82 protein-coding genes, 2 tRNA genes and 1 pseudogene are annotated in these 84,005 nt (G+C 69.6%); 46 read left to right on the top strand and 39 right to left on the bottom strand.

Going from position 1 to position 84,005, the window contains the following annotated elements; translation table 11 throughout:
• Positions 1-237 precede the first annotated feature (237 nt).
• The 5 genes from RTL41_RS18385 to RTL41_RS18365 all read left to right on the top strand — a co-directional run bounded on the left by RTL41_RS18385 (position 238) and on the right by RTL41_RS18365 (position 6,706).
• The gene (locus RTL41_RS18385) at positions 238-1,509 is read left to right on the top strand and encodes a M20/M25/M40 family metallo-hydrolase (RefSeq protein ID WP_312166556.1); all 1,272 of its coding nucleotides are present in this window, start codon (positions 238-240) and stop codon (positions 1,507-1,509) included.
• A gap of 66 nt (positions 1,510-1,575) precedes the next feature.
• Positions 1,576-2,280 carry a hypothetical protein gene (locus RTL41_RS18380; RefSeq protein ID WP_312166555.1) on the top strand — a complete coding sequence of 235 codons (705 nt, stop codon included), beginning with the start codon at positions 1,576-1,578 and terminating at the stop codon, positions 2,278-2,280.
• A 183-nt stretch (positions 2,281-2,463) separates the two neighbouring features.
• Positions 2,464-3,075, top strand: a complete 612-nt coding sequence (locus RTL41_RS18375) for a response regulator transcription factor (RefSeq protein ID WP_312166554.1) — start codon at positions 2,464-2,466, stop codon at positions 3,073-3,075.
• A gap of 144 nt (positions 3,076-3,219) precedes the next feature.
• Positions 3,220-4,755 (top strand): globin-coupled sensor protein, encoded by a 1,536-nt coding sequence (locus RTL41_RS18370; RefSeq protein ID WP_312166553.1) that lies wholly within the window; start codon positions 3,220-3,222, stop codon positions 4,753-4,755.
• Positions 4,748-6,706: an ATP-binding protein gene (locus RTL41_RS18365; RefSeq protein WP_312166551.1), complete on the top strand. Its 1,959-nt coding sequence runs from the start codon at positions 4,748-4,750 to the stop codon at positions 6,704-6,706. Before RTL41_RS18370 ends, RTL41_RS18365 begins: the two co-directional genes overlap by 8 nt.
• Here the strand turns inward: RTL41_RS18365 and RTL41_RS18360 are convergent.
• Positions 6,654-7,739, bottom strand: coding sequence for an alpha/beta hydrolase (locus RTL41_RS18360; protein WP_312166549.1), 1,086 nt, complete (start codon positions 7,737-7,739; stop codon positions 6,654-6,656). The two genes, RTL41_RS18365 and RTL41_RS18360, sit on opposite strands and share 53 nt — an antisense overlap.
• 150 nt (positions 7,740-7,889) lie before the next feature.
• On the opposite strand from RTL41_RS18360, the gene RTL41_RS18355 reads away from it, so the two are divergent.
• Complete coding sequence (locus tag RTL41_RS18355) at positions 7,890-8,210, top strand: antibiotic biosynthesis monooxygenase (RefSeq protein ID WP_312166547.1); 321 nt, start codon at positions 7,890-7,892, stop codon at positions 8,208-8,210.
• A 20-nt stretch (positions 8,211-8,230) separates the two neighbouring features.
• Here the strand turns inward: RTL41_RS18355 and RTL41_RS18350 are convergent.
• Positions 8,231-8,320, bottom strand: a tRNA-Ser gene (locus RTL41_RS18350).
• Between the two features lie 199 nt (positions 8,321-8,519).
• Here RTL41_RS18350 and RTL41_RS18345 point away from each other — a divergent pair.
• The 3 genes from RTL41_RS18345 (at position 8,520) to RTL41_RS18335 (ending at position 11,777) form a co-directional block, all read left to right on the top strand.
• Positions 8,520-8,780: a hypothetical protein gene (locus tag RTL41_RS18345; RefSeq protein ID WP_312166545.1), complete on the top strand. Its 261-nt coding sequence runs from the start codon at positions 8,520-8,522 to the stop codon at positions 8,778-8,780.
• 250 nt (positions 8,781-9,030) lie between these two features.
• Positions 9,031-10,011, top strand: a complete 981-nt coding sequence (locus tag RTL41_RS18340; protein WP_312166544.1) for an alpha/beta hydrolase — start codon at positions 9,031-9,033, stop codon at positions 10,009-10,011.
• Positions 10,012-10,280: 269 nt separating this feature from the next.
• Positions 10,281-11,777 (top strand): exopolysaccharide biosynthesis polyprenyl glycosylphosphotransferase, encoded by a 1,497-nt coding sequence (locus RTL41_RS18335; RefSeq protein WP_312166543.1) that lies wholly within the window; start codon positions 10,281-10,283, stop codon positions 11,775-11,777.
• A gap of 58 nt (positions 11,778-11,835) precedes the next feature.
• On the opposite strand, the gene RTL41_RS18330 is transcribed toward RTL41_RS18335, so the two are convergent.
• Positions 11,836-12,807: an aldo/keto reductase gene (locus RTL41_RS18330; RefSeq protein ID WP_312166541.1), complete on the bottom strand. Its 972-nt coding sequence runs from the start codon at positions 12,805-12,807 to the stop codon at positions 11,836-11,838.
• 392 nt (positions 12,808-13,199) lie between these two features.
• The gene (locus tag RTL41_RS18325) at positions 13,200-13,727 is read right to left on the bottom strand and encodes a DinB family protein (RefSeq protein ID WP_312166539.1); all 528 of its coding nucleotides are present in this window, start codon (positions 13,725-13,727) and stop codon (positions 13,200-13,202) included.
• Positions 13,728-14,060: 333 nt separating this feature from the next.
• Between RTL41_RS18325 and RTL41_RS18320 the strand changes: the two genes are divergently transcribed.
• Genes RTL41_RS18320 through RTL41_RS18310 form a run of 3 tightly spaced genes read left to right on the top strand, consistent with a single transcriptional unit; the run spans position 14,061 to position 17,196 of the window.
• Positions 14,061-15,506 (top strand): lipopolysaccharide biosynthesis protein, encoded by a 1,446-nt coding sequence (locus RTL41_RS18320; RefSeq protein WP_312166537.1) that lies wholly within the window; start codon positions 14,061-14,063, stop codon positions 15,504-15,506.
• Positions 15,503-16,435 carry a glycosyltransferase gene (locus tag RTL41_RS18315; RefSeq protein ID WP_312166536.1) on the top strand — a complete coding sequence of 311 codons (933 nt, stop codon included), beginning with the start codon at positions 15,503-15,505 and terminating at the stop codon, positions 16,433-16,435. Before RTL41_RS18320 ends, RTL41_RS18315 begins: the two co-directional genes overlap by 4 nt.
• The gene (locus tag RTL41_RS18310) at positions 16,435-17,196 is read left to right on the top strand and encodes a polysaccharide deacetylase family protein (RefSeq protein ID WP_312166534.1); all 762 of its coding nucleotides are present in this window, start codon (positions 16,435-16,437) and stop codon (positions 17,194-17,196) included. The genes RTL41_RS18315 and RTL41_RS18310 overlap by 1 nt, the downstream gene beginning before the upstream one ends.
• A gap of 155 nt (positions 17,197-17,351) precedes the next feature.
• Here RTL41_RS18310 and RTL41_RS18305 read toward each other — a convergent pair whose 3' ends face one another.
• The 3 genes from RTL41_RS18305 to RTL41_RS18295 are packed head-to-tail and all read right to left on the bottom strand — an operon-like array spanning position 17,352 to position 20,856.
• Entirely contained in the window at positions 17,352-18,620 is a 1,269-nt protein-coding gene (locus tag RTL41_RS18305) for an O-antigen ligase (protein ID WP_312166532.1), read from the bottom strand.
• Complete coding sequence (locus RTL41_RS18300; RefSeq protein ID WP_312166530.1) at positions 18,617-19,318, bottom strand: sugar kinase; 702 nt, start codon at positions 19,316-19,318, stop codon at positions 18,617-18,619. Before RTL41_RS18300 ends, RTL41_RS18305 begins: the two co-directional genes overlap by 4 nt.
• Before the next feature lie 50 nt (positions 19,319-19,368).
• Complete coding sequence (locus RTL41_RS18295) at positions 19,369-20,856, bottom strand: GumC family protein (protein WP_312166529.1); 1,488 nt, start codon at positions 20,854-20,856, stop codon at positions 19,369-19,371.
• 101 nt (positions 20,857-20,957) lie between these two features.
• Between RTL41_RS18295 and RTL41_RS18290 the strand changes: the two genes are divergently transcribed.
• A complete protein-coding gene (locus RTL41_RS18290; RefSeq protein ID WP_312166527.1) occupies positions 20,958-21,722 on the top strand; it encodes a polysaccharide biosynthesis/export family protein in 765 nt (254 codons plus the stop codon).
• A gap of 28 nt (positions 21,723-21,750) precedes the next feature.
• Here RTL41_RS18290 and RTL41_RS18285 read toward each other — a convergent pair whose 3' ends face one another.
• Both RTL41_RS18285 and RTL41_RS18280 read right to left on the bottom strand, forming a co-directional pair.
• The gene (locus tag RTL41_RS18285) at positions 21,751-22,995 is read right to left on the bottom strand and encodes a DUF1214 domain-containing protein (RefSeq protein ID WP_312166526.1); all 1,245 of its coding nucleotides are present in this window, start codon (positions 22,993-22,995) and stop codon (positions 21,751-21,753) included.
• A 130-nt stretch (positions 22,996-23,125) separates the two neighbouring features.
• Positions 23,126-24,676, bottom strand: coding sequence for a hypothetical protein (locus RTL41_RS18280; protein WP_312166525.1), 1,551 nt, complete (start codon positions 24,674-24,676; stop codon positions 23,126-23,128).
• Positions 24,677-25,011: 335 nt separating this feature from the next.
• Here RTL41_RS18280 and RTL41_RS18275 point away from each other — a divergent pair, with 335 nt between their 5' ends.
• Positions 25,012-25,821: a GNAT family N-acetyltransferase gene (locus RTL41_RS18275; RefSeq protein ID WP_312166524.1), complete on the top strand. Its 810-nt coding sequence runs from the start codon at positions 25,012-25,014 to the stop codon at positions 25,819-25,821.
• 396 nt (positions 25,822-26,217) lie between these two features.
• Here RTL41_RS18275 and RTL41_RS18270 read toward each other — a convergent pair whose 3' ends face one another.
• Complete coding sequence (locus RTL41_RS18270; protein WP_312166522.1) at positions 26,218-26,484, bottom strand: sel1 repeat family protein; 267 nt, start codon at positions 26,482-26,484, stop codon at positions 26,218-26,220.
• A 366-nt stretch (positions 26,485-26,850) separates the two neighbouring features.
• On the opposite strand from RTL41_RS18270, the gene RTL41_RS18265 reads away from it, so the two are divergent.
• Positions 26,851-27,348, top strand: coding sequence for an RcnB family protein (locus tag RTL41_RS18265; RefSeq protein ID WP_312166520.1), 498 nt, complete (start codon positions 26,851-26,853; stop codon positions 27,346-27,348).
• Positions 27,349-27,399: 51 nt separating this feature from the next.
• Here the strand turns inward: RTL41_RS18265 and gatB are convergent, their stop codons facing one another.
• On the bottom strand, positions 27,400-28,893 hold the full coding sequence (gene gatB / locus RTL41_RS18260; protein WP_312166518.1) for an Asp-tRNA(Asn)/Glu-tRNA(Gln) amidotransferase subunit GatB: 1,494 nt from the start codon (positions 28,891-28,893) through the stop codon (positions 27,400-27,402).
• A 124-nt stretch (positions 28,894-29,017) separates the two neighbouring features.
• Here gatB and RTL41_RS18255 point away from each other — a divergent pair, with 124 nt between their 5' ends.
• Positions 29,018-29,335, top strand: coding sequence for a hypothetical protein (locus RTL41_RS18255; RefSeq protein ID WP_312166517.1), 318 nt, complete (start codon positions 29,018-29,020; stop codon positions 29,333-29,335).
• Between the two features lie 78 nt (positions 29,336-29,413).
• On the opposite strand, the gene gatA is transcribed toward RTL41_RS18255, so the two are convergent.
• Together gatA and gatC are read right to left on the bottom strand one after the other, a co-directional pair.
• Positions 29,414-30,886, bottom strand: a complete 1,473-nt coding sequence (gatA, locus tag RTL41_RS18250; protein WP_312166515.1) for an Asp-tRNA(Asn)/Glu-tRNA(Gln) amidotransferase subunit GatA — start codon at positions 30,884-30,886, stop codon at positions 29,414-29,416.
• Complete coding sequence (gene gatC, locus RTL41_RS18245) at positions 30,886-31,173, bottom strand: Asp-tRNA(Asn)/Glu-tRNA(Gln) amidotransferase subunit GatC (RefSeq protein ID WP_312166513.1); 288 nt, start codon at positions 31,171-31,173, stop codon at positions 30,886-30,888. The genes gatA and gatC overlap by 1 nt, the downstream gene beginning before the upstream one ends.
• A 78-nt stretch (positions 31,174-31,251) precedes the next feature.
• On the opposite strand from gatC, the gene ruvX reads away from it, so the two are divergent.
• Positions 31,252-31,725 (top strand): Holliday junction resolvase RuvX, encoded by a 474-nt coding sequence (ruvX, locus tag RTL41_RS18240; RefSeq protein WP_312166512.1) that lies wholly within the window; start codon positions 31,252-31,254, stop codon positions 31,723-31,725.
• Position 31,726: 1 nt separating this feature from the next.
• Here the strand turns inward: ruvX and RTL41_RS18235 are convergent, their stop codons facing one another.
• Positions 31,727-32,098, bottom strand: a complete 372-nt coding sequence (locus RTL41_RS18235; protein WP_312166511.1) for a PilZ domain-containing protein — start codon at positions 32,096-32,098, stop codon at positions 31,727-31,729.
• A 115-nt stretch (positions 32,099-32,213) separates the two neighbouring features.
• Here RTL41_RS18235 and RTL41_RS18230 point away from each other — a divergent pair, with 115 nt between their 5' ends.
• From RTL41_RS18230 to rnr, 7 genes are all read left to right on the top strand, one after another.
• The gene (locus RTL41_RS18230; RefSeq protein ID WP_312166510.1) at positions 32,214-33,191 is read left to right on the top strand and encodes an aspartate carbamoyltransferase catalytic subunit; all 978 of its coding nucleotides are present in this window, start codon (positions 32,214-32,216) and stop codon (positions 33,189-33,191) included.
• On the top strand, positions 33,191-33,781 hold the full coding sequence (locus tag RTL41_RS18225; RefSeq protein ID WP_312166508.1) for a TIGR00730 family Rossman fold protein: 591 nt from the start codon (positions 33,191-33,193) through the stop codon (positions 33,779-33,781). The genes RTL41_RS18230 and RTL41_RS18225 overlap by 1 nt, the downstream gene beginning before the upstream one ends.
• On the top strand, positions 33,778-35,064 hold the full coding sequence (gene pyrC / locus RTL41_RS18220; protein WP_312166506.1) for a dihydroorotase: 1,287 nt from the start codon (positions 33,778-33,780) through the stop codon (positions 35,062-35,064). Before RTL41_RS18225 ends, pyrC begins: the two co-directional genes overlap by 4 nt.
• A 262-nt stretch (positions 35,065-35,326) precedes the next feature.
• Complete coding sequence (gene plsY, locus RTL41_RS18215; RefSeq protein WP_312166504.1) at positions 35,327-35,965, top strand: glycerol-3-phosphate 1-O-acyltransferase PlsY; 639 nt, start codon at positions 35,327-35,329, stop codon at positions 35,963-35,965.
• Positions 35,962-37,053 (top strand): DNA-processing protein DprA, encoded by a 1,092-nt coding sequence (gene dprA, locus RTL41_RS18210; protein ID WP_312166502.1) that lies wholly within the window; start codon positions 35,962-35,964, stop codon positions 37,051-37,053. Before plsY ends, dprA begins: the two co-directional genes overlap by 4 nt.
• 91 nt (positions 37,054-37,144) lie before the next feature.
• A complete protein-coding gene (gene topA, locus RTL41_RS18205; protein WP_312166501.1) occupies positions 37,145-39,805 on the top strand; it encodes a type I DNA topoisomerase in 2,661 nt (886 codons plus the stop codon).
• A 54-nt stretch (positions 39,806-39,859) separates the two neighbouring features.
• A complete protein-coding gene (rnr, locus tag RTL41_RS18200) occupies positions 39,860-42,166 on the top strand; it encodes a ribonuclease R (RefSeq protein ID WP_312166499.1) in 2,307 nt (768 codons plus the stop codon).
• 9 nt (positions 42,167-42,175) lie between these two features.
• Here rnr and RTL41_RS18195 read toward each other — a convergent pair whose 3' ends face one another.
• Positions 42,176-43,081 carry a type II toxin-antitoxin system prevent-host-death family antitoxin gene (locus RTL41_RS18195; RefSeq protein WP_312166497.1) on the bottom strand — a complete coding sequence of 302 codons (906 nt, stop codon included), beginning with the start codon at positions 43,079-43,081 and terminating at the stop codon, positions 42,176-42,178.
• A gap of 268 nt (positions 43,082-43,349) precedes the next feature.
• Here RTL41_RS18195 and RTL41_RS18190 point away from each other — a divergent pair, with 268 nt between their 5' ends.
• Positions 43,350-45,035, top strand: a complete 1,686-nt coding sequence (locus RTL41_RS18190) for an acyl-CoA dehydrogenase family protein (protein ID WP_312166496.1) — start codon at positions 43,350-43,352, stop codon at positions 45,033-45,035.
• On the opposite strand, the gene ybaL is transcribed toward RTL41_RS18190, so the two are convergent.
• Positions 45,032-47,014 carry a YbaL family putative K(+) efflux transporter gene (gene ybaL, locus RTL41_RS18185; protein ID WP_312166495.1) on the bottom strand — a complete coding sequence of 661 codons (1,983 nt, stop codon included), beginning with the start codon at positions 47,012-47,014 and terminating at the stop codon, positions 45,032-45,034. The genes RTL41_RS18190 and ybaL overlap by 4 nt on opposite strands.
• 117 nt (positions 47,015-47,131) lie before the next feature.
• Entirely contained in the window at positions 47,132-47,818 is a 687-nt protein-coding gene (locus tag RTL41_RS18180; RefSeq protein ID WP_312166493.1) for a phosphatase PAP2 family protein, read from the bottom strand.
• Positions 47,819-47,956: 138 nt separating this feature from the next.
• Here RTL41_RS18180 and RTL41_RS18175 point away from each other — a divergent pair, with 138 nt between their 5' ends.
• From RTL41_RS18175 to RTL41_RS18140, 8 genes are all read left to right on the top strand, one after another.
• Entirely contained in the window at positions 47,957-48,667 is a 711-nt protein-coding gene (locus RTL41_RS18175) for an NUDIX domain-containing protein (RefSeq protein WP_312166492.1), read from the top strand.
• Between the two features lie 118 nt (positions 48,668-48,785).
• On the top strand, positions 48,786-49,445 hold the full coding sequence (locus RTL41_RS18170) for a PepSY-associated TM helix domain-containing protein (protein ID WP_312166490.1): 660 nt from the start codon (positions 48,786-48,788) through the stop codon (positions 49,443-49,445).
• Positions 49,446-49,456: 11 nt separating this feature from the next.
• Positions 49,457-49,972 (top strand): DUF2271 domain-containing protein, encoded by a 516-nt coding sequence (locus RTL41_RS18165; protein WP_312166489.1) that lies wholly within the window; start codon positions 49,457-49,459, stop codon positions 49,970-49,972.
• 11 nt (positions 49,973-49,983) lie between these two features.
• Positions 49,984-50,802, top strand: coding sequence for a DUF4198 domain-containing protein (locus RTL41_RS18160; protein WP_312166488.1), 819 nt, complete (start codon positions 49,984-49,986; stop codon positions 50,800-50,802).
• Positions 50,802-51,797: an FAD:protein FMN transferase gene (locus tag RTL41_RS18155; RefSeq protein ID WP_312166487.1), complete on the top strand. Its 996-nt coding sequence runs from the start codon at positions 50,802-50,804 to the stop codon at positions 51,795-51,797. The genes RTL41_RS18160 and RTL41_RS18155 overlap by 1 nt, the downstream gene beginning before the upstream one ends.
• Before the next feature lie 113 nt (positions 51,798-51,910).
• Positions 51,911-52,078: a 50S ribosomal protein L33 gene (rpmG, locus tag RTL41_RS18150; protein WP_056018215.1), complete on the top strand. Its 168-nt coding sequence runs from the start codon at positions 51,911-51,913 to the stop codon at positions 52,076-52,078.
• Positions 52,079-52,217: 139 nt separating this feature from the next.
• Positions 52,218-53,186: a DMT family transporter gene (locus RTL41_RS18145; RefSeq protein WP_312166484.1), complete on the top strand. Its 969-nt coding sequence runs from the start codon at positions 52,218-52,220 to the stop codon at positions 53,184-53,186.
• Positions 53,164-53,532 (top strand): tRNA-binding protein, encoded by a 369-nt coding sequence (locus RTL41_RS18140; RefSeq protein WP_312166482.1) that lies wholly within the window; start codon positions 53,164-53,166, stop codon positions 53,530-53,532. Before RTL41_RS18145 ends, RTL41_RS18140 begins: the two co-directional genes overlap by 23 nt.
• Here RTL41_RS18140 and RTL41_RS18135 read toward each other — a convergent pair.
• Complete coding sequence (locus RTL41_RS18135) at positions 53,529-54,893, bottom strand: PleD family two-component system response regulator (RefSeq protein WP_312166480.1); 1,365 nt, start codon at positions 54,891-54,893, stop codon at positions 53,529-53,531. The two genes, RTL41_RS18140 and RTL41_RS18135, sit on opposite strands and share 4 nt — an antisense overlap.
• Before the next feature lie 7 nt (positions 54,894-54,900).
• Complete coding sequence (locus tag RTL41_RS18130; protein WP_312166479.1) at positions 54,901-55,266, bottom strand: response regulator; 366 nt, start codon at positions 55,264-55,266, stop codon at positions 54,901-54,903.
• A 109-nt stretch (positions 55,267-55,375) separates the two neighbouring features.
• Here RTL41_RS18130 and RTL41_RS18125 point away from each other — a divergent pair, with 109 nt between their 5' ends.
• The gene (locus RTL41_RS18125; protein ID WP_312166477.1) at positions 55,376-56,044 is read left to right on the top strand and encodes a hypothetical protein; all 669 of its coding nucleotides are present in this window, start codon (positions 55,376-55,378) and stop codon (positions 56,042-56,044) included.
• Here the strand turns inward: RTL41_RS18125 and RTL41_RS18120 are convergent.
• Positions 56,041-56,721: a YceI family protein gene (locus RTL41_RS18120; protein WP_312166476.1), complete on the bottom strand. Its 681-nt coding sequence runs from the start codon at positions 56,719-56,721 to the stop codon at positions 56,041-56,043. The two genes, RTL41_RS18125 and RTL41_RS18120, sit on opposite strands and share 4 nt — an antisense overlap.
• A gap of 153 nt (positions 56,722-56,874) precedes the next feature.
• On the opposite strand from RTL41_RS18120, the gene RTL41_RS18115 reads away from it, so the two are divergent.
• The 4 genes and pseudogenes from RTL41_RS18115 to clpA form a co-directional block, all read left to right on the top strand.
• Entirely contained in the window at positions 56,875-57,768 is an 894-nt protein-coding gene (locus RTL41_RS18115; protein WP_312166474.1) for an ROK family protein, read from the top strand.
• The gene (locus RTL41_RS18110) at positions 57,765-59,033 is read left to right on the top strand and encodes a DNA polymerase IV (protein ID WP_312166472.1); all 1,269 of its coding nucleotides are present in this window, start codon (positions 57,765-57,767) and stop codon (positions 59,031-59,033) included. The genes RTL41_RS18115 and RTL41_RS18110 overlap by 4 nt, the downstream gene beginning before the upstream one ends.
• Positions 59,034-59,184: 151 nt before the next feature.
• Complete coding sequence (gene clpS, locus RTL41_RS18105; protein ID WP_056018198.1) at positions 59,185-59,514, top strand: ATP-dependent Clp protease adapter ClpS; 330 nt, start codon at positions 59,185-59,187, stop codon at positions 59,512-59,514.
• 6 nt (positions 59,515-59,520) lie between these two features.
• Positions 59,521-61,813, top strand: a pseudogene (gene clpA / locus RTL41_RS18100) (ATP-dependent Clp protease ATP-binding subunit ClpA); the annotation flags it as partial.
• Between the two features lie 95 nt (positions 61,814-61,908).
• Here the strand turns inward: clpA and RTL41_RS18095 are convergent.
• The 6 genes from RTL41_RS18095 to RTL41_RS18070 all read right to left on the bottom strand — a co-directional run bounded on the left by RTL41_RS18095 (position 61,909) and on the right by RTL41_RS18070 (position 66,240).
• Positions 61,909-62,814, bottom strand: a complete 906-nt coding sequence (locus RTL41_RS18095; RefSeq protein ID WP_312166469.1) for a phytanoyl-CoA dioxygenase family protein — start codon at positions 62,812-62,814, stop codon at positions 61,909-61,911.
• Positions 62,811-63,248, bottom strand: a complete 438-nt coding sequence (locus RTL41_RS18090) for an HIT family protein (RefSeq protein ID WP_312166467.1) — start codon at positions 63,246-63,248, stop codon at positions 62,811-62,813. Before RTL41_RS18090 ends, RTL41_RS18095 begins: the two co-directional genes overlap by 4 nt.
• Before the next feature lie 83 nt (positions 63,249-63,331).
• Positions 63,332-64,492 (bottom strand): GNAT family N-acetyltransferase, encoded by a 1,161-nt coding sequence (locus tag RTL41_RS18085; RefSeq protein WP_312166466.1) that lies wholly within the window; start codon positions 64,490-64,492, stop codon positions 63,332-63,334.
• Positions 64,489-65,235 (bottom strand): glycerophosphodiester phosphodiesterase, encoded by a 747-nt coding sequence (locus RTL41_RS18080; RefSeq protein WP_312166464.1) that lies wholly within the window; start codon positions 65,233-65,235, stop codon positions 64,489-64,491. The genes RTL41_RS18085 and RTL41_RS18080 overlap by 4 nt, the downstream gene beginning before the upstream one ends.
• On the bottom strand, positions 65,232-65,693 hold the full coding sequence (locus RTL41_RS18075) for a RidA family protein (RefSeq protein ID WP_312166463.1): 462 nt from the start codon (positions 65,691-65,693) through the stop codon (positions 65,232-65,234). Before RTL41_RS18075 ends, RTL41_RS18080 begins: the two co-directional genes overlap by 4 nt.
• A gap of 112 nt (positions 65,694-65,805) precedes the next feature.
• Positions 65,806-66,240, bottom strand: a complete 435-nt coding sequence (locus RTL41_RS18070; RefSeq protein ID WP_312166461.1) for a TIGR01841 family phasin — start codon at positions 66,238-66,240, stop codon at positions 65,806-65,808.
• A gap of 312 nt (positions 66,241-66,552) precedes the next feature.
• Between RTL41_RS18070 and RTL41_RS18065 the strand changes: the two genes are divergently transcribed.
• Positions 66,553-67,836, top strand: coding sequence for a serine hydrolase (locus tag RTL41_RS18065; protein WP_312166460.1), 1,284 nt, complete (start codon positions 66,553-66,555; stop codon positions 67,834-67,836).
• Positions 67,837-67,839: 3 nt separating this feature from the next.
• Here the strand turns inward: RTL41_RS18065 and RTL41_RS18060 are convergent, their stop codons facing one another.
• Positions 67,840-68,259, bottom strand: a complete 420-nt coding sequence (locus tag RTL41_RS18060; protein WP_312166459.1) for a DnaJ domain-containing protein — start codon at positions 68,257-68,259, stop codon at positions 67,840-67,842.
• 10 nt (positions 68,260-68,269) lie between these two features.
• Positions 68,270-69,094, bottom strand: coding sequence for a division plane positioning ATPase MipZ (locus tag RTL41_RS18055; protein ID WP_312166458.1), 825 nt, complete (start codon positions 69,092-69,094; stop codon positions 68,270-68,272).
• A gap of 112 nt (positions 69,095-69,206) precedes the next feature.
• On the opposite strand from RTL41_RS18055, the gene panC reads away from it, so the two are divergent.
• Positions 69,207-70,115 (top strand): pantoate--beta-alanine ligase, encoded by a 909-nt coding sequence (gene panC / locus RTL41_RS18050; RefSeq protein ID WP_409418350.1) that lies wholly within the window; start codon positions 69,207-69,209, stop codon positions 70,113-70,115.
• A 27-nt stretch (positions 70,116-70,142) separates the two neighbouring features.
• Here the strand turns inward: panC and RTL41_RS18045 are convergent, their stop codons facing one another.
• Positions 70,143-70,544 (bottom strand): DUF1489 family protein, encoded by a 402-nt coding sequence (locus tag RTL41_RS18045; protein ID WP_312166454.1) that lies wholly within the window; start codon positions 70,542-70,544, stop codon positions 70,143-70,145.
• On the bottom strand, positions 70,544-71,380 hold the full coding sequence (locus RTL41_RS18040) for an enoyl-CoA hydratase-related protein (protein ID WP_312166453.1): 837 nt from the start codon (positions 71,378-71,380) through the stop codon (positions 70,544-70,546). Before RTL41_RS18040 ends, RTL41_RS18045 begins: the two co-directional genes overlap by 1 nt.
• A 96-nt stretch (positions 71,381-71,476) precedes the next feature.
• On the opposite strand from RTL41_RS18040, the gene RTL41_RS18035 reads away from it, so the two are divergent.
• Together RTL41_RS18035 and RTL41_RS18030 are read left to right on the top strand one after the other, a co-directional pair.
• Positions 71,477-73,255, top strand: coding sequence for a patatin-like phospholipase family protein (locus RTL41_RS18035; protein WP_312166452.1), 1,779 nt, complete (start codon positions 71,477-71,479; stop codon positions 73,253-73,255).
• A 298-nt stretch (positions 73,256-73,553) separates the two neighbouring features.
• Entirely contained in the window at positions 73,554-74,360 is an 807-nt protein-coding gene (locus tag RTL41_RS18030) for a helix-turn-helix transcriptional regulator (protein WP_312166451.1), read from the top strand.
• Here RTL41_RS18030 and RTL41_RS18025 read toward each other — a convergent pair.
• From RTL41_RS18025 to RTL41_RS18005, 5 genes are all read right to left on the bottom strand, one after another.
• A complete protein-coding gene (locus RTL41_RS18025; protein ID WP_312166450.1) occupies positions 74,357-74,770 on the bottom strand; it encodes a DUF3574 domain-containing protein in 414 nt (137 codons plus the stop codon). The genes RTL41_RS18030 and RTL41_RS18025 overlap by 4 nt on opposite strands.
• Before the next feature lie 47 nt (positions 74,771-74,817).
• A complete protein-coding gene (locus RTL41_RS18020) occupies positions 74,818-76,068 on the bottom strand; it encodes a glycoside hydrolase family protein (protein ID WP_312166449.1) in 1,251 nt (416 codons plus the stop codon).
• A 68-nt stretch (positions 76,069-76,136) separates the two neighbouring features.
• On the bottom strand, positions 76,137-77,567 hold the full coding sequence (mgtE, locus tag RTL41_RS18015; protein WP_312166448.1) for a magnesium transporter: 1,431 nt from the start codon (positions 77,565-77,567) through the stop codon (positions 76,137-76,139).
• A gap of 61 nt (positions 77,568-77,628) precedes the next feature.
• A tRNA-Leu gene (locus RTL41_RS18010) sits at positions 77,629-77,713 on the bottom strand.
• Positions 77,714-77,761: 48 nt separating this feature from the next.
• The gene (locus RTL41_RS18005; protein ID WP_235528742.1) at positions 77,762-78,043 is read right to left on the bottom strand and encodes a FliM/FliN family flagellar motor switch protein; all 282 of its coding nucleotides are present in this window, start codon (positions 78,041-78,043) and stop codon (positions 77,762-77,764) included.
• 50 nt (positions 78,044-78,093) lie between these two features.
• On the opposite strand from RTL41_RS18005, the gene lipB reads away from it, so the two are divergent.
• Positions 78,094-78,819, top strand: coding sequence for a lipoyl(octanoyl) transferase LipB (gene lipB / locus RTL41_RS18000; protein ID WP_312166447.1), 726 nt, complete (start codon positions 78,094-78,096; stop codon positions 78,817-78,819).
• Between the two features lie 406 nt (positions 78,820-79,225).
• Here the strand turns inward: lipB and RTL41_RS17995 are convergent, their stop codons facing one another.
• Both RTL41_RS17995 and RTL41_RS17990 read right to left on the bottom strand, forming a co-directional pair.
• Positions 79,226-79,630, bottom strand: a complete 405-nt coding sequence (locus tag RTL41_RS17995) for a DUF805 domain-containing protein (protein WP_312166446.1) — start codon at positions 79,628-79,630, stop codon at positions 79,226-79,228.
• 26 nt (positions 79,631-79,656) lie between these two features.
• Positions 79,657-79,977 carry a heavy metal-binding domain-containing protein gene (locus tag RTL41_RS17990; protein ID WP_312166445.1) on the bottom strand — a complete coding sequence of 107 codons (321 nt, stop codon included), beginning with the start codon at positions 79,975-79,977 and terminating at the stop codon, positions 79,657-79,659.
• 59 nt (positions 79,978-80,036) lie between these two features.
• On the opposite strand from RTL41_RS17990, the gene msrB reads away from it, so the two are divergent.
• From msrB to RTL41_RS17975, 3 genes are all read left to right on the top strand, one after another.
• Positions 80,037-80,531, top strand: a complete 495-nt coding sequence (gene msrB, locus RTL41_RS17985) for a peptide-methionine (R)-S-oxide reductase MsrB (protein WP_312166444.1) — start codon at positions 80,037-80,039, stop codon at positions 80,529-80,531.
• Positions 80,531-81,121: a hypothetical protein gene (locus RTL41_RS17980; RefSeq protein WP_312166443.1), complete on the top strand. Its 591-nt coding sequence runs from the start codon at positions 80,531-80,533 to the stop codon at positions 81,119-81,121. Before msrB ends, RTL41_RS17980 begins: the two co-directional genes overlap by 1 nt.
• 66 nt (positions 81,122-81,187) lie before the next feature.
• Entirely contained in the window at positions 81,188-82,159 is a 972-nt protein-coding gene (locus RTL41_RS17975) for an SDR family NAD(P)-dependent oxidoreductase (protein ID WP_312166442.1), read from the top strand.
• A gap of 4 nt (positions 82,160-82,163) precedes the next feature.
• Here the strand turns inward: RTL41_RS17975 and RTL41_RS17970 are convergent, their stop codons facing one another.
• Together RTL41_RS17970 and RTL41_RS17965 are read right to left on the bottom strand one after the other, a co-directional pair.
• Positions 82,164-82,979, bottom strand: a complete 816-nt coding sequence (locus tag RTL41_RS17970; protein WP_312166441.1) for an aminoglycoside phosphotransferase family protein — start codon at positions 82,977-82,979, stop codon at positions 82,164-82,166.
• A gap of 45 nt (positions 82,980-83,024) precedes the next feature.
• Complete coding sequence (locus RTL41_RS17965) at positions 83,025-83,858, bottom strand: BON domain-containing protein (RefSeq protein ID WP_312166440.1); 834 nt, start codon at positions 83,856-83,858, stop codon at positions 83,025-83,027.
• Between the last annotated feature and the right edge of the window lie 147 nt (positions 83,859-84,005).

Below are 84,005 nucleotides of genomic sequence, written 5' to 3'. Positions count from 1 at the left end.
CGGCGCGAATGGGTCCCGGACAAGCCCTGCGGGCTTTCCGGGATGACACGGGAAGTAGATCCGCGACAAACGCGCCAAAGGCGCGCTCCACCCCTCGCACCACGCCATCCACCCCCACGGCGCCTTCGTGCTCTTCGTGTCCTTCGTGGTCTTGGTGTTTCAAAATCCGCCCAGCGGCTGGCGGGCGCGGCCCCCACCGCTACTATGCCGGCGACTCGAAGTTCGCCTGGAGTAGCCATGTCCCGTTCCCTGCCCGCCGCCCTCGCCCTGTCCGCCCTGATCGCGGCCCCCGCGCTGGCCGCGCCCCGGGACGATGCGGCCAGGATCGTCGCCAGCCCGGCCTTCAAGGCGGCGACGGCGGCGCTCGAGCGGGACCATGAGCGGACGGTCGCCGACATCATCACCCTGACCGAGATCCCCGCCCCGCCTTTCAAGGAAGAAGCCCGCGGCAGGGCCTACAAGGCGATGCTGCAGGCCCACGGCCTGACCGACGTCGAGATCGACCCGGAGGGCAACGTCATGGGCCTGCGCAAGGGAACCGAAGGCGGCCCGGTGGTGGTGGTCTCGGCCCACCTCGACACCGTCTTCCCCGAAGGCACCGACGTGAAGGTCCGCCGCGAGGGGACCAGGCTGTTCGCCCCCGGCGTCGCCGACGACACCCATAACCTGGCGGTGCTGCTGGCCTGGATCCGCGCCCTCGACGCCGCCGGGATCAAGACCCGCAGCGACATCCTCTTCGTCGGCACCGTCGGCGAGGAAGGCGCCGGCGACCTGCGCGGCGTCCGCTACTTCTTCGGCCAGGGCAAGTACAAGGACCGCACCAAGGCGTTCTTCTCGGTCGACGGCCTCGACCCCAGCGGCATCACCCATGTCGGCGTCGGCTCGAAGCGCTACCGCGCGATCTTCAGCGGCCCCGGCGGCCACAGCTACGGCTCCTTCGGCATCGTCAATCCGATGGCGGCCATGGGCAAGGCGATCGCCGACTTCTACCAGGTCGAGGTCCCCACCCAGCCCAAGGTCACCTATTCGGCCTCGGTCACCGGCGGCGGCACGTCGGTCAACGCCATCCCGGGCCAGGTCTTCACCGAGTTCGACATGCGCTCGGCCGACGCCGGCGAGCTGGCCAGGCTCGACGCCCGCTTCAAGGAGATCGTGCACGCCGCCGTCGAGCACGAGAACAAGGCCCGCTCGACCCGCGTCGGCGCGGTCAGCGTCGAGATCAAGCCGATCGGCGACCGTCCCGCCGGCCAGACCGCCAGGGACACGGCCCTGGTCGCCGGAACCGCCGCCGCCATCACGGCGCTCGGCTACACGCCGCAGTATGACGCCTCCTCCACCGACGCCAACGCGCCGATGGCGCTCGGCATCCCGGCCATCACCATCGGCGGCGGCGGCGCGGGCGGCCGCGCCCACTCGCTGGACGAATGGATCGACGTCGAGAAGGCGGGCAGCGTCCGCGGCATGAGCGTCGGCCTCGCCGCCGTGCTGGTGGCGGCCGGGGTCAACTAGCGGCCGCGCGGAACGCCGCCTCCTCCACGCCGTTCTCTCGACAGGACCTTGAGGAGGAGAAGGCCCATGCCCAACCGCCGGATTCCCCCCGACGCCCCCCACAGCGCGCCCGAGCCCCGCAGCTTCGGCGAGGAAGGCCGCTTTTCGTCCGACCAGGCCCGCTACTACGGCGCCGACACCCGCTCGTTCGAGGCGATCTCCGCCCACAGGCCCGGCCCTGCCCAGGCGCCCTGGCGCGGCGGCCGGTTCTCGGGCGGGCCGCAGACCGCGCCCGACGTCCCCTATGACGAGGAGGACGCCATGGCCCGCGGCTACTACAGCCTCGATGGCCCGCACGGCGGCCAGGAGTACGGGATCGAGCCCCACGGCTACCGCGAGTCCCTGGTCCGCCGCCGCGCCCGGCCGCCCGCCGCCACCGCGACCGAGGCCGAACGCGCGCCCTATGGCGATCAGCCGCTCGACCCGCGCGACCTGGGCGTGCGCGAGTTCGGGCCCCCCGCCGACTACGCCTACCACCCCGGCGCGGAGACCGAGTTCGAGCTCGAGTACCTCGACTGGCGCGAGGAGAAGCTGGCCGCCCACGACCGCGACTACGCCGCCTGGCGCGCCGAGCAGCAGCGCAAGTACGACGCCGAGTACCGCGCCTTCCGCGGCAAATGGCAGGAGCGCTACGACCGCAGCTTCGCCGAATGGCGCAGCCAGCACGAGTTGCAGGACCCGCTGAGCGCCCCGGCCGGCGAGGGCTCGCGGCCGCCGGAAGATCGGGTCTGATTCCCCTGGCGCGGGCGGAGTTCGCGCAAGGCGCGAATGCGCTCCCGGTTCGACCCGCATCAGGCCCCGGAAACCGGCCCAAATAGTCCTGTTGGCCAGATGACTCGCCCCCTCGAACCCCATACTAGCCTTGGGGAACAATTGAACGGACGGTCTGCGCCACGACCGTCAGGGGGTGACGAGATGCGAGTGGTCGTAGTGAGCCGCCAGCCGCTGTGGCGGGACGCGCTGAGCGCCCTCGTCACGGCCCAGCTCCCGACCGACACGGTGCTGGCGCTCGACGACATCGCTCAGGTTCAGGCGATCGAGCCGCGCGACGACGACCTGATCCTGCTCGACCCGCCGCCGGAGATCGATCCCGGCGACTGGGTCGAGCACAACGCCGCCCAGCTCACCGCCGGACGCCTGGCCCTGCTCGCCCCGCACAAGAACATCCGCTGGGCCAAGATCGCCTACGCCCACCGCTTCCGCGCCCTGCTGCCCAAGGACATGGCCTCCGACCTGATGCTCGCGGTGCTGCGGCTGGTGATCGTCGGCGGCGAGTATTTCCCCTGCTTCGAGGAGCTGGGCGCGATCCCCGATCCGGTGCCGGGGCATGGCCCGCGCCTGTCGCCCCGCCAGCTCGAAGTGCTGCGCGAACTCGAACGCGGCCGCACCAACAAGGAGATCGCCCAGCAGCTCGGCATCGCCATCGCCACGGTGAAGCTGCACGTCCAGGCGATCCTCAGCGCCACCGGCGCCCGCAACCGCACCGAGGTGGTCAGCCGGCTAGCCTCCGGTCTGTCGCGGCGCTAGCCCCTCTATAGCCACCCGGCCAGGGCCGCAACTATTGGAATAGTTCAATAGTAGTATATATCCCTATACTATTGATATTTATCAAATTAAGTCGCGATTAACAACGACTCACCGAGCGTATACCCAAATAACGCGGGGCGCCGAATGTCGATATCCGATGAGCTGGACCAGCGACTGAACTTCATAAACCTGGATGCGCGATCTCGCGAGAACATCCATAAACTCAAGCCCGTCATCATGGGCGCGCTGCCGGGCGCGCTCGACGCCTTCTATGAACAGGTCGATCGCCACCCCGAAACCAAGCGCTTCTTCGCCAGCAGCGGCCACGTCGCCAGCGCCAAGAGCCGCCAGGTCGGCCACTGGGACGCGATCTCCAGCGGCCGGTTCGACGAGGCCTATGTCCGGGCCGTCACCACCGTCGGAGAGACCCACGCCCGCATCGGGCTGGAGCCCCGCTGGTACATCGGCGGCTACGCCCTCGTCCTCGACGCGCTGATCGCCGCCGTCGTCGCCGACCGCTGGCCCGCCGGCCTGCTGGCCCCGCGCCGCGCCGCCGCCGCCCAGGTCGCCGCCGAGCTGGGCGCCCTGACCAAGGCGGCGCTGCTCGACATCGACTATGCGATCTCGGTCTACCTGGCGGCGGCCGAGGCGGCGCGGCGCCAGGCGGAAGCCGCGGTCCTGGCCCAGGAGCGGACCGCGATCGTCGAAACCCTCGGCGCGGGCATGAACGCCCTGGCCGGCGGCGACCTCGGCTACCGGATCGAGACCGAGCTGGCGGTCGAGTACGCCCAGTTGCGCAGCGACTTCAACGCCGCCATGGCCCGGCTGGAAGACGCCATCGCCTCGGTCGCGGGCAACGCCGATGGCGTGGAGGCCGGCGCGGGCGAGCTGGCCAGGGCCTCCGACGACCTCTCGCGCCGCACCGAGCGCCAGGCCGCCAGCCTGGAGGAGACCGCCGCCGCCCTCGATCAGATCACCGCCACCGTCAAGGCGACGGCGGACGGCGCACGCCAGGCCGGGCAGGTCGTGGCCACCGCCAGGGACCAGGCCGAGCATTCGGCCGCCGTGGTCGGCCGCGCCATCGGCGCCATGGGCCAGATCGAGGAGTCCTCGGGCCAGATCGGCCGCATCATCGGCGTCATCGACGAGATCGCCTTCCAGACCAACCTCCTGGCGCTCAACGCCGGGGTCGAGGCGGCCCGCGCCGGCGAGGCCGGGCGCGGCTTCGCCGTCGTCGCCTCCGAGGTCCGCGCCCTGGCCCAGCGCTCGGCCGACGCCGCCCGCGAGATCAAGGCCCTGATCTCGGCCTCCACCGGCCACGTCGACGAGGGGGTGAGCCTGGTCCGCGAGACCGGCGAGGCGCTGCAGGCCATCGCCGCCAAGGTCGGCGAGCTCGACGAGGTGGTCGCCCAGATCTCCGCCTCGACCCAGGAACAGGCTTCGGGCCTGGCCCAGATCAACACCGCCGTGAACCAGATGGACCAGGGCCTCCAGCAGAACGCCGCCATGGTCGAGCAGGCCGCCGCGGCGACGCGCTCGCTCCGGGGCGAGGCCGCCGACCTCGCCGCCCTGGTCGCCAGGTTCCGGCTGTCGGCGTCGCGGCGGCCGCCCTCCCCGGTCCAGGCCATGACCGAGCGGCTGTCGAGCGCGGTGTCGGCCGCATGGCCTGCCCGTGCTTGAGGGCCCCGACAACGCCCCCGACCGGCTGGCCCGCATCGAGCGGCTGGCCAACGCCGGCGCCTGGGAATGGCGGGCCGCCACCGGGCGGCTGACCTGCTCGGACCAGGCGCTGCGCCTGCTGTGCCTGCCGCCCGGCCCCTGCGGCGCCGGCCAGGCCCTCGACCGCGTCCCGCCCGCGGACCGCCGGCGCATCGAGGACGCCGTCCACCGCGCCCTGGAGACCGGCTGCGCCTTCGCCCTCGACCACCGCCTCCAGCTCCCCGACGGCGCCCAGCGCGTCCTGCGCCTGCAGGCCGAGGCGGCGCTCGGCGTCGACGGCGCGGCGATCGGCCTGCGCGGCGCGATCTGGGACGTCACCCCCCTGCGCACCGCCGAGTCCGCCTCGCACCGCAGCCAGCAGATGCTGGCCGGCATGCTGAAGATCTCGCCCGAGGCCATCGTCGTGGCCGACGCCGAGGCCCGCATCCTGCTGTTCAGCGCCGGGGCCGAGGCGATGTTCGGCTACAGCGCCGAGGAGGCCGTCGGCCGCGGCGTCGAGGACCTGATGCCCGGCCGCTTCCGCAACCGCCACCAGCGCTCGGTCGCCCAGTTCGCGGCCGGCTCGCGCCCCAGCCTGCGCATGCACGAGCGCGCCGAGATCCTCGGCCTGCGCCGCAACGGCGAGGAGTTCCCGGCCGAGGCCTCCCTCGCCCGGCTCGAAACCCCCAGCGGCCCGGCCTTCACCACCATCGTCCGCGACCTCTCCGAGCGGAAGGCCGCCGAGGCCAGCCTGCTCCAGGCGGTCGAGGCGGCCGAGCACGCCAACCGCGCCAAGTCGACCTTCCTGGCCAATATGAGCCACGAGATCCGCACCCCCCTCAACGGCGTGCTCGGCGTCGCCGGCGCCCTGGCCCGCACCGAGCTCTCCGCCCCCCAGCGCGAGATGGTGCAGCTCATCGAGACCTCCGGCCGGGCGCTCCAGGACCTGCTCAGCGACATCCTCGACCTGGCCAAGGTCGACGCCGGACGCCTGTCGATCCGCGCCGACCCGTTCGACCTGGAGGAGATGGTGCGCGCCACCTTCGCCCTCTTCCGGGCCAGCGCAGCCGAGAAGGAGATCGGCTTCCACCTGGAGATGGACCGCGAGGTCCGCGACCGCTTCTATGGCGACGACCTGCGCATCCGCCAGGTGCTCTCCAACCTGCTCAGCAACGCCGTCAAGTTCACCGCCCATGGCGATGTCTGGCTGAAGGTGCTCTCGCGCGGCTATGCCGACGGCGTGCGCCGCGTGCGCTTCGTCGTCCAGGACACCGGCATCGGCTTCCCCGCCGAGGCCGCCGCCAGCCTCTTCGACCGCTTCGAGCAGGCCGACAGCTCCGTCACCCGCCAGTTCGGCGGCACGGGCCTGGGCCTGGCGATCTCCAAGTCGCTGGTCGACCTCATGGACGGCGAGATCGTCGCCTCCGCCGCCCCGGGCGAGGGCGCCGTCTTCGCCTTCGAGCTCCCCCTGCGCCGGGTGACCCGCGAGGAGGCCGCGCCCCCGGTCCAGGTCCAGCCGCCGCCGTCCGCGGCCGAGCAGACCGTCCGCGTGCTGCTGGCCGAGGATCACCCGACCAACCGCCGCGTCGTCGAGCTGATCCTCGGCGGCCTGCCCGTCGACCTGACCTGCGTCGAGAACGGCCAGGAGGCGGTCGAGGCCGCCGACGCCCGGCCCTACGACCTGATCCTGATGGACATGCAGATGCCGGTGATGGACGGCCTGACCGCCGTGCGCCGCATCCGCCAGGCCCCGCCCCCGCCCGCGGGCCGCCGGCCGCGCATCTGCATGCTGACCGCCAACGCCCTGGCCGAACACCGCGAAGCCTCCCGCCAGGCCGGCGCCGACGCCTTCCTGGTCAAGCCGCTCGACGCCGCCGAACTCATCGCCCAGGTGATGGATGCGCGCCCCGCCGGCGCCGAACCGGACGCCTGACGACGCTGCCCCGGCCGCGCCCTTCAGCCGCCCCCGCAGCGGTCCGTTCGGGCGCCAGGGCCGCGTCGAGGAAGGCCGACATGCGCGTGAGCGCTAGCTGTCCCTCGGGGCTGTCGAGATTGAACTGATACTCATGTTGCAGGGCCGGCATGTGATCGGCCCGATAGAACAGGCGCTCGACCCTGCCCCCGAGCGCCTCGAGCTTGTCGGCCAGCGCGATCGCCTGCGGCTCCAGGGGATCGCCGTTGCCGCTGGAAATGAAGGCGCGCGGGAACGCCGGCGTCACATAGTTGGTGACCGAGACCAGCTTGAACTGCTCGTCCTTGGTGAAGTCCTTGACCCCGGAATAGGCCCAAAGGACGGTTCGCAGGAACCACCCCATGTCCCCGTCGAGATCGACCGCCCCGACGTCGAAGGCGCCGGAAAGCAACATCACCGCCTTGAGGCCGTTCGGCGGCAAGGCCGGCCGGACGCCGAGCCGCGCCGCATAGGACGGATCGGTGGTCAGCACCGCGATCTGGGCGGCGATCTGTGCGCCTGCGGAATCGCCCGCCAGCACGAGCTGATCGGGGTCGACATGCAGGTCGCGCGCCTGGCGGACGAGGTGGCCGAGCGCCGCGTTCACCTGCTCGACCGGCTTGGGATACCTCGACCCCATCCCCGTCGAATATTCGATGGCGACGGTCGTGTAGCCCTGCCCGGCCAGGACCTTCAGATAGTTGGATACGCCCTCCTTGCTGCCGGCGATCCAGGCGCCGCCGTGCACCCATACGATCGTCGGCCGCGGGGCCGTCGTGTCCGCCGGGAAGAAGACGTCGAAGCGCTCGTCGGCGCCATCGCCATAGCGGAGATCACGGCGCTCGACGACGCCCGCCGGGACATGCGCCGCCAGGGCCGCCTCGGACGCCGCATCGTTGCCCGCGAACATCCGCGAAATCAGGAAGGCCGAAGGCCAGGGGCTCAGCCAGAAGGCCAGGCCCGCCGCCGCCGCCAGCGCGCAGACGATCCCGACGACCCAGAGCAGGCGCTTCATGTCCCACGTCCCGAACACCGCAAGGCCAGCCTGGGCCATTTCCGAGGCTGAATCTACAGGCGCCAGCAAGGCGCCGACGCCGAAGGCTGGCAAGCCGCCGCGATCGGATGCAAGGTGCCGGCGACCGTTTCAGAAGCGCAAGAGGCCGCCATGTTCATCGCCATGAACCGCTTTCAGGTGCTGCGCGGATCGGAGGCGGACTTCGAGGCGGTCTGGCTCTCGCGCGAGACCCACCTGGAGAACGTCCCCGGCTTCCTGGCGTTCAGCCTGCTCCGCGGCCCGGAACGCGACGACCACACGCTCTACGCCTCCCACTCCCAGTGGGCGTCCAGGGCCGCATTCGAGGCCTGGACCAAGTCCGAAGCCTTCCGGCTGGCCCACCGCGGCGCCGGCGAGAACAAGCCCCTCTACGCGGGACACCCGCAGTTCGAAGGCTTCGAGGTCCTGCAGGAAGTGGCGGCCGCCAGGTAGCTTGGTTCTCAGAAGGAAAATGGCGGTGACGGAGGGATTCGAACCCTCGATACGCTTTCACGTATGACGATTTAGCAAACCGTTGCCTTCAGCCACTCGGCCACGTCACCAGCCCGGTCCGGCCACGCGCGGGCGCGCTCCAAATCGGGTCGCACTCCATAGCCGAAACCGGGCGCCCGGAGCAACCGGGGCGCGGAAAGAATATCGCCGCGGCCAAGGCCGGGCCGGGCCTCGCCAAAATGTGCGCAACGCCCGGCTGATCATCGCTTAAGGTTAAGCGACAGGAGCGTGACAAGCGGCGTTTGCGGCATGAGCGATCAACTGCACGAACGGCTGGACGCCAAGATCGGCGAACTTCGGGCCGCCGGACGCATGATCACGCGAATCGACGCCAGCCCGGCCGACATCGAGCGCCTGTTCGTCGAGGGCGGCGCGACCCCGATCTTGCTCGACTGCGATCCGAACCGCGACACCGCCTGGTACGGCGACGTGGAGCTGCAGGCCTCGCCGCAGCCCGGCGTGCGGCTGCTGGTCATGGGCGACGAGGGCCTGCAGAACATCGAGATCTGACGGCACGGGTCTTGCTGCGCCGTCTCCCGGCGGGGCGTTCGCGCACCAAAACGAGCCCATCGTCCCAGTGCGCGCCGCCGGCGCCTCACGCCGGCGAAGGCGGGGGAGCGCGTCATCGCCGGCGCGCTCCCCTTGCTCCCCTCTCAGGGCAAGGCGTTTCCCTTCTCCCCTCGCGGGAGAAGGCGGCGGGCGAAGCCTGACGGATGAGGGCTCGCGCGGCCCGCACAAGGACCGAGGAAACCATCCGACCATGCGCCCGCTGCTGCTCGCCCTGGCCCTCGCCCTCTCCGCGCCGCCGGCCCTCGCCGCCGCGCCCGGCGAGGCGGGCGCCCGTCCCGAGTTGCTCGCGCGCCTCCCCGACGGCCGGCGGCTGAACTTCCGCTGCGCGGGCCAGGGCGCCCCGACCGTGCTGCTCGAAGGCGGCTACGCCGCCGACTCCCTGGCCTGGGGCAAGGTCAGGGCCATCCTCGCCAAGTCCTACCGCGTCTGCGCCTACGACCGCGCCGGGAGCGGCTTCTCCGACCCTGGCCCCCTGCCCCGCGACGGCGCGGCCATCGCCCGCGACCTGGACCGCGGCCTGCGCGCCGCGCGCATCCCCGGCCCCTACATCCTGGTCGGGCATTCCGCCGGCGCCCTCTATGTCCGCCTGTTCTCCAACCGCCGGCCGGGCGACGTGGTCGGCATGGTCCTGGTCGATCCCTCGGTCGAGCATCAGGATCGCCGGTTCGCCGCCCTGTTCGGGCCGGGCGCGGCGGGCCTCGGCCCGCTCCGCGAACGCGCCGCCCGCTGCCTGGCCGCCGCCCGGGCCGGCAAGCTGCCCGCCGCCGAGGCGCCGCTCGACCGCTGCACGCCCGCGCCCAGCGACAACCCCGTCGACGCCGCCCGCCGCGCCCAGGCCCTGCGCCCCTCCACCTGGCAGGCGCGGATCTCCGAACTCGACAACCTCTGGGGCCCCACCTCGGCCGCGCTCGACGCCGGGCGCCAGGCCTATGGCGACCTGCCGCTGATCGTGCTCACCGCCGACGGGACCTACGCCGCCGCGCCGCAGGAGGCGCGCCAGCCGCTGGCCGACCTCTGGTGGGGCCTGCACCGCGAACTGGCCCGCCGTTCAACCCGTGGTGTCAGCCGGCGGATCGAGGGCAGTTCCCACCTGATGATGTCCGACCGTCCCGACGCCATCGCCGAGGCGGTGGCGCAAGTCGCCGCCCAGGCGAATATGCTTAAACGCTGATGAACAATTCACCCAGGGGTTGTTCGCACTTACCACGCATCTTGTAGTGTGAATAACAGTTCTCGATGCGTCCTCGCCGCGCCGAGATTGATTCAGTGGCCGGATTCTTCGCAGTAGGGGTGCGCATCCCGTGCGAATAGTTTACAGATGTCGCTATAGAACGCGTGTACGTTAACTGCTCACACAGAGGCCGTGTGGCAGTGTGCTTTTCCGTTATCGCGATAAATCGGTCCCAGATGTCTTTCGCCGCCCCGTTCAAGCCCAGCTCCTTGGCTGACCGTCGCGCTCGGCGTCATGCCGACGCCCACGCGGCCGCCGCGGCGTGGGCCGAGCCCGGCCGCGACCGCCGCGGACCGCTGCGCCCCGACAAGCTGACCCCGACGCGGCTGCGCATGTCGGGCCGCCTGCTCACCCGTTTCTTCCAGGCCGGCGACGCCATCGCCCTGATCTTGGGCGGCCTGACCGCCGTGGCCCTCACCCACGGCGCCAACGTGCTGCTGATCTATGGCGGCGCGACCGTCGCCACCTTCGCCAGCCTGCGCCTGTTCGACTGCTACAAGTTCGGCCGCCGCGAAGACCTGGCCATGCACCTCATGCGGGTCACCGTCGCCTTCGCCGTGGCGGTGGCGATGTGCTTCGCCATCCTGACCCACTTCGTCGGCGTGATCATGCTGACCGCCTCGCTCGGCGTGTGGACGCCGATGGCCTTCCTCTGCGTGGCGGCCGCCCACGGCCTCTGGTGGGCCAACGTCAAGCGATGGCGCTCGAACGGCCGCCTGACGCCCAACCTGGTGATCGTCGGGGCCACCGGCGCCGCCGACCGCCTCATCGCCGCCATTCTCGAGACCCGCGAGGCGCACGTCCTCGGCGTCTTCGACGACCGCGCCGAATGCACGCCCGAGGGCCTGCACCGCGTGCCGCTGCTGGGCGGCACCGACGAGCTGCTCGCGCACCGGATCATGCCGTTCGTGGATCGCATCGTCATCACCGTGCCGGCCGGCGCGCGCGAGCGCGTGCACGCCCTGCTCGAGCGGCTGAAGGTGCTGCCCAACGAGATCACCCTGCTGCTGGACCGCGAAGGCCAAGCCGAGGAAGCCGACGCCATCGACCGCATCGCCAACATCCCGCTGGCCCGCGTCTCGGGCGCGGAGATCGACCAGGGCAAGGCCCTGGCCAAGCGCGCCCAGGACGTGATCATCGCCGCCATCGCCCTGTTCGTGGCCACCCCGATCATGTTGATGGTCGCCCTGGCCATCAAGCTGGACAGCCCCGGCCCGGTGTTCTTCCGCCAGCGCCGCCACGGCTTCAACAACGAAGAGATCGTGGTCTGGAAGTTCCGCTCCATGCGCAACGAGGCCGCCGACGCCAAGTCCGCGCGCCAGATCAGCGCCGACGACGACCGCGTCACCAAGGTCGGCAAGTTCATCCGCAAGACCAGCCTGGACGAGCTGCCCCAGCTCATCAACGTCCTCACCGGCGAGATGTCCCTGGTCGGCCCGCGCCCCCACGCCATCGGCATGAAGACCGGCGAGGTCGAGAGCTCGCGCCTGGTGGCCGAATACGCCCACCGCCACCGCATGAAGCCGGGCATGACCGGCTGGGCCGCCATCAACGGCTCGCGCGGCGCCGTCGACACCCCCGAACTGGTCCGCCGCCGCGTGGCGCTGGACGTGGAGTACATCGAGCGCCAGTCCTTCTGGCTCGACCTCTACATCATGTTCATGACCGTCCCCTGCCTGCTGGGCGACTCCGAGACCGTCCGCTAGCCGGCCCCGCCGCTCGCCGAAGGCGTTGGTCGCCGCCCGCGGGCGACCGGGACGGGTTTCATGTCGCCGCCCACTTCAGGACAGCCTCGGGATATCGCGCCCCGACGATCGCGTCCGGCGCGAACGCTCGGTCGAGTTCGGCGCGTTCGGCCGCGGTCAGGGCGATCGCGAGAGCCGCCATGTTGTCGGCGATGCGGGAGGGGCGGCTGACGCCGATCAGCGGGACGATGTCGTCGCCGCGCGACAGCACCCAGGCGATGGCGAGTTGCGCCGGGGTCACCCCCTTGGCGGCGGCCATTTCGTCGAGCGCCTTGGCGGTCTCGCGATTGCGGGCGTAGTTCTCACCCTGCATGCGCGGCACGCGGAAATGCGTGTCCTGCGGCGCCGCTCCCGTCAGCAGCCCGTCGGCGAGGATGCGGTAGGGCACGATGCCGACGCCGAGCTCCCGCGCCGTCGGCAGGATCTCGGCTTCGATGAAGCGGCAGGCGAGCGAATATTCGATCTCCAGCGCCGTCACCGGATGCACGGCGTGCGCGCGGCGCAGCAGGTCGGCGCCGACCTCCGATACGCCCAGATAACGCACCTTGCCTTCCTGGATCAGGTCGGCGACCGCGCCGATCGTCTCCTCGTACGACACCTCGGGATCGGCGCGCGCCGGCTGGTAGAGATCGATCACGTCGACGCCAAGCCGCCGCAGCGAGTAGGCGGCGAAGTTCTTGACCGAATTCGGTCGTCCGTCGAGGCCGATGATCCCGCGGGTGGGCGAAGCCTGGACGCCGAACTTCACGCTCAGGAACGCCTGCTCACGTCGGCCGCGAATGGCTTGGCCGACGTTCATCTCGCTCACGCCGCTTCCATAGAAGTCGGCGGTGTCGAGCAGGGTGAACCCGGCGTCCAGGGCTGCCTGGATGGTCCCAACCGCCGCTCGCCCGCCCTCCTCGCCGGGCTGCATGTAGCTCATGCAACCCAGCCCCAGCGCCGAGACCTCCGGTCCGTCGCGGCCAAGTCTGCGGGTTGGCATGCTCGTCATGGCGAATTCCAGTTTCAATCGAGCGACAGGCCTGCGGCTTCCAGAAAGCCGCGGTTCGCGACGCAAAGATCGACGAGATCAACCTGGCGGACCAGCTCGAACTCGAACATCGAGCCTTTCCCGCAGTTCGCCGGGCGAATGTCCCCATCGGGTCGTTGCGGACGGTCCACACGAAGACCACCAAGAGGCCTGCGCCGAAGGCGCGCTCCACCGATCCCAGATCGCCAGCCCCTTCGTGTCCTTCGTGTTCCCCTATTCAGCCTCAGCCCGAGGCAATCGAGCAGGCCGTTCGCAACGGGTCGACTTCAGCCCTGAGCATCGTCGAGAAACGAGGACATCGGCCGATTGACCGAAAAGCAGACGCCGGAAATGGCCGCGGGGGTCGGAAGGGGTCACAGGACCGTGGACGAAGCTTGTTCCGCGAAAATCAGGTGAGGCAGATCGAGCGGCTGACATTCGAAACCCATCATCGAGATCGCGGCAGTGATCTGGCCCCGATGATGAGTCGCATGATTGAAGACGTGGAGCAGCGCCGCCGGCATCGGCAGCGTGCGGGCCTGCCCGGTCGTCATCGTGAAGCGGAGATCGTCGGCCAGCGCAGCATCGCTCAGGCGATCGACATGCTCGCGCCACTTCGCGGTCGCCGCAACCAAGCGGGAAGACAACCTGGCCCGGTCGCTTTCAATCTCAGCGTCTAGCGGGAAACTCTCCGCCCGAGCCCCGGCGAACCTTGGATACCAAATCTCGCTGTCTGTGAGCAGCAGGTGGTTCAACGTGCCGTGCACTGACTGGAAGAACAGGCCGCAGGGGCGGCGATAGGCTTCATCGGGCATGGGTTCGATGGACGCCAGCAAGCGCTTCGTCGCCCACCCGTGATACCGGGCCATCAGAGCAAGCTGATCCTTCGCTGAGACGGTCATGATCCCCCGCTGACGCCGTCGACCTCCAACAACGAAATGCAGTCTAGAAGGGGAGGGTCAATCTGCAACGGACGGACGCGCCCTGAGCCGCTAGCGGACGGTCCGACACTAAGACCACCAAGAAGCCCGCGCCGAAGGTGCGTTCCACCGAACCTCCGGCGGCAGCCAGCCCCTTCGTGGTCTTGGTGTCCTTCGTGGTCTTGGTGTTTTCCCTATTCAGCCCCCGCCCGCCGGAAAACGCCCGCGCGTTTAACCGTTTGCAACCGGTCATGGCTGCATTCTTCCCGCAGCGGCGGCCCCTGGCCGCCTTGTGCGGATGGGAAGGACGGCTGGATGTTCTGGCGTGGCGTGGTCGGCTACCTGCCGGTCAATATCGTTCAGGGGCTGGTCGGCCTCTTTACGATCGTCACCTTCACGCGCCTGCTCTCCCCCAGCCAGTTCGGCGACTACGCCCTCGGCTTTTCGGTGATGAGCCTGGTCCACACCGCCGTCTTCACCTGGAACGAGGCCGCCCTCGCCCGCTACTGGGCCGGCGAAGCCGACCGCGACGGCGGCCGCGACCTGGCCGCCACCGTCTACCGCACCTGGCTGGCGCTGCTGGCGGCCGTGCCGATCGCCTGCGGGCTCGTCCTGCTGCTCCCGCTCAATCCCGGCCTCAAGCTCGCCCTCGCCTGCGGCCTGCTGGCGGTGCTGCCGCGCACCTTCGCGCGCCTGGCCCAGGAACGCCGCCGCGCGGCCGGCGAGGTCGGCGGCGCGGCCGGCATCGACCTGGTCCAGACCCTGGGCGCCTTCGTGATCGGCGCGGCCCTGGCCTGGGCCGGCCTCGGGGGCGCGGCGCCGCTGATCGGCATCGGGGTCGCCTCGGCGCTCTGCGTGGCCTGGTGCTTCGGGTCCGAGTACGGCAAGGGCGCCGGCGGCCGCTTCGAGCCGGCCCGCGCCCGCCGCCACGCCCGCTACGGCGTGCCGGTCGCGCTCTCGCTGATCCTGGCGCTGGTGCTCTCCAGCACCGACCGCTTCCTGCTGGCCGCCTTCCTCGACGAGGCGGCGGTCGGCGTCTACCACGCCGGCTACAGCCTCGCGAACCGCACCCTGGACGTGGCGTTCATCTGGCTGGGCGCGGCCGGCGGCCCGGCCCTGATCATGGCGCTGGAGCGCGGCGGCAAGCCCGCCCTGATCCCCGCCGCGCGCGAGCAGGCCTCGCTGATGCTGCTGCTCACCATCCCCGCGGCCGTCGGCCTGGCCCTGGTCGCCGCCCCGCTCTCCCAGCTCATGGTCGGGCCGGCGCTCGCCGCCGGCGCCGCCCAGGTCACCCCCTGGATCGCCGCCAGCGGCCTGCTGGCGGGCCTGACCACCTACTACTTCCACCAGGCCTTCACGCTCGGCCAGCGCACCCTCTTCCTGCTGGCGGCCATGGCCATCCCGGCCCTGGCCAACCTGGCCCTCAACCTGGTGCTGATCCCGCGCCTGGGGCTGCAGGGCGCCCTGATCGCGACCCTCGCCAGCTACGCGCTCGGCCTGGCCGCCTCGGCCTTCCTCGGCCGCCGGCTGATGGCCCTGCCGGTGCCCTGGCTGACCCTGGCCCAGGCGCTCGGCGCCAGCGCCCTGATGGCCCTGGCCGTCACCCGCATCCCCGCCTTCGGCGGCCTGCCCGAACTGGCCGCCAAGGCCGCCGTCGGCGCCGCCGTCTACGGCCTGGCGGTCTGCCTGATCGACGCGGGCGGCCTGCGCAGCCGCGCCGGCCAGGCCCTCCGCACCCTCCGCACCCGGAACGCCGCATGACGCCTCAGGACCCCGCCGCCCTCGTCGACAACGCCGCCTGGTATCGCGGCGGCGCCCGGCTCTCGGTGCTGATCCCGTTCAAGGGCGACGACCCGATCGCGCTGCTCGCCGCCCTGGCGCGTGAGACCGCCGACGCCGAGATCGTCATCCTCGACGACGGGACCGAGGACCAGGACCTCTCCTACGAGGTCGAGGCCGCCGTCGGCCTCCTGCCCCTGCCCGCCCGCTTCATCCGCCTGGCCCGCAACGAGGGCCGCTCCAAGGGCCGCAACCGCCTGGTCGCCCACGCCCGCGCCGGCCACTTCCTGTTCCTCGACAGCGACATGCTGCCCGACGCGCCGGACTTCCTCGGCCGCTGGCAGGGCCTGATCGCCCGCGAGAACCCGCCCGTCGCCTTCGGCGGCTTCTCGCTCAAGCAGGTCGCCCCGCGCCGCGACCAGGCCCTGCACCGGACCATGGCCGCCCACAGCGACTGCCTGGACGCCGCTGTCCGCAGCCAGAACCCGGAAAAGCACGTCTTCACCTCCAACCTGCTGGTGCGCCGCGACGTGTTCGAGGCCGAGGCCTTCGACGAAGGCTTCGCCGGCTGGGGCTGGGAGGACGTCGAATGGGGCATGCGCGTCGCCCGCCGCTGGCCGATCCTGCACCTGGACAACACCGCCACGCACCTGGGCCTCGACACCGCCCGCGCCATGGCCGCCAAGTACGAGCAGTCGGCCGCCAACTTCGCCCGCGTCGTCGCCGCCCATCCGGCCGTGGTCAGCGGCTATCCCAGCTACCGCGTCGCCAAGGCGCTCAAGCACGCCCCGCTGCGCGGCCTCTGGCGGCCGATGCTCAAGCACTACGCCCTGGCCGAATCCGCCCCGCTGGCCAGCCGCGCCCTGGCCATGCGCCTCTACCGCGCCGCGCTCTACGCCGAGGCGGTGTGATGGCCTACGAAAACGCCTACCGCGCCGACGCCTCGCTGAAGGGCAAGCTGCGCCGCCGCCTGGCGCGCCTGGCCCATCGCCGCCCGCTGCGCGCCGCGCCGGGCCGCCCGATGCTGTCGGTCAGCTTCGACGACGCCCCGCTGACCGCCGCCGTCGCCGGCGCCCAGATCCTCGAAGCCCGCGGCCTGCGCGGCACCTACTACGTCTCGGCCGGCCTGGCCGGGCGCGACGCGCCGATGGGGGTCTGCGGCCAGGAAGCCGACTACCGCCGCCTCGTCGCCGCCGGCCACGAGCTCGGCTGCCACACCTTCTCGCACCTCGACTGCGGCCGCGCCTCGGCCGCCGACGCCGCCGCCGAGGCCGAGCGCAACGCCGCTACGCTCGCCGCCTGGGGCGCCGCGCGCCTGGAAAGCTTCGCCTACCCCTATGGCGACGTCGCCCCCGGCCCCAAGCAGGCCCTGGCCCCGCGCTTCTCCACCCTGCGCGGCCTGCACCACGGCGTCATCGACAAGGGCGTCGACCTCAACCAGGCCCCCGCCGTCGGCATCGAGGGCCAGGACGGCGAGGCGACCGCCCGCCGCTGGCTGGGCGAGGCCCAGGCCCGCAAGGCCTGGCTGATCCTCTACACCCACGACGTCGCCGAGACGCCCTCCCCCTGGGGCTGCACCCCGAACGCCCTGGCGACCCTGATCGACGAAGCCCTCGCCGCCGGCTTCGAAATCGACACCGTTGGCGCCGTGGCGCGCAAGCTCGCCGCTTAGGTCGCCCCTTTTCCTCCCCTGCGGAGCGGGGGAGGGGGACCGCCCGAAGGGTGGTGGAGGGGGCGAGCCGCAAGCTCAGAGTCCAGTCGCGCCCCCTCCACCGGCTTCGCCGGTCCCCCTCCCCCATGAATGGGGGAGGAAAATAGTCGCGCCCCCTACTCCCGCACTTCCCGATCGGGCCAGACCAGCTTGGTCGCCACCATCACGAACATCATCCAGCGGAAGTCGTGGAACGTCACCGCGATGCTCTCGGTCAGGGTCATCAGCGTGTAGACGATCAGGAACGGCACGGCGAAGTACGCCCCGCGGTCGCGGAACAGCGCCACCGCCGCCAGCATCAGGGTCTGGACGTACATCAGCGCGAACGCCGCCAGCCCGAACACCCCCATGCCGATCCACTGCTCGATCCAGGCGCTGTGGGCGTGGATCGGCACGAAGCCGGCGCGCTTGACGATCGAGGCCAGCGGGCTCCAGGCGTCCTTCACCTCCCAGACCACGCCATAGCCATAGCCCGTCCAGGGCCGCTGCCTGATCTGCTGCATGGCCGCGTCCCAGATCTTGGTCCGCCCGGTCAGGGTCGCGTCCTTGCCCAGCACCTCGAAGAACAGGTCGGCCGCGAACAGGGCGACCCCGGCCAGCATCGCCACCCCCAGCGCCGCCAGCCAGATCGTCGCCACGCCCGAGGCCGGGTGGCGGCGCACCAGGCCCACGAAGATCATCCCGCCCAGCCCCAGCATCAGCGAGACCAGCGAGGTCTTGGACGTCGACATCAGCACCAGCAGCAGGGCCAGCCCCGCGAACGGCAGCCAGACCAGCGCCCGGCGCGGGTTCAGCACCGCGGCCGCCGACAGCACGATGAAGCCCAGGGCCATGATCCCGCCCAGGGCGTTCTTCTCGGGCCAGACCCCGCGCCACGCCCCCGGGAACAGGGTCTGCATCACCCCGATCGAGGGAACCGCCAGCGACACCGCGATCGCCACCAGGGTCAGGAAGGCGAACGACGCCGCCAGGATCTCCAGCAGGGTCGCCCAGCGATAGCGCGCGGCCAGCACCACCCCGCCCAGGGTCGTGAAGCCCAGCGCCACCACCCGCATCAGGGTCTTGTCCGGCGCCACCGACCACAGGGTCGAGGCCGCGCAGATCGCCAGCAGCGCCACCAGGAACGGCTGGCGCAGCAGCGCCAGCAAGGTCGCGCGCGGGGTCAGCAGCATCAGCACCGCGGCTGCGCCATAGGCCGGCAGGTACAGCGCCCGGATCAGGCCGCTGGCCGCGGGATTGCCGGCGTCGCCCAGCAGCGGGAACACCCAGAACTGGCTGTAGATCAGGAAGATCAGCGCCGCGGCGCCCAGCGTCATCGCCCGCCAGGCCGTCAGCCGCGGCGCCTGCGCCACGCCGGGGCCGGGGCCGGCGAGCGCCGAGGTCACGGCAGCAGCGCCTTCATGAAGCCCGGGGCCTCGACCACCCCGCGGTTGAAGAACAGGCCGGTGACCTGCCCGCCGGCGCCGACGATGGCGTCGCGCAACTGGGCCGGGGCGCGCACGTCGGCCTGGTCGGCCGCGACCACCAGCACCGTCTGGTCCATGAACGGGGCCAGGGCCAGCGCCGCGCGCGAGCGGTCGGGCGCCGGCCCGTCGACGATGATCACCTCGGCGAACTGGCGCAGCGCGTTCCAGTAGTCGGCGCTGGGGGCGATGTGCACGCTCTGGCGGCCGACCAACCGCTCGCGCTGGAACCGCGTCACCCACCAGCGGGCCGACCCGACCCGATAGGCCGCCAGGTAGCCGCCGTCCGGCCACAGCGCGCCGTCCGGGGTCTGGGCCGGCGGCTGCACGGTGAAGAACGCCGAGCCGTCGGGGCTGGCCTGCATGGGCGCCGACAGCGCGCCGTACCGGGCCGCCTCGGCGCTCAGGGCCGCGTGCTGGGCGGCGGTGACCAGGTCCAGGTCGACCAGCCAGACCGAGCGCCCAGCCTTGCGCGCGGCGTAGTGGGCCAGTTCGCGCGCCACCGTGGAGGCGCCCTCCCCGGTCCGGGCCGCGGTGATCTGGATGACGCGCGAGCGGCCGGCGGCGGGCGACCCCAGGGACGCCCACAGTTCGGCCATCTCGGAACTCAGATCGACCATGCCTCGAATCGCCGCCCGCTCAATTGGCAGAGGCTACCTCAAACTGAGCCTTATCGCGCCTTCAGCGGCGCGGCGCCCAACACCGGCAGGTCCAGGGTCCTGGCCGCCGACTGCGGGGTCGGCAGGCCCGGCCGCAGGAACATCGCCAGCAGCCCCGCGCACAGCGCCGTGAAGCCCGCGAACAGGAAGGCCAGCACCACCACCGGCTTGCGCAGGCTCTTGCCCTTGATCGGCGGGATGGCCCGCTGGACCACGCGGATATTGTCGTTGGAGCGCGCGGCGATCTCCTGGGCCGCGCGGCTCTGCTCCTCCTTGACGGTGAAGTCGCGGACGCTGGTCTGCAGCACGTCGCGATTGAGCGACAGCTCCTGGAAGCGCGGCTCCAGCGTCGTCAGCCGCAGCCGCCGCTCGGTCAGCCGGTTGATCTGGTCGTCCAGCTCGGCCTGCGCCTTGCGCAGCGCCCCGACCTCGGAGGTGAGCTGGATCTTCTCGGTCTGCAGGGTCTGGTAGACCGGATTGACCCCGATCCGCCGGGCCCCCTCGCCCAGGGTCCGGCCGGCCGCGATCCCGGCCTCGAGCTGCGCGATCTGCGCGTCCAGCTCCTGCACCGGCCGCGCGTCGGCGCGATAGCGCGACAGCAGCTCCTCGCGCTGCACCTTCAGGCCCACCAGCTTCTCGCCGGGCGCGCTCGACACGTCGCGATAGAGCCCGACCTCCCTGGAGACCTGGCCAAGCTGGCTGTCCAGCGCCGCCAGCCGCCCGATGCGGTCCTGAAGCTGCGCGTCGGTCTGGTACTTCTGCTGCTCGATCTGCGCCTGCAACTGCGACAGCGACGCCTTCTCGGCGACGAAGTCGCCGATGCGGTTGCTGCTCAGGAACTCCTCATAGGCCGCGTCGGCCTCGGCCAGCCGGGTCTCGAACAGCCGGCGCTGCTGCTCCAGGGCCGGCGAGCTGGGGTCCAGCAGCACGGTGCGCCGATAGATCAGGTATTCCTCGAGCAGGGTGTTCAGGATCAGCGCCGCGGTCTGCGGGTCCTTGTGGCTGAAGCCGATCCGCACGATCGGGGTGTCCGGCGCGGTCCCGATCTTCAGGTTCTGCTCGATGGCCCGGACGGCCAGGCCCATGATCTTGCTCTTCTCGGCCGGCGAGGCCTTGGCGTACTTCTGGGCCAGGTCGGGATAGGTGCGCGCCAGGCCCAGCCGCTCGATCACCCGCAGCTTCAGCGGCGCCGCGCCCAGGATCTCGGTTTCCGACTGGATCACCTGGTCGGAATCGAGCACCGCGCCGCGCCCGGCGTCGCCGGCCCGCGGCTCGTAGACATATTCCTGGCCCAGCCGGACCAGGACGCTGGAATAGGCTTCGTAGCTGGTCTTCAGGGTCAGGGCCGCGGCCACGCCCAGCGCGAACAGCGCCAGGAACACCCCCAGCATCAGGTAGCGCTCGCGCCACAGCAGCACCGGGAAATCGCTCAGGGCATAGCGCGGCCGGCTGGCCCAGGCGAAGGCCGGGCCGGCGTCATGCGCCCTTGCTGTCCACACGCCCTGCGTCACCGTGAAGAATCTCGGCCCCTCTTGCTCAAGGCCGACCCTGGGAGCGCCCGATTAACACTCCGTTACCCATTCTCCTTAACCTTTGCGCCATGCTTCGAAAGCGCCGCCCAGCTCCCGCGCCCGCCGCCTGCGCCGGCCTTGTCCTGACGAGCCTGGTCCTGGCCGGCTGCGCCACGCCGACCTATGACGTCATGGGCCCCTGGCAGCCGCCGACGCCGGCCGCGCCCGCCGGGCCGGCGTTCAGCAACATCCCCTATGCAAGCTGGACCGACGACGAGCCGGCCTACCGATTCTATCCGGGCGACGAGGTCGAGGTGGCGGTGCCGTCCGCGCCCGAGCTGACCAAGACCCTGGTCGTGCAGCCCGACGGGCGCATCACCCTGCCCCTGGTCGGGCCGGTCATGGCCGCCGACCGCACGCTCGGCGAGCTCCAGGGCTCGATCGCCCAGGCCTATTCGACCCAGTTGCTGCGCCCGGACGTCGAGGTCTCGGCCAAGGCCGCGCCGCTCAAGGTGTTCGTCGGCGGCGAGGTGGGCAATCCGGGCGTCATCGACCTGGCCGGCGACGCCGACGCGCTGCGCGCGATCATCCAGGCGGGCGGCTTCAAGCCGGGCGCCGACGCCGCCAGCGTCTACATCGTCCGCCGCGGCCCGAACGGCCAGGGCATGGTCCGCCGCGCCGACCTCATGCGCGGCCTGCAGCACGCCCAGACCGACCTCGTCCCCCTGCGGCGCTTCGACGTCGTCTACGTCCCGCGCAGCGGCGTGGCGGACGCCGGGCTGTTCATGCAGCAGTATTTCCGCGACATGCTCCCCATCCAGTTCAGCTACGCCCTGGGGCCCCAGGTCCGCTGAGGCTTGGGCAAGCGGTCCTGGTGCTTCCCTATTCGGCCCGCAGCAGAGCCGGCGGCGTCCAATCGCCCTGCTTCACGACGGCTTTGGGGACGTAGGTGCGCAGCGTCAGCGAGAAGGCCTTGCCGTCCGCCGACGGCAGCCAGTTCGATTCCGGCACGCCGGCGGGCGCCTTCGGGCCGACGCCGATCTTCAGGGACCCGTCGGCCTCCTTCTGCAGCGGCGACTGGTTGTTGAGGTTGAAGCGGTTCAGCGGGTTCTTCACCACCCGATAGTCGGTGGCGTCCACCAGGATCACCGACCAGTAGGCGTCCACGGCGGTCTCCGGCAGCCGGTCGGCGGGAAAATGCAGGACATAGCTCTTGCCGCCGTCCAGCCGCTGGCCCTCGCCGTCGCGGTTGGACGTGAAGTAGATCGCCTCGTCCATCGTATTGGCCCAGATGCCGCCGTAGTTGACCGTCGTCCGCAGCCAGTAGTCCACGCCGAAATTGCCGACGCCGGGCGCCGCGCCCACCCATCCGTCGTGCTCCGGCGCGGCCTTGGTGAAGACGAACTCCTTGAACGCCGGCACGATCTTCTCGCGGATTTCCTTGTCCACCGCCTCGCGCGCGGCGGGGCTGGACGCCACGTGCGCCGCCACCGCCCGCACCTGCTGCTGCATCTGCGCCGCATGCGGCGAGACGTCGAGGGCGCTGGCGAACAGCGCCTCGGCCACGTCGAACAGCTCGGCGCCCGCCAGGGCCACGTTGTCGAACATCGTGATGTCCGGCGGCGGCGCGATGGCCGGCGTCCCCTGCGCGGTCAGCTTGAACTGCTTCTGCAGCGCCAGGGCGCCGTCCGGATCGCCCTTCAGTTCGACCCGGCCCAGCAGCTTGGCCTTGCTGGAATGCAGGTCGATGCGCGTCGCGCCCGCCGGCAATTTCGGGCTCGACCCCGGCTTGGTCAGGGCGAAGGCGCCGAACGGCTTCGACGGGAAGGTGCGCTCATTGATGTTGGCGATCACCTCGCCCCACTCGTCGAGGATCTGGGCGGTGTAATACCGCCCCTTCACCTCGGGCACGTCCAGCACCACAGCCTGCGCGTCGTCGACCGCCACCCAGGCTTCCAGATAGGCGACGTCGAAGTTCGGGTTCACGAAATCCGCCGAGCCCAGCGGATTGTACTTCACCTGGTTGTAGGCGAAGCCCTCGCCTTCGCGGTCCATGCGTTCCTGCCGCACGACCAGCCCGCGGCCGAGCAGATAGATATAGGCGTCGCTCAGGGTCTTGCTGTCCATCTCGCCGCTCCTAGCTGTCGCGGCCAAGCTACGGACAAGGACTTGCCCGGACCATCGGGCCTAACCCTAGCCCATCCAGGTTAGGCGCCGCACGAAGGGACCGGCGATCCGGCGGCCCCGTTGGCGGAAGTCAGCCGACGATGCGTTTGAGGCCGAACGCGCCGCCGATCAGCAGGTCGCCGTCTTCGAGGATGGTGGTGATGCCCCCGAAGGCGTTCCACTTGGCGCTGTCGTCGGGGAACACCCACCGGGCCTTGGTCTCGCCCGTAGACCAGTCGAGGCCGGTGTATTCATACGTGCCGTCACGCTTGTTGGCGCAATAGAGCAGGTTGGTCGCGGCCGAGACCACCGGCACCATGATGTCGCTGTTGTCGATCTCGGTGTTGAGCCAGTCTTCCTCCAGCCGGCGGGTCTTCGGGTTCCAGTTGAACTTCTGGACGCCCATCGGCGCAGGCCGCGTGATCCCGGCCGTGAAGCCGTTCCAGAACCCCGGTTTCGGAAAGGGCTTCGGGTAGGTGCTGTTGATCACCGCCACGCCGTAACCCAGCACGTTCGGCGAAGGTTCGATCGTCGCTTTCGAGATGTGGATCGGAGCCTGATCGGCGATGCGGCGGGATTTCGTTCCGGGCTTCTGCTCGAAGTCCTCGGGGATCTCATCGCGCCAGAAAGCCACCAGGTTCGTCCCCCCTTCCGCCCCGTCGGCGATCACCACCAGCTTGTCCGGATCGTCATCGAAGCCCATGAGCGTGGGGGTGGTTCCCGAACCGCGCGAGATCGACCCCAGCGCGAAGGCTTTCTCGTCCGGCATCCATTCATAGCCGGACTCCCACGCGCCATCGTTCTCGTCGGTGGAGAGGCTTTCGCCGTTCCAGATCACCTTCAGCATTCGCCGCGAGGTGACCACGTAGATGCCGCCGCGATCATCGAGCGGAATGCCGTTGTCCACGGCCTCGCCCGAGAAGGTGACGTAGGACTTCACGTTCAGGTCCCGGTCCAGAACGACCAGGGCGCCCGGCGCCGCTGCGGCCAGGAAGCCGTCATAGGTCATGTTGAGCGCGATGATGCGCGAGACCGCGCTGGCCGCCTCGGGCGGCATGGCCTCTGCGACATCGGCGGATTTCACGATCCGCAGCGGCGCGCGCACCGCGTTGTCGTCGGTACACTTGAGGATCTTGGTCCCGCCATAGACGCAATAGTGGAAGCCGTCCCTGTCGATCAGGTTGTAGACCCCGTTGATCCCGACCTCATGGCTGAAACCGAGCTGCGCGATCTTGTCGATCGCCTTGACCAGACGCTCATCGTCCCCGGCGCGGCGGGCGTCATCCCACTCCTCCAGCAGCGCCTGCGTCGCCGCCTCCGTGGCCTTGTCGTTCTCCTCCTCGAAGCCCGGGTAAGGCAGGTAGGCGACGGATTCGAAACTCTTGCCGGTCAGCAGGAGCTTGCGGACGCCGAACATGCCGCTCCCGATCCCGACCGTGTCCTGCCCGATCTTCTTGAGCGTGGGGTTGGAGACCATGAAGTTGGGGACGAAAAGCGCGTCCTCACCGTCCCTGAGCGCCTTGCCCCGGACAGGTCCGGCATGCAGCACCGAGTCCGTCGCCCCGGGATTGAAATGCGAGGTCGGATAGACGCTGTCCGCAAGCCAGGGATTGCGCGGCGGCATGTTCGGGGACGAGGTCATGGGCGGGCTCCGAGACTGATCAGGAGATCAGCGAAGCAGACTTTCGTCGGTTTGCAGATCGGGCGTTCCCCTTAGTCGAACCGCGAACCTCCGCTACGGGTCGGTCCGACACGAAGACCACGAAGACGCCTGCGCCGAAGGCGCGCTCCACCGATCCCCCGGGAGGCCGCCGGCCCCTTCGTGTCCTTCGTGGTCTTGGTGTTTCCCTATTCAGCCGAGGCGATCGAGCCGCTCGTCCGCGCGGGGGTGGAAAGCAGCCGGCGCGACCGCTAGCGTGAGGGATGCGTTCAGGGCCATTCCGGCAATGGTGGCGGCCGCGCGTAGGGGCGACACCAGTGGATGAGACCGAAGACCTGATCCAGCTTTGCGTGCGCGCGCTCGCCGCGCAGATGATCGCAGCGCCCGGGGCCGAGTTGCACATGACCCGAAGCTGTATTCTCGGCCTGACCGACGAGCCCCTGGCCGATCACAACCGGCTGACCATAGGGGCCGATCCCGACGCCAAAGGCTTCCTCATTCGAGCGGTGGCGCGCGCGAAGGAACGCGGTCGGCCGCTCCAGGCCGTGATCAGTCCCCGTGCGGCGCAAGCCCTTGCACCGGTCGCGATGGGGTTGGGCTTCACCGCCGTCGGAACTGCGCCGCTCATGGTGCTTCGCCCGGACGTTCCCGTTCAGCCTGGCCGTCCAATAAAGATCGTCCGCGCCCTCGGTCCTGAGTTGGCCGGCATAGCCGGCGATCTGATCGCCGCCGCCTTCGACGAGCCGCGGGATGTCGTCGCCCGGTGTATCGAAGTCAGCATGACCGAGACCGCGGGCGTGGAGACCTATATCGCCTGGGGCGACGACGGCCCCATGTGCACCGTCTCTGTGACCCCGACCGGCGACACGGCGGGAATCTCGCTCATGGCCACGCCGCCCGAGCACCAACGCAAGGGCATGGGCCGCGCCCTGCTGAGCCAGGTGATCGATGATTTCCGCCGCCGTGGCGTGACACGCTTCCACCTGGGCGCCACCGAGGCAGGCCGGCCGCTCTACTCCAGCCTCGGCTTCGAACTGGTCGCCGACCTCCCCGTCTGGATCTTGGCGCAATCGGCGTCAGCGCCGGACGAAAGAGCCCCGGCCGAACCGATTTCCGCCCCCTGCTAAGGACGGCAATCCAGCCAAGCCGCCAGATCAGCGTCCCGATACGGATTTCCGCCCCCTGCTAAGGACGGCAATCCAGCCAAGCCGCCAGATCAGCGTCCCGATACGGACGACGCAAGAGCGCCGACACGAAGACCACGAAGCACACAAAGACCACCAAGACGCCTGCGCCAAGGCGCGCTCCACCGATCCCCCGGGAGGCCGCCGGCCCCTTCGTGCCCTTTGTGGTCTTGGTGTTTCCCTATTCAGCCGCCGCCCGAGGCGATCGAGCCGGTCGTCTGCAACAGGTCGGAAGGCGAGCTCCGCTTCCGGCCGCGCCGTCGCCGCCGGCGGACCCGGGTCAGCCATAGGCCGGAGGCGCCGAACGGGCGGCGTCCGCCTGGGCGCAGGCCGACGGCGTCAGCCGTGGGCCAGCCACTCGCGGGCCTGGCGCTGGGCCTCGGCGACCTCTTCCGAGGCCATCTCCTGGCTCAGTTCCTTGCGGTACACCTTGGCCTCGACCGAGCCGCGCATGGCGGCCAGGTTGAACAGCATGTGCGCCGACACGTAGTCCAGCGGCGCCCCGCCCTGCCCGGTCGAATAGAGCAGGCCCATCTTGAACAGCTCGTCCCCGGTCGACTCGGCGGTCGGCAGCGGCAGTCCGTCGTTTTCCACGCTCGCAAGCATGACTTCGTTTCCCTAGCCCCGCCGGTCCGCCCCCGTTCTGGGTTCCGATCCCGACGATCCTGTAGCTAGGTAAGTCGACCGCCGCTGAAGATAGGGTTAACCCGGAAAACGCCATGTTCTCGAAATGACGTTTTTGACTATTCGCCGCTTTTACTGAACGGAAAGCTCCGTATCCAGAATCTTAAGGCGCCCCATCTTCTAGCGGCGCCTTTGTGGGGTCCGCCGCTGGAAACCTGCCGATCGGGCCGCCAAATGTGAGCCTATCGGCGCGATGGCGAAGCTGAAGGGCCCGTTCAGGTCAAGTTCAGCCGCCAACCGGCAGGTTTGCCGATATCGAGTACGAACGACCGGCCAGGAGGCCTCGCCATGAAACGCCTGATCTTGAGCCTCGCCACGGCAGCGGCTGTCGCCGGCCCGATGGCGTTCGCCGCCACCGCCGCCCTGGCCGACGACCGCGGCCGCGGGCGACACGAACAGCGCTGGGATCGCAACGACCGTCACGACAACGGCCGCTGGGACCGCCGCGACGACCGTCGCGGGGACCGCTGGGACAACAACCGCGGCGACCGCGGCCGCGACTACGGCTGGGATCGCGGCCGTCACAACGGCTACTACTATAACAACCGCTGGTACTACGGCCCGCCGCCGCAGGCCTATTACGGCAATCCCTACTACCGCCCGGGCTACGCCGCCTGGCGCCGCGGGGGGCATCTGCCGCCCTACTACCGGGGCTATGTGGTCAACGACTACCACCGCTACCAGCTGCGCCAGCCGCCGCGCGGCTATGCCTGGTACCGGGTCGGGAACGATTACCTGCTGGCCGCCATCGCCAGCGGCATCATCTTCGACATCATCGCCAACTAGCTGATTTTACAAGCAAACGCCCCGGATCTCTCCGGGGCGTTTTTTGTTTCGTCAGAGGCCCAGCTTGGCCTTCAGGAGCTGGTTCACCGCCCCCGGATTGGCCTTGCCGCCGGTGGCCTTCATGACCTGGCCGACGAACCAGCCGATGGCCTGAGGCTTCTCCTTCACCGAGGCGGCCTGGCCTGGATTGGCGGCGATCAGTTCCTCGATGATCTTCTCCAGCGCCCCGGTGTCGGACACCTGCTGCAGGCCCTGCTTCTCGACGATCTCGCGCGGGCGGCCCTCGCCGGCCCACATCCGCTCGAAGACGTCCTTGGCGATCTTGGAGGAGATCACCCCCTCCTCGATCAGCGCCACCAGCTCGGCGATGGCGTCCGGCTTCAGCGGGCTGTCCTCGATGGCCAGGCCCCCGGCCGTCAGCTTGGCGGCCAGCTCGTTGGTCACCCAGTTGGCGGTCAGCTTGGCGTCGCGGCCCTTGGCGGCCTCCTCGAAGAAGTCGGCGCGGGCCTGCTCGGTGATCAGCACCCCGGCGTCGTAGGCCGACAGGCCGTACTGCGATTGCAGGCGCGCCTTCTTGGCGTCCGGCAGCTCGGGCAGCGAGGCCTCGATCTGCTTGACCCAGGCCGGATCCAGCTCCAGCGGCAGCAGGTCCGGATCGGGGAAATAGCGATAGTCGTGCGCCTCTTCCTTCGAGCGCATCGACCGGGTCTCGCCCTTGTTGGGGTCGAACAGGCGGGTCTCCTGGTCGATCTTGCCGCCGTCCTCGAGGATCTCGATCTGGCGGCGGGCCTCGTACTCGATCGCCTGCTGGATGAAGCGGTAGGAGTTGACGTTCTTGATCTCGCAGCGCGTGCCCAGGTGGCTGAAGTCGCCGGTCTCGCGGAACTTCTCGTAGGCGCCGGGACGGCAGACCGAGACGTTCACGTCGGCCCGCAGGTTGCCCTTCTCCATGTCGCCGTCGCAGGTGCCCAGATAGACCAGGATCGTGCGCAGCTTCTTCACATAGGCCGCGGCCTCGGCCGACGAGCGCATGTGCGGGCGCGAGACGATCTCCATCAGCGCCGTGCCGGCCCGGTTGAGGTCGACATAGGTCGAGGTCGGGTCCTGGTCGTGCAGGCTCTTGCCGGCGTCCTGCTCCAGGTGCAGGCGCTCGATCCCGACCGTGAAGGTCGTGCCGTCGTCGTGCTCGACGATGACCTCGCCCTCGCCGACGATCGGGTCCTTGAACTGGCTGATCTGATAGCCCTGCGGCAGGTCCGGATAGAAATAGTTCTTCCGGTCGAAGTGGCTCTTGAGGTTGATCTGGGCCTTCAGGCCAAGGCCGGTCCTCACCGCCTGCTCGACGCAGTGCTTGTTGATCACGGGCAGCATGCCGGGCATGGCCGCGTCGACCAGCGAGACCTGCTGGTTGGGGCCCGCGCCGAATCCCACCGCCGCGCCGGAGAACAGCTTGGCGTTCGAGGCGACCTGAGCGTGAACCTCCAGGCCCAGAACCACTTCCCATTGGCCGGTGCGGCCGGCGATCAGCTTCGACGTATCAGTCATGGCCGCTTCCTAGCGCCCCTCGCGCGCGAGCGAAAGCGGGACCCTCGAAATCCCTTGCGCAAACGGCGAAACCGAGGCTGAAATCCGCGCCGGAAACCCTGGGGATGAGGAAACACCCGAAATGATGAAAACGTTTACTGCCGGCCTCGTCGGCCTGTCGCTCTCGCTCGGCGCCCTGGCCGCTGGTCCCGCGCTGGCCCAGGACGCCCACGCCGAACACGCCGCGGCGCTGTCGGCCGAGGACACCCCGATCGCGGACATCGCCGCCTCGGCGGAAGGCAAGGCCGCCCTCGACAAGAACCTCCCCGGCCTCACCGATCACGAAGCCTACGAGCAGTTCAAGGGCATGAGCCTGAAGCAGGTCCAGCCGATGAGCCAGGGCGCCATCACCGACGAGCAGCTCAAGGCCCTGCAGGCCGACCTCGACCAGCTCAACAAGTAGGCCCGGTCCAGACGAACGAAGCCCCCGCCCTTCGCAGGACGGGGGCTTTTTCATGCCCGCCGATCAGGCGTCAGGCCGTCACCACCACTTGGCGGGCTTGGCCTTGAAGTCGGCGGCCTTCTCGATGGCGCCGCCGATCGAGAACAGCGTGCCCTCGTCCAGCGCCTTGCCGATCAGTTGCAGGCCGAGCGGCAGGCCCTTGGCGTCGACGCCGGCCGGGATGCTCATGCCCGGCAGGCCCGCCAGGTTCACCGTCACCGTGAAGATGTCGTTCAGGTACATCGCCACCGGGTCGTCGGCGTTCTCGCCCAGGCCGAACGCCGCGGACGGCGCGGTCGGGGTCAGCAGAGCGTCGACTTTCTGGAAGGCCTGGTCGAAGTCGTCGGCGATGCGGCGGCGGACCTTCAGCGCCTTGACGTAGTAGGCGTCGTAGTAGCCGGCCGACAGCACATAGGTGCCGATCAGGATCCGGCGCTTGACCTCGGCCCCGAAGCCGGCGGCGCGGGTGTTCTCGTAGGTCTCGGTCAGGTTCGCGCCGTCCTTGCGCAGGCCAAAGCGCATGCCGTCGTAGCGGGCGAGGTTCGAAGAGGCCTCGGCCGGCGCGACGATGTAGTAGGCCGGCAGGGCGTACTTGGTGTGCGGCAGCGACACCTCGACGATCTCGCAGCCGGCCTCCTTCAGCCAGGCGACGCCCTGCTCCCAGAGCTTCTCGATCTCGGGCGGCATGCCCTCGACGCGGTACTCCTTCGGAATGCCGATCCGCAGGCCCTTCACCGACTTGCCGACGAAGCTCGGGAAGTCGGGGGTCTCGATGTCCAGGCTGGTCGAGTCCTTCGGGTCGTGGCCCGACATCGACTTCAGCAGGATCGCGGCGTCCTCGACGGTCTTGGCGATCGGGCCGGCCTGGTCGAGCGACGAGGCGAAGGCCACCACGCCCCAGCGCGAGCAACGGCCGTAGGTCGGCTTGATCCCGACCGTGCCGGTGAAGGCGGCCGGCTGGCGGATCGAACCGCCGGTGTCGGTCGCCGTCGCGCCCAGGCAGAGGTCGGCCGCCACCGCCGCGGCCGAGCCGCCGGAGGAGCCGCCCGGCGTCAGCTTGGCGTTGGAGCCTTCCGAGCGCCACGGGTTCACCACCGGACCGAAGGCCGAGGTCTCGTTGGACGAGCCCATGGCGAATTCGTCGAGGTTCAGCTTGCCCAGCATCACCGCCCCGTCGCGCCACAGGTTGGCGGTGACGGTGGATTCGTAGGTCGGGACGAAGTTGCCCAGGATGTTCGAACAGGCCGTGGAGCGCACGCCCTCGGTGCAGAACAGGTCCTTGATCCCGAGCGGCGCGCCGTCCAGGGCGCCGGCCTGCCCCTTGGCGCGGCGGGCGTCGGAGGCCTTGGCCATCTCGATGGCCTTGTCCGGGGTCTCCAGGACGAAGGCGTTCAGCGGCTTGGCGGCCGCGACCGCGTCCACGTGCGCCCTGGTCAGTTCTTCGGACGAGAACGACTTGTCGGCCAGGCCCTCGAGGGCGGCCTTCAGCGTCAGCGAGGTGAGAGCGCTCATTATTCCACCACCTTCGGCACGACGAAGAAGCCATCCACGGTCTTGGGCGCGTTCGACAGCACCTTGGCCGGGTCGCCGCCGTCGGTGACCACGTCTTCGCGCATCGGCAGGGCCACGGCCACGGCCGAGGTCATCGGCTCGACGCCGTCGGTGTCCACTTCGCCCAGTTGCTCGATCCAGGTCATGATCCCGGTCAGCTCCTTGGCGAGCGCTTCCAGCTTCTCCTCGGGCTCGGCGATCCGCGCGAGCCTCGCGACCTTACGAACGGTCGCGGCGTCGATGGCCATGGGGCCCTCCTAATGGTTCGAGGCAGGGGTTAGCCGTGCGGGCCTCCCTTTGACAAGCGATGACCGCTAAGAAGCGGCATGGCCGTCATCGATCTGACCGAACTTCCCGCCCTTCTACCGCGCTATTCGGCGCTGATGGGGCTCGATCTGGGCGAAAAGACCATCGGCGTCGCGGTGTCCGACGTCACCCGCATGGTCGCCAGTCCGCTGGAGCTGATCCGCAAGACCAAGTTCACGGTCGAGGCCAACCGCCTGTTCGCCCTGATCGACGAGCGCCAGATCGGCGCCGTCGTCATCGGCCTGCCGGTCAACATGGACGGCACGGAAGGGACCCGCTGCCAGTCGAACCGGGCCTTCGCGCGCAACCTGCTGCGGCTGCGCGACGTCCCCATCGCCTTCTGGGACGAGCGGATGTCGACCATGGCGGTGAACCGCGTGCTGATCGAGGAGGCCGACGTCACCCGCGCCCGGCGCGCCGACCTGGTCGACAAGATGGCGGCGGCCTGGATTCTCCAGGGGGCGCTGGACCGGCTGAGCGCCCTGGCCGAATAGGTCACCCCAGAACCGCGATCCGGATCTGGCGCAGCGTCTCGCCCAGGCCCTCCTGCGGCTGGTCGAGGTCGTAGGCGCGGACGGTCCGCACGCCCAGCTCCGGGGGCCGGCGCCAGGCGACCTGCACCTCGCGCCCCATGCCCGTCACCAGGTCCAGGACGCAGAAGGCGTCGGGGGCCGGTTCATCGCCGGGAAGACTGAGTCGCAGGCCGCCCTCGGACCGGTCGAGGATCACGCAGGGCCGTCGACGCCCGCCCTCCTCCACCAGCAAGGCCGGCAGCAGCACCGACTCGCGCGGCGTCGCGCGACGCTCGACGCCTCCGTTCGCCCGCGACCAGCGTTCGATGATCGACGTCGCATCTGATGGGGTCATTGGGAACTCCGCTGAACCAGCCTACCCTGAGTCAACGTCCGATCCACAGTGCTGCGCCGCCCCCGGCGCCTCTCCCCTTGGCGCCCGACCGCGCCTCCCCTAAGAGGGCGCTTTAATGACCGTAGCACCCCCCGGCCTGAACGAGGTCCTTGGCAGGACCTTCCCCTTCCCCAAGCGCCACTTCCTGTCCGTGGTCGATCTCAACCCCGTGGAAGTCGCGGGTCTGCTGGATCTCGCCGACAGCTTCGTCGCGCTCAACCGGCAGCATTCGAAGAAGCTGGACCTGCTCAAGGGCAGGACGCTGATGAACCTGTTCTTCGAGAACTCGACCCGCACCCAAAGCTCGTTCGAGCTGGCCGGCAAGCGGCTGGGCGCCGACGTGGTCAATATGAGCCCGCGCTCCTCGTCGATCTCCAAGGGCGAGACCCTGATCGACACGGCGGTGACGCTGAACGCCATGCAGCCCGACCTGCTGGTGGTGCGCCACGCCTCGTCGGGCGCGGCGTCGCTGCTGTCGCAGAAGGTCACCTGCTCGGTGATCAACGCCGGCGACGGCCAGCACGAGCATCCGACCCAGGCGCTGCTGGACATGCTGTCCATGCGCCGCTCGTTCGGCCGGGTGGCCGGGCTGAAGGTGGCGATCTGCGGCGACGTCCTGCACAGCCGCGTGGCGCGGTCCAATGTCGGCCTGCTGCAGATGATGGGCGCGGAGGTGCGCCTGGTCGGCCCGCCGACCCTGATGCCGACCAATGTCGATCGCTGGAACGTCCAGGTGTTCCACGACATGCGCAAGGGCATCGCCGGCTGCGACGTGGTCATGATGCTGCGGCTGCAGCTCGAGCGCATGGACGGGGTCATGGCCCCCTCCCAGCGCGAGTACTTCCGCTTCTACGGCCTGGACCGCGAAAAGCTGGCCTTCGCCTCTGACCATGTGCGGGTCATGCACCCGGGCCCGATGAACCGCGGGGTCGAGATCGACTCCGACGTCGCCGACGACCTCAACGTCTCGCTGATCCAGGACCAGGTCGAGATGGGCGTGGCCGCCCGCATGGCGGTGCTGGCGGCGCTCTCCGCGCGCCTGGACAACGACTGATGAGCGCCATCGCCTCGGTCTGCATCTTCTGCGGGGCCAGCCCCGGCGGAGACCTGGCCTATCGCGCCGCGGCCGAGGCCATGGGCCGCGAGATCGCCGGGCGCGGCCTGCGGCTGATCTATGGCGGCGCCAAGGTCGGGCTGATGGGCGCGATCGCCGATGCGGCCCTGGCGGCCGGGACCGAGGTGATCGGCGTGCTGCCGCACGCGCTGACCGACAAGGAGATCGCCCACGACGGCCTCACCCGGCTGGAGGTCGTCGCCTCCATGCACGAGCGCAAGGCGCGGATGGCCGAGCTCTCGGACGCCTTCGTCGCCCTGCCCGGCGGCGCCGGGACGCTGGAGGAGATCTTCGAGATCTGGACCTGGGGCCAGCTCGGCTTTCACGCCAAGCCCGCCGGCTTCCTGAACGTGCGCGGCTACTACGACGGCCTGCGCGGCTTCGTCGATCATGCGGTGGGCGAGGCGTTCCTGAAGGCGCCACACCGCGACATGCTGATTTTCCGGGAGGACTGCGGCGAGATGCTGGACGCGCTCGCCGCCTATGTCCCGCCCGTCGTCGAGAAATGGATCGGACGCCCCGAACTATGACCCAACGCCCGACCGCCTTCGTGAACGCCCGCCTCGTCGATCCCGCCAGCGGCTGGGACGGCCCCGGCGCGCTGCTGGTCCAGGACGGCAGGATCGCCGACGTCGCGCAAGGGCGCGAGCTGGGCGCGCTCTCCGCCGACATCGAGGTGATCGACGCGCGCGGCGCCATGCTCGCCCCCGGCCTGGTCGACCTGCGGGTGAAGACCGGCGAGCCCGGCGCGGAGACCAAGGAAACCCTCAAGTCGGCCGGGCTGGCCGCCGCCGCCGGGGGCGTGACCTCGATCGTCCTGCAGCCGGACACCAACCCGGTGGTGGACGAGGCCTCGGTCGTCGACTTCATCCTGCGCCGCAGCCGCGACATCGAACTGGTCCACGTCTATCCGGCCGGCGCGGCGACCAAGGGCGCCAAGGGCGAGCGGATGGCCGAGATCGGCCTGATGCGCGAGGCCGGCTGCGTCTACGTCACCGACGCCGACCGGCCGATCGTGAACTCCAAGGTGCTGCAGCGGGTGCTGGCCTACGCCAAGGCCTTCGACACCCTGGTGGCGCACCGCCCCGCAGATCCGTGGCTGTCGGCCGGCGCCGCCGCGACCGCCAGCGAGTTCGCCGGACGGCTGGGCCTGCCCAGCGTGCCGGCCATCGCCGAGAAGATCATGCTGGAGCGCGACCTGGCCCTGGTCGAGCTGACCGGGGCGCGGTTCCTGGTCGACCAGATCACCACCGCCGCGGCGCTGGAAAGCCTGGCGCGCGGCAAGGCCAAGGGCCTGCCCGTCACCGCCACCACCTCGATCAACCACCTGTCGTTCAACGAGATCGACATCGGCGACTATCGCACCTTCCTGAAGTTCGATCCGCCGGCGCGCAGCGAGGACGACCGCCAGGCGGCCATCGAGGCCCTGGCCAGCGGCCTGATCGACATCGTGGTCTCGGCCCACTCGCCCGCCCCGGCCGAGGACAAGCGCCTGCCGTTCGACGAGGCCGCGCCCGGCGCGGTCGGCCTGCAGACCCTGCTGCCGGCCCTGCTCTCGTTCCAGGACCGCATCCCGCTGATCGACCTGATGCGGACGGTCACCAGCCGCCCGGCCGACCTGCTTGGCCTGCCGGCGGGCAAGCTCGCCAAGGGCGCGCCGGCAGACCTGGTGCTCTGCGACCTGAACGCGCCGATCGTCGTCGACCTCGACAAGCTGAAATCGAAGTCCCGCAACTCGCCCTTCGACGGCCGCCGGCTGTTCGGCGAGGTCCAGATGACGCTCGTGGACGGCCGGGTGGTGTACCAAGTGTAGGGTCAAGGCACTTCGGCAAGGCGCATAGAGCCGAGCGTCGGCCGCGCTGATTGGATCGAAATCGTGTATGCCGACGCTAGACGATCCTACCGAAGCCTCTTGATAATGCCTTGGGCCTATCGTGAATCCGTCGATGACATCATCACAAACCTCACGGCCTGCGGCATAGATGTGGCGCCACGAGCGCCTCGGAGCGAGTGATCCCGTCGGCTTGGCCAAAGCGCCGCTCACGGCTACGACAGGATAAACTGGGGGAACGCCGATGCTCGACCAACTCAGCCCCGCGCTGCTCGCGGCCGCCATCGTCGGCGGATACCTGCTCGGTTCGATCCCGTTCGGCGTCATCGCCACACGGCTGGGCGGCGCCGGCGACGTGCGCTCCATCGGCTCGGGCAACATCGGCGCGACCAACGTGCTGCGGACCGGGCGCAAGGATCTGGCGGCGATCACTCTGCTGGGCGACGGCGGCAAGGGCGCGGTCGCCGTATTCGTCGCCTGGCTGCTGACCCGCGAGGCCGGGCCCCAGGCCCAGGCGACGCTGACCGCCCTGGCCGGCGGCTCGGCCTTCCTCGGCCACCTGTTCCCCGTCTGGCTGAAGTTCAAGGGCGGCAAGGGCGTGGCCACCTTCTTCGGCACGCTGCTGGCTGCGGCCTGGCCGGTCGGCATGGCCGCGGGCGCGACCTGGATCGTCATGGCCTTCCTGTTCCGCATGTCGTCGCTGGCGGCGCTGACCGCCGCGGCCCTGGCGCCGATCTATGTCTTCCTGCTGGACCGGCCCTACCCGATCGCGGTGATGGCGCTGTTCATGGGCGTGCTGATCTACATCCGCCACAAGGACAACATCGGCCGGCTGCTGAAGGGCGAGGAGCCGAAGATCGGCAAGAAAAAAGACGCCGCGTGATCCGCAAGCTGACCGACGCGGCCCGCCGCGACTGGTTGCGGCTGGCGCGCACCGAGAACGTCGGCCCCGTCACCTTCGCGCAGTTGATCGACCGCTATGGCGAGGCGTCCCTGGCCCTGGCCGCCCTGCCCGACCTGGCCCGGCGCGGCGGGCGGGTCTCGCCGCTGGGCGTCCCGCCGGCGGACGAGGTTCTTCGCGAACTAGACGCCGGGCACGCGCTGGGCGCACGTCTGATCGTCGCCTGCGAGCCTGACTTTCCCGCCGCGCTGGCGGCGCTGGATCCGCCGCCGCCGGTGATCTGGGCGCTGGGCGACGCCGCCCTCCTTGGCCGCTCCATCGTGGCGATCGTCGGCGCGCGCGTCGCCTCGGCCGGGGGCCAGCGGTTCGCGCGGGGCCTGGCCCTGGACCTCGGCGCGGCCGGTCACGTGGTCGTGTCCGGCATGGCCCGTGGCGTCGACGGCGCGGCGCACGAGGGTTCGCTGGCGACGGGCACCATCGCCGTTCTCGGCGGCGGGATCGACGACGTCTATCCGCGCGAGCACCGCGGGCTCTATGAGCGGATCGTCGCCGAGGGCTGCGTGGTTTCGGAAAACGCGCCGGGCCGCACGGCGACGGCCAAGGACTTTCCCCGGCGCAACCGCGTGATCTCGGGCCTGTCGCGCGCGGTCGTCGTCGTGGAGGCCGAGTTGCGCTCCGGCTCGCTGATCACCGCCCGGCTCGCCGCCGAGCAGGGCCGCGAGGTGCTGGCGGTGCCGGGTTCGCCGCTGGATCCGCGCGCCCGCGGGACCAACGACCTGATCCGCCAGGGCGCGGCGCTGTGCGAGGGCGCCGAGGACGTGCTCCGGGCCCTGGAAGGCGTGGGATTGCGCGAGCCCGAGCGCCCCTTCGCCCCGGCCCCCGCCAGCGACGCGGACGTCGATGCGGTGCGCGAACGGGTCGCCGCCCTGCTGTCGCCGACCCCCGTCTCGCGGGACGAACTGGTGCGCGCGGCGGGCGCGCCGACGGCGGTGGTCCTGGCCGCCCTGACCGAGCTGGCCCTGGCCGGCCGTGCAGAATTGCTGTCGGGCGGCCTTGTCGCCGCCCTCTGATGAGGCCATTGACAGCGCCTAGGCGCCGCCCCCACCTTTCGCGCCCTTGAATTTCGGGCGATCCGCCCAAGACGCCCCATATAGAGCGACCATGAACCTTCTCGTCGTCGAGAGTCCGGCCAAGGCCAAGACCATCAACAAGTACCTGGGCTCGGACTATACGGTCCTGGCCTCGTACGGCCACGTCCGGGACCTGCCCGCCAAGGACGGATCGGTGCGGCCCGACGAGGACTTCGCCATGTCCTGGGACGTCGACGCCAAGGCCGCCAAGCGGCTCAGCGACATCGCCGAGGCGGCCAAGAAGTCCGACCGCATCATCCTGGCCACCGACCCCGACCGTGAGGGCGAGGCGATCTCCTGGCACGTGCTGGAGGTCCTCCAGAAGAAGAAGGTCCTCAAGGACAAGAAGGTCGAGCGGGTGGTGTTCAACGCCATCACCAAGTCGGCGGTGACCGAGGCGATGAAGTCGCCGCGCGCCATCGACATGGAGCTGGTCGAGGCCTACCTCGCCCGCCGCGCCCTGGACTACCTGGTCGGCTTCACCCTTTCGCCGGTGCTCTGGCGCAAGCTGCCGGGCTCGCGCTCGGCCGGCCGCGTGCAGTCGGTGGCGCTGCGCCTGGTCGTCGACCGCGAGCTCGAGATCGAGCGCTTCAAGACCCAGGAATACTGGACCGTCGAGGCCGACGTCTCGGCCGGCGCCGAGCCGTTCCTGGCCCGCATGGTCAAGCACGAGGGCAAGCGGCTCTCCAAGTTCGACCTCGGCAACGAAGCCAGCGCCCAGGCCGCCAAGGCGGCGGTCGAGGCGGCGACCTTCAAGGTGGCCGGCGTCGAGAAGAAGCCCGGCCGGCGCTCGCCGCCGCCCCCCTTCACCACCTCGACCCTGCAGCAGGAGGCCTCGCGCAAGCTCGGCTTCTCGGCCCAGCGGACCATGCAGGCCGCCCAGAAGCTCTATGAGGGCATCGACATCGGCGGCGAGACGGTCGGTCTCATCACCTATATGCGGACCGACGGCGTGCAGGCCGCGCCCGAGGCGCTGGACGAGGCCCGCAAGGTGATCGGCGGCGTCTACGGCAAGGAATACGTTCCCGAGAGCGCCCGCATCTACAAGACCAAGGCCAAGAACGCCCAGGAGGCGCACGAGGCCATCCGTCCGACCAGCCTGGCCCGCAACCCCGGCTCGCTGCGGCTGGAGAGCGACCTTGGCCGGCTCTATGAGCTGATCTGGAAGCGGATGATCGCCTCGCAGATGGAGTCGGCGCGCATCGAGCGCACGACCATCGAGCTGGAGAGCGCCGACGGCAAGACCGGCCTGCGCGCCACCGGCCAGGTGGTGCTGTTCGACGGCTACCTGGCGGTCTACGAGGAAGGCCGCGACGACGCGGACGACGAGGAAGGCGGCCGCCTGCCGCAGGTGAACGAGGGCGCCTCGGCCCGCGTGATCGCCGCGCGTTCGGACCAGCACTTCACCGAACCGCCCCCGCGCTACTCGGAAGCCAGCCTGGTCAAGAAGATGGAAGAGCTGGGCATCGGCCGACCCTCCACCTACGCCTCGGTGCTGACCGTGCTGCGCGACCGCGAATACGTCCGCATGGACAAGAACCGCTTCGTGCCCGAGGACAAGGGCCGCCTGGTCACCGCGTTCCTCGAGCAGTTCTTCGCGCGCTACGTCGAATACGACTTCACCGCGGCGCTGGAGGAGAAGCTCGACCTGGTCTCGGCCGGCGAGATGGACTGGAAGGCGCTGCTGCGCGAGTTCTGGCAGGACTTCCACGCCGCGGTCGGCGAGATCGCCGAGCTGCGCGTCACCAACGTCCTCGACGCCCTGAACGAGGCCCTGGGCCCGCACATCTTCCCGGCCAAGGAAGACGGCTCGGACCCGCGCGCCTGCCCGACCTGCGGCGTCGGCCGCCTGTCGCTGAAGACCGGTAAGTTCGGCGCCTTCATCGGTTGCTCGAACTATCCGGAATGCCGTTTCACCCGCCAGCTCGCCCAGTCGGACGACGACGCAGCCCAGGAGAGCGGCGAGCGCGAACTGGGCGTCGATCCGGTGACCGGCGAGACGGTGTTCCTCAAGGCCGGCCGCTTTGGCCCCTACGTCCAGCTCGGCGAAGCCGACAAGCCCAAGCGCTCCAGCCTGCCCAAGGGCTGGTCGGCGGCGGCCATGGACCTGGAGAAGGCGCTGCGGCTGCTGCGCCTGCCCCGTGAGGTCGGCGCGCACCCGGAAGACGGCGGCATGATCATGGCCGGCATCGGCCGGTTCGGGCCCTTCGTCCTGCACAACGGCACCTATGCGAACCTGCCCAACGTCGACGAGGTGTTCGACGTCGGGATCAACCGCGCGGTCGCCCTGCTGGCCGAGAAGCGGGCCGGCGGCGGCCGGCCGGGCCGCGGCGAGTCCGCGGCGCTGAAGGACCTGGGCGCGCACCCGGCCGACGGCGCGGCGGTGAAGGTGCTGGCCGGCCGCTACGGCCCCTACATCAAGCACGGCGCCACCAACGCCAACGTCCCCAAGGGCAAGGACCCGCAGGACATCACCCTGGAGGAAGCGGTCGCCCTGCTGGCCGAGCGCGAGGCCAAGGGCGGCGGCAAGAAGAAGGGCAAGGCCGCGGCCAAGCCCAAGGCCGAGAAGGCGCCGGCCAAGAAGACCGCGGCGAAGAAGCCGGCCGCCAAGAAGCCTGCGGCGAAGAAGACCGCCAAGGCCGAGGCCGAGCCTGCCCCGGCCGGCGGCGCGGCGCCCTGGGACGACGAGTGACGGCGGGGACCAAATCCCCGCCACCGCTTCGCGATTCCTGCGTTACAAGGCGGAATGGCTAAAGCCCGCATTCCGAAGTCCGCCCGTTTCAGCGCCAAGTCCGTCCGGCCGCCCCAGGGGCTGCCGGACCGCGAGACGCTGCTGAAGTTCATCCGCGAGGCCGGCGAGACCGACAAGGCCGATATGGCCAAGGCCTTTGGCCTGAAGGGCGCCGACCGCCGCGCCCTGCGCGACATGGTCAAGTCGCTGGAGGCCGAGGGCGCCCTGGGCAAGCGCGGCCGCAAGGGCTTCTCCGAGGCCGGCGCCCTGCCCCCGGTCGGCGTCGTCGACGTGGTCGAGCGCGACCCGGACGGCGACCTGCTGGTCAAGCTGACCAAGGGCGAGGACGCGCCGCTGGTGCGGCTGGCGCCCGACCGCGCCGGGGCGATCGGCGGCGCGCCGGGCCTGGGCGACCGGCTGCTGGTGCGCTTCGAGACGCTGGAGAACGGCGAGACCGAGGCCCGGGTCATCAAGCGCCTGGGCCAGAGCGCGCACCGCATCCTCGGCGTGGTCCGCAAGGCCAACAAGCAGGTGCGGGTCGAACCGGTCGATCGCCGCTCCAAGGAGAGCCTGACCCTGGTCCCGGCCGAGGCGGCCAACCTGCAGGACGGCGACCTGGTCCTCGCCCAGGTGACGGTGGAGGTCCGCTACGGCCCCAAGCGCGGCAAGGTGCTGGAGGTGGTCGGCCGCGAGGACCAGCCGCGCGCCGCCTCGCTGATCGCCATCCACAGCCACGGCATCCCGACCGGCTTCAGCCAGGATGCGGAGGCCGAGGCCGACGCGGCCCAGGAGGCGACCCTGAAGGGCCGCGAGGACCTGCGCGCCGTGCCGCTGCTCACCATCGACCCGCCGGACGCCCGCGACCATGACGACGCGGTCTATGCCGAGCCCGACACCGATCCCAAGAACGAGGGCGGCTGGATCGTCTGGGTCGCCATCGCCGACGTCGCCGCCTATGTGCGGGCCGATTCGGCGCTGGACCGCGAAGCGCGCGACAAGGGCAACTCGACCTATTTCCCCGACCGCGTCGAGCCGATGCTGCCCGAGCGGCTGTCGGCCGGCCTCTGCTCGCTGCGCCAGGGCGAGAACCGGGCCTGCATGGCGGTGCGGATGGTGTTCGGCGCCGACGGGCGCAAGCGCTCGCACAGGTTCGTCCGCGGCCTGATGCGCTCTGCGGCCAAGCTGTCCTACGAACAGGCGCAGCGGGCCATAGACGGCTTCCCGGACGATCAGACCAACCCGCTGCTGGAACCGATCCTGAAGCCGCTCTGGGCCGCCTACGAGACCATGCTGAAGGGCCGCAAGGCGCGCTCGCCGCTGGCCATCGAGAGCCAGGAGCGGAAGATCGTCCTCAACGCCGAGGGCGAGGTCACCTCGATCACGCCGCGCCCCTCGCTGGAAGCGCACAAGCTGATCGAGGAGATGATGGTCCAGGCCAATGTCTGCGCCGCCGAGACCCTGGAGCAGAAGAAGAGCCCGCTGATCTACCGGATCCACGACGCGCCCAGCCAGGAGAAGGTCCAGTCGCTGGCCGAGTTCCTGCAGACCATCGGCGTCGCCTGGAACAAGGGCGAGGCGCCGCGCACCGACCGCTTCAACAAGCTGCTGGGCGAAACACGCGAGGGACCGCACGCCGAGATCGTCAACGAGGTCGTGCTGCGCACCCAGATGCAGGCGATCTATTCGACCGAGAACATCGGCCACTTCGGCCTGAACCTCGACCGCTACGCGCACTTCACCTCGCCGATCCGCCGCTATGCCGACCTGGTGGTGCATCGGGCGCTGATCCGGGCCCTGGGCCTGGGCGACGACGGCCTCACCGACCGCGACATCTCGCAGATGAAGGACACCGCCGAGCGGATCACCGGGACGGAGCGCCGCTCCATGGCCGCCGAGCGCGACGCCACCGACCGCTATGTCGCCGCCTTCCTGGCCGACCGGGTGGGCGCTGAGTTCGCCGGGCGGATCACCGGCGTGACGCGCTTTGGCCTGTTCGTCCGGCTGGACGAAACCGGCGCCGACGGCCTGGTCCCGGTCTCGACCCTGGGCGGCGAGTTCTTCGTGCACGACGACAAGGCCCACGCCCTGGTCGGCGAGCGCACCGGCCGCCGCTGGCCGCTGGGCATGCGGGTGCAAGTCGAGTTGAAGGAAGCCACGCCCATCACCGGCGGCCTGGTCTTCGAGATGCTCAGCGAGCCCCTGCCCGTCGATCCGACCGCGCCGCGGCCTCGACTGGGGGTGCGGGCGCGCACGCCGTTCGCCGGACCAAAGCGCGGCGGCGGGGCCGGCAAGGCGCCCCCCAAGCGGGGCAAGCGGCGCTAGAGCGTCGCCCTAGCCGGAAACCAGACAGGCGATCGCCAGGCCGCTGCAGACCTCGTTGTGGTGTTGCCGCACGGCGGACAGGCGCACGCCGACCGGCGCGCCGCCGATCAGGAGCTCCACCTGCCCACAATAGGTTTCGGCGGTCCCCTGAAGCAGGGCGTTCATGTCGCGCTCGAAAGTCTGGCGCGAGGCCGGCGCGAAGAAGTCCAGGAGCCGGGCGCCGTGGACCTCGGGCTCCGGCAGGCCGACCAGGCCGCAGAAGCCTAAATTGGCCTGCTGCACGAACCCCATCGGGTTGACCGTCAGGCGCCCGACCAGATCCAGGCCGTCGACCGCCTGCGCCCCGGCGCGGCTGGCCGCGAGGTCCTGGCGCAGGTCGTAGAGCTCGGTGAGCTGGCAGAAGGTCAGGCCGACGCCGCCGGCGAGGGGGAACGCCTTGCTCTCGTAGAAGCGGTGCTGGTTGAAGAAGCCGCGGGACTCGAACTGAAGAGCCTCTCCGGTTCGCAGGACCCTGCGCAGCCGCGCCGCCAACAATGCCCCCTGCTCCCCGAACTCTGGACCATCGATCGCCCTGCCGACCAGTTCCTGCGAGGAGTGGCCGGCGCTCGACATCGCCACGTTGTTGAGGAACCGCACCTTCAAGTCGCGATCGAAGACCATGAAGCCTTCGAACATGTTGGCGAGGAAGCTGTCGCGGCCGGCGATATCCTCGTGCCCCGCAGCGTCGGACGACGGGCCCCCGCCGGTCCGGCTCAGCTTGATGAACTCTTCGGTCGAGAGCAGCACCAGGCGCGGCCGCCCGTGGTGGGTGACCAGGACCGGCTCCTGCATGGCGCGGTCCTGCCAGTGTCCGAAGTTGCGACTGATCTCCGCCGCCGTGGTCTTCACGCCCGGCTTGTCAAAGCGTGTCAGCACGCAGGAATCTCCTCGGTCAAACAAACAACCGTGCAGTGAAGGTTGTTTACCGGAGGTCACTTGACACTGCGCCCTAGGGTCGCAGGCAAAATTCCTTATATTTCCTGATGTTACGAGGATTTACAGCGTCGATCTTGATCAACGAACCCGGCGCGATTCGTGGCGGCGCTCCACCACGCGGCGCAACGCCGCCGCCTCGCTCCAGGCGAGGGACGGTGGCCGGATGGGAAAGTGCGCTAAGCTCTCCCAAAGACCGCGGAGGGACGCCATGCACGACAGTTACGCGACGCCGACGGGCGCTCAGGCCGTGCCCGACAGCCGTGGTCTCAATCTCTTCCGCGCCGATCCCGATCTGCAGCGCCTGACCGGGCTCTACCTGCCCGACGGGCTGGCCACGCACCTTGCGCCGCACCTCGACCGCCTGGGCGGCCTGGCCGGCGGCGAGCTGGACGAGCTGGCCGGCCTCGCCGACCATAATCCGCCGGTGCTGCGGCCGCGCACGCGACGCGGCGAGGACGCCCAGAGCATCGACTATCACCCCGCCTACCGGCGGCTGGAGCAGACCGCCTTCGGCGACTACGGTCTGGCGGCGCTGTCGCACCGGGCCGGCGTGCTGGGCTGGAACGCGCCGATGCCGGCGGCCGCGAAGTACGTGCTCACCTATCTTTTCGTGCAGGCCGAGTTCGGCCTCTGCTGCCCGGTCAGCATGACCGACAGCCTGACGCGGACGCTGTCGAAGTTCGGCTCGCCCAACCTGGTGGCCCGCTACCTGCCGGCCCTGACCAGCCAGGACCTCGACGTCCTGAACCAGGGCGCGATGTTCATGACCGAGCAAGGCGCGGGCTCCGACGTCGGCGCGACGGTGGTCACGGCGGCCCCGCAGCCCGACGGCACGTGGTCGCTGTCGGGCGAGAAGTGGTTCTGCTCCAACGCCGACGCCGAACTGGCCATGGTGCTGGCGCGGCGCACGGACGGGCCGCCGGGCTTGAAGGGCGTCTCGCTGTTCCTGCTGCCGCGGACGCTGCCGGACGGCTCGGCCAACCGCTACCGGATCGTGCGGCTGAAGGAGAAGATGGGCACGAAGTCCATGGCCAGCGGCGAGATCTCGCTGGAAGGCGCGACAGCCTGGCTGGTGGGCGACCCCGGCGCCGGCTTCAAGCAGATGGCCGACATGGTCAACAACTCGCGGCTGTCCAACGGCGTGCGGGCGGCCGGCCTGATGCGGCGGGCGAGCACCGAGGCGCTCTACATCGCCCACCGGCGCGAGGCGTTCGGCAAGCGGCTGATCGAGATGCCGCTGATGCGCCGCCAACTGCTGAAGATGCTCATGCCGGCCGAGCAGGCGCGCAGCATGATGTTCCAGACCGCCGAGGCCCTGCGGCGCTCCGACGCCGGCGAGGACGGCGCCTACGCCCTGCTGCGCATCCTGACCCCGCTGATCAAGTTCCGCGCCTGCCGGGACGCGCGCAAGGTGACGGGCGACGCCATGGAGGTGCGCGGCGGCTGCGGCTACATCGAGGAATGGTCGGACGCGCGGCTGGTGCGCGATGCGCACCTGGGCAGCATCTGGGAAGGCACGAGCAACATCGTCGCCCTGGACGTCAGCCGCGCCGCCCAGCGCGAGGGCTCGCTGCCGGTGCTGCGCGCGCATGTCGAGGGGCTGTGCGCGGCCTCGGACGCCCCGGCCGAGTTGATGCCGGCCCTGGACCGCGCCATCGCCCTGGCCCAGGCCGCGCAGGACGACGTGGCCCAGACCCGCCAGGCGGCCTCGGCGCTCTATCACCTGACCTCCGCGGCGGCGCTGGCTTGGGAGGCGGCGCAGTTGAACGCGCCGCACCGCCTGGCCCTGGCCAAGGCGGTGCTGACCCACCGGGTCCTGCCGCGCGATCCGCTGGCCGCGAGCGAGCTTGAGCCGCCCGAGCTGGCGCCCCTGCTGGCCGACCCCGGGGCTTAGGCGGCGGCGGGCTGGAGCGCGGCCAGGAAGCCCTGCTTGGTCAGGGTGATCCGGTCCTGGTCGAGGTCGCGCAGGCAGTCCTTTCGCCGCAGCGTTTCGGAGGCGTGGTTCAACCGCTCGCCGTCGAAGCCGCCCAGCACCGCCGCCTCGTGCACCGCGGCCCAGGAGATGGCCTCGCCCGGCCAGATGTCGAAACTGCGCACTGCGGCCAGGACCGCCCGCTCGGCGTCGTCGAGGATCAGCATGCGGGGGGCGCCGGGCACGAACTCGACCACCTCGGCGGCGGACGGCGCGGCCGGCGGCGCGGCGCCCTCGAAGCCGGGCTCGCCCTCGAGCATGCCGCGGGCGATCTCCGCCTCGCCCATCACCACGCGGTCGGCGCCGTGGGCGATCAGGTGCGCGGCCTCGGCGTCGGAGTGGGCGCGGGCGATGATCTCCAGCCCGGCGTTGGCCTTGCGCGCATGATCGACCACGCCGCCGCATTCGAAGCCGTCGGCCACGGCGACATACATGCGCGCCGCCCGCAGGACGCCGGCGGCCTCCAGCACCCGGGTCTCGACGGCCGAACCGATGATCACCTCGTAGCCCTGCTCGCCCGCCTTGGCGGCGAACTCGGGTTCGGCCTCGACGAGCACGAACGGCGTCCCCTGCGCCTTGAGCCCGGCCGCAAGCGCCTGCCCCACGCGGCCATAGCCCACGACGACGGAGTGGCCGCTGAGGCTGGTCGGAAGCAGGTCGTTGGCGGGCTCCGGCTCGGGGATCACCGGGACCGGCGCGGCCGGCTCGGGAACCGCCTTCGGCGCGCGGGTCGCGAAGGCGAAGATTAGCGGGTTGAGCATGATCGAGATGATCGCCCCGGCCAGGATCAGGTCTCGCCCTTCGCGCGGCAGGATGTCGAGGTCGACGCCCAGCCCCGCCAGGATGAACGAGAATTCGCCGATCTGCGCCAGGCTGGCCGCCACCGTGATCGCCGTGGTGTCGGACCGCTTGAACAGCTTCAGGATCGCGTAGGCGGCCAGCGACTTGCCCACGATGACGATGGCCAGCACGGCCAGGACGGTCAGCGGGTTGGCCAGCACCACGAAGGGATTGAACAGCATCCCCACCGAGACGAAGAACAGCACTGCGAAGGCGTCGCGCAGGGGCAGCGTCTCCTCGGCCGCACGGTGGCTGAGCTCGGATTCCGCCAGGATCATGCCGGCGAAGAAGGCGCCCAGGGCGAAGGACACCCCGAACAGCATGGCCGCGCCGAAGGCCACGCCCAGGGCGATGGCGAACACCGCCAGGCGGAACAGCTCCCGAGAGCCGGTGTGGGCCACATAGTGCAGCAGCCAGGGCACCGCCCGGCGCGCCACGATCAGCATGAAGGCGACGAAGCCGCTGACCTTGAGCAGGGTCAGGCCCAGCGGCACGCCCCACGCGGTCAACGGATCGCTCGCCCCCTGCCCCGCCTTCATGGCGCCGGCCAGGGCGGGCAGCATGACCAGGGCCAGGACCATGGCCAGGTCTTCCACGATCAGCCAGCCCACCGCGATCTTGCCCCGCTCGGTCTGGACCAGGCGGCGTTCCTGCAAGGCGCGCAGCAGCACCACCGTCGAAGCCACCGACAGCGCCAGGCCGAACACCAGGCCCGAGATCAGCGGCCAGTCGAGCATCGCCGACAGCCCGATCCCGAGGATGGTGGCCACGGCCATCTGGGCGAGGGCGCCGGGCACGGCGATCTTGCGGACCGCGAGCAGGTCCTTGAGCGAGAAGTGCAGCCCGACCCCAAACATCAGCAGGATCACGCCGATCTCGGCCAGCTCGTTCGCGATCTTCTGGTCAGCCACATAGCCGGGCGTGAACGGCCCGACGATGACCCCCGCCAGGAGATAACCCACCAATGGCGAAAGCCTCAGGCGCTGGGCCAGCGCGCCGAGGATGAAAGCGGCCACGAGGCCCGCGACGATGGTGGCGATCAACGGCGTATGATGGGGCATGGGCCTCCGTGGAGATTTTCAGGGGTTCCTAACCTATGGAAATCGCGTTCGCCGGCCGCGAGATCAACTAGAAATGATCCTTAGGCCCGGACACATCGGCGTCATCGCGCGTTGAGGTCAGCTTCGGCGCGGCCCGGTGAGGACCAGAAGCAGCCAGCCGACCAGCGCCCAACCAGTGCCCAGGGCCCAGCCGCCGAGAACGTCGGTCGGCCAATGGACCCCGAGATAGACCCGGCTCACCCCCACCCCCAGCACCGCAACGATGGCGAGGCCGTAGATCAGCGCCTTGGTGCGCCGCCGCGGCTCGACGCTGGCCACGACGGTCGCGAGCGTCAGGAACACCGCCGCCGCCATGGCCGAATGGCCCGACGGGAAGCTGTGCGAATAGACGTAGCTGCCGTGGGCCACCAGCGAAGGACGCTCGCGCTCATAGAGGCCCTTGAGCAGTTGGCTGGAGACCTGGGCCGCAATGACCGTGGCCGCGAAGATCAGCGCCTCGCGCCGGCGCCGGTGGAAGAGCAGCAGCAAGGTCGCCACGACCGTCAGCAGGGTCAGGACCGTGAAGCCGCCGAGCGCGGTGACGTCGCGCACCGCCTCCTCCAGCCAGCGCGGGCCGATGGGATCGGACGGCCGGCCGGGCGTGCGCAGGGCCAGCAGCAGGCTCTGGTCGATCGCGGCGGTCTCGCCCTCGGACACCTCGTCGGCGACGGCCAGGAACAGCCACGGCGCACCGACCAGGGCCAGCAGCAAGACGAGCGTCCGCGTCTCCAGCTTGCCGAACAGGGATTTGAGGCGGTCGATCATGCAAGGTCGGTGATTGGGGTGTTCCTGGCGACAGCAACGTCAACTCCGACGATGCGACCTCGATCCAGGCGCCGGGTCTGGCGCGGGTGACGCTACGTCGCCGTTTCCAGGACTCAGCTAGAGTCATACAGTTGTTTCATGACCCTGGTTGAAAACTCCCGTCCGCCCGAAGGCGGGCGCATGCGCGCCCCCGGAACCCGCGCCGTGAAGCCGCGCAACGCCGCGACCCTGATCATCGTGCGCCGCGACCGCAAGAAGCCGCAGGTGCTGATGGGCAAGCGGCACGGCGGGCACGACTTCATGCCGAACCTCTGGGTGTTTCCCGGCGGGCGCATCGACCGCAGCGACTTCCGCGCGCCCTTCGCGACCGACCTGAAGCCGGACGTCGCCGCGCGGTTCGAGGCGCACATCCCGATGGCGCGCGGGCGGGCCCTGGCCCTGACGGCGATTCGCGAGACCTACGAAGAGGCCGGGCTGCTGCTGGCCAAGCCGGTGTCGGCGCGGCCCGTCGCCGGGCCCTGGCGCGAGTTCCTGGCCGAAGGCGCGGCCGCCGACCTGGACGCCCTGGAGATCGTCGCGCGCGCGGTCACCCCGCCGATGCTGGCCAAGCGGTTCGACACCTGGTTCCTGATGGCCGACGCCGAGCGGCTGATCAGCCTGGAGCGCAAGCCAGACTGCGGGGAACTGGAGGAGATCGCCTGGGTCGACTTCGACGAGGCCATCGCCCTGCCCCTGCCGTCGGTCACGCGGACCGTCATCGGCGAGGCGATCCAGCGCCTGGAAGACCCCGCGCGGCCCCGGCCGTTCATGCGCTTCGGCGCCGGCCCGACGCGCATGAGCCACCTCTAGAGGCCGAACATTTCAAATGAGAATTGTTCTCAACTAGCTTGCGTTGAGTTCCTCCCCTTGTTAGTGCGACCAGCGACCAGCACTTGCGAGGAACTTCATCTTGTCGGCTTCGGAGCTCGTGGACGCTAAGGCGGCCATCGACGAGGAAAAGGCCAGGGCCAAGCGTAAGGCCCAGCGCCGGGCCGCCCTGATGCGCCAGATGGTCCAGTGGCACTGGATCAGCGCGGCCGTCTGCCTGGTCGGCATGCTGCTGTTCGCGATCACCGGCATCACGCTCAATCACGCCGGCGCCATCGAGGCCAAGCCGCAGACCATCGAGGCCGAAGGCCAGCTACCGCCCGAACTGCTCGGCGTCGCCAAGAGCGCCCAGGCCGCGCAAGGCCCCCTGCCCGACCCGATCCGCGCCTGGTTGGCCAAGGAGATGGGCGTCAAGGTGCCCAAGGCGGCCGCCATCGAGTGGACCGACGAAGAGGCCTACATCTCCCTGCCCCGCCCCGGAGGCGACGGCTGGGTGACCTTCGACGCCGGCGCCGGGACGGTGGTGCACGAAACCACCAGCCGCGGCCCCGTGGCCTATCTCAACGACCTGCACAAGGGCCGCAACACCGGCTCGGCCTGGAGCCTCTTCCTCGACATCTTCGCGCTGGGCTGCGTGGTGTTCTGCGTCACCGGCCTGGTGCTGCTGCAACTGCATTCGAGGGCGCGGAAGATCACCTGGCCGCTGGTGGGGCTGGGCCTCGCCGTCCCGCTGATCCTCGCCCTCATCTTCATTCACTGACCGGAGACGACATGCGCCTGCCGATCTACACCGCGGCCCTCACCGGCCTGATGGCGAGCCCCGCCCTGGCGGCGGACCTGGAGCTCAACCTCGAGATCCCGCGCCTGACGGTGGCCGAGTACCACCGCCCCTATGTGGCCGTCTGGATCGAGACCCCGGACAAGACCGCGGTGAAGACCCTGGCCGTCTGGTACGACGTCAAGCTGAAGAACCAGGAAGGCCAGAAGTGGCTGAAGGACATGCGCCAATGGTGGCGCCGCGCCGGCCGCGACATGAGCCTGCCCGCCGACGGGATCAGCGCGGCGACCCGCGCGCCCGGCAAGCACCAGGTGGTGTTCAAGGGCGGCGTCTCGCCGCTCGGGAACCTGCCCGCCGGCCAGTACAACCTGGTCGTCGAAGCCGCCCGTGAGGTCGGCGGTGTCGAGGTGCTGCGCGCGCCGTTCCAGTGGCCGCCCAAAGCCAGGACGACCTCCTCCGCCCAGGGGACCAGCGAACTCGGCGCCATGAGCGTCACCGTCAAGCCGTAGAGGACACAAGCATGACCCAGATCCGCCGCGGCGCCTTGGCCGCCCTTTCCATCGCCGCCGCCCTGGCGGTTCCCGCCGCCGCCCACGCGCACCGCCAATGGCTCCTGCCCTCGGCCACCGTGCTGTCGGGCGCCGATCCGTGGATCACCGTCGACGCGGCGGTGTCCAACGACCTCTTCTATTTCGACCACGTGCCGATGCGCCTGGACTCGATCGCCGTGATCGCGCCGGACGGCTCCAAGGGCGAGGTGAAGAACCCCGCCACCGGCAAGTACCGCAGCACCTTCGACGTGCAGCTCGACAAGCCGGGCACCTACAAGATCGTCAATGTCAGCGACGGCGTCAGCGCCTCCTACAAGCAGGGCGGCGAGCAGAAGCGCTGGCGCGGCGCGGCCGCCGATCTGGCCACGGCGATCCCGAAGGACGCCACCGAGGTCAAGATCATGGAGAACAGCCGCCGGCTGGAAGTCTTCGCGACCCGCGGTTCGCCCAGCAAGGACGCGCTGAAGATCACCGGCAAGGGCCTGGAGCTGGATCCGGTCACCCACCCCAACGACCTGGTGGCCAGCGAGCCGGCGACCTTCAAGCTGGTCATCGACGGCAAGCCTGCGGCCGATGTCGAAGTCGACGTCGTCGCCGGCGGCAACCGCTATCGCAGCGCCACCACCGAGCTGAAGCTGAAGACCGACGCCCAGGGCGCCTTCACCGTGAAGTGGCCGGAAGCGGGCATGTACTGGCTGGAAGCCTCCGTGCGCGGCGGCCAGAGCAGCATCCCGGGCGCAGAGCGCAGCGCCGCCTATGTGACGACCCTGGAAGTCCTGCCCGACTGATGAGCCGGGTCGCCATTCCGCTGGAGCTCTCGCCGCAGGCCGCCCGGCCGCGCGGCGAGCGCCCGGTCGAGTTCAACGGCCCGACCATGGGCGTCACCTGGCGCGTGAAGGCCTACGCCCCAGCCGGTCTGGAGACCGGCGGGGTGCAGGCTCGCCTCCAGGGACTGCTCAACAACGTCATCGCGCAGATGAGCACTTGGGAGCCGGCCTCCCACATCTCCCTCTTCAATCGCGCGCCCGCCGGCGCCTGGCTCGACCTGCAGCCGGCCTTCCGGCATGTCATGGCGCGCGCGCTGCATTGGGCGCAGCTCAGCGGCGGGGCCTTCGATCCGACCGCCGGGCGGCTGGTCGACCTGTGGGGGTTCGGACCCGCCGGTCCGGTGCAGAACCCGCCCACCGACGCCGCGGTCGAGGCTGCGCGGGAGGCCAGCGGCTGGGACCGGCTGGCGCTGGACGGCGCCCGCCTCTTCCAGCCTGGCGGCCTCCATCTGGACCTCTCGGGCATCGCCAAGGGCTTCGGCGTCGATGAGGTCTCGCGCGCCCTCACCCAACTGGGACTGGCCGACCACCTGATCGACATCGGCGGGGAGTTGCGCGGCGCCGGCGTCAAGCCGGACGGCCAGCCGTGGCTGGTCGAGATCGAACAGCCGCCCGACGCCTCCCTGCCCATCGACCCTATCCGCGTCGCCCTGCACGGGCTTTCCATCGCCACCTCCGGCGACTACCGGCGCTATTTCGAGCACGAGGATCGACGCTACAGCCATACCCTGGACCCCAGGATCGGCCGGCCGATCGCCAACGGCATGCGTTCGGTCAGCGTGATCGCCTCCGAGTGCATGGACGCCGACGCCCTCTGCACCGCGCTTGGCGTGCTGGGTCCGGATGAGGGTCCGCAGTTCGCCCGAAAGCACGCCATCGCGGCCCGTTTCCTGGTGGACACCGACGGCCGTTTGAGCGAAATCGTCACCCCCGCCCTTGAGGCGATGCTGGCCTGAGCCAGGACACCTGCGGATTTTCCCAAGGCCGCATTGACTTTGGGTTCGGGATTCGTATTGTCCGCGGCTCTTTAGAACACCTGCCGGTCCGACCGGCCCCGCGAGGACCGACCATGGCGAAGCCCGCCTCCATCAAGATCCGCCTGAACTCGTCGGCTGACACCGGCTACTTCTACGTCACCAAGAAGAACGCCCGCACCAAGACCGAAAAGCTGGTCATGATGAAGTACGACCCGGTCGTGCGGAAGCATGTCGAGTTCAAGGAAGGCAAGATTAAGTAAGCTTTCTCCAGACCCTCCAGTCTGTGAAAACGCCCGGCTGCGAAGCCGGGCGTTTTTCGTTGCGCCGGACTCGCGACGGACCACCGGCACGGCCCAAAACTTCGTGGGCCGGGCCAAGACCTGCGCCTGATTCCGTGGCATGTCCGCCGCCATGACCGAACAGGGCCGGACATTGCTGGGGGTAGGATGCGGGCTCGCCGCCGGCGCGCTGTGGGGCTTGGTGTTCCTGGCCCCGGAACTGGCTTCCGACTTCACCCCGCTGCAGTTGGCGGCCGGCCGCTACCTCGCCTATGGCGCCTTCGCCGTGACCCTGCTGGCGCCGCGCTGGCGGACTGTCACCGCGGCGGTGGGCCGGCGTGAGTGGGTGGCGCTGTCCTGGCTCAGCCTGCTGGGCAACACGCTCTACTACGTGCTCCTGGCCGCGGCGGTGCAGTCCGGCGGCGTGGCGATGGCCTCGGTGGTGGTGGGCTTCCTGCCGGTGGCCGTCACCGTGATCGGCAGCCGCGACCATGGCGCGGTCCCCCTGGCCAGGCTGCTTCCCTCCCTGGTGCTGGGCGCGGCGGGCGTCGCCTGCATCGGCTGGCAGTCGATGAGCGCCGCCGAGCCGGGATCGCAGGCCAGAGCCGCCTTCGGCCTGCTGTGCGCCATCGGCGCCCTGGCCTCCTGGACGGCCTATGCGGTGGTCAACGGCCGCTGGCTGGCCAAGCTGACGCAGGTGTCGGCGCCGGACTGGAGCCTGCTGACCGGGGTCGCCACCGGCGCCCAGGCCCTGTTGCTGGCGATCCCCGCCGCCCTGATCGGCGCGAAGGCCCACGACGCCGCCGGATGGGGCCGCTTCCTGGCCGTCTCGGCGGGGGTGGCGATCCTCGCCTCGATCGTCGGCAACGCCTTCTGGAACCGGGCGAGCCGGCTGCTGCCGCTGACCCTGGTCGGCCAGATGATCCTGTTCGAGACGCTGTTCGCCCTGCTCTACGGCTTTCTCTGGGAACAGCGCCTGCCCACCAGCCTGGAACTCGTGGCGATCGGCCTGATGACGGCCAGCGTCCTCATCTGCGTCTCGGCGCATCGATCCCCGGAGCAACCCCATGCACAAGACCAGCGGGCCTGACGAAGCGGCCGCCGCCGAGATCACCTATGACGACTTCGCGCGGGTGGACGTGCGCGCCGGTACGGTGCTGACGGCCGAGCCGTTCCCGCAGGCCCGCAAGCCGGCCTATCGGCTGACCATCGACTTCGGCCCGGCCATAGGGGTGAAGAAGAGCTCGGCGCAGATCACCGAACTCTATTCGACCGACGCGCTGGTCGGCCGCAAGGTGATGGCTGTGGTGAACTTCCCGCCGCGCCAGATCGGGCCGATGCGCTCGGAGGTGCTCGTCCTGGGCTTTCCCGACGAACAGGGCCGGATCGTCCTGGCGGCCCCTGGCGATGCGCCCGACGGCGCGAGGATGGCCTAAGCCGCCCGCGCGACCACCTTGTTGCGGCCCTGGGCCTTGGCTTCGTAGACGGCCTCGTCGGCGCGCTTGAGCAGGGCTTCGGGTTTGTCGTTCGCGCCGATGGTGGCGGCGACCCCGATGGAGATGGTCACGGTCAGCAGTTCCGAGCCGCCCATCACCCGAAACGGCGAGCCGGCGACGTGGAGACGGATGCGCTCGGCGATCCGTTCGGCGTCCTCGAGCTTGGTGTCGGGCATGACCACGACGAATTCCTCGCCGCCATAGCGGCAAGGCAGGTCGATGGCCCGGACGTTGGAGGCCAGGCGCACGGCGAACTCGCGCAGCACCTCGTCGCCGACGTCGTGGCCGTAGCCGTCGTTGATCTTCTTGAAGTGGTCGATGTCGATCAGCAGGCACGCGACCGGGTCGCCGCCATGAGTCGCCCGGCGCACCAGCGCCTCGAGCTGGCCGGTCATGTAGCGGCGGTTGTGCAGGCCGGTGAGCTGGTCGGTGACGGCCAGCTCCAGCGAATGGTCGAGGTTGTCGCGCAGGTAGTCGGTATAGCGCTTGCGCCGGATCTGGGTGCGCGCCCGCGCGGCCAGCTCCTGCGGGTCGATCGGCTTGGGCAGGATGTCGTTGACCCCGATCTCCAGGGCCTTCACCAGCCGCGAGCGTTCGTCGAAATCGACCACCGCCAGAATCGGCAGGTGGCGGGTCGCCTCGTCCGAGCGCAATTGGGCGGCGAAGCGCAGGCCGTCGAACGCCCGCGCCGTGGCGTTGACGATGATCAGGTCCACCGGCCCCTTGGCGGTCATCAGCGCCTTGTCGGGATCGGCCTCGATCACCGGGCGGTGCTCGATGGCCAGTTCGGTCGCGACGCGCTGGGCCTGGCGCTCGTGGTCGTCGACGATCAGGATCCGCCCGCCCGCGCCGCCCAGGCGCGAGGCCGCGCCGGCGATGACGCCCATGCGGCGGCCCGAGGCTTCGCGATCGCGCAGCTCGTCGATCACCATCTTCAGGCGGGTCAGGCTGCGCACGCGGGCGAACAGCATGACGTCGTCGATCGGCTTGGTCAGGAACTCGTCGGCGCCCGATTCCAGCCCGGCGATGCGGTCGGCGCGGCCGTCCAGGGCGGTGACCAGCACCACAGGCACATGGCGCGTCTCGGGATCGTCCTTCAGCCGCCGGCAGACCTGGAAGCCGTCCATGCCGGGCATCATCACGTCCAGCAGGACGATGTCGGGCTTTTCCTTGGCGGCGATGGCCAGCGCGGTCGGCCCGTCGCTGGCCGTCAGGACCTCGTAGTATTCCGCCGTCAGCTTGGCTTCCAGCAAGCGGACGTTGGCTTCGATGTCATCGACGACGAGGATGCGGGCGGACATAGGGGAACTAGCTCAGCAATCGCCGGATAGTATCGAGAAAGTGCGACACCGAAATCGGTTTCGACAGATAGGCCTCGCAGCCGCCCTCCCGAATCCGCTCCTCGTCGCCCTTCATGGCGAACGCGGTCACCGCCACGACCGGAATCGAGGCGAGTTCGTCGTCCTCCTTCAGCCACTTGGTGACCTCCAGGCCGGAGATCTCCGGCAACTGGATGTCCATCAGAATCAGATCGGGGCGATGCTCACGCGCCAACGCAAGCGCCTGCAGCCCCTCACGGGTCTGTAAAGTTTCGTAGCCTTGGGCATCGAGCAGATCATGAAAGAGTTTCATGTTCAGCTCGTTATCCTCGACGATGAGGACCTTCTTGGCCATTTTCGTCTCGATGATGCTTCGAGCCCGCGAATCGACCGCTGACCCCACCTTTGGATCGTTAATCCCACGGATATCCTTAAACTCGCGTTAGTCCCGATCGGAGGGCCAGTTGGCCAGCGTTCCACCTCACCTGCCGCCGCAACGACCGCCCAATCTGCTGGACATGGGCGTCGATCCGGCGCGGCCGCTGCTGCTGGTCGACGTGGACGAGGTGCTGGGCCTGTTCATGCAGGGCTTCGGCCGCTTCCTCGAAGGCCGGGGGCTTGAGTTCCGGGTCGATCGCTTCGCGCTTTTCCAGAACATCTATCGGCCGGGCGAGACGCAGCACCTGCCGGTGGAAGAAGGGCGGACGCACTTCGACGACTTCTTCCGCCTGGGCTGCGGCGACATGGAGCCCGCCCCCGGCGGTCCCGAGGCCCTGCGCGCGCTGTCGCAACGGGCCAATGTCGTGATCCTGACCAACGCCCCCGGCCCGGCCCGCATGGCGCGGGCGCGGTGGCTGGGACGCCATGGCATGGACTATCCCCTGGTGCTCAACGCCGGGCCCAAGGGGCCGATGGCCGCGGGGATGATCCGCCAGGTGCGCGCGCCCGCCGTGTTCATCGACGACCTGATCTCGAACCTCGACTCGGTCGCCGAAAGCGCGCCGGCCGTCACCCGCTTCCAGATGGTCGCCGACCCGCGGCTGCAGCCGCTGGCCCCGACCGCCCCGGAGCGCCACGCCAGGATCGACGACTGGCGGACGCTGCACGATGCGATCGAGGCGGCGGTCTTCTAGGCGGCCGGCGGCTGGGTGAACTCGGTCTCGATGAAGATCTCCACGTCGTCGCCGACCCCGAAGGTCGAGCCGGGCGCCGGCACGCCCATGGCGAGGCCGAACTCCGAGCGCTTGATCTTGCCCTCGGCCGAGAAGCCGATGCGCGCGCCGGGGTCCATGGCCGCGGAGGCGTAGCCGCCGTTGAAGGTGACATCGAGGGTGACCGGCCTGGTCACGCCATGCAGGGTGAAGTCGCCCGTCACCTTGGCCGTATTGGCGCCGGTCGGCTCCACCTTGGTCGACTTGAAGGTGATCTGCGGGAACTTGGCCGCATCCAGCCAGTTGGGGCCGGCCAGCTCGGCGTCGAAGTCCGGCTTGGGATCGGGATAGTCGGTCTCGATCGACTTCGGGTCGATGCTGGCCTCGACGCTCATCGCCGAGGGGTTGGCCGGGTCGAACTGCAACGCCGCGTCGATGCGGGTGAAGCGGGCCGTGTAGCGCGACATCCCCAGGTGATTGACCCGGAAGGTGACGCTGGCGTGGGTCTTGTCGAGCTTGTAGGCGCCGGCGGGCGCGGTGCTCTTCACCTCGGCGACGGCGGGGGCGGCGGCCTCGGGGGCCTTGGCGTCGTTCCCGGCCGGCGGCTGCGAGCAGGCGGCGAGGCTCAGGGCGGCGAGCGCCCAAACGGATCTCTGCATGCGAATCTTCCCTAGAAGGCGCTGCGCCGCTGGGGGGTTGGGCGCAGTTCGCAGCCCAGAGTGGCGCCGGACGCGCCGTTCTGGCCATCGCAAAGTGCGCGCCTCGCACAGGGGCGTTGAACTGGGCGGCGAAACGGAACAAATCATGACCCCATGATCCGTATCGGGGTGGATTTCGGCGGCACCAAGATCGAGGCCGCGGCGCTGGACGCGCAGGGCCGGTTCCAGGCGCGCGTGCGCGGGCCCTCGCCGCGCGACTACCAGGCCGGCCTCGAAGCCGTTCGCGACCTGGTCGCCGAGGCCGAGCGCCAGGCCGGGGTCAGCGGCGCCAGGGTCGGCGTGGGCGGGCCAGGATCGCCCTCCCCGGCCAGCGGGCTGATGCGCAACGCCAATTCCACCGAGCTCAACGGCCACCCCTTTCCCGCCGACCTGGCGCGGGTGCTGGCGCGGCCGGTCCGCTACGCCAACGACGCCAACTGCCTGGCGCTGTCGGAGGCCACGGACGGCGCCGGCGCGGGCTTCGGCGTCGTCTTCGCCGCCATCCTCGGCACCGGCTGCGGGGCCGGGATCACCGTCGAGCGGCGCATCCTGGAGGGCCGCAACGCCTTCGCCGGCGAGTGGGGCCACATGCCCCTGCCCTGGCCGACCGCCGCGGAGCATCCCGGCCCGGTCTGCTGGTGCGGACGGCGAGGCTGCATGGAGCTCTGGGTGTCCGGCTCCGGCTTCGCCAACGACCACGGCGGCGGGCTGGCCGGCGAGCAGGTCATCGCCGCGGCCCGCGCGGGCGATCGCGCCGCGGTCGAGACGCTGGACCGCTATGTCGACCGGCTGGCCCGGGGCCTAGCGGTCGTCTGCGACGTGCTCGATCCCGACGTCATCATCCTGGGCGGCGGCATGTCCAATGTCGGCGAGCTCTACGCGCGGCTGCCCAAGGCGATCGCGGCCCATGTGTTCTCCGACCTGTTCGAGACGCCGGTGCGGCCCCCCGCGCACGGCGATTCCTCCGGCGTCCGGGGCGCGGCGTGGCTCTGGCCGCTCGATCCATGAGCGCCCTCTGCCGCGACTGTTTCCGCCGCGGCGCATTCGAGCGCCGCTGCCCGGCCTGCGGCTCGCCGCGGGTCGTCGCCCATCAGGAGCTTGAAGCGCTCACCATCGCCCACATGGACTGCGACGCCTTCTACGCCTCGGTGGAGAAGCGCGACCGGCCCGAGCTGCGCGACCAGGCGGTGATCGTCGGCGGCGGCAAGCGCGGCGTGGTGACGACCTGCTGCTACATCGCCCGGATGTCGGGGGTGCGCTCGGCCATGCCGATGTTCAAGGCCCGCCAGCTCTGCCCGCAGGCGGTGATCCTCAAGCCCGACTTCACCAAGTACCGGACCGAGAGCCGCCGGATCATGGCGATGGTCCGCGACCTGACCCCGCTGGTGCAGCCGCTGTCGCTGGACGAGGCCTGGATGGACCTGTCGGGCACCGACCGGCTGCACGGCGCCCCGCCCGCCGAGACCCTCGCACGCCTGCAGGCCAGGATCGAGGCCCAGATCGGGATCACCGTCTCCATCGGCCTGGCCCCCAACAAGTTCCTCGCCAAGATCGCGTCGGACCTGGACAAGCCGCGCGGCTTTTCGGTGATCGGGGCGGCCGAGGCGCAGAGCTTCCTGGCCGGCAAGCCCGTCGCGATCATCCCCGGCGTCGGCCCTGCGATGGTCAGGTCGCTGGAGGGCGCCGGCTTCGTGAAGGTCGGCGACCTGGCCCGCGCCGACCTCAAGGCGCTGGCCCAGCGGTTCGGCGCCCACGGCCTGCGGCTGCACGACCTGGCCCACGGCCGCGACAACCGTTCGGTCAATCCCAACGAGGAGCGCAAGGGGATCAGCGCCGAGACCACCTTCAACGAGGACCTCTCGAAGCTCGAGGACCTGGAGGACAGGCTGGCCCCGCTGTGCGAACGGGTCGCCCGTCAGGCGCGCGCGGGCGCCGTGGCGGGCCGGGTCGTGACGCTGAAGCTGCGCCATACGGACTTCAAGATCATCACCCGCCGGCGCGCCCTGCCCGTTCCGACCCAGACGGCCAAGACCCTGTTCGCGGTCGGGCGCGAACTGCTGGCCAGGGAGGCGGACGGCCGCCCCTGGCGGCTGATCGGAATCGGCATGGCCGAACTCATTGACGCCGACGCCGTGGAGCACGATCTATTCGCCGGCGCCGAGCAGAAGGCGCTGGTCGAAGAACGCGCCGTGGATAAGCTACGGGCGCGATTCGGCCCGGACGCAGTCACTTCCGGCCGCGCATTGGGGGCCAAACGCACCTCCAATGATTGAGAGCTGCCGCCTTCCCCCGCATTCGGGGTGACAAAAACGCGCGGTTGGCGGGGTTGGAGCGATTGGCGGGCATTTCAACCCTTCCATACGGCAGCCTTTTCCATATCTAATCCATTGTAGAGAGGGCGGCTGCCCTCAGGAGACCTGGTCGATGGCCGAGCGCAAGCAAGGTGATCAAGATACGGGCGTCCGGTCGACGGTCATCACTCAGACCAAGCCGAAGACGCAGAAGCCGTCGATGTATCGCGTGCTCATCCTCAATGATGACTACACGCCGATGGAATTCGTCGTCTACGTGCTTGAGCAATACTTTAACAAGTCGCGCGAAGACGCGACGCGGATCATGCTGCACGTACACCAGCACGGTGTGGGCGTGTGTGGCGTGTTCACTTACGAAGTGGCGGAAACGAAGGTGGCCCAGGTTGTTGAGACCGCTCGCCGGCATCAACACCCGCTGCAATGCACAATGGAAAAGGATTGAGGCCCAGTGCCGTCATTCTCGCGCCAGCTTGAAGAATCTCTCCACCGCGCGGTGGCTTTCGCGAACCAGCGCAAGCACGAGTACGCGACGCTAGAGCACCTGCTGCTCGCCCTCATCGACGATGAGGACTCGGCCGGTGTGATGCGCGCGTGCGACGTGGACCTGGCCGCCCTGCGCACGACACTCACCAATTACGTGGACAACGAGCTCCGCTCCCTGGTCGTCGACGACGGCGAGGACGCCAAGCCGACCTCGTCGTTCCAGCGCGTGATCCAGCGCGCGGTGATCCACGTCCAGTCGTCCGGCCGCGAGGAGGTGACCGGGGCCAACGTCCTTGTCGCCATCTTCTCCGAACGCGAGAGCCATGCCGCGTACTTCCTGCAGGAGCAGGACATGACGCGCTACGACGCGGTGAACTACATCGCCCACGGCATCGCCAAGAAGGCCGGAGCCGAGCAGCCCAAGGCGGTCAAGGGCGCCGAGGACGAGGACAAGCCTGCGGTCAAGACCGGCGGCGAGGCCCTCGAGGCCTACTGCGTCAACCTCAACGAGAAGGCCAAGCAGGGCAAGGTCGACCCGCTGATCGGGCGCGCGGCGGAAGTCGAGCGCTGCATCCAGATCCTGTGCCGCCGAACCAAGAACAACCCGCTGCTGGTCGGCGACCCGGGCGTCGGCAAGACCGCCATCGCCGAGGGCCTGGCCCGCAAGATCATCAGCAACCAGGTGCCCGAAGTCCTCGCCGGCGCGACCATCTTCTCGCTCGACATGGGCTCGCTGCTGGCGGGCACCCGCTATCGCGGCGACTTCGAAGAGCGCGTGAAGCAGGTCGTCAAGGAGCTGGAGAACCACCCCGACGCGATCCTGTTCATCGACGAGATCCACACGGTCATCGGCGCCGGCGCGACCAGCGGCGGGGCCATGGACGCCTCGAACCTGCTGAAGCCGGCCCTGGCCTCGGGCACCCTGCGCTGCATGGGCTCGACGACCTACAAGGAGTTCCGTCAGCACTTCGAGAAGGATCGGGCCCTGGTCCGGCGCTTCCAGAAGATCGACGTCAACGAGCCGACGATCGAGGACACGATCAAGATCCTCAAGGGCCTGAAGACCTACTACGAGGAGTTCCACAAGCTCCGCTACACGAACGACGCCATCAAGGCGGCGGTCGAGCTGTCGGCCAAGTACATCACCGACCGCAAGCTGCCGGACAAGGCCATCGACATCATCGATGAGGCCGGCGCCAGTCAGATGCTGCTGCCCGAGGGCAAGCGGAAGAAGACCATCGGCGTGAAGGAGATCGAGACGGTCGTCGCCAAGATCGCCCGCATCCCGCCGAAGTCGGTGTCCAAGTCCGACACGGTGGCGCTGAAGGAGCTGGAAGTCGACCTGAAGCGCGCGGTCTACGGCCAGGACAACGCGATCGAGCAGCTCTCCGCCGCCATGAAGATGGCGCGGGCCGGCCTGCGCGACGCCAACAAGCCGATCGGCTGCTACCTGTTCTCGGGCCCGACCGGAACCGGCAAGACCGAGACCGCCCGCCAGTTGGCCTCGACCATGGGCATCGAGCTCCTGCGCTTCGACATGTCGGAGTACATGGAGCGCCACACGGTCAGCCGCCTGATCGGCGCGCCTCCCGGCTATGTCGGCTTCGACCAGGGCGGCCTGCTGACCGACGCGGTCGACCAGCATCCGCACGCCGTGGTCCTGCTGGACGAGATCGAGAAGGCTCACCCCGACGTCTTCAACATCCTGCTGCAGGTCATGGACCATGGCGTCCTGACCGACGCCAACGGCAAGAAGGTCGATTTCCGGAACGTGGTCCTGATCATGACCACCAACGCCGGCGCCTCCGACGCCCAGCGCAACGCCATCGGCTTCGGCCGCGGCAAGCAGGACGACGAGGTCGACGAGGCCCTGAAGCGCCTGTTCACGCCGGAATTCCGCAACCGCCTCGATGCGGTGGTGCAGTTCAAGGCGCTGACCCAGGAGATCATCCGCCAGGTCGTGCAGAAGTTCGTCATGCAGTTGGAAGCCCAGCTCGCCGATCGTCACGTCACCATCGAGACGACGGAAGAAGCGGCGGACTGGCTGGCCAAGAACGGCTTCGACGAGCTCTATGGCGCCCGGCCGCTGGCCCGGGTCATCCAGGAGCACATCAAGAAGCCGCTGGCCGACGAGATCCTGTTCGGCAAGCTGGTCAAGGGCGGCCACGTCAAGGTGGTGCTCAAGGACAGCAAGCTGGGCTTCGAGATCGAAGGCGACGACCGCGAACCGGGCGCCCCGGTCATCGAGGACCCGGCCGAAGACGCCACGGCGGAACTGGCCGGCTAGGTCCAGGTCCCGCTCAGACACAGAAAACCCCGGAGTTCCGCTCCGGGGTTTTTTGCTGGTCCCCCGTCAGTTCGCGAAGGGAAGCCGCAGCACGTCGCGGATGACGCCGCCGAAAACGTGCTTGAGCCGCATACGGGCGGGACGGCCGTCGAGCTTCGGCCATGTCCATAGACCGGTCCTGACGTTGGCCGGGACCCGCAGGCTGTAGCGTCCGACCGTCTCGTCCGAGGTCATCGGGGTGTAGTAGAGGCAATCCTCGAAGTAACAGTGCACCACCAGCGACTTGCGCGTAGAGCCCGGTTTGGTGATCGCCGAACCTCCGTGTGCGAGGTTCGCCGCCCAGACGAAGGCCCATCCCTTCTTGATCAGCGCGTGCCTGGCCGGAAGGCCCGAGGTTGCGATCCGCTCGGCGAAGCGCGGGACGAAGGAGCGTTCGTAGTCCTCTGGCGTCGGCGCGGGGCTGTTCACACCGGTATCGCGCATGGTCATCACCGGCAGTTTGTGCGAGCCGGGATGATAGACCAGGGGTCCCGCCCCTTCGTCCACATCCTCCAGCGCGATCCACACGCCGCACATGAAGCGCTCGGGCACGCTGTTGAAATGCACCGTGTCGGCGTGCAGCGGCTGCTGGCTGCCGGTCAGGAAGTTCAGGGTCTGGAACGGAAACGGGTCGCGGCCATAGGCGGCGCGCAGCAGTTCCCGCATCCGCGGCCAGGCCGCCAGCCGCCGGATCGCCCGCGAGCGGTACCAGGCGTCCTGGACCCGGCTGATCCCCGGCTTGCGGAAGTAGCGCGCCATGTCGGCGCTGGCGCGATCGCACAGGGCCCGCGCCTCGTCCCCGAGATCGACCACCGCATAGCCATGCTCGGCCATGTGCCGGATGAACTCGACAGTCTGCGGATCGAAACCGGCGCCGGAGATGTAGGCCTCACAGTCCTCGGTCTCGAACCAGGGACGCTGCGGCAGGGTCACGCGATCTTCGCCGCGATCTGCTCGGCCAGTGCCTTGAGTTCGGCGGGATCGGCCATGCCGCCGCCGCCATGGCGCCCAAGCTCGACGCCCTGCCAGCGCGGGATGATGTGGAAGTGCAGGTGATAGATCGTCTGCCCGGCCGGCGCGCCGTTGAACTGCGACACCATGATGCCGTCGGGATTCAACGCCGCGCGCACCGCGCGGGTGATCCGCTGCACGCCCAGGATCAAGGGCGCCAGGACGTCCGGCTCGACCTCCAGCAGGTTGCGTGCCTGGGAGTGTTTCGGGATCACCAGGGTATGGCCCCGGGACTGCGGAAACACGTCCATGAAGGCCAGGATCTCCCCGTCCTCGAAGACCTTCGCCGCAGGCGCCTCGCCCCGCAGAATCTTGGCGAAGATGTTGCCGTCCTCGTAGGTCCCGTCCAGGCTCATGGGGCGCTCCTCCAAACTCGTCGCATGGTGGTAGCCCATCGCCTCGCAGGACGGAACACTCCCGACCGAGGTCGCGCCACCGCTCAGCCCTGGCGGAAGGGCGAATACTCCTCGGCCAGCCACTCCATCTCGCCGTTGACGGCCTCACGCTCCCTTTGCAGGAAGTCCTCCACCGGCGCGCGCAGGCGCGGATCGGCGATGAAGTGGGCCGAATAGACCGGGGCCGGCAGGTAGCCGCGGGCGATCTTGTGCTGGCCCTGGGCGCCGGCCTCGACCCGCGCCAGGCCCCGGCCGATCGCCCATTCGATCGCCTGGTAGTAGCAGAGCTCGAAATGCAGGAAGGGCACGTCCTCGACGCAGCCCCAGTTGCGGCCGTAGAGGCAGTCGTCGCCGATCAGGTTCAGCGCGCCGGCGATCCACCGGCCGTGGCGCTGCGCCATCACCAGCAGCACCCTGTCGGCCATCCGCTCGCCCAGCAGCGAGAAGAACAGGCGGTTCAGGTAGGGGCGGCCCCACTTGCGCGAGCCGGTGTCCATATAGAAGGCGAAGAACGCGTCCCAGTGGTCCTCGGTGATCTCCGCGCCGGTGAAGGCGAAGATCTCGACCTCGGCCTGGGCGTCGCGGCGCTCGCGGCGGATGGTCTTGCGGCGGCCGGACGACAGCGCCGCCAGGAAATCCTCGAACGTGGCGTAGCCCTGGTTCACCCAATGGTACTGCTGGCCCTGGCGCAGCGAGAGGCCCTGCTCGCCCATCCAGGCCCATTCGTCCTCGACCGGGAAGTTCACGTGCAGCGACGAGGCGTCGTAGCGCTCGCACACCGCCAGCGCGCCGCCCAGCAGGATGCGGCGGGCCTCGTCCGGATCGACGCCCGGCCGCACCAGCAGGCGCGGCCCCGTCACCGGCGAGAACGGCGAGGCCGAGATCAGCTTCGGATAGTAACGCCCCCCTGCCCGCTCGTAGGCGTCGGCCCAGGCGTGGTCGAAGACGTATTCCCCCTGGCTATGGGACTTCAGGTACAGCGGCATGACCGCCGCCACCTGGCCGGCCTCGTCCTCGACGGAGAGGTGCTGCGGTCCCCAGCCGGTCCGCTCCACCGCGCAGCCGGCCGCCTCGGCGATATCGAGGAAGTCGAACGAAACAAAGGGGTTGCCGCGGTGATCGGGATGCCCCGCGCACGCGTCCCACGCCTGGCGTCCCACGTCTGCGATACGGCGGCTGATCTGCACCGCCGGCTTAAGCTTCACGCCTCAAAGCCCTCGAAGATCAGGTTGTCGCAATGATCCTTCACCGCATCCCACTGGCCAGGATCGCGGACCGTCCAGGCGACGACCGGCATCCCCTCCTCGCGGAACTTCGTCACGCGCTCGTTCGGCAGCATGCCGATGTGCAGCGCCAGGAAGTGCGGCCGCGCGAGGGCGACGTGCTCCAGCCGCGCGAAGGATTCGCGCTGCGCCTCGTTCATGTTCGGCGCGTGCTTGTAGTCGTAGCTGTCCAGGCCCCGCAGCACCCCGGGGAACCGATCGGCGAACCAGGCGTGCGAATAGGGATTGAAGCCGATCACGCAGGTCGGGCCGGCATGGTCGATCAGCAGTTCGTGCACCCGCTGCTCCAGCGGCCCCACCTCGCCATACGGCGTCTTCAGCTCGATGTGGACCATGGCGCGGCGGCCGATCAGGGCCAGGGTCTCGCGCAGGGTCGGGATCTTCTCGTCCGTCCCGGCCAGGCTGAGTTCGGCGAGGTCGGCGGCGGTGCGCTCGCGCAGCTTGCCCTCGACGCCGGTCATGCGCTTCAGGTCCTCGTCATGGAAGACCATCGCCTCGCCGTCGGACGACAGGTGGACGTCCAGTTCGACGCCATATCCGGCCTCGCAGGCGGCCTGGAACGCCGCCAGCGAATTCTCCGGCGCGCCGCCCCGGCTCCATAGCCCGCGATGCGCCACCGGCGGGTGGAACAGAAGGTCCCAGGCCTCGCCGAAGGGGTTGCTCACCGCACCTGCACCACGGCGTCGACCTCGACCGCGAAACCCATCGGCAGGCGATAGACCCCGACCGCCGAGCGGGCGTGCTTGCCGGCGTCGCCGAAGGCGCCGACCATCAGGTCCGAGGCGCCGTTCACCACTTGCGGGATCTCGAGGAAATCCGGGCCGGCCTGGACGAAGCCGCCCAGCTTCACGACCCGCACGACGCGCTCCAGGTCGCCGTCGCAGGCGGCCTTCATCTGGGCGATGAGGTTGACGCCGCAGAGCCGCGCCGCGGCCTTGGCGGTCTCCAGGTCGACGTCCACGCCGACCGTGCCGCGCACGCCGCCGCCGGCGTCCACCGAAACCTGCCCCGAAATGTGGACCAGATCGCCCGCCCTGACGAAGGGCACGTAGTTGGCGACCGGCGGGTTGGGCTGCGGCAGGGTGATGCCGAGTGCGGACAGACGTTCTTCGACCTGTGACATGCCGAAGGTCTACCGCCGCGCCTCAACCCCGAAAAGAGAAAAGGCCCGCGCCTGGCGTGGCGCGGGCCTTTTCCGGGAAGACACCCCGCGCGAGCGGGGCGACTGGGAGTCTTTAGCGAGCGGCCTGCAGGCGCTCGACGGCGGCGGTGACGCGCTCGTTGAGCGGCTTGACCGCGTCCTTCACCGACGACGACACGATGTCCGACATCTTCGAAACTTCGGCGATGTAGGCGTCGAGGGCCGACTTGGCGTAGGTGGTCTGAAGCTCGATCACTTCCTGCACCGACTTGGCGCCCGAGAGCGACTTGGCGGCGGCGACGTGGTTTTCCACGGCCTTCTTGGAATAGGCCATGGCCTGGGCGCCCAGGGCTTCGGCGCCCTTGGTCGAGGCGGTCACCGAGGCGATGACGGCTTCCAGGTTCTTCTTCGAATGGGTGTTCATCTCGTTCAGTTGAGCGAGCGACTTTTCGACAGCGTCCTTGAAGGCGACGTTGCCGGCGGTGGTGAACTGCTCGACGGTGTTCTTAACGGTCTCGGCGGCGGCCATGGGCGGGCTCCTGGGGTCGGGATTGGGGCGGTGGTCTACCGCGACGCAAACTTGGACGGGGACTTGCCTTGAACTCGCCCCTGATGTCTCATGTTGCAGTGCAGCAGTCAAGCGGTTTTTGTGCAGTGCACAATAAGTCGGCCAATCCCCGGGCGGCCCCGCCGTTCACGCAACAGTTGATCGCAAAAGCCGCGACAAATGGGCTCGTTCAAGTCCTGTTTACCATCGCGCAAGGCGCCGGCTGGCATGGTAGGACTCATCCAGAGTGGCCCCGGGGGGCCGCTTAACCCTTTGTATCGACGGACGATCCGCATGTTTGAGCGCGCCCGCCGCCTGATCGCGTCCCTTGTTCTCGCCGCCGCGACAGCCGTCGCGCCGGTGGCCTCGACCGCGCAGGCCCAGGTTCCCTACCTTCAGCTTCCCGCCAGCCAGCCCAAGTACGCGGCCGTCGTGGTCGACGCGAAGACCGGCGAGGTGATGTACGCCAAACGCGCGGACAGCCCTCGGTATCCCGCCTCGATCACAAAAGTCATGACCCTGTACCTGGCGTTCGAGGCGCTGGCCGCGGGCCGCATCCAGTTGGACGACCCGGTGGTGATCTCGCCCCGCGCCGCCGCCCAGGCCCCGACCAAGCTCGGCCTGCGCCCCGGCGAATCGCTGACCGTGGAACAGGCGATGCAGGCCCTGGCCATCAAGTCGGCCAACGACATCGCCGTCGCCCTGGCCGAGAAGCTCGGCGGATCGGAATCCCGCTTCGCCGCGATGATGACCCTGCGCGCCGAGGAGCTCGGCATGCGCAACACCCGCTTCGTCAACGCCTCGGGCCTGCCCGACAGCCGCCAGATCTCCACGGCCCGCGACATCGCCATCCTGTCGCGCGCGGTGATGCGCGACTACCCGCAGTACTACAAGCTGTTCAGCCAGCAGAGCTTCACCTTCCGCGGCGTGACCATGCGCAACCACAACGGCCTGCTGGGACGCATGCCGGGCGTGGACGGGCTGAAGACCGGCTACACCAACGCCTCGGGCTACAACATCGCGGTCTCGGCGGTGCGCGACAATCGCCGCCTGATCACCGTGGTCCTGGGCGCCCCGTCCACCGCCATCCGCAACAACAACGCCGAGGACCTGATCCTCACCGGCTTCGACGTCATGGCCCGCCGCGAACGCGGCGAGAACATCACCGTCGCCCAGAACCTGTTCGAGCCCGAGCCCACCGGCCCGATCGTGCGCCCCTCCATCGAACAGGGCGACAACGAGCAGGACGGCCTGAAGATCGTCCTGGCCTCGGCCACGCCCTCGCCCGCCGCCTCGCGCACCAAGATCGTCGAGCCCTCGAAGAGCGCGGCCGGCAAGGGCGGCAAGTGGTCGGTCCAGGTCGGCGCGTTCAAGACCAAGGCCGACGCCAAGGAGCAACTGGCCCTGGTCAGCAAGCGCTTCGGCAAGCACTTCAACGCCGCCAACGGCGACGTCGGCGCGAAGGTCGGCGGTTCGTACCGGGCCCGCTTCTCCGGCTACACCGAGGCCTCGGCCAAGGACGCCTGCCAGGCCCTGAAGGCCAAGCGCCTGGCCTGCATGGTCGTTCGCCCGACCTGACGACTACTTCTTGAGCAGACGATCCCTGGCCGCGTTGAGCTGCGCGGCCAGGCCGCTGGTCCCGCCCTTGTCGGGGTGGGCCATGCGCATCAGGCGGCCGTAGGCCTCGCGGATCTCCGCCTCGGTGGCCTGCGGCCCGACCCCCAGGATGGAGCGGGCCTCGCTGTCGCTGATGCGGCCGCCGGACGGCGGCGGGACCATCCCGGTCCGCCGCGTCGACACCGCCAGCCACAGGCCCAGCACCACCAGCACGATGGACTTGCCCCAGCCGCCGCGCACGCCGACATAGGCCGCCGCCGCGAAGCAGGCGATCGCAAAGACGCCGGCGATGAACCGCCACTCGCGACGCTTCAGCATCGGCTTGCCGCGGCCGAGCCAGACGAGCAGCAGCAAGGCTGCACAGCCGAGGGCGAAATAGATCATGGGATGGCGACTATTGCGCCGCCAGCAGCTCTTCGCCAGCCAGTCCCGACAGACCCAGCGATCCCATCAGCGCCCGCAGCTCCTGGCGCGCGGCCACGTGCTGCAGCGACATGGCCACCGGCCGGATGGTCGGCGACAGGTCGGCGATGGTCAGGCCGAACGGGAACAGCTCGCGATAGATCACCCGGTCGCGCAGGCCAGGCCCGACGCGGAAGCCCACCCGGCGCGAGAGCGCCTGGACCCGCTCGTCCAGGCGCTTGCGGTTGCGCGCCTCGGTCGGGGCCAGGCGGTTGCGCAGCACCACCCAGTCGATCGACTTGCCGGTGGCGACGGCCCGCGCCTTGCGGCTGTTCCACACGGTTTCCGAATAGAGGCTGGGACGCTTGAGCTCCAGGCTCACCGGGTCGACCACCCCCAGCATATCGAAATCGACGAAGCTGTCGTTCATCGGCGTGACGATCAGGTCGGCCAGGCCGTGCGCCGCGCGGCCGATGGCCGTGTCGCTGCCAGGCGTGTCGATCAGCACGAAGTCGGCCTGCTCGGCCGCCTTGCCGAACGCATCCTCGAAATGGGCCAGGGCTTCGGCGTCGGCCGCCTTGGCCAGTTCAGGGCCCAGCAGGAACTCGGCCGGAACCGGCGCCACCGCGCCGTTGGCGTCCAGCCAGGCCCGCCGATGGGCGAAGAAGTGCGCCATCGACTGCTGGCGCACGTCCAGATCCAGGGTCGCGACCTTGGCTCCGGCATGCAGCAGGGCGGTCGCCAGGTGGATGGCGATCGTGGACTTTCCAGCCCCGCCCTTCTCGTTCCCGACGACGATCACCTTGGCTTGTGACATCGATCCTTAACTCCACAACCGATTCGGCGGCTTCGCACCGATTCTATTGGTTAACAGGAACCTTCACCACGACGCCGCGTCAACGTAAGGCGCTGCAAGGGCTGTGGATGGAATGGACGCCAGGCGCCGACCGCGCCATAAGCCCCACACCCTGCCCTACGAGTTCATCATGCCTCAGATCGCCATCGTCCGCACCGTCGCCAACCTCCGCGCCCAGGTCGCGGCCTGGAAAGGCGCCGGCGAGCGGGTGGCGCTGGTCCCCACCATGGGCGCGCTGCACGAGGGGCACCTGTCGCTGGTCGCCCTGGCCAGGACCAAGGCCGAGCGCGTGGTCGCCAGCGTTTTCGTCAACCCCACCCAGTTCGGGCCGAACGAGGACTTCGACGCCTATCCGCGCGGAGAGGGCCGCGACGCCGACCTGCTGGCGGGAGCCGGCTGCGACCTGCTGTTCGCGCCGACGGTCGCCGAGATGTACCCGCCCGGGTTCTCGACCACGATCACCGTGACCGGGGTCTCCGAACCGCTGGACGGCGCGGCGCGGCCCGGCCACTTCGCCGGGGTGGCGACGATCGTCGCCAAGCTGCTCCTGCAATGCGGACCCGATGTCGCCGTCTTCGGCGAGAAGGACTACCAGCAGCTCCAGGTGATCAAGCGGCTGGTCCGCGACCTGGACATCCCGGTCGAGATCGTCGGCGCCCCGACCTCGCGGCTGGAGGACGGCCTCGCCCGCTCCTCGCGCAACGCCTATCTGACGGCGGCCGAACGGAAGGTGGCCGGCCGGATGAACCTCGCCCTGGCCGACGCCGTGCGCCGCCTGCAGGCCGGCGAGAGCGTCGAGCGCGTCGAGGCGACCGGCCTCGCGGCCCTGGAGCGCGCCGGCTTCCAGCGCATCGACTATTTCGAGGTGCGCAACGCCGACGACCTCAGCCATCCCGGCCCTGGCCCGCTGACCGTTCCGGCCCGGATCCTGGCCGCGGCGATGATCGGCAAGACCCGCCTGATCGACAACATGGCGGTCTGAACGCCAGGGAGACCTCCGGCCCAGCCGCTACCAGGCCCCCGCCTCGCGGAGTTGCCGGGCCAGGTCGGACGGGATGTCGCCGTCGACGCCGCCCGCGAGATCCGGCGGCGCGTCCTTGGCCTCCAGATAGCGCCAGCCCTGGAACGCCCGCCGGGGCGTCGGCGCGACGCGCACGATCTGCGGGTCCACCGTGACTTCGCAGCGGGCGGTGACGCCCTCGCCGACGGTGTCGACCGCCAGGATCCTCTGGCGGCACATGATCACGCCCTTGAACACGCGATAGAGCGAGCCGCCGTCGAGCAGTTCGGCCGCGCGCTTGGGCGTCTGGCGGGTGTGCATCACCCACGGCCCCGCCTCGGCGGCCCGCCAGGCGACGAGGTCCTCGATGGTGTCCAGCCCCACCACCAGCTTGATCATGTGCAGAGCCATCAGCCCAACCAGTACGGCTTGCGCTTCTCGAGGAAGGCGCGAACCCCTTCCTGGCCCTCGGGACTGACGCGGATGCGGGCGATGCGCCGGGCGGTCTCCTCCATCACCTCGTCGACCGGGCGATAGGCGACGTCCTCGACCAGCTTCTTGGACTCCGCCACCGCTTCCGGCGCGCAGGCCATCATCTCGGCGCCGATGCGGTCGCGCGCGGCCTCCAGGGCCGCGGTGTCGGCGACGATCTCGCTCACCAGGCCGATCTTCTCGGCATGCGCGGCGTCGAACACCTTGCCGGTGGCGAACAGCGCCCTGGCCTGGCGCGGACCGATCGCGCCGACGACGTAGGGGCTGATGGTGGCGGCGATCAGGCCCAGTCGCACCTCCGAGAAGCTGAACTTGGCATCGGCGGTGGCCACGGCCAGGTCGCAGGCGGCCGCCAGTCCGGCCCCGCCGCCGAAGGCGCCGCCCTCGACCAGGGCGACCGTCAGGGCCGGGATGTCCCACAGGCTCTTGAGCATGCGGGCGAGTTGCATGGCGTCGTCGCGATTGTCCGCCTCGGTGCGGTCGATGGCCTCGCGCATCCAGTCCAGATCCGCCCCGGCGCTGAAGGTCCCGCCGGCGCCGCGCAGGAAGACCACCCGCACCCCCTCGGCCCCCTGGAGGGTCTCGAACGCCTCGTGCAGGGCCGCGATCAGCTCGGCGTTGAAGGCGTTTCGGCGGAACGCACGATTGAGGGTGACCGTCGCCACGCCCTCCAGAGTCGCGTCGATGTCCACCAGCCGGGACTCAGCATCGGTGTCGGTGATTTCGACCAGCGGGTCGGCGATGGGATTGGTCATGATTGCGGTCTCCTGGACCTTTCAAGAACGCTGGACCGGAACTTTGGATCAGGCCAAGCCATAGCTCCCCGGGGCGACGCAAGCTAGGCTCGTCCCGTGGTCAGCCTGCCTGATATTCCCAGCGACTCGGCGTTGGCCCGCCTCTTCTACGAAGAGCGCGGCCATGGCGAGGCGACCTGGTTTTCGCTGCCGGGCGGCGCGACCCTGTTCCAGGCCGGAGAGCCGGCCGACCACCTCTATTTCCTGCGCGCCGGCCGGCTGGGCGCGTTCCGCAAGGAAGAGAACGGCGAGCCGCAGTTCCTGGGCGTGATCCGGCCCGGCGAACCGGCCGGCGAGATGTCGCTGATCACCGGCGCGCCCCACAGCGGGACGGTCGTGGCCCTGCGCGATTCCGAGATCTTCGCCCTGCCTCGCGACAGCTTCTTCGAGGCGGCGGAGACCGACGCCTCTGTGATGACCGAACTGGCCCGCCTGATGATCCTGCGCAGCCGCCAGGCCGCCACCAAGACCTCGATCGGCGAACCTTCGGTCTTCGGCTTCGTGGCGACGGGAGCCGCCGGCCCCGTTCGGCCGCTGGTCGACAAGATCGGGCGCGAGATCGGCAAGATCGGCTATTCCGTCACCGTCGTCGGCAGCGAAGCCCAGCACGCCCCGACCGAATGGTTCTCCGAGGTGGAGCGGGACTACGACTTCGTGCTCTACGCCGCCGAGGTCGAGGACATCGGATGGCGCCAGGTGGTCGGGCGCCAGGTCGACCGCCTGTTTCGGGTCGCACGCGGAGACGCCGCGCCGCCGCCGGAAGGGCTCGCCCATACCGAACCCCTGCAGGCCCAGGGCTTGGTCGACCTGATCCTGGTCCAGCCCCCCGCGCGCAAGGCTCCGCGCGGGTCGCAGGCCTGGGTGGACGCCCTGCAGCCGGCGCGGCTCTTCCACGTCCGGCGCGACAACGCCGACGACGTCCAGCGCATGGCCAGGCTGCTGACCGGCCAGTCCGTGGGACTGGTGCTGTCGGGCGGCGGCGCGCGCGCCTACGCCCACGTCGGCGCGATCAACGCCCTGCGGGAACGCGGCGTGCCCATCGACTTCGTCGGCGGGGTCTCCATGGGCGCGATCGTCGGCGCCGGACTGGCGGTCGGCTGGAGCAGCGAGGAGATGGACGAACGCATCCGCGACGCCTTCGTCAACACCAGCCCGCTGGACGACATCGCCCTGCCGCTGCTGGCCATGACCCGCGGCGAGAAGGTGCGCGACCGCCTGGCCAAGCACTTCGGCGACATCCAGATCGCCGACCTCTGGCTGCCGTTCTTCTGCGTCTCGTCCAACCTCACCACCGGGGCCTATCAGCTCCACAAGAGCGGGCTGCTGCGCGACGCCCTGCGGGCCAGCATCTCCCTGCCCGGCGTCCTGCCCCCGGCCACGACCGATGACAACAACGTGCTGGTCGACGGGGCGGTGATGAAGAACTTCCCCGCCGACATCATGCGCCTCTCGCAGCTCGGCCCCATCGTCGGCGTCGACGTCAGCCGCGGCCGTTCGATCACCGCCGACGACGTCGCGCGCCCGGAGTCCGTCTGGCGCTGGATCCGCTCGGGGCAATGGCGCAAGGGCCCGCCCATCGTCTCGCTGCTGATGCGGGCGGCGACGGTCTCCACCGGCCGCGACCTCGCCGCGGCGCGCGAGGCGACCGACGTGCTGATCACCCCCGACCTGACCGGCGTCGAGATCCGCGACTGGTCCGCCTATGAGCCGGCGGTCGAAGCCGGCTACCGCGCCACCCTCGAGGCGCTGGACAAGCTGCCCAAGCCGGTCACCGAATTCCGTCGCCGGCCCAGCCGCCACGAGGCGTCCGAGCCCGAATCCGTCTCGCCGATCTAAAACGCGATCAGGGGTTTGCGAACCGCCAAATCGGTCCCATATTGAAATTCCTGTTCAACAGCTGAAAGGAGGTGACCCAGTGTCTCATTGTCCTCATCCGAGTGTGGAAGCCGCGACCCGGGTCGCCGCTTACGAGGTCTCCAAGTAAGCGCCGAGTTGCGGGCCGCACTGCGGTCCGACAATGGAAGGGCCGGTTCTCGAAAGGGAGCCGGCCCTTTGTCTATCTGGGCTACCGCTTGCTCAGGCCATTACCTGCAAGGTCATGGAGCGGGCGCGGCCTCGCCGCTAGGCTCGCCCCATGATCGCGACAGCAACAGCGGTGGGCGACCACCTCAAGCAATGGCGCCAGCGCCGCCGTCTCAGCCAGCTCGACCTGGCGCTCGACGCCGAGATCTCCACCCGCCACCTCAGCTTCCTTGAAACCGGCCGCGCCCAGCCGAGCCGGGACATGGTGCTGCGCCTGGCCGAGCACCTGGAGATCCCGCTGCGCGAGCGGAACACCATCCTGGTCGCGGCGGGCTATGCGCCCGTCTTTCCGCAACGCGCGCTGGACGATCCGGCCCTCGTCTCGGCACGCAAGGCCGTGGAGGTCATCCTCACCGGGCACGAGCCCTACCCCGCCCTGGTCGTGGATCGCGGCTGGAACCTGGTCAGCGCCAACCGGATGATCCCGCCGCTGATGGCCGACGTGGATCCCGAGTTGCTGGCCGCGCCGATGAACGTGCTGCGGCTGACCCTGCACCCCAAGGGCCTGGCGCCCCGCATCGCCAATCTGCACGAGTGGCGCGCGCACCTGCTGGAGCGTCTGCGCCGCGAGGTCGAGCTGACCGCCGATCCGCGGCTTTCCGAGCTGCTGACCGAGCTCAAGGCCTATCCGATCCCCGGCGGCCAGCCGCCGCGCCGGCCCTCGGACGAATTCGGCGGCGTGGCGATCCCGTTCCGCCTGCAGACGGCCGCGGGGCTGCTGTCGTTCTTCAGCACCACGACGGTATTCGGCACGCCCGTCGACGTCACGCTCTCGGAACTGACGCTGGAGACCTTCTTCCCGGCCGACGCGGAAACCGGACAGGCGCTGCGCGCCCTCGCCGACAGCCTGCCGGCCTAGAAGTCGACGCAGGCCGGCTGGGTCACCAGAAGCACGGACTCCTGGTTGAAGCGCGCCTTGTAGGCCTTGCGCGCGGCGTTCAGCTTGAGGTTGGCGTCCAGGCCGTTGGGCAGCACTAGGACCACCACCTTGGAGGCCTCGCGGATGAGCTTGTTCTCATCGCCCTTCCATTGGCCGCCGCCGTCCAGGACGGTCAGGCCGCCGGGGAAGCGCGGCGTAAGCTCCTCGTCCAGGAACTTGCGGAAATCGGCCTCGGAAACGCCCGGCTTGCCGCCGATGTTCTGTCCGAAGAACAACTGGGCCGTGCGCATCGGCTCCTGCCCGGCCGGGCAACTTGGCCCGTACAGGCTGGCGCAACCGCTGAGCGCCAGGGCGCTCGCGGTCGCTGCGATGGCGACGAGGTGTTTCATACAGCTTGGTTAGCACGCGTCGGGCCGACCGAGAAACGGCCCCGTGGCTATTCGTCGCGTTCGAGCGTCGCCTCGACATGCTCGATGTCCGGACGTCCCAGGCGGTCCAGGATCATGTAGACCGCCACGCCGATCAGGCCGACGCCGGCGATCCCCGCCAGCCAGACGATCGTGCCGGGATTCATCCCGCCCTCGCCCTGCGGCGGCGGCATGTTGATCGCCCAGAACAGGCAGCCGCCGAACAGCGCCGCGCCCGCGCCCGCCAGGCCGAAGGCGGGCAGCAGGGCCGGCCTCTTCGGCTCGGCGAGCTCCAGCGGCGCTTCAGGCGCGGCTTCGACCGGCGCCGGCTCCAGTTCGGCCACAACCTCCGGCGCGGTGTCGACCGCCGGCTCCTCGAACAGGTTCGGCTCGGATTCGTTGGCGGCCACCAGCTCCAGCTTCGGCGGCTCGAAGGTCTCGGGCTGGGCGAACTCCTCCTCCGTCGGCGGGGTCAGGACGAAGGCCGGCTCCGCGGCCGGCTGCGGGAACGCGGCCATCACCGGCCCGGGCTCCTCGACCACCAGCCGGGGCCCCGGCTCGACCACCGGGCTCTGGCGGATCGGTTCGCTGAAGATGCTGGAGAGGCGCGAGGAGACCGAGGCCGCGGCCGCGGCCGCAGGGCTCTGGGCGTCGTCGTCCTGGACGGGGGTCGGACGCTCCTGATGGACTTCGTCGCGTTCGACGCGCGCCTGGGGCCCCTCCATCGGCGCGTTGAGCGCGGTCGGGGTCTGGCGCGGCACGACGCCCGTGGCGTCCAGGTCGATGTTCGGCTGCAGGACCGGCGACGGCGCCGGGATCCAGCCGCCCACCGGCGTCAGGAACAGCGTCTTTTCCGCCGAGCGCCGGCGGACCAGGGCGTCGACCACGATCTTCTCGCCCTCGAACTCGGCCTTGCGCCACAGCTCCATGGCGCAGGCGGCCTGGATCAGGCTGCCCTCGTTCAGGCGGCGCAGGACGGAGGAGCGGCGGAAATTCTCCAGCCCGATATTGAAGGCGAAGGCCGCGAGCGCGTCGAACTGGTTCTGGTTGAGCGGGGTGAAGACCCACTCGTTGATCGAATGCGATATCCCGATCAGGTCGTAGAGCAGCAGCGCCTCGGCGTCCTGTTCCGAGACTTCCGCGCCCTCGCGCGCCGTCAGGGTGTGGCCATGGCCGATCGTCCAGCGGCCATCGGCCAACTGGGCGGACTTCCGGCGATAGCCTTCGAAGCGCTTGATCAGCTCGATCGCCGATCTCGACACCTGATAACGCGGTTTCATGGCCTGATTGACCCATCCTGACACATGGGCGCACGCGCCCAGGGGTTAGCGGGCAAGATAGAGGCCGCTTACAGCAGGATCACCGCCGCCAGGCCAAGGAAGGCGAAGAAACCTGTGAAATCCGTGGCGAAAGTGACGAAAACTGAGGATGAAACCGCCGGGTCCCGCCCCATGCGCTCCAGGAACAGCGGCGCCAGCACGCCGGCCAGCGAGGCGACGAACAGGTTGATGATAAGTGCGAGTCCAAACGTGACGCTCAGCATCACGTCTCGGAACAGGAAGTAGATCACCCCGCCGGTGACGGCGGCCAGGGCGGCGCCGTTGGCCAGGCCCACGGCCATCTCCCGGAAAACCGTACGATAGGCGTTCACCTCGGACAGTTCCTTGCTGGCCAGGGCGCGCACGGCGACGGCCAGGGCCTGGGTGCCGGCGTTGCCGCCCAGCGAGGCGACGATGGGCATCAGCACCGCCAGGGTGACCAGCTTGGCGATCTCGCCCTCGAAGGCGCGGATGACGCTGGCGGCCAGGGCGGCGGTCACGGTGTTCAGCGCAAGCCACGGAAGACGCGCGCGAATTATGTCCAGCACGTCGGCGTTCCGGCCCGCGTCGGACACCCCGGCCAGGGCGAGGATGTCCTCCTCGCTCTCCTCCTGGATGACCCCGACGATGTCGTCGACGGTGATCTGCCCCACCAGCCGCCCGCCCGGCTCCACCACCGGCGCGGAGATCAGGTGGTACTTGTCGAAGATGTAGGCGACCTCTTCCTGGTCCATGCCGACCGGGATCTCGGTGACGGGCTCCATGATCTGGGCCAGGGGGGTGCTGCGCGGCGCCCGCAACAGGTGGCTGACCGGCGTCGCACCGACAGGTTTATAGCTGGGGTCCACCACATAGATGTCGAAGAACAGTTCGGGCAGGTCGTCGGCTTCCTCGCGGAAGTGGTCGATGGTCTGGCCGACGGTCCAGAACTGGGGCGCGGCGACGACTTCGCGCTGCATGATCCGGCCGGCGGTCTCGTCCTCATAGGCCAGGGACGACTCGATCGCGGTCCGCTCGGTCTCGGGCATGGCGGCCAGGACCTGGACGCGCTTGTCGTCCTCCAGGTCGTCGACCACGTCGGCGGCGTCGTCGGAATCGAGCTCTTCGAGCGCCTTGGCCAGGGTGGCCGGGGCGACGGTCTCCAGGACCTCCTCGCGGATCTCGGTGTCGAGCTCGGAGAGGATCTCGGCCAGGGCCTCGGGCGCCAGGTGGGCCAGCACCTCGTCGCGATACTCGGCCGACAGGAAGCCCATCAGGTCGGCGACGTCGGCGGGGTGCAGCGCCCCCAGCAGCTCGCGCAGACGCTCGGCGTCGCCGCGATCGGCGGCGTCCACCACCATGGCCACGAACTGGGGATTTAGCGCGTAGTCCTCGCCAAGGGCGAGGTCTTCCAGGTCTTCTTCCAGCTCTGGAGCAATCTTGTCGCTAGCTGCGGACAGGTCGGCCGTTTCGCGGCTCATGCTGACCTCCCTAGGCGTCGGACGAAGATTTGCTCAATCGCTGTTGAAGACCCTGATTCACTGGTGCGGTCGAGAAGACTCGAACTTCCACGGGTTGCCCCACAGCGACCTCAACGCTGCGCGTCTACCAATTCCGCCACGACCGCTCGTGGTGAGGCGCGGCAGGTAGCAAACCCCCGCAGCTTTGTGAAGCCCTACTGACCGCCCGCCATGAAGTCATACACATCTGCCGCACGCGTGACGGCGATCGAGATGCGGTCCTCGTTGATCTGAATCTCGCCGCGGGCGACCGGATGGTTGTTCGCCAGGATCCAGACTTCCTCGTTCACGCCGGCGTCCAGCGGAATCACGGCCCCCCGCCCCATGCGCAGAAGTTGCTGCATCGGCAGGGTCGACCGGCCCAGCAGGACCGATATTTCGACGTGAACCTCGTTGACCTGACCCAAGACGCAAAGCCTTTGAAACACTAGACACAGGGCGAACGGGGCTTTGACGCGCCCCCTCCGGTCACCACATTGGGTCCAACATGCTTGACCGCTCGTTAAACATATCCGCCGACGCCCCGATCTTCGGCCGCGAGGACGCCGCCGCCGCCGAATGGGCGGTGTCGCGCCGGCAGGTCCCCTACCCCGAGGCCGTGGCGGCGATGGAGGCCCGGGCGGCGGCGATCGCCGAGGGCCGCGCCGGCGAGCTTGTCTGGCTGCTGGAGCACCCGCCGCTCTACACCGCCGGCGTCTCGGCCAAGGACGGCGACCTGCTCGATCCGAATCGCTTCCCGGTCTTCGCCAGCGGCCGCGGCGGCCAGTTCACCTATCACGGCCCCGGCCAGCGGGTGGCCTATGTGATGCTGGACCTGACCAAGCGGCGGCGCGACGTCCGGGCCTTCGTCGCCAGCCTGGAAGCCTGGGTCATCGGCGCCCTCGCCCGGTTCAATGTCGAAGGCGAGATCCGCGAGGGCCGCGTCGGGGTGTGGGTCGAGCGCAAGGCGCCGGGCTTTCCGGCCCGCGAGGACAAGATCGCCGCCATCGGGGTGAAGCTGCGCCGCTGGGTGTCGTTCCACGGGATTTCGCTGAACGTGGAGCCGGACCTGGGCCACTTCTCGGGCATCGTGCCCTGCGGCCAGACCGAGCACGGCGTCACCAGCCTGGTCGACCTGGGCCTGCCGGTGACCATGGACGAGGCCGACGAGGCGTTGAAAGCCAGCTTCAGGATCGTGTTCGGCGAGGTCCAGGACGCCGAGGCGCCGGTCTAGCTCATCCCGGAAAGCGCGCAGCGCTTGTCCGGGACCCATTCGCACCATGTTCGTCGAATGAGGCGAGGCCGCGCAGCCAATTGCACCATCAGGTGTTCATGGGTCCCGGTCTTGCTTCGCAAACCGGGATGACATCTGTTTTTCTCCGGTGGCGGCTGGCGCAAGCTGCTTGGTGGATTTTGAAACACCAAGACCACGAAGGACACGAAGAGCACGAAGGCGCCGTGGCGGGTGGATGGCGTGGTGCGAGGGGTGGAGCGCGCCTCTGGCGCGTTTGTCGCGGGCGTGCTTCCCATGTCATCCCGGAAAGCCCGCAGGGCTTGTCCGGGACCCATTCGCGCCGGGCTTGACGAATGAGGCGCCGCCCCGCCGCAAAAGCTCAACTGACTTGATGACACCGCGCGGATTACACCGCCGCCGGCCGCAGCGGGTTGGGTCCGTAGCGGTTGGCGCCCATCTCGCTCCCCATGACGCCCAGCTCGACCGCGGCCCAGACCAGGGCGATCCCGAACAGGAAGTCGAAGAAGCCGACCGGCTGGGGCCAGACCGCCACCAGGGCGAACAGGATCAGCGCCGCCCACCAGCCCGACTTGCCGCGGTCGTGCAGGCGCTTGGAGAGTATGCAGGCCCCCGCATAGATCAGGGCCGGATAGACGAACCATCCGGTCAGCCAGTGCAGCGTCACCCCGACGATGGCCTCATAGACGGCGGCCAGGCCGAGCAGCAGGGCCGCGGCGATCAGGAACGGCGCGCGCGCGACCCGTCCGTCCGCCGACAGCAGCAGGGCTCCCCAGTCCGTCTGTCCGTTCATCGGTCGGGCGACTCAACGCAGCGCATCTAGCGCAGTTTAACCGCGGTTCCGGCGGCGGTGACCATCAGCATGCCGTTGTCGGCGCCCAGGGCCTCGTAGTCGAGATCGACCCCGACCACCGCGTCCGCGCCCAGCCTGGCGGCCTCGTCGCACATTTCGCGCAGGGCGATGTCGCGGGCCTCGCGCAACGCCTTCTCGTAACCGCCGGCGCGGCCGCCGATGATGTTGGTGATCCCGGCGAACAGGTCGCGGAAGATATGGGCCCCGATGATCGCCTCGCCGCTGACCACGCCGACCGTGCGCGCGATCTCGCGTTCGGCCACATAGGGGGTCGTACTGGTGATCATGCCTGCCTCCTCCGGCGACGCACTTTCGCGAACGGCCCAGGGACCTTAGATTGCAGGTCATGAGCACGCCAGCCGCCTCCCCGTCCGGATTTGATCTGACCGCGCCCGACGGCGCCGAACGCGCCAGCCTGGAGGCCGGGCTGTCGCAGGAAGAAGCCGACGTCCTGCTGCACCACGGCACCGAGGCCCCGTTCTGCGGCGGCCTGCTCGATAACAAGGAGGACGGCGTCTATTGCTGCCGCCTCTGCGGCCTGCCGCTGTTCCAGGCCAGGACCAAGTTCGAAAGCGGCACCGGCTGGCCCAGCTTCTTCGCGCCCTATGACGAGGCCCACGTGGTCGGCGTGCGCGACGTCAGCTACGGCATGATCCGCATCGAGACCCGCTGCGCGCGCTGCGACAGCCACCAAGGCCACGTCTTCCCCGACGGCCCGCCGCCGACCCGCCTGCGCTACTGCATCAACTCCGTCTCGCTGGAGTTCGTGGCGAACGGCGAGCCGCTGCGCGATCCCCTGCACCGCGGCGACAACGCCGCCCTGGCCGCCGCGACGGCCTGATGGCGACGCCGGCCCACACCGGCGCGGACTTCTACCTTCATGTGAGGGTGATCATCGGCCTGGTGATCGGGCTGTCGATCACCCGCTCGCTGGCCGGCTTCTCGGCCATGGTCCAGCATCCGGGGCGGCGGAAGCTCTATCCGATCCATCTGGGCTGGGCGGTCTCGATCCTGCTCTCCGCGGCTCATTTCTGGTGGTGGGAGTTCCGGCTGTCGGGGGTTTCCTGGACGTTCGCGCTCTACGCCTTCGTCCTGGCCTATGCGAGCCTCTACTACTTCCTGACCTGCCTGCTGTTCCCCGACGACCTGGCCGACTACGGCGGCTTCGAGGACTTCTTCATCTCGCGGCGGAAGTGGTTCTTCGGGCTGCTGGCCCTGACCTATGTCGCCGACGTGGTCGACACCGCGATCAAGGGCCACGACTACCTGGCCCATCTCGGCTGGGAATACCCGCTCCGCTGCGCGGTCTATGTCGTGCTCTGCGCGATCGCCATGTTCACGACCAACCGGCGCTTCCACGCCGCCTTCGTGATCGCCAACCTGGCCTACCAGGTCTCCTTCATCCTGCGGCTCTACTACGTCGAAGTCTGAGCCGCTTGGCGGACCGTGCGGAAGGCGCGCTAGTCTCGTCCCAAACCAGACAAGGGAGGCGACGCCGTGAAGGACTTCGCAGGTAAGACCGCCGTCATCACCGGCGGCGGGACGGGCATGGGCCGCGAGCTCGCGCGCCAACTGGCGGCCGAGGGCTGCAACATCGCCATGTGCGACGTCTCGGCCAAGGCCATGGCCGAAACCGTCCGGCTGATCGAGGCCGACGGCAAGCCGCAGGGCGCCAGGATCACCACCCATGTCGCCGACGTCTCGCTGGAAGCCGCACTCATCGCGTTCCGCGACGAGATGGCCGAGCAGCAGGAGACCGACCGCATCCACCTGCTGTTCAACAACGCCGGCATCGCCGGCGGCGGCAGCATGATCGCCGACAGCCGCGCCGCCTGGGAGAAGACCTTCAACGTCTGCTGGGGCGGGATCTATCTGGGGGTCCGCACCTTCCTGCCGATGCTGATGGCCGCCGACGAGGGCCACATCGTCAACACCTCCAGCGTCAACGGCTTCTGGGCGACCATCGGCCCCAACACCTCGCATACCGCCTATGCGGCCGCGAAGTTCGCGGTGAAGGGCTTCACCGAGGCCCTGATCACCGACCTGCGGCTCAACGCGCCGCACATCAAGTGCTCGGTGGTGATGCCCGGCCACATCGGCACCTCGATCGTCGCCAACTCCCGCAAGGTGCAGGCCGGCAGCGACTCCGACGACCTGAGCCCCGAAGACCTGGCCCAGGCCCGCGCGCGCATGGCCGCCTCCGGCATGGACGTCAGCCAGGTCCCCGACGACGCCATCCGCGCCATGGCCGCCGAGATGGCCCGCAGCTTCCTGGAGGACGCGCCGATGACCGCCGCGGCGGCGGCCAAGGTGATCCTGGACGGGGTGAAGGCCGAGCGCTGGCGCATCCTGGTCGGCGAGGACGCCCAAGTCCTGGACCAGTGGGTGCGCAAGGATCCCGAACGCGCCTATGAGCCCGAGTTCTTCAACGACTTCGCGCGCGAGGTAGGCTGGCGGCTCGGCGGCTGAGGCCTCAGGCGTAGAGCCTGGCGGCGGCCAGCTCGGCGATCGAGCTGTCGAAGGCCGCAGGATCGCCGTCATCGAGGATCCAGGCCGCCGACAGCCCGCTGTAGGCGAGGATCCACATCAGCAACCGGCGGGGATCCATGCCTGCGCGCTGCGACACCAGGTCGAGATAACGGTCCAGGCGGCCGGGCATGAGCGCGGTGGCGGTGTCGGGATTGCAGAACGGATTGGCGTAGTCGTAGCCGCGCTCGCCCAGCACGCCCTTGGGATCGATCGCCAGCCAGCCGCGCGGGCCGAAGTCGAGGATGTTGGCGTGATGGACGTCGCCGTGCAGCGGGACCACGTCGCGCGGGTCGGCCAGCAAGGCTTGAGCGGCTTCGTGGGCCTTGATCAGGACGCCGCCATGGTTGGCCGCCCCCGGCCCCAGGGCCGAGAACCAGACGTCGAGCGGCACGAGGCTGCTCGGCGGCGGCGTGGATCGCGGCGCGTGCAGCACGGCGACGGCGTCGCAGATGACGCCGGTGGCGGCGTCGTCCTGGTCGCCCCGCGCCATCGCCGCCAGCGAGCGGCGCCCCTCGGCCCGCTCCAGCAGCAGGGCCTCGTCCCGGCGCGCCAGGACCTGGGCGGCGCCCTGCCCGTCCCACCATTCCATCAGCGCGGCGCCGGCGATCTCCTCGGGCGCGGCGGCGAGCTTGAGGATCGCGGCGCGGCCATGCCGGCGCACGGGCAGCAGCCAGCTTCCCGTGTACTGCGTGGTGAAGGCTTCGCCATCGGGGACCAGGTCCCAGAGATCCAGCCAGGGTTGGAATGAAGGCCCCGTCACGCCTGTCAATGTAGGGCGCGTACGCGACGGGGCCAGGGGCGAGCGTCAGTTCTTGCGGGTCGCGGAACTGACCTGGGCGGCGTTGGCGCTGTCGCCGAAGCCGGTTCCCGATCCGGTGATCGGATCGTTGCGGCGGACCCGCAGGTTGTTCTGGACGTGGGTCACGCCGGCCAGATCCTCGACCAGCCGCTCGGCGCGATGCTTGGCTTCACGCTCGGCCACCGTGCCCGACAGCGTGATCTCGCCGCCCTCCACCTGGATGGAAACGCCGCTGGCGTCGAGCCAGGGATCGTCGGTCAGGCGATCATGGGCTTCCTCGCTGATGCGCCCGTCGGTGCGCTTGTATCCGCTCGGCCCGCGCCCGCGATGGTCGCCTTCGCCCAGCCACGAGGCGACGCGATCGCCGGCCCGTTCCCAGAAGTTGCGACGATCGGGTTCGTCCTCATAGTGCCCGGCGTGGTCCGGGTGATGTTCGCCATAGGCGACGCGATAGGCGTGTTCCTCACGTCGGCGATCCTCGCCGTAGCGCTCGCCCCGGTAGCGCGCGGGCCGGTAGGCATAGGCGCCGCCGCGCGTGATCGGCCGGTCGTCGTCGCGATAGTCCCCACGCCGGGGATCGTCCTCGAACTCGCGCCGCGCCCGGCGGGCCATGCGCGCCTCATAGGCGTAGTCGCTGGAATTGCGGGGGCTGGTGTAGTCGACGCCGCTCTCGCGCTCGCCGAAGACGTGCTCGGGCCGGCGGGGCTGGAAACTGCGGTCGCCGTAGAGCCCGCGATCGTAGCGCGGACCCTCGTCACGCTCGCGGCGATAGCGTCCGTAGCCGCGGTCGCGGTCCATCCGCTCCAGTTCTTCGCGCTCGTCCATCCATCGGTCGGACATGGTCGTTCTCCCTGGTTTTCGTTTTCGTCTTGCGAGCGACAACGAGGGATGGCGGGCCTTGTTCCGAGAAGATTGCGCGATGTGGTGCGAGGCTACAGCGGGATGTTGTCGTGTTTTTTCCAGGGATTGGAGAGTTGTTTTCCCTGG

It is taken from the genome of Phenylobacterium sp. (genome assembly GCF_031984885.1).
In the GTDB taxonomy this organism is placed as follows: Bacteria; Pseudomonadota; Alphaproteobacteria; order Caulobacterales; family Caulobacteraceae; genus Phenylobacterium.
This window is presented reverse-complemented; position numbering and strand designations above follow the sequence as displayed.

Excerpts from the sequence above, each read along its gene's own strand:
- RTL41_RS17990 (WP_312166445.1), bottom strand. The coding sequence starts at position 79,977 with ATGATCACCAGTACGACCCCCTATGTGGCCGAACGCGAGATCGCGCGC.
- RTL41_RS18160 (WP_312166488.1), top strand. The coding sequence starts at position 49,984 with ATGACCCAGATCCGCCGCGGCGCCTTGGCCGCCCTTTCCATCGCCGCC.
- RTL41_RS18025 (WP_312166450.1), bottom strand. The coding sequence starts at position 74,770 with ATGAAACACCTCGTCGCCATCGCAGCGACCGCGAGCGCCCTGGCGCTC.
- RTL41_RS18345 (WP_312166545.1), top strand. The coding sequence starts at position 8,520 with ATGAGCGATCAACTGCACGAACGGCTGGACGCCAAGATCGGCGAACTT.
- RTL41_RS18270 (WP_312166522.1), bottom strand. The coding sequence starts at position 26,484 with ATGCTTGCGAGCGTGGAAAACGACGGACTGCCGCTGCCGACCGCCGAG.
- RTL41_RS18065 (WP_312166460.1), top strand. The coding sequence starts at position 66,553 with ATGTTTGAGCGCGCCCGCCGCCTGATCGCGTCCCTTGTTCTCGCCGCC.
- RTL41_RS18165 (WP_312166489.1), top strand. The coding sequence starts at position 49,457 with ATGCGCCTGCCGATCTACACCGCGGCCCTCACCGGCCTGATGGCGAGC.
- RTL41_RS18285 (WP_312166526.1), bottom strand. The coding sequence starts at position 22,995 with ATGGACAGCAAGACCCTGAGCGACGCCTATATCTATCTGCTCGGCCGC.
- mgtE (WP_312166448.1), bottom strand. The coding sequence starts at position 77,567 with ATGAGCCGCGAAACGGCCGACCTGTCCGCAGCTAGCGACAAGATTGCT.
- gatC (WP_312166513.1), bottom strand. The coding sequence starts at position 31,173 with ATGGCCATCGACGCCGCGACCGTTCGTAAGGTCGCGAGGCTCGCGCGG.
- RTL41_RS18120 (WP_312166476.1), bottom strand. The coding sequence starts at position 56,721 with ATGCAGAGATCCGTTTGGGCGCTCGCCGCCCTGAGCCTCGCCGCCTGC.
- RTL41_RS18140 (WP_312166482.1), top strand. The coding sequence starts at position 53,164 with ATGCACAAGACCAGCGGGCCTGACGAAGCGGCCGCCGCCGAGATCACC.
- RTL41_RS18180 (WP_312166493.1), bottom strand. The coding sequence starts at position 47,818 with ATGATCGACCGCCTCAAATCCCTGTTCGGCAAGCTGGAGACGCGGACG.
- RTL41_RS18355 (WP_312166547.1), top strand. The coding sequence starts at position 7,890 with ATGTTCATCGCCATGAACCGCTTTCAGGTGCTGCGCGGATCGGAGGCG.
- RTL41_RS18370 (WP_312166553.1), top strand. The coding sequence starts at position 3,220 with ATGTCGATATCCGATGAGCTGGACCAGCGACTGAACTTCATAAACCTG.
- RTL41_RS18265 (WP_312166520.1), top strand. The coding sequence starts at position 26,851 with ATGAAACGCCTGATCTTGAGCCTCGCCACGGCAGCGGCTGTCGCCGGC.
- RTL41_RS18385 (WP_312166556.1), top strand. The coding sequence starts at position 238 with ATGTCCCGTTCCCTGCCCGCCGCCCTCGCCCTGTCCGCCCTGATCGCG.
- rpmG (WP_056018215.1), top strand. The coding sequence starts at position 51,911 with ATGGCGAAGCCCGCCTCCATCAAGATCCGCCTGAACTCGTCGGCTGAC.
- pyrC (WP_312166506.1), top strand. The coding sequence starts at position 33,778 with ATGACCCAACGCCCGACCGCCTTCGTGAACGCCCGCCTCGTCGATCCC.
- lipB (WP_312166447.1), top strand. The coding sequence starts at position 78,094 with ATGCTTGACCGCTCGTTAAACATATCCGCCGACGCCCCGATCTTCGGC.
- gatB (WP_312166518.1), bottom strand. The coding sequence starts at position 28,893 with ATGACTGATACGTCGAAGCTGATCGCCGGCCGCACCGGCCAATGGGAA.
- RTL41_RS18315 (WP_312166536.1), top strand. The coding sequence starts at position 15,503 with ATGACGCCTCAGGACCCCGCCGCCCTCGTCGACAACGCCGCCTGGTAT.
- RTL41_RS18360 (WP_312166549.1), bottom strand. The coding sequence starts at position 7,739 with ATGAAGCGCCTGCTCTGGGTCGTCGGGATCGTCTGCGCGCTGGCGGCG.
- RTL41_RS17980 (WP_312166443.1), top strand. The coding sequence starts at position 80,531 with ATGGCGACGCCGGCCCACACCGGCGCGGACTTCTACCTTCATGTGAGG.
- RTL41_RS18380 (WP_312166555.1), top strand. The coding sequence starts at position 1,576 with ATGCCCAACCGCCGGATTCCCCCCGACGCCCCCCACAGCGCGCCCGAG.
- RTL41_RS18090 (WP_312166467.1), bottom strand. The coding sequence starts at position 63,248 with ATGAGCCTGGACGGGACCTACGAGGACGGCAACATCTTCGCCAAGATT.
- RTL41_RS18060 (WP_312166459.1), bottom strand. The coding sequence starts at position 68,259 with ATGATCTATTTCGCCCTCGGCTGTGCAGCCTTGCTGCTGCTCGTCTGG.
- RTL41_RS18040 (WP_312166453.1), bottom strand. The coding sequence starts at position 71,380 with ATGACCAATCCCATCGCCGACCCGCTGGTCGAAATCACCGACACCGAT.
- RTL41_RS17965 (WP_312166440.1), bottom strand. The coding sequence starts at position 83,858 with ATGTCCGACCGATGGATGGACGAGCGCGAAGAACTGGAGCGGATGGAC.
- plsY (WP_312166504.1), top strand. The coding sequence starts at position 35,327 with ATGCTCGACCAACTCAGCCCCGCGCTGCTCGCGGCCGCCATCGTCGGC.
- RTL41_RS18130 (WP_312166479.1), bottom strand. The coding sequence starts at position 55,266 with ATGGCCAAGAAGGTCCTCATCGTCGAGGATAACGAGCTGAACATGAAA.
- RTL41_RS18235 (WP_312166511.1), bottom strand. The coding sequence starts at position 32,098 with ATGACCCCATCAGATGCGACGTCGATCATCGAACGCTGGTCGCGGGCG.
- RTL41_RS18030 (WP_312166451.1), top strand. The coding sequence starts at position 73,554 with ATGATCGCGACAGCAACAGCGGTGGGCGACCACCTCAAGCAATGGCGC.
- clpS (WP_056018198.1), top strand. The coding sequence starts at position 59,185 with ATGGCCGAGCGCAAGCAAGGTGATCAAGATACGGGCGTCCGGTCGACG.
- RTL41_RS18175 (WP_312166492.1), top strand. The coding sequence starts at position 47,957 with ATGACCCTGGTTGAAAACTCCCGTCCGCCCGAAGGCGGGCGCATGCGC.
- RTL41_RS18310 (WP_312166534.1), top strand. The coding sequence starts at position 16,435 with ATGGCCTACGAAAACGCCTACCGCGCCGACGCCTCGCTGAAGGGCAAG.
- RTL41_RS17995 (WP_312166446.1), bottom strand. The coding sequence starts at position 79,630 with ATGAACGGACAGACGGACTGGGGAGCCCTGCTGCTGTCGGCGGACGGA.
- RTL41_RS18330 (WP_312166541.1), bottom strand. The coding sequence starts at position 12,807 with ATGACGAGCATGCCAACCCGCAGACTTGGCCGCGACGGACCGGAGGTC.
- RTL41_RS18045 (WP_312166454.1), bottom strand. The coding sequence starts at position 70,544 with ATGGCTCTGCACATGATCAAGCTGGTGGTGGGGCTGGACACCATCGAG.
- topA (WP_312166501.1), top strand. The coding sequence starts at position 37,145 with ATGAACCTTCTCGTCGTCGAGAGTCCGGCCAAGGCCAAGACCATCAAC.
- RTL41_RS18230 (WP_312166510.1), top strand. The coding sequence starts at position 32,214 with ATGACCGTAGCACCCCCCGGCCTGAACGAGGTCCTTGGCAGGACCTTC.
- RTL41_RS18075 (WP_312166463.1), bottom strand. The coding sequence starts at position 65,693 with ATGTCACAGGTCGAAGAACGTCTGTCCGCACTCGGCATCACCCTGCCG.
- RTL41_RS18325 (WP_312166539.1), bottom strand. The coding sequence starts at position 13,727 with ATGACCGTCTCAGCGAAGGATCAGCTTGCTCTGATGGCCCGGTATCAC.
- RTL41_RS18145 (WP_312166484.1), top strand. The coding sequence starts at position 52,218 with ATGTCCGCCGCCATGACCGAACAGGGCCGGACATTGCTGGGGGTAGGA.
- RTL41_RS18320 (WP_312166537.1), top strand. The coding sequence starts at position 14,061 with ATGTTCTGGCGTGGCGTGGTCGGCTACCTGCCGGTCAATATCGTTCAG.
- RTL41_RS18070 (WP_312166461.1), bottom strand. The coding sequence starts at position 66,240 with ATGGCCGCCGCCGAGACCGTTAAGAACACCGTCGAGCAGTTCACCACC.
- gatA (WP_312166515.1), bottom strand. The coding sequence starts at position 30,886 with ATGAGCGCTCTCACCTCGCTGACGCTGAAGGCCGCCCTCGAGGGCCTG.
- panC (WP_409418350.1), top strand. The coding sequence starts at position 69,207 with ATGGACGCCAGGCGCCGACCGCGCCATAAGCCCCACACCCTGCCCTAC.
- RTL41_RS18190 (WP_312166496.1), top strand. The coding sequence starts at position 43,350 with ATGCACGACAGTTACGCGACGCCGACGGGCGCTCAGGCCGTGCCCGAC.
- rnr (WP_312166499.1), top strand. The coding sequence starts at position 39,860 with ATGGCTAAAGCCCGCATTCCGAAGTCCGCCCGTTTCAGCGCCAAGTCC.
- RTL41_RS18300 (WP_312166530.1), bottom strand. The coding sequence starts at position 19,318 with ATGGTCGATCTGAGTTCCGAGATGGCCGAACTGTGGGCGTCCCTGGGG.
- ybaL (WP_312166495.1), bottom strand. The coding sequence starts at position 47,014 with ATGCCCCATCATACGCCGTTGATCGCCACCATCGTCGCGGGCCTCGTG.
- RTL41_RS18115 (WP_312166474.1), top strand. The coding sequence starts at position 56,875 with ATGATCCGTATCGGGGTGGATTTCGGCGGCACCAAGATCGAGGCCGCG.
- RTL41_RS18255 (WP_312166517.1), top strand. The coding sequence starts at position 29,018 with ATGAAAACGTTTACTGCCGGCCTCGTCGGCCTGTCGCTCTCGCTCGGC.
- RTL41_RS18055 (WP_312166458.1), bottom strand. The coding sequence starts at position 69,094 with ATGTCACAAGCCAAGGTGATCGTCGTCGGGAACGAGAAGGGCGGGGCT.
- RTL41_RS18375 (WP_312166554.1), top strand. The coding sequence starts at position 2,464 with ATGCGAGTGGTCGTAGTGAGCCGCCAGCCGCTGTGGCGGGACGCGCTG.
- RTL41_RS18225 (WP_312166508.1), top strand. The coding sequence starts at position 33,191 with ATGAGCGCCATCGCCTCGGTCTGCATCTTCTGCGGGGCCAGCCCCGGC.
- RTL41_RS18135 (WP_312166480.1), bottom strand. The coding sequence starts at position 54,893 with ATGTCCGCCCGCATCCTCGTCGTCGATGACATCGAAGCCAACGTCCGC.
- RTL41_RS18340 (WP_312166544.1), top strand. The coding sequence starts at position 9,031 with ATGCGCCCGCTGCTGCTCGCCCTGGCCCTCGCCCTCTCCGCGCCGCCG.
- RTL41_RS18155 (WP_312166487.1), top strand. The coding sequence starts at position 50,802 with ATGAGCCGGGTCGCCATTCCGCTGGAGCTCTCGCCGCAGGCCGCCCGG.
- RTL41_RS18110 (WP_312166472.1), top strand. The coding sequence starts at position 57,765 with ATGAGCGCCCTCTGCCGCGACTGTTTCCGCCGCGGCGCATTCGAGCGC.
- ruvX (WP_312166512.1), top strand. The coding sequence starts at position 31,252 with ATGGCCGTCATCGATCTGACCGAACTTCCCGCCCTTCTACCGCGCTAT.
- RTL41_RS18290 (WP_312166527.1), top strand. The coding sequence starts at position 20,958 with ATGCTTCGAAAGCGCCGCCCAGCTCCCGCGCCCGCCGCCTGCGCCGGC.
- RTL41_RS18280 (WP_312166525.1), bottom strand. The coding sequence starts at position 24,676 with ATGACCTCGTCCCCGAACATGCCGCCGCGCAATCCCTGGCTTGCGGAC.
- msrB (WP_312166444.1), top strand. The coding sequence starts at position 80,037 with ATGAGCACGCCAGCCGCCTCCCCGTCCGGATTTGATCTGACCGCGCCC.
- RTL41_RS18020 (WP_312166449.1), bottom strand. The coding sequence starts at position 76,068 with ATGAAACCGCGTTATCAGGTGTCGAGATCGGCGATCGAGCTGATCAAG.